Raw genomic sequence first — 115,343 nt, 5'->3', positions numbered from 1 at the left:
CGACAGCCGCCCGGCGATCTCCATGTTGGACAGTCCCAGGCCGAGGCATCCCAGCACCTCACGCTCCCTGCGCGTCAAGGTGCCGAGGGCCTCGGGCTCGGCCGGCTCGTGCGCGGGGGAGGCCGAGGCGAACTCCTCGATCAGCCGCCGCGTCACGGCCGGTGCGATCAGGCCCTCGCCGCGTGCCACCGTACGGACCGCGGCGATGAGGTCCCCGGCCTCCGTGTTCTTCAGCAGGAAGCCCGACGCTCCCGCGCGCAGCGCGCCGAAGACGTACTCGTCCAGGTCGAACGTCGTCAGCACCAGCACGTCCGCCAGCCGCTCCGCCACGATCTGCCGGGTCGCCGACACCCCGTCGAGCCGTGGCATCTGCACGTCCATCAGGACCAGGTCCGGGCGCAGTTCACGGGTCAGACGCACCGCGGCCTCACCGTCCGCGGCCTCGCCCACCACCTCGATGTCCGGCGCGCTCCTCAGGATCAGCACCAGCCCCGCGCGTACCGCCGACTGGTCCTCCGCGACCAGCACCCGGATCGTCATGCCCGTCATGTCCTCTCCTCGACGGGCAGTTCGGCCCGCACCACCCAGATCTTCTCGCCGTCGCCCCGGAGACCGGGCCCCGCCCCGATGGTCCCGCCCAGCAGGGCCACCCGTTCCCGCATCCCCACCAGGCCCGCTCCCGAACCGGGCGCGCGGGGCCCCGGGCGGTCGCCGAACACACTGCTCACCTCCACCGTGAGCGCCGTGCGGGACCGCCCCAGCCGAACGGTCACCGGGCCGGGCGCCGCGTGCTTCAGCGCGTTCGTCAGCGACTCCTGGACGATGCGGTACGCCGCCAGCTCCACCGGCGCCGGGAGCGGCCCGGGCTCCTCGCGGCCGTCGTCCAGGGTGACGGTGAGCCCGCTGGACGCGGAGTTGGCGCCGGCCTGCTCCACGAGGGCGTCCAGGGAGCCGAGGGTCGGGGCGGCACTCGGCTCCCCGGACGTGTCGCTCTCCCGCAGGAGCCCGATCAGCCGCCGCATCTCCGTCAGCCCGTCGACACTGTTCTGCCGGATCACGCCCAGCGCGTCCCGGGAGGTGCCCGGATCGTCGATGGAGAGCGCCGCGGTGGAGTGGATGGCGATCGCCGAGAGATGGTTGGCGACCATGTCGTGCAGTTCCCGCGCCATCCGTGACCGCTCCGCGGTCACCGCCTGCACCCGGTCCATCTCGGCCAGCAGCGCGGTCTGGTCGGCGCGCAGCCGGGCCGCCTCTGCGGCGTCCCGGTGGTTGCGCACACTGGCACCGGTCAGCGCGGGCCCGAAGAGGACCATCCCGATGACGATGCCGATGAGCAGGGCGTCCGCCGACGGGACCCAGGCCACGAGGCCCGTCGTCGCGGCGACCGTGACGAGCAGGGTGATCACCGGGATGCGGCGGGACGCGGTGGGGGAGCCGTACAGCACCGCGGCGTACACGAGGTCGGTGTACATCAGCAGCGTGGCCAGGCTGCCCACGGTCAACTGGTCGGCGACCAGAGCCGGCGTGCCCAGCGCCAGCGCGGTGCACGGGGCGCCGCGGCGCAGCAACTCCAGGGCCGACATGGCGGCGAGGGGCAGCAGGGACACCCAGGGGGCGTCGAAGAGGCGGCCGTTCTGGATGTGGATGCCGACCAGCCACAGGAACACACCGCCCGACAGTCCGAGGACCGCGAGCAGTACGTCGTGACGGTGCGGGCGCGCGACGGAGAGCACGCTCCCATCCAACACGGCGGTGCGCCACGGCACGTCCGTACCCGGGGTGAGGTGCGGCTACATCGAAGGATGCAGTCCCGTCTCGTCACCGCCGACGACGATCCGGCGCCGTCCGGGAGGGAGTCTGGAGGGACCGGAAGGAGAAGGACCGTGATCGTCACGCTGATCGTGCTCTGCGAGGTCGGCTTCTGGGTGCTGCTGGCAGCCGGACTCGCGCTGCGGTACGTCGCGCGGAAGCCCCGGCTGGGCGCGGCCGTGCTGCTGTGCGAGCCCCTGCTGGAGGTCGTCCTGCTCGTGGTGACGGCCGTCGACCTGAAGAACGGCGCCGAGCCGGGCCTGAGGCACGGCCTGGCAGCCGTCTACATCGGCTTCACCGTCGGACTCGGCCACTCCACCGTCAAGTGGGTCGACGCCAGGGTCGCCCACCGCTTCGGCGGCGGCCCGCCCCCGGTGAAGCCCCCCAGGTACGGCATGGCCCGCGCCGCACACGAGTGGCGCGTCGCGGCCCGCTGGACGGTGGCCGCGGTGACGGCCATCGCCCTGCTCCAGGCGGCGGCCTGGTACGTCGGCGGGGACGGCGACACCGGCTCGCTGCACATGTGGCAGCAGAAGATGCTCTGGGTGATCGGGATCAACCTGCTCGTCGCCGGCGGCTACACGCTCTTCCCCAAGCGGGAGCCGAAGAGCCGCGCCGGAGCCGGACGCTGATCAGCGCTCGCCGCCGGGAACCCACAGCACGTCCCCGACCTCCTTGTTCGCCGTCCTGGCGAGGATGAACAGGAGGTCGGAGAGACGGTTCAGATACGTGGCCGTCAGGGCGTTCATCACGTCCCCGTGGACCTCCAGCGCCGCCCAGGTGGACCGCTCGGCCCGCCGGACGACCGTGCAGGCCTGGTGCAGCAGCGCCGCCCCCGGGGTGCCGCCCGGAAGGATGAAGCTGCGGAGCTTCTCCAGCTCCTCCAGGAAGGTGTCGCAGTCCGCCTCCAGCTTGTCGATGTAGGACTGCTCCACCCGCAGCGGCGGGTACTCCGGGTTCTCCACCACCGGCGTGCACAGGTCCGCACCCACGTCGAAGAGATCGTTCTGCACCCGGACCAGGACCTTCACGACGTCCTCGGAGAGGTTCCCGAGCGCGACCGCCGTACCGATCACGGCGTTGGCCTCGTTGGCGTCGGCGTAGGCGGAGATCCGCAGATCGGTCTTGGCGGTCCGGCTCATGTCGCCGAGGGCGGTGGTGCCCTTGTCGCCGGTACGGGTGTAGATGCGCGTCAGATTGACCATGGGGCCAGCCTAGTTACGCCCCGGCCCCGTGGAGGACCCGCGTGCCGACCGTCACAGGCGGATCCGTCGGCCGTCCTCAACTGCGCGCGGCGCGCCGCCGCGTGACGGTGGACGGTGTGATGTCCGTCATGTGAGACGTGACGCGCATCTCTTCGGGGCCTCACGGACCCTCACGGGTACTAACCTCCGCCGGAGAGCATGTGCAGAACTGAGAAGATTGGGGTGCGGATCGTGGCCAGGAAGCTCGCCGTCATCGGCGCCGGACTCATGGGGTCCGGTATCGCGCAGGTCTCCGCCCAGGCGGGCTGGGACGTGGTGCTGCGTGATGTCACGGACGAGGCACTGGCCCGCGGGCGTGGCGGCATCGAGGCCAGTTACGGCAAGTTCGTCGCCAAGGGCAAGCTGGAGGCGGCCGACGCGGAGGCCGCGCTCGCCCGGATCACCACGACCACCGACCTCGACGCCGTGGCCGACGCGGACGTCGTCGTCGAGGCCGTCTTCGAGAAGCTCGAGGTCAAGCACGAGATCTTCCGCACCCTCGACAAGGTCGTACGCGAGGACGCCGTCCTCGCCTCCAACACCTCCGCCATCCCGATCACCAAGATCGCGGCCGTGACGGAGCACCCGGAGCGGGTCGTCGGCGTGCACTTCTTCTCGCCCGTCCCGATGATGCAGCTCTGCGAGCTGGTGCGCGGGTACAAGACCAGTGACGAAACCCTGGCCACCGCACGGGAGTTCGCCGAGTCGGTGGGCAAGACCTGCATCGTCGTCAACCGTGACGTCGCGGGCTTCGTCACCACCCGGCTGATCTCGGCGCTGGTCGTCGAGGCGGCCAAGCTGTACGAGTCGGGTGTCGCCTCCGCCGAGGACATCGACACCGCCTGCAAGCTGGGCTTCGGCCACGCCATGGGACCGCTCGCCACGGCGGACATGACCGGCGTGGACATCCTGCTGCACGCGACCGGCAACATCTACACCGAATCCCAGGACGAGAAGTTCGCCGCCCCGGAGCTGATGCGCCGGATGGTCGATGCAGGTGACATCGGGCGCAAGAGCGGGCAGGGCTTCTACACCTACTGATCACGACCGGGGCCCCGGGCTGTCTGATGCGCCGTCAATCAGACCCGGGGTCCCGGGATCCGGCACCGACAGGTGCGGGATCCGACGGGGACCGGCGGACCTCTTTCACCCCTCGGGGTGAATTCGGTATCGGTTCGCTTACAGACGGCAACTTACCTGTCGCTGCGGCAGTCAGTTGTGGCAGGGACAGAAAGCGACACATACAGGCAGACAGACTTGCTGCGGAGTACTTCCGGGGAGCGCATATGCATATCAGGGGCGACCACGCCGAGCTGGTCGTCGGGGGCCGCCTCGACGTCCGAAGCGCGGCGGACGCCCGTACGGTCCTGCATTCGGCCGTCGACGACGGCGCCGGCGACCTTGTGCTGAACCTGACCGAGCTCGACTCGTGGGACGCCACCGGACTCGGCGTCATCATGGGGGCGCACCGCAGAGCCGGCCGGGCCGGCCGGAGGCTGGTGCTGCGCGGTGTCCCGCCGCAGATGCAGCGTCTGCTCGTGGCGACGCGACTGCACCGGATCCTGGCCATCGAGGGCGGGCTCGCCGCGGACTCCCTGCCACGCGTCTAGATCCGCCCGTACGGGCCCCGCGTACGCCCCCGGACGGGCGATACACGCACAATCCTCACGAGAACGTGATGTCAGGGGCGGCGCGGCCCCCCGCCCGTTCGTAGATACTGTGCGAAGGTTTAGGGTTCGGCCGTCTGCTGATAGACGAGGACCCACTGGCGGACACCGGACCGGAAGCGACAGCGGGGCGTGTGAGGCCGGAAGGGCAACAGCGCGCTGCGCGTCTGGGGGACTTAGACGATGGACCCGACCAACCGCGGACCGGAAGAGTACGGCGACGACCACTCCGGTGACGACGGGACGCGGCGACGGCAGTCCCGCGACCCGTTGACGCCCGACTTCGGGCACCAGACACCGCAGCAGTCGCGCACGGTGCAGCTGATATCGGGCGACTTCCTGCTCACCGTCAACCCGGTCGACGGCAGCGAGATCGAACCCTGCCGCCCGGGCGAGCGGCCCGACGCGCCCGTACGGCACACCGCCGCCCGGCGGGTGGAGCGCGAGCGTGCCGCCGCGCCCCCCGTCCCCGCGGGACCGCCGGCGCCGCAGATGCCCCTCCTGGAACGCCGGGACGAGCGCGAGCGGCTGGTACGGCTGCTCGCCCGCGGTCGCTCGGTGTGCCTCACCGGACCGGCCGGTTCCGGCCGCACCGCCCTGCTGGACGCCGTGGCGGCCGACTGCGCGGATCTGGCCCCCGACGGGGTCGTACGCCTCTCCGGGTACAAGCGGACCGCCTCGGAGCTGCTGTACGGGCTGTTCGAGGCCGTCCACAGCGCTCCGCTGCACCGCCCCGACCGCGAGGGCCTCCTCGCCCTCGTCCACGGTGTCGGTGCCGTGGTCGTCGTCGACGACCTGGAACTGGGCGGTGCCGCCCTCCAGGAACTGCTGGACGCCACCCCGGAGTGCGCGTTCCTGTTCGCCACGACGCCCGACGTGCCGTCGCCCGCGGCCGACGCGAACCTCGAGGAGGTCTTCCTCACCGGCCTCGGCCGCAGCGCCTCGATCGAGCTCATGGAGCACGTCGTGGAACGCGCGCTCACCGACGAGGAGGCGAACTGGGCGGGAGACCTCTGGTTCGAGTCGGAGGGGCTGCCGCTGCGCTTCGTCCAGGCGGGTGCCCTGCTGCGCCAGCGCGACGACCTGCGCGCCGGACAGGACCCGCTCGACGTCCACGACGAGGAACCCGGCGACGCGCCCTTCGGCCGGGCGGAGCCGGCCGTCCTCCCGCTGCCCAGCCTCGGCGAGGGCGCGGCGCCCGCCGCCCTGCTCGCCTCCCGGCTGAGCGAGGCCGCCCGCGAGACCCTGCGCTTCGCCGTCGCCCTCGGTGGCGAGGTGCCGCACCAGGCGCACCTGCCGGCGCTCGTGGGCGACACCCATGCCGACGCCGCCCTGGGCGAACTCGCCCTCTGCGGTCTGCTCTCCCCGGCGGGCCCCCGCTACCGGCTGGCCGCCGGTGTCCTGACCCAGCTGGAGGCGAGCGGCTACGACGAGAGCGCGGAGGCGCACGCCCGCAGCGCCGCCCAGCACTACGCGTGGTGGGCGGGGCATCCCTCCGTCACCCCGGAACGCGCGGTCGCCGAGTCGGACGCCATGCTCGCCTCGATGACGTGTCTCGTCCCGGGCGAGGCGCCCGGACAGGCGAGTGTGGCCGTCCTGCTGGCCCGCAGCGCCGCTCCGGCGTTCGCCGCGGGGATGCAGTGGGGTGCCTGGGAGAAGGCCCTCAGGACCGGGCAGGAGGCCGCACGGATCGCGGGCGAGGTGGCGGAGGAGGCGTACTTCCACCACGAGCTCGGTGTCCTCGCGCTCTGCACCGGCCATCTGGACCGGGCCCGCGCGGAGCTGGAGACGTCCGTGGGGATGCGCGGCGCGCTCGCCGACAAGGCCGGTGCGGTGGCCGGGCGCCGGGCGCTCGCCCTCGTCGCGGACCGCTCCGGCGAACCGGTGATCGGTACCCTCGCGGCCGACGACGTGCCGGTGGTCCCGCGCCACGACGAGCCTGCCTCACCGCCCGGCGGAACCCCCGGGCCCAAGCCGCTCTTCCCCCGGCTGGCCGACACGTCCTCGACCCTGATCACCCATCAGCCCCCGCCGCCCGCCCGTGCGGCCGCCGGGGGCGTGGGAATCCTCCGCGGTGCGCGGCGCAACCTCGTCGCGGTGGGCGCGGGAGCGCTGCTGGCGGCCGTCCTCGGCACGGTGGTGACCCTGGGAGCCACCTCCGGCAGCGAGGACCCGGAAGGACAGAGCGTCACGACCGAACAGTCGGCGGACGAGGACGACGGCGAGAACGGCATCCCCGCGGACGAGCCGGCCGGCGACCCGACCACCGAGGCGGGCACGGCCGGCGGCGGCTCCCCCTCTCCGGGCACATCGGGCCAGGCCACTCCGTCCGGCAGCGCGACGCCCTCCCCGGGGACGTCCGAGCCCGGCGAGAGCCCGTCCTCGGGCACACCGTCCAGCGACGGCCCCAGCAGCCGGCCGACCTCAGGGGACCCGACCCCGACGGACCGGCCGACGAAGCCGACGACCACCCCGCCCACCACCGAGCCGACGCCCACGGATCCGACCCCGACGGACCCGACCCCCTCGGAACCCACTCCCTCGGACCCCACGACGGAACCGGAGACCTCCAACTCCGCCAGCGGACCGGCCGAATCGGCGACCGCCTCGGCGACCGTCGACGGGACGGGCCAGGAGACCCCCGGCACCACGACGACCACCTGAGACACGGAATCCCCCGGTGGGCCCGGATCCGGGCCCACCGGGGGATTCCGTGTCCGTGGCGCCCCGGGGGAGTCCGTGGCGCCGCCGCGTGTCAGAACAACCGCAGCTTGTCGTCCTCGATCCCGCGCATCGCGTCGTAGTCGAGCACCAGGCACCCGATCCCGCGGTCCGTCGCCAGCACCCGGGCCTGCGGCTTGATCTCCTGCGCCGCGAACACACCCCGGACCGGAGCCAGATGCGGATCGCGGTTGAGCAGCTCCAGATAGCGGGTCAGCTGCTCCACGCCGTCGATGTCGCCCCGGCGTTTCAGCTCCACGGCCACCGTCGCGCCGTCCGCGTCCCGGCAGAGGATGTCGACCGGGCCGATCGCGGTCGGGTACTCGCGGCGGATCAGGGTGTAACCCTCACCGATCGTCTCGATGCGGTCGGCGAGCAGCTCCTGGAGGTGAGCCTCCACCCCGTCCTTGATGAGCCCCGGGTCGACACCCAGCTCGTGGGACGAGTCATGGAGGATCTCCTCCATCGTGATGATCAGTTTCTCGCCCGCCTTGTTCACCACGGTCCAGACGCCCTCGTTCTCATCGGCGCCCTCCTTCAGGGTGCACGGCGGGGACATCCAGTTGAGAGGTTTGTACGCCCGGTCGTCGGCGTGGATCGAGACGCTGCCGTCCGCCTTCACCAGGATCAGACGGGGGGCGGAGGGCAGGTGGGCGGTGAGCCGGCCCGCGTAGTCGACGGAGCAACGGGCGATGACGAGACGCATGGTCGGCAACGCTACTCGACGATTCGCGGTCCACGCGATTCGCGGGTCCCTCCCGGCCGCCCCTCCACACCCACGGATCGGGCTTGCCCCTCTTTGCGACCGTTCGTTATTGGCCGGTTGTGTTCCCAATCTCCTGGTGCGGCCTGGACTGCGCCCTTACCGTGGAAGCAGGAGGTCGTCGTCTGTGTACGCAGCGTCGCCGTCCTGCCCTGCCCGTAAGGCCCCGGCCACCTGCCGGGGTCGCGAGAGGAGAACCCATGTCGCTCGACGTCTCACCGGCGCTGTTGGAACAGGCCGAGCGAGGCGAGGTCGACGAAGCCGACTTCGTCGACTGCGTCCGGACCTCCCTGCCCTACGCATGGGAGATGATCAGCTCTCTGGTGGCCCAGCTGAAGGTCGACGGCGGACAGTTCGCCGACAACCAGACGCCGCCGCCGGACGAGCAGGCACGTGGTCAGCTGCTGCGTGCGCTCGCGAGTGATGCGATACGCGGCGCGCTGCAACGGCACTTCGGAGTGCGCCTGGCATTCCAGAACTGCCACCGCGTCGCGGTGTTCCCGCTGGACGCCTCGGTCGACGAGCGCCTTGCCCGATTCACCTCGGTGAGGGGCCAGTTGCTCAACCAGTCGCCCGAACTACGGGACTGCTGAACGCTTCCGCTGCCGCTTCGGGCCGCGGGAGGTGCAACTGGCTCCGGGGCGGCAGCTCCCGCACCACCGCACCACCGCACCACCAGGACCATCAGCGTGAACGGGTCACTCCAGCAACGGCAGCACTTCCTCGCCCAGCCGCTGCACATTCGTCTCCGTCGCCGCGAGATCGCCCGAGCCCTCCACCATGAGGGCGAAGCGGGTGATGCCCGTGCGCTCCGCCGTGGCCGCCAGCCGGTCCGCGGCGAGACGGGGCGGACCCACCGGGTGCAGGCCGCACAGGAACTCCGTGTACGCGACGGGGTCCCGCATCACCCGGTGGCGGCCGTCGATCGTCACATGGGCGTCGAGCCCCTGCCGCAGCCACCCCGGCATCGCCTTCACGAGCGTCTCCACGGCGTCGGCGGGGCGGTCGGCGATCTGCGCCACCCCTGCGGACACATGTGCTACCCGCTCCGCGACCTCCGCCGGCTGACCGGCCCTCCGGGCGGCCGATCGCCACAGAGCGACCATGTCGGCCTTCTCCTCGTCGCCGCAGTGCATCCCGAGGAGCATCGGCAAACCCTTCTCAGCGGCGAGTTCCACGCTTTTCGGCGACGTGCAGGCGACGACCACCTCGGGGCCCGCCGGACCGTCCCCGAGGAGCTCGTCGGCCCGGGGCACCACGGCGACCTCGCGGAAGCCGTAGCGCTCCCCGTCGCCGGCCACCCGTGGCTTGTCCAGCCACTCCAGCAGCAGCTCCAGGGCCTCGGGGAAGCCCTTCTCGTACGCGTCGAGGCCGCCGCCGAACACCTCCAGATCGACCCACGGACCACCGCGTCCGACCCCCAGGGAGAAGCGTCCGCCGCTGGTCAGATGCAGCAGCGCGGCCTGTTCGCCGAGCGCGACCGGGTGCTGGTTCGGCAGCACGCTCACCGCCGTGCCCACCCGGATCCTGCGGGTGCGGCCGAGCAGCAGGGCGGCCAGGGTCGTGGCGGACGGGCAGACCCCGTACGGCACGAAGTGGTGTTCCGCCAGCCAGACGGAATCGAGTCCCGACTCCTCCGCGACCTCCGCGGACCTGACGGCACGGTGCAGGGCCTCTCCCTGCCCCTGGCCCGGGAACTGGGCCGCCAGTACGAATGTTCCTACGCGCATCGCCTCTTGCCTCCTTACGGCCGACGCGGCTCCCCCTACCGGCAACAACGTCTGACACGTGCCAAAGGCACGGTCCACGGCGAAGTTGTTGCGATTTTCCGGTAACCCACTCGCCCCGCCGCTGCTCAGGGGCCTCAGACACCTCCTGCCCGCAGCCGATGCCTCTAGGCTGGACGGGATGTCCGTCCGCTCCGGCCCCGTGAGGTGTCCCGTGTCCCCGCGCCGCAACCGCCCCCGAGGCGGCGATGGTCCCACCGGCAACGCACCGGAGGCGGGTGGCCGGTACGGCGGGGGCGGCGCCACCGAGAGCTGGCAGGACGAGGAGTGGTCGGTGCGTCCGGTCAGCGGCGCGAGCGCGATGGGCAAGCGCTACCGCTGCCCCGGCTGCGACCAGGAGATCCCCTCGGGGGTCCCGCACCTAGTCGCCTGGCCCGAGTACGGCGGGATCGACGACCGCAGGCACTGGCACAAGGCCTGCTGGAACGCGAAGGACCGCCGCACCACCCGGGTGCAGCGGTCCAGGAACGCTCCGCGCCACTGACCGTCAGACGTCCCGCCGGTCCAGCGCCAGGAAGGCGGCGCCCATGGTCACCGCGGTGACGCCGAGAAGGGCCCACAGCGGCTCCCAGCCCGTCGGCCCCGACGAGGTCATGGACACGTCGTAGATCGCGCCGATCTGGTTGGGGATGGACCACTCGAAGAGCGCCTCCTGCACGGACGCCAGCGACGGCGAGAACATGAAGATCGCCAGCACGAGCGGCAGCAGCACCACCGCGATCATGATCGTGATGGCACCCGCCGAGTGCCGCACGATCGTGCCGACCGCGAGCGAGAGCAGCCCGAGGGTGGCGACGTAGAGGCCGATCCCCACCGTGGAGCGCACCCAGAGGCCGGTGTCGGGCGTGGCGCCGTCGAGCATGGCCGTCTGGAGGACGCCGACGACCCCGGTCGTCACCGTCGTGATCGTGAAGGCGAGCAGGAAGAAGACGACCGACTTCGCGATCAGCATCCGCGCCCGGCTCGGGCAGGCGGTGAGCGTCGTGCGGATCATGCCGGTGCCGTACTCCGACGCGATGGTCAGCACGCCGAGAGTGATCACGCAGATCGAGCTGAGCAGCACGCCGAAGAAGCCGAGGGTGAGCACGGGAACGTCTTCGGCGGGGGCGTCCGACAGGCTCACCACGAACGCGACGAGCAGTCCGATGCCGAGCAGCAGCACGATCATCACGCCGAGCGTCCACATCGTGGAGCGCACGGAGCGGATCTTCGTCCACTCGGAGGCGATCGCGTCGCCGAGGCCCGGGGTGCGCACGGGGATCGGGGACGCGTACCGGCCGGCGGGGGCGCCCCGGCCCTGCTGCTGCGGGGGAGCCTGGTACGCCTGCGGGGGCGGCGGAGGCATGGTCATCGGGGATCCTCGTCGGTCGTGCGCCCGGTCCGCTCCGCGGTGGGCTCGGGGGCGGGCGCCGGTGCGGCGGCGTAGGGGTTCTGGCCCGGAGGCGGCGGCGCGTACCAGCCCTGCTGCGGGACCTCGGGCGGCGGCTGGGGCACGTAGCCCTGCTGCCCGTGGCCGGGATGTCCGTAGCCGGGCGGCGGAGGCTGGAGACCTTCCTTGGCGTCCGCCGTCGAGCGGTAGTCCACGGCGCCCTGGGTCATCCGCATGTACGCCTCCTCGAGCGACGCCTGGTGCGGGGAGAGCTCCCACAGCCGGACGTCCGCCCCGTGCGCCAGGTCGCTGATCCGGGGCAGCGGGAGTCCGGTGACGCGCAGCGCGCCGTCCGTCTCCGGCATGACCCGGCCGCCCGCCTCGGTGAGCGAGGCCGTCAGCTTCTCCCGGTACTCCGGCCGGTCGGCGGGGACGCGCACCCGGGCGAAGTCCGCGGAGTTCGCCGAGATGAAGTCGCTGACGCTCATGTCGGAGAGGAGCTGCCCGCGGCCGATCACGATCAGATGGTCGGCGGTCAGGGCCATCTCGCTCATGAGGTGGCTGGAGACGAAGACCGTACGGCCTTCCGAGGCCAGCCGCTTCATCAGGTTCCTGACCCAGAGGATGCCCTCGGGGTCGAGCCCGTTGACCGGTTCGTCGAAGAGCAGCACCTGCGGGTCGCCGAGCAGCGCCGCCGCGATCCCGAGCCGCTGGCCCATTCCCAGGGAGAAGCCCTTGGACCGCTTCTTCGCGACGTCCTGCAGTCCGACGACACCGAGGACCTCGTCGACCCGCGCCGCCGGGATGCCCGCCAGCTGGGCCAGGCTCAGCAGGTGGTTACGGGCGCTGCGTCCGCCGTGGACGGCCTTGGCGTCGAGCAGCGCCCCCACCTGGCGCGGGGCGTTGGGCAGGCTGCGGAAGGCGTGCCCGCCGATCGTCACGTGTCCGGACGTCGGCCGGTCCAGGCCCAGCATCATGCGCATGGTGGTGGACTTGCCCGACCCGTTGGGACCGAGGAACCCCGTCACGGCACCGGGCCGCACCTGGAAGGAAAGGTTGTGCACGGCCGTCTTCGCGCCGTAGCGCTTGGTCAGGCCGACTGCCTCGATCATTCTCCAGCCCCATCGACTCATCCGTCGTCGGGGCCCAGGCCTCCTGCCACGCGCCCCCGTCAAGAGTTAGGAGGATAACCAGCCTCATGCGGTTCGGGCCAAGTCGTCGTGCGGAGCGTCGCGGTCCGGGCGGTGCTCAGGCGTCGCGCTTCTTCAGTACGAGGTAGCCGCCGATCAGCGCTGCCACCACCCACAGCGCCATGATCCCGAGCCCGGCCCACGGTCCGTACGGCGCCGGATCGCTGTTCATGGCGTCCGGAACCACCTGCAGGATCTTGGATCCGGCCTGGTCGGGGAAGTACCGGGCGACACTCTTGGCGCCCGGCACCGCGGAGAGGATCTGCGAGACCAGGAAGAAGAACGGCATCAGGATGCCCAGCGACAGCATGGAGCTGCGCAGCATCGTGGCCACGCCCATCGAGAAGACCGCGATCAGCCCCATGTAGAGGCCGCCGCCGACGACCGCGCGCAGCACGTTCTCGGCGCCGATGTCCGTACCGCGGTCGCCCAGCAGGGCCTGGCTGAGGAAGAACGTCACGAAGCTGGTGGCGAGCCCGACCACCAGCGCCAGGACACCCGCGACCGCGATCTTGCTGAAGAGGAACGACCCGCGCTGCGGCACGGCCGCCAGCGAGGTGCGGATCATGCCCGAGCTGTACTCGGTGCCCACCACGAGGACCCCGAAGACGACCATCGCCAGCTGCCCGAGGACCATCCCGGAGAAGCTCACGAACGTCGGGTCGAAGGTGGCCTGTTCGGCGGCGGAGAGGTCGTCGAACTGGCTGTTCAGCAGGGCGCTCAGTGCCGCGCCCATGGCGACGGTGACGAGGAACGCGCAGATCAGCGTCCAGGTGGTCGAGGAGACCGTACGGATCTTGGTCCACTCGGAATTCAGGACCGCGGGTACCGATGCCATCGCCGTCACACCCCCGTCGTACGGTCGCCGGCTGTGTCGCCCGGCCGCTGCTGGTTCCACTGCTCGCCCCACTGCGGGCCCGCCTGCGGTGGCGGGGCGCCGTCGCGGTCGGAATGGGCGTGGTACTCCACGGAGCCCGCCGTCATCTGCATGAAGGCCTCCTCCAGCGAGGCCCGCTGGGCGCTGAGCTCGTGCAGCACGATCCCGTGCCGGCCGGCGAGCTCCCCGAGCCGCTCGGGTTCCTCGCCGTCGATCTCCAGCGTCCCGTTGCCCGCCTCGACGGCGACGACGCCCTCCGCGTGCAGCAGGTCGCGCAGCCGCTCCTGCTCCGGGGAACGCATCCGCACGAAGCTCCGGGAGTTCTTGTGGATGAAGTCGGCCATCGAGGTGTCCGCGAGCAGCTTGCCCTGCCCGATGACGATCAGATGATCCGCGGTCAGGGCCATCTCACTCATGAGGTGCGAGGAGACGAAGATCGTCCGGCCTTCCGCCGCGAGCGTCTTCATCAGATTCCTGATCCAGTGGATCCCCTCCGGGTCCAGCCCGTTGACGGGTTCGTCGAACATCAGAATCTCGGGGTCGCCGAGCAGTGCCGCCGCGATCCCCAGCCGCTGGCCCATACCGAGCGAGAAGCCCTTGGACTTCTTCTTCGCCACGGCACTCAGGCCGACCGTGTCCAGCACGTGGGAGACCCGGCTCGCCGGGATGCTGTTGCTCTGGGCGAGACACAAAAGGTTGTTGTACGCGCTGCGCCCGCCGTGCATCGACTTGGCGTCCAGCAGGGCCCCGATGTGCTTGAGCGGTTCCTGGAGGTCGCGGTAGTGCCGGCCGTCGATCCGCACCGTGCCGCTGGTCGGGTTGTCGAGGTCGAGCATCATCCGCATGGTCGTGGACTTGCCCGCCCCGTTCGGGCCGAGGAATCCCGTCACCATGCCCGGTCTGACCCGGCATGACAGATGGTCGACGGCAACCTTGTTGCCGAAGCGTTTGGTGAGGCCGTCGAGCTCGATCATGCGCTCACGCTAGAACGGCCGCGCGCCCGGCGCCACCACAAGGGCGGAACCGGGCGCGCAAGGGGTACAGCTGATGTACGTGCCCTCGCTCAGCGGGTCTGCTGGGCGGGGACCCCACGGGTGGCGGAGTCGTCCTCGGCCGGGGAGCCGGCGGCGGCGACCGCGGCACCCGTCAGCGTGGCCAGCATCTCGCGGACGTTGGTCAGCTGGGCGTTGATCGAGTCGCGGCGGTTGGTGAGCGCCGCCAGCTCGCGCTCCGACTCGCTGCGGATCCGGTCGGCCTTGGCGTTCGCGTCGGCCACGATGTCCTCGGCCTGGCGCTGAGCGGTCTCCACCGTCTGGCGGGCCCGGCGCTCGGCGTCCGTGCGGAGCTTCTCGGCCTCCAGGCGGAGCTGCTCGGCGCGGTGCTCGATCTCGGCGAGGCGCTTCTCGGCCTTCGCCTGACGGGACGCGAGGTCGCGCTCCGACTGCTCGCGGCGCTTGGCGAGGTTCGTCTCGAAGTCCGCGGCGGCCTGGGCGGCCTTGGCGCGGGTCTCCTCGAAGAGGGCGTCCGCCTCCTCACGCTTCTGCTGGGCGTCCTTCTGGGCGTCGGAGCGCAGCGTGGTCGCCTCGCCCTTGGCCTTCTCGACGATGCGGACGCCCTCGTCCTCCGCCTTCGCCTTGCGCTCCGCGGCGAAGGTCTCCGCGTCGTTGCGCACCTGCTGGGCGGCCGACTCGGCCAGCTCGCGGTGCTGCTCGGCCGCGCGACGGGCCTCCTCACGCAGGTCCTTCGCCTCCTCCTCGGCGAGGCGGAGGATCTTCTCGACGCGCGCTCCGAGCCCGGCGTACGACGGCTCGGCGTCGTTGACCTGGGCCTGGGCGTTCTGCGTCTCGAGATGGAGCTCCTCGATGCGCTTTTCCAGAGAGGTGATGCGGGCGAGCGCGCTGTCACGGTCGGCGACGAGTTTGGTAATGCGGTCGTCCACCTGACCGCGGTCGTATCCACGTCGCACGAGCTCGAAGCCGAAGGGGGAGGAAGGGTCGCTCATGGGGTTCCTGTCGAATGAGACCGGTGAGGTGTTAGAGGGAATCCTAGGGGTCTGTGCGGCGTGTCAACGTGAAGATGCCGCTTTGGTATGGAGAATGACACCCCTTTTGAGTGGCTGACCCCCGGAGGGCTTGTGATCCAAAGGATTGAATGTTCATGGCGAAATACACGAGCCGCTACCCGTCCGACGCCTTGCCACCCGACCGGGTACCCGCCGTCGCACCGGCCTTGACGCCCGCGCCACCGCCCGACGCCTTGCCCGTTCCGCCCGGAGCCTCGAAAGATTCCAACGCCTCGAGGACGTCCTGGACACGGGAGATCTCCGTATTGATGTCCTCGCGTCTGCGGACCAGCAGGTCCAGCTCCCGACGGCCCTCGTCGACCATCTGTTTCGCCTCGGCCTCCGCGTCGGCGCGCAGCTTCTCGGCCACCCGGGTCAGCTCGGCCTTCTTGGTCTCGGCCTCCTTGAGGAGCGACTCGGCGCGCTTCACGGCGGCGATACGGACCTTGCTCGCCTCGGAATTCGCGTCCGCCAGCAGCTCCTTGGCCTTGGCCTCGGCCTCCGCCCGCTGTTCCGTCGCCGCCTTCATCAGCTTGTCGACGCGCTCGCCCGCCGTCTTCATCTGCTCGGAGGTCTCGCGCCGGGCGCGCTCGTGCAGTTCCTCGATCTCGCCCTCGATCCGGGTCCTGAGCTCCTCCGCCCGCTCCCGGGTCGCGGTGGAGTCCCTGCGGGCGCCGACGAGCAGCTCGTCCGCGTCCGTACGGGCCCGCTCCACCAGGGAGTTGCCCTCGACCGTGGCCTCGGAGGTGATCCGGACCGCCTCGTCGCGGGCGGCGCCCACCATCCGGTCGGCCTGCTCCTCGGCCTCGGTGGCGGCGCGCAGCGCCTCCTCCTGGGCCTTCTCGACGAGCTGGTCGGCCTGCTCGGCGGCGTCCGCCCGACGCTTCGCCGCGGCCTCCCGCGCCTCGTCCAGCAGCCGGTCGGCCTCCTGACGGGCCTCCGCGCGCAGTTCCTCCGCCGCCGCCTCGGCGTCGGTGCGCAGCCGCTCCGACTCCTCGCGGGTGCGGGCCGCGTGCTCCTGGGCCGAACCGACGGTCTGCGCCGCCTCCGCGCGCAGCCGCTCCGCCTCGTCGGTCGCCTCGCCCACGAAGCGTTCGGCCTGCTCGGCCGCCTCGGTGCGGACGCGCTCGCTCTCGCTCGTGGCCTCCGCCATGAGGCGGTCGGCCTGGGCCGCCGCCTCGGAACGGATGCGGTTGGCGTCCTCGCGGGCCTCGGCACGGGCGCGTGAGGCGTCCTGCTCCGCCGACGCGAGGGCGTCCGACGCCTCCGTGCGGACCCGCTGGCTGTACTCGGAGGTGTCCGAGCGCAGCTTCTCCGACTCGGTGATGGCCTCGGAGACGGTGCGTTCGGCCAGGGCCTTCGCGGCCTCCGACTCCTCGTGCGCGACCTTGCGGACGCGATTGGCGTCCTCGCTCGCCCGCTCACGCTCGGCGTAGGCGTCGGACCTGACCCGGTCCGCCTCCTCCTGCGCCTCCTCCTTCGTCCGTTCCGCCACGTGTTCTGCGGCGGACCGCAGACCGGCGATCTCCTCCTCGGCCTGCTCCTGGAGCCCGGCGACGGAGTCCCGCACCTGCTGGGCGGTCTGCTCGGCGGCGGAGACCAGCTCGGTGGCGCGGCTCTCGGCCTCCTCGACCAGCCGCTGGGCCTCGGCCTGGGCCTCCTCGACGCGCTTGCGGGCCGAGGCGAGGAGTTCCTCGCTCTGTTCGCGGGCACGCTCGCGCTCCTGCTCGGCCTCGGCGCGCGCGGAGTCGAGTACATCCTCGGCGGCACGGCGCCGCCGGTTGGCTTCCTCCTGGGCCGCGGCCAGGGCCTCGGCGGCCTCCGTGCCGACGCGCTCGGCGGCGGCCGCGGCCTCGGAACGCACCCGGTCGGCCTTCTCCTGCGCCTCGGTCTTCAGCCGCTCCGCCTCGGCGGCGGCCTCGCTGCGCAGCCGTACGGCCACGTTCTCGCCCTCGGCGCGGGACTGCGCGGCGTCGGCGGCGGCCTCGGTCCGCAGCCGCTCGGCCTCCGTGGTGGCCTGCTCCTGGAGGGTACGGACGCGCTCGGCGGCCTCGGCACGCAGCCGCTCGGACTCCTCGCCGGTCTCGCGGCGGATCCGCTCCGCCTCCGCGCGCGCCTCGCCGAGGGCCTCCTCGGCGGCGGCGACCCGGGACTCGGCCTCGGTGTGGAGCCTGGCCAGCTCCTCGGCCGCCTCGGTCCTGCGTGCCTCTATCCCGCGCTCGGTCTCCTCGCGCAGCTCCTCGGCCGCCTTCTCCGCCGCGGCGGTCAGGGCGGTGGCCTGCTCCTCGGCCTCGGCGCGCACCTTCTCGGCCTCGGCACGGCTGCGCTCCAGCGCCTCCTCGGCCTGCTTGCGCAGGGTGGCGGCTCGCTCGGCCGCCTCGGTCCTGACGCGCTCGCTCTCGGTGCCGGCCGAGGTCCGCAGCTCCTCGGCGTCGGACTTGGCCTTGGTGAGCAGCTCCTCGGCGGTGCGCGCGCCTTCCTCGAGCTGCTGGACGGCCTCGCGGCGCGCCTCGCCACGGATCCGCTCGCCCTCGGCCACGGCCTCCGAGCGGAGCTGCTCGGCCTCGCCGCGGAGCCGGCGTGCCTCCTCCTGGAGCTCGACGGTCTTGGCCCGGTACTCCTTGGTGTCGTCCTTGGCCGCACCCTTGAGCTGGTCGGCCTGCTCGGCGGCCTCGCCGCGCAACCGGTCCGCCTCGGCCTCGGCCTCGCGGCGGATCCGGTCGGCCTCCTCGCCGGCGGCCTTGGTGGTCGACCGGGCGTCCTCGGAGGCCTTGGTCAGGACCTCCTCGGCGCTGCGGGCCGCCTTCGCGAGCTGGGCCGCCGCGTCCTCGGCGGCCAGCGTGCGGGCCTTCTCGGCGGCCTCGGCGACCACCCGCTCGGCCTCCGCGCGGGCGTCGACGAGGGCCTGCTCGGCCTCTTCCTTGAGCGTCTCGGCCTGCTTGGTGGCCTCGCCCACCAGCCGGGCGATCTCGGACTTGGCCGTGCGGGTGCGCTGCTCGTTCTGCGACTCGGCGCCGGCCAGCCGCTTGACCGCGGCCTCCTTGGCCTCGGCCAGGATCTTCTCGGCCTCCAGCCGGGCCTCGCGCAGGCGGGTCTCGGCCTCCTGGGTGCGCTGTTCGGCGGTGCGGTTCAGCTCGGTGGTCTGCTGCCGCGTCTGCTCGGTCTCGGCCGTGGCCGCGGAGCGCAGCCGCTCCGCGTGGCTGGTGGCCTCCTGGGCCTGGGTGGAGGCGGCTTCGAGCAGCCGTTCGGCGTCCCTGCGGGCCCGCAGCAGTGTGGCCTCGGCCTCCGCACGGGCCGATTCGGCCTCGGAGTTGAGGCGTCGGCGGGTCTCGTCGGCGAGCCGGGCCGTCTCGGCGCGGGCGGCGGCCAGGGACTGCTCGGCCTCCGTGCGCGACTCGTCCAGCAGCCGGCGGGCCTGGGCCTCGGTCCTGGACCGCAACTGCTCGGCCCAGGCGACGTTCTCGTTGACGTGGGACTCGACGGTCTGCCGCCGCTCCGCCAGTTCCTGGTCGAGCCGCTGACGCCGCTGGACCGCCTCGGCGTGCAACTCCGCCTGCAGACGGGCCTGGTGCTCCGCGTGCTCCTGGAGGATCCGCTGTGTCTGCGCCCTGGCCTCGCGCAGCTCGCGCTCGGCGTCCGTGCGCATCTGCTCGGCCTGGATCTGGGCGTTCCGGAGCATCTGCTCGGCCTGGTAGCCGATGTCCGCGCTGTCGTGTGCGGGACGGGTCGCCAGATTGCGCCGTGCCTCGTGCAGCTTGGCGCGCAAGACCTCGACCTGGTAGCCGAGGTCCTCGGCGTGCTGGACGGCCTTCTCCCGGTCGGTCTTCAGCCGGTCCATCTCGGCTTCGAACCGCGAGAGATGGTCGTCGTCAGCTCGGTGGCTCTGCTGGCTCTCGTAGCCCCGCACTGCGCGGTCCCATCCTTCCCCGAGCTCTCAACTTCTTCGAGCAGGGGAGACCCCAACCCTGGTCGCACTTCTCCATACGAGGACCGCTCGCGGGCGAGCGGTCCCCCGGGGAATGGTGACAGATCAACGGTGAGGACGCGGCACGGCCCCGACCCGGCCCCGGCCCGGAACCGCCCACTCTACCGGGCCTGGTATCGGGCGGGTCAGTGCTCTTGGGCCGAGGTGACCAGTTCGGTCAGGACACCGTGGCAGTCCTTGGGGTGGAGGAAGGTGATCCGGGAGCCCATCGAGCCGGTCCTGGGCTCGTCGTACAGCACCCGGACGCCCTTGCCGCGGATGTCCGCGGCCTCCCCGTCGACGTCCGCCGTCCCGAACGCGATGTGGTGCACGCCCTCGCCGTTCTTCGCCAGCCACTTGCCGACGGCCGAGTCCTCACGGGTCGGCTCCAGCAGCTGGAGGTAGGAAGACCCGCCGTCCGAGGTGCCGTTGATCTTCAGCATGGCCTCCCGGACGCCCTGCTCCTCGTTGACCTCGGAGTGGTACACCTCGAAGCCGTAGGTCGCGCGGTAGAACTCCACTGTCTTGTCGAGGTCGAAACAAGCGATTCCGATGTGGTCGATTCGCGTCAGCATGGAACCAGTGCAGCGCCCCGGGGATGGTTACGCAACGTGCGCGCGATCACACCGACAGCCGGATGACGGGCGCCGTACCGCTCAGTACATTCAGGTAAACCCTCGTTCACATCAATCCAAGGGGCTGCGCCTCATGTCAGGAACGACCGGAACCACCTCAGTGATCGTCGCGGGCGCGCGTACGCCCATGGGCCGTCTCCTCGGCTCGCTGAAGAGCTTCTCCGGGGCCGACCTCGGAGGCGTCGCCATCAAGGCGGCGCTGGACCGTGCCGGGATCGGCGGCGACCAGGTCGAGTACGTGATCATGGGCCAGGTGCTCCAGGCCGGGGCAGGGCAGATCCCGGCGCGTCAGGCGGCGGTCAAGGCCGGGATCCCGCTGAACGTCCCCGCGCTCACCGTCAACAAGGTGTGCCTCTCGGGGCTCGACGCGATCGCCCTCGCGGACCAGCTGATCCGCGCCGGCGAGTTCGACGTCGTGGTGGCCGGCGGCCAGGAGTCCATGACCAACGCCCCGCACCTGCTCCCGAAGTCCCGCGAGGGGTACAAGTACGGCGCGGTCGAGATGCTCGACTCCATGGCGTACGACGGCCTGACGGACGCCTACGAGAACATCCCGATGGGCGAGTCCACCGAGAAGCACAACACCCGCCTGGGCCTGTCCCGCGCCGACCAGGACGAGATCGGCGCCCTCTCCCACCAGCGCGCCGCCGCCGCCCAGAAGAACGGCGTCTTCGAGGCCGAGATCACCCCGGTCGAGATCCCGCAGCGCAAGGGCGACCCGGTCCTCTTCGCCAAGGACGAGGGCATCCGCCCCGAGACGACCGCCGAGTCCCTCGGCAAGCTGCGGCCCGCCTTCACCAAGGACGGCACGATCACGGCGGGCACCTCCTCGCAGATCTCCGACGGCGCCGCCGCGGTCGTCGTCATGAGCAAGGTCAAGGCCGAGGAGCTGGGCCTGGAGTGGATCGCCGAGATCGGCGCCCACGGCAATGTCGCGGGTCCGGACAACTCGCTCCAGTCGCAGCCGTCCAACGCCATCCGGCACGCCCTGAAGAAGGAGGGCATCGGCGTCGAGGACCTCGACCTCATCGAGATCAACGAGGCCTTCGCGGCCGTCGCGGTCCAGTCGATGAAGGACCTCGGCGTCACGTCCGACAAGGTGAACGTGAACGGCGGCGCGATCGCGCTCGGCCACCCCATCGGCATGTCCGGCGCCCGTGTGGTGCTGCACCTCGCGCTGGAGCTGAAGCGGCGCGGCGGCGGCACCGGGGCGGCGGCGCTGTGCGGCGGCGGCGGCCAGGGCGACGCGTTGATCATCCGCGTCCCGGGCAAGTAGTCACCGTACGAGCGAGCGAGGAGGCCGCGTGAAGGTGGACGTCCCCACCCTGGTCGAGCAGGCACGTGAGGGCAGGCCGCGTGCGGTGGCCCGGCTCATCTCCCTGGTGGAGGGCGCCTCCCCGCAGCTGCGGGAGGTGATGGCGGCGCTGGCGCCGCTCGCGGGCCACGCCTACGTCGTCGGCCTGACCGGGTCGCCGGGTGTCGGCAAGTCCACCTCGACCTCGGCACTGGTCTCCGCCTACCGGAAGGCGGGGAAACGCGTCGCGGTGCTGGCCGTCGACCCGTCGTCGCCGTTCTCCGGGGGCGCGCTCCTCGGCGACCGCGTCCGGATGTCGGAGCACGCCTCCGACCCGGGCGTCTACATCCGTTCCATGGCCACCCGGGGCCATCTCGGCGGTCTCGCGTGGTCCGCGCCGCAGGCGATCCGGGTGCTGGACGCGGCGGGCTGCGACGTGATCCTCGTCGAGACGGTGGGGGTCGGCCAGTCGGAGGTGGAGATCGCCTCCCAGGCCGACACCTCCGTCGTGCTCCTCGCGCCCGGCATGGGCGACGGGATCCAGGCGGCCAAGGCCGGGATCCTGGAGATCGGCGACGTGTACGTGGTCAACAAGGCCGACCGGGACGGGGCGGACGCCACCGCCCGCGAGCTGAACCACATGCTGGGCCTGGGGGAGTCCCGGGGGCCCGGCGACTGGCGGCCGCCGATCGTGAAGACGGTCGCCGCCCGGGGCGAGGGCCTCGACGAGGTGGTCGAGGCCCTGGAGAAGCACCGGGCGTGGATGGAGGAGCGCGGTGTCCTGGCCGAGCGGCGCACGGCGCGCGCGGCCCGGGAGGTCGAGACGATCGCCGTCACCGCGCTCCGTGAGCGGATCGCCGACCTGCACGGCGACCGCCGGCTGGACGCGCTCGCGGAACGGATCGTGGCCGGAGGCCTCGACCCGTACGCGGCGGCGGACGAGCTGGTCGCGGGGCTCACCGGCGGGAACTGACGGTCTCCCGGGCGGCGTGCGGGCCGCCCGGGAACCGGTCCCGCCCCCTGGGCGCGCGTCCGCGGTCGGGCAGGCCGGGGTGACGCGGGCGGGCCGGGCACGGCTCTCCCCGCGCGCCGGCGGCTGTCCGCCCGACCCGATCGCCGTGCTCAGTCGTCGTCACCGTCGTTGTCGTCCCGGTCCACGGTGACCTTGCCGCTCTTCGCGTCGACGCGCAGCTCGTGCTGCTTGCCGTCCTTGCCCGTGACGTCGACGTCCCAGTGCGGGGCACGCTTGCCGCGGTCGTTGTCGTCGTCATCGTCGTCGTCCAGGTCCACCGACGTCACCGTGCCGGGCTGCTGGGCGAGCGCCGCCTTCACCGCCGCGTCCAGGGAGACCGCCGAGGAGCGGGGCGCGTGCCGGTCGCGGTCGTCGTCGCCGTCGTCCTCGCGGTCGGACAGTACCTTGCCGCTCGACGCGTCCACCGTCACGTCGTGCCAGACCCGGTCGGAGCCGTACACGTCGAGCTCCCACACAGCGCGGGCACGGTCGTCGTCGTCCTCGTCCCGCTCGGCCTCGGTGACCGTGCCCGGGACCGCCTTCAGCGCGGCGGCGACGGCCCCGTCGACACCGACGCGGCCGGCCGCCCCGGTGTCTGCGGCGGTCCGGTCCGCCGCTGCCGTCCGGTCGTCCTTCCCGCCGCTGTCGGAGTCGGCGAAGGCCGCGGTGGCGACGAGCCCGCCGCCGACGAGTACGGCCGCGGTGAGAGTGGCGACGGCGATGTTGCGCTTCATGGTGGTTCCTCCCCGATGGGATGTGTGGTGCGACGGGAACCACCCTGGCCGGGCGATGCTGAACACAGCCTGAAGTCACCTGAAGGCGTCTTCAGGTTCGGTTTGGGAAGCTTGCCCCATGCGCCTGTTGATCGTGGAGGACGAGAAGCGCCTCGCCACGTCCCTCGCGAGGGGGCTGACCGCCGAGGGCTTCGCCGTCGACGTCGTGCACGACGGACTGGAGGGCCTGCACCTGGCCGGCCAGGGCGTGTACGACCTCGTGGTCCTCGACATCATGCTCCCCGGGATGAACGGCTACCGGATCTGCGCCGCCCTGCGGGCCGCCGGGCACGAGACGCCGATCCTGATGCTGACCGCGAAGGACGGGGAGTACGACGAGGCGGAGGGTTTGGACACGGGCGCCGACGACTACCTGACCAAGCCGTTCTCGTACGTCGTGCTCGTCGCCCGTGTCAGGGCGCTGCTGCGCCGCCGCGGCGGCTCCGCCTCGCCGGTGCTGACCGCCGGGACGCTGCGGATGGACACCGCCGCCCGGCGGGTGCACCGGGGCGAGGACGAAGTCACCCTCACGACGAAGGAGTTCGCGGTCCTGGAACAGCTCGTGCGGCGGGCGGGCGAGGTGGTCAGCAAGGCGGACATCCTGGAGCACGTCTGGGACTTCGCCTACGACGGCGACCCGAACATCGTCGAGGTCTACATCAGCACCCTGCGCCGCAAGCTCGGCGCCGCGGCGATCCGTACGGTACGCGGCGCCGGCTACCGGCTGGAGGCGCTGTGAGGTCGGTACGGGCCAGGGCCGCCCTGGGCGCCACCCTGGTCGTGGCCGTCGCGCTGACGGTCGCCGGGCTGGCCGTCCTCCTGGTGCTGCGGGGCAATCTGACGGACCGGGCGGGCCTGGAGGCCGAGGTGGCCGCGCGGGAGGTGGCCGGGCAGCTGGCCCTGGGGTCGGTGTACACGGAGCTGGAGCTGGGGGACGAGGAGATCCATCCCGTCCAGGTGACCGACGAGGCGGGGCGCGTGGTGGCCGTCTCCAAGGACCTGGAGTCGGTCTCGGGTACGGGCACGTCCGAGGTCGAACCGGTGCCGTCGGCCCCGGTGCCGAGCCCGGGGGGCGACGATGACGACGATCACGACGTGAGCACCCCGGCCCGGGGTGAGGTGTCCTCCGACCAGCCGGACTTCGCGAACGGCACCGCCACCGTCGACGGCGAGACGGCCGACTACCGTTTCGCCTCCGTCGAGCTGACCACGGACAAGGACGTCACCCTGACCGTCCACGCGGGCGCTCCGCTGGCGGCCGAGCAGGAGGCCGTGGACACCGTACGCAACTCCATGCTGACCGGGCTGCCCCTCATGCTGCTCGTCGTCGCCGGGGTGACCTGGCTGGTCACCCGCCGCGCACTGCGGCCGGTGGAGGGCATCCGGCGGGAGCTGGCCGCGATCACCGCGTCCGAGGACCTGGGCCGCCGTGTCCCGGAGCCGGACTCGCGCGACGAGATCGCGCGGCTGGCCCGGACGACCAACGAGACCCTGACCGTGCTGGAGGCGTCGGTCGGCCGGCAGCGGCGCTTCGTCGCCGACGCCTCGCACGAACTGCGCAGCCCGATCGCCTCGCTCCGCACCCAGTTGGAAGTGGGGGCGGCCCACCCCGAGCTGCTGGACGTCCCCGGCGCGGTCGCCGACACCGTACGCCTCCAGGACCTGGCCACGGACCTGCTGCTGCTCGCCCGGCTGGACGCGGGGGAGCGGCCGGGGCGCACGGAGGTCGACCTGGGGTCCCTGGTCCGCGAGGCGGTCTCCCAGCGGGGGGCCGACCGGATCCCGCCGGAGGTGTCCGTGGCTGACGCGGGTCCACTCGAAGTGACCGGATCCCGTGGGCAGTTGGCCCGTGTGGTGGGCAACCTCCTGGACAACGCCGAGCGTCACGCGGAACATGCGGTGGCCGTCTCGGTGCGGGCCGACCGGGGTGACGTGCTCGTCGAGGTCACCGACGACGGCGCGGGCGTGCCCGAGGCGGAACGCGACCGGATCTTCGAGCGGTTCGTACGTCTGGACGACGCCCGCAGCCGTGACGACGGCGGGGCCGGGCTCGGCCTGGCCATCGCCCGTGACGTGGCCACCCGGCACGGTGGCACCCTCGCGGTGGGTACGGCGTCCGGCGGCGGCGCGCGGTTCACCCTGCGCCTGCCGGCGGCCGCGGGCGGGAGCCGGCGGCCGACGGCGGCCGAGGAGGGGTGAGGGCTACGGCTTGCCGCGCCGTCCGCGCAGGTGCTCCGCGATCGGGGTCAGCGCCGCGTGCAGTTCGGAGAGTTCGCCGGGGGAGAGCAGGTCCATGAAGTGCCTGCGCACCGACTCGACATGGTGCGGTGCGACCTTGCGCATCGTCTCGCCGCCGAGGTCGGTGAGGACCGCGAACAGCCCGCGCCGGTCCGACTCGCAGTGCTCGCGCCGCACCAGGCCGGCGTTCTCCATGCGGGTGATCTGGTGCGAGAGCCTGCTCTTGGACTGCAGGGTGGCGGCGGCGAGATCGCTCATCCGCATCCGCCGGTCGTCCGATTCGGAGAGGTTGACCAGGATCTCGTAGTCGTTCATGGTCAGGCCGAACGGCTGGAGGTCCTTCTCCAGCTGATGCGTCAGCAGTCTGCTGACGTCAAGGTGGGTGCGCCAGGCGCACTGCTCCGCATCGGTCAGCCATCGAGTGGCCGTCTCGGTCATCTCCATACGTGGGATTCTACCTAAGATGTTGAAAGCCGGACGAACTGTGGGAGTGTGAGTCCGCGCACGCGCCCCCTGGACATCACACTCCGCAGACTACCGCTCACAGCCCGAAGCGACGCTGGAGGTCCCCCAGCTGACCGGGCATGCGGGGTGTGGAGCCGTGTTGACCGCCTCCCGGTCCGCCGCCCGGCACACCGGGCTCGTGCGGCACGCCGCCGGTCGCCTGTTCGGGCATCAGCACCTCGGTCGACTGCAGCAGCACCGTGCCCGCCCCGACGAACTCGAACTGGTGCTCCTCGCCCGAGGTTCCGCCGATCCCGGTCAGCGAGCGCAGCCCGCCCATCACGCCCGTCATGTAGCCGTGGTCGTAGTGGTGGCAGGGGGAGGGGCAGTCCGCCCACCCGACCAGCGCCTGCGGATCCACCCGCAGCGGCGGTTCCATGAAGACCACGGGACCGTTGGACGCGGCGACGAACTTCCCGGTGCCGATCAGGGTCAGGAAGCCCGGGACGATCGACTGCTTCAGTGCCAGGGTCGGCTGGTAGGCCAGGAGGTTGCCGGACCGGATCGTGAGGTTGCCGTCCTCCAGGTCGAAGGAGTTCACGTCGAAGGCCCGGTCGGCGAGCAGCATCTTGCCGCTGCCCTCGGCCACCACCCAGTCGCTCGCGTGCAGCGGTGAGTGGAAGCTCGTACGGATCAGCCGCTCGAAGCGGCCGTGCCCGATGCCGTCGAACTGGATCTGTCCGTAGTAGGCGATCATCTTGCCCTTCTGCAGGAACCACTGGCTCCCCTTGAGCTCCACGCAGAAGGTGTAGGCGTTGACGTTGTCGTCCGACGGCAGCGTCATCGGGTCGAGAACCACGGGTGTGCTCACAGCTTCTCCTCCGACGCCTGGACGTACACCGCTCCGTTGCCGCTGAGCTCCAGCTGGAACGCCTCGCCGGAACCGCGCCCCACCATGTCGCGCCAGCCGAGCGCGGTGGACAGCTTGTTGGTCACGTCCCCGTGGTGGGCGACGTACGCCTGCGGGTCCACGTGGACCGGCCGTCCCGGTGCGATCGGCAGCTCGACCACCCCGCCGTGCGCCATCACGGCCACCGAGCCGTGGCCCCCCAGCGTCGTCGTGAACAGGCCCTGTCCGGTCACCTGCCCGCGGACCATGCCCATGACTCCGCCCTGCGAGCCCATGAACATGGTGCCCTGCCGGAGCGTCCCGTCGAAGGCGAGCAGCCGGTCGGCCTCCACATAGAGGGTGTCGCCCGTCAGGTCGATCACCTGGATGTGATGGCCCCCGTGGCCGAACATCACCGTGCCGCTGCCCTCGACCGTCATCAGCGGGGTCGCCTCGTTCGCCACCCGCCGGCCGATCATCGACGCCAGGCCGCCCTGCCCGCCCCGGATGTCCGGGGTGAAGGAGACGTCGCCCCGGTACGCGAGCATCGCGCCGCGCTGGCTGTACATCTTCCGGCCGGGCTCCACCGAGGCCTCGACCATCTTCGAGTTGATCTCACGGAACGGCATCAGACATCGCCCCCGACGGTGTTCCGCTCGCTGGGCTGCACGTAGACGAGCCCGTCGCCCTCGAAGCGGATCTGGAAGGACTCCCCGGAGCCCTCACCCATGAACGTCCGGAAGTTCACCCCGGACTGGAAGTGCTGCTGGAGCCTGCCCTGGTGGGCGATGTAGGCGCCGGGGTCGACGTTCAGCGGGTACTGGGGCGACACCCGCAGCACCACGGCGGTGCCGTCCGACATGATCGCCGCCTGACCGGTGCCCTCGACGGTCGTGGTGAACAGGCCGTTGCCGCTCGCCCCGCCACGGAGACCCGTGAAGGAGGTGCCGGTGCGCAGCCCGGCGTCCGTGGCCAGCAGATTGCTGGCCTCGACGTAGAGGGTGTCGCCGTGCAGCGACACGAGGTTGATCTCGCTCGCCCGGTCGGCGAAATAGCAGGTGCCCTGCCCCTTCACCTCCATCACTTCCATCTGCTCGCCGGTCAGCCGGCGGGTCACCATGCCACGGAGCCCCTCACCGCCGCCCGACATCTTCTTGAACGCCATCCGGCCGTCGTACGCGACCATCGAGCCGTTCTTCGCCTTGACGGCGTCGCCTGTCAGGTCGACGGCGAGCGTCTTGCTGCCTTGGAGTCGGAACATCGCCACAGTGCGACGTTAACCGCCGGGGACCCCGGCGGACAGGGCCCTACGGCGGATCCGCCCCCCGGGGCGACCCTGATATGCGCCGATACGTGCCCGGCGGACCGGACCCGGACCCGGCGCTCCCGGGGGCCGGGAGCGATGCCACAATGGCTGTGCTTGTGCCTGCGTTCACAAGCCGACACGCCCCTCCCACCGAAGGTGCCCTCGTGGACATCAAGACCGCTTCCGCCCTGCACCGGCTGCGCCTCATCTCGCTTCCCGAGGCGCTGTCCTTCCCGGCGCTGCTCATCTTCGGCTCGCTGCTCATGCGGGTCTCGGACATCGACTTCCTGATGCCGCCGCTCGGCGCGCTGCACGGCCTGCTCTTCACGATCTACGTGGTGTTCCTCCTGGACGTGTGGGTCAAGGCCAAGTGGCCGCTCAAGCGCGTCGCCCTGTTCTTCCTGCTCGCGGTGGTCCCCTTCGGCGGCCTCTACGGCGAGAAGCTGCTGAAGAAGTACGAGGCCGACGGCGTCATCGCCGCCCGCGCCCGCGCCGAGGGCACGGTGAACGCATGATCGTCGCCTTCTCCGTCAGTCCGCTGGGTGTCGGCGAGGACGTCGGTGAGTACGTCGCCGACGCCGTCCGTGTCGTCCGCGAGTCCGGACTGCCCAACCGCACGGACGCGATGTTCACCTCGATCGAGGGCGAGTGGGACGAGGTCATGGACGTCGTCAAGCGCGCCGTCGCCGCGGTCGAGGCGCGGGCCGGCCGCGTCTCCCTGGTGCTGAAGGCCGACATCCGGCCGGGTGTCACCGACGGTCTGACCTCCAAGGTCGAGACGGTGGAGCGGCACCTCGCGGGCTGACGCCCCGTCCGCACCCGCGACGCGCACGAGGAACCCCCGGCGGACACCGGGGGTTCCTCCCGTTCGGGCGAACGGGCTCCCCCGCCCGGTCCTGTCCGGTCGACACGCCGCCCCGTCTCCCCTTCTGTGGGGATACCGCAACGGTCCGACCACGGGAGGCACGATGCCGGCGGAGGGTCACGATCACGACAGCGGCCCCACGGAGCCGCTCACGACGGGGTACCGGGTGCGGTACCGCCGTCCCGCGCGGACGGGTGCCGCCGTCCTCCTGCTGCCCGTCCTCCCCGCGGTCACCGGGCTGCTGCTGCTCCACGTGCTGTGGCCGACGCACTGGACCCAGGGCGGGAGCGGCCGGAGATGGCTGGTGCTCGCCGACTCCCTGACGCTGGTCTCCGTCGGCCTGTTCGAGCTGTTCCTGCTGGCCAACGTGGCCGCCGTGGCCTACGCCTTGTCGGTGGCCAGGGACCCGGTCCCCGTGGCACCGGAACCGGGCACCCGGCTCGCCCTGCTCACCACCTGCGTCCCCGGCGTGGAGCCCCTCTCCGCGGTGCGGACCACGCTGGAGGCCGCCGTGCTCATGCGGTATCCGGGCCCGCTGGACGTCTGGCTGCTCGACGAGGGGGACGACCCCGAGGCCCGGATGCTCTGCGCCGAGCTGGGCGTGCACCACTTCACGCGGCTCGGGGTTCCCGAGTGGAACCGGGGGGCGGGGCCGCACGAGGCCGGCACGAAGCGCGGGAACGTCAACGCCTGGCTCGCCAAACACGGAGACGCCTACGACCTCGTCGTGTGCGCCGACGCCGGCCACGTCCCGGGGCCGGAAGCCCTGGAGCGGACGACCGGCTGGTTCCGTGACCCGGACATCGCCTTCGTCGTGGGCCCGCGGGGTGATGCCCCCGCGTCGCCACGGCCGCTCCTCGCGACGCTGGTCCAGCGGGCGGGCAACCGCTACGGGGCGCCCCTGCTCGACGGGCCCGGCCCGGTCGTACGCGTGGCGGCGCTCCGCCAGGCCGGCGGCTTCCACGACTCCGTCACGGAGGCCGCGGTCACCGGTTTCGAGATCCACCGGCTGCGCAACCCGCTGACCGGACGGTACTGGCGCTCCGTGCACACGCCTCTCGGTGCCGGGGAGGCGCCCGTCTCCTGGGCGGACCTGGGAGACCGCCGGCCGCGGCGGTCCCGGGGGGCGTACGGGACGCTGTCGCGGCAGTACGGCAGGGCGCTGTTCCGGGTGCCGCCCGGACGGCTCGTCGGCTACACGCTGACGCTCGCCCGCGGCCCCGTGGAGGCCGTCACCTGCTTGTTCGCCGCGGTGAGCTGCCTGCTCGTGCTCACCGACGCGCAGCCGCGCCCATGGGCCGCGCTCGCCCTGGTGACCGCGCTCGTGCCCCTCGCGCTGTGGTCCCTCGCCGTGCTGCGCGGACGCGCGGCCCGCACCGTGCCCGGACGGCCCTCCGCGGCGTGTACCGCCCAGGAGCCGGAGCCCGCGCTGACCGCCGCAAACGCCGGCAACCCGACGGCCGGGAACTGAGCCACGCGCGGTGCGTAACGTCAGGACTCCTGCCCCGACAGCGTGATGCCCAGGGGCGTGCGCTCGTACAGCACCTGGTGCCCGTAGCGCCGCGAGGTGAGCAGGCCCGCCGCGCGCAACACCTTCAGGTGCGCCGACACGGAGGACGGGGCGAGGGCGAGCCGGTGCGCCAGCGCGCTCGTCCCGGCCGGCTCGGTGAGGGCGCAGAGCACGTCGGCGCGTGCCCGCCCCAGCAGCGCGGCCAGGTTGTCGGGCGTCCGCTCGGCGGCCTCCGTCCACAGGCCGCCGATGCCGCGCGCCGGATAGATCACTGCGGGCTGCCAGGGGGGCTCGTAGCCGCCGACCACGTCGGGCCACACGAAGACGCTGGGCATCAGCACGAGTCCCTGCCCGCCCAGGACCCTGCTGTGGTCGCCCCGGGTCCCCGCCACCGTCAGCGTCGAGTCGGCCCAGTGCAGCTGCGGACCGATCTCGCCCAGCAGCCGCTCGAAACCGACCTCCGCCAGGCGCCGTGAGTGGTAGGCGATGTCCGCCTCCAGCAGGGTCCGCAACCGGGGCCAGTGCGGCTCGACCATCACCCGCCACGCCTGCTCCAGCAGGTCCGCCAGCTCCTGGACGGCCCGTGCCGGGTCGGCGAGCATCCGCCGGCCGGTGGGGGAGCGGAGGCCACCGGGGTTGTCGGCGAGCGCGAGCGCCATCTCGTCGCGGGCGACCGCCGGATCCGTGGCGCGCAGGCCCGCCAGCTCCTCGGCGAAGGCGGCGAGCGGCCCGAGCGGCGGCGGGCAGAGGAAGTCCGGGTTGAAGCCGGACTCGGGCATCAGCAGCCACAGCGGCGTGAGGTCGAGCCCCGCGGCACCCTCCTCGATCCGCCGCAGCCACGGCAGGTGGTACCCGTGCCGCGCACGGCGGTGAAGCGTGCGTACGGCTTCCTGCGTCTCCCAGAGCGGTGACAGCGCGAAGCGGCAGCGGAGCAGATCTGTCTCGTCGAAGTGCAGATGGAACGGCATGCGCCCCCACTCGAAGATTCGGCGTGAGCCGAAAGTCTACGGAGAGGCCGGGCCCCTGCCCCACGCTGCGTCCATGCCGAACGACACCTCCACCCCGGCGGGCGCACCCCGCGAAGAGCCCGCCGTCGAGGCGCCGTCACCGGCCCGGCCTCCGGGGCGGACCTCCTCGTCCGACCCGGGCTCCGCCCCGGAGGCCGACCCCCGAGCCGAGGGCTACCGGGCCGTCCTCGCCGTGCGGGAGTTCCGCGTGGTCTTCGCCGCGCACCTGCTCTCCCTCCTCGGCGTGACCGTCAGCGAGCTGGCGCTCACCGTCCTCGTCTACGACCTCACCGGCTCGCCCCTCCTGTCCGCCCTCACGTTCGCGCTCGGTTTCCTCCCGTACGTCGTGGGCGGCACCCTCTTCGCCGGGGTCGCCGACCGCTTCCCCGCACGCCGCGTCCTCGTCACCTGCGACCTGGTCTGCGCGAGCTGCGTCGCCGTGATGGTGCTCCCCGGCACCCCGGTCGGCGCGCTCCTCGCACTGCGCTGCGCCGTGGCGGCGGTCGCCCCCGTCTTCACCGGGACACGGACGGCGGCCCTGACCGACATCCTCGGCGACGGCGACCTCTACGTCCTCGGGCGCTCACTGCTGCGCATGGTCTCGCAGAGCGCCATGCTCATCGGCTTCGGCGCGGGCGGCATGCTGCTCACGGTGCTGTCCCCGCGCGGGGCGATCACGGTCACAGTCCTGACGTTCCTCTGCTCCGCCGTGCTGCTGCGCCTCGGCACCCTGGACCGGCCCGCCCGCACGGGGAAGGACGTCGCCGGCCCGCTGCTCGCCGAGTCGCTCGCGGGGGCCGGGGCCCTTCTCGGCGACCGCCGGATCCGGGGGCTGCTCCTGCTCTTCTGGGTGCCCGCCTTCTTCGTCGTCGCACCGGAGGCCCTGGCCGCCCCGTACGTCGAGGCCATCGGCGCCGGCCCGGCGGCCCTCGGACTGCTGATGTGCGCGATGGCCGTCGGCCACATCGGTACCGAGCTGTACGTGGGGACCGCCCTCGGCCCCCGTGCCCGCTCGCGGATCGTGCTGCCGGCCGCCGCCCTCGGACTGCTGCCCCTCGTGCTGTACGCCTTCCGCCCGGGCACGGTCCTGGCCGTGGCCGCCCTGGTGCTGGCCGGGGCCGGCGCGGCGTACATCATCGGGCTCGACCAGTGGTTCGTGGAGGCGGTCCCCGAACACCTGCGGGGCAGGGCCATGACCCTCCTCACCGCCGGCCTGATGACCGTGCAGGGGCTCGGCATGGCCGGGGCGGGACTGGCCGCCGAGTTCTTCCCGGTGCACCAGGTGGTCGCCGCGTCGGGCGTCGTGGGGACGGTCTGCACGCTCCTGCTGGTCGCGGAGGTGCGGAGAACGCGTGTCCGGTACCGAAGTGCGAGACAGGGCTGACCACCAAGTGACCAGTGGGTAAGGTCGTGCCGTGCCGAAGCCGCTCAGCCTCCCCTTCGATCCCATCGCCCGCGCCGAGGAACTCTGGCAGCGGCGTTGGGGGCCGGTGCCCTCCATGGGCGCGATCACCTCGATCATGCGTGCGCAGCAGATCCTGCTCGCCGAGGTGGACGCGGTGGTCAAACCCTACGGACTGACCTTCGCCCGGTACGAGGCCCTGGTCCTGCTGACCTTCTCGCAGGCCGGCGAGCTGCCGATGTCCAAGATCGGCGAGCGTCTGATGGTGCACCCGACCTCGGTGACGAACACCGTCGACCGGCTGGTGCGCTCGGGGCTGGTCGACAAGCGCCCCAACCCCAACGACGGCCGCGGGACCCTGGCCTCCATCACCGACAAGGGGCGCGAGGTCGTCGAGGCCGCCAGCCAGGACCTGATGGCGATGGACTTCGGACTCGGTGTCTACGACGAGGAGGAATGCGCCGAGATCTTCGCGATGCTCCGGCCGCTGCGGGTCGCCGCACAGGACTTCGACGACGCCTGAGCGCGCGGCGCGTGGGCCCGGGGTGCCCGAAGATCGCCCCGGACCTCCGGTTACGCTCGATGCCATGAAACGCAGTGTGCTGACCCGCTACCGGGTGATGGCCTACGTCACCGCCGTCATGCTGTTGATCCTGTGCGTCTGCATGATCTTCAAGTACGGCTTCGACACCGGTGAAGGGCTGACGCTCGTCGTCTCGCAGACCCACGGCCTCCTCTACATCATCTACCTGATCTTCGCCTTCGACCTCGGCTCCAAGGCGAAGTGGCCGGTCGGCAAGCTGCTCTGGGTGCTGATCTCCGGCACGATCCCGACCGCCGCGTTCTTCGTCGAGCGCAAGGTGGTCCGGGAGGTCGAACCGCTGATCACCGACGGGTCCGCGCAGGCCGTCAAGGCCTGACGGACACCACGCGACCGCCCCGCGCGAAAGCGCCGGGCGGTTTGCCGTCGACATTTACTAGGACGTCCTAGTAAATTTGATGCATGGACGCATCTGCGATCGAGGAAGGCCGCCACCGTTGGCAGGCCCGTTACGACAAGGCCCGCAAGCGCGACGCGGACTTCACCACGCTCTCCGGTGACCCCGTGGAGCCCGTGTACGGGCCCCGCCCGGGGGACACGTACGAGGGCTTCGAGCGGATCGGCTGGCCCGGCGAGTACCCCTTCACCCGGGGGCTCCACGCCACCGGCTACCGGGGCCGCACCTGGACGATCCGCCAGTTCGCCGGCTTCGGCAACGCCCGGCAGACCAACGAGCGGTACAAGTCCATCCTGGCCAACGGCGGCGGCGGACTCAGCGTCGCCTTCGACATGCCGACCCTCATGGGCCGGGACTCCGACGACGCCCGCTCGCTCGGCGAGGTCGGCCACTGCGGTGTCGCCATCGACTCGGCCGCCGACATGGAGGTCCTGTTCCAGGACATCCCGCTCGGCGACGTCACCACCTCGATGACGATCAGCGGGCCCGCCGTCCCCGTCTTCTGCATGTACCTCGTCGCCGCGGAGCGCCAGGGAGTCGACCCCGCCGTGCTCAACGGCACGCTCCAGACCGACATCTTCAAGGAGTACATCGCGCAGAAGGAGTGGCTCTTCCAGCCCGAGCCCCATCTGCGCCTCATCGGCGACCTGATGGAGCACTGCGCCCGCGACATCCCGGCCTACAAGCCGCTCTCCGTCTCCGGCTACCACATCCGCGAGGCGGGAGCCACGGCCGCGCAGGAGCTCGCGTACACCCTGGCCGACGGCTTCGGATACGTCGAGCTGGGCCTCTCCCGCGGGCTGGACGTCGACGTCTTCGCGCCCGGGCTCTCCTTCTTCTTCGACGCGCACCTCGACTTCTTCGAGGAGATCGCCAAGTTCCGCGCCGCCCGCCGGATCTGGGCCCGCTGGATGAAGGAGACCTACGGCGCGAAGACGGACAAGGCGCAGTGGCTCCGCTTCCACACCCAGACGGCAGGTGTCTCGCTCACCGCCCAGCAGCCGTACAACAACGTCGTGCGCACCGCGGTGGAGGCGCTGTCCGCCGTCCTCGGCGGCACCAACTCCCTGCACACCAACGCCCTGGACGAGACGCTCGCCCTCCCGTCCGAGCAGGCGGCCGAGATCGCGCTGCGCACCCAGCAGGTGCTCATGGAGGAGACCGGCGTCGCCAACGTCGCCGACCCGCTGGGCGGTTCGTGGTACGTCGAGCAGCTCACCGACCGCATCGAGGCCGACGCGGAGAAGATCTTCGAACAGATCAAGGAGCGCGGCACCCGGGCGCACCCCGACGGCGTGCACCCCGTCGGCCCGATGACCTCCGGCATCCTGCGCGGTATCGAGGACGGCTGGTTCACCGGTGAGACCGCCGAATCCGCCTTCCGGTACCAGCAGTCGCTGGAGAAGGGCGAGAAGCGGGTCGTCGGCGTCAACGTCCACCACGGCTCGGTCACCGGCGACCTGGAGATCCTGCGGGTCAGCCACGAGGTCGAGCGCGAGCAGGTGCGGGTGCTCGCCGGGCGCAAGGAGGGCCGTGAGGACGCGAAGGTCCGTGAGGCGCTGGACGCCATGCTGGCCGCCGCCCGCGACGGTTCGAACATGATCGGTCCGATGCTGGAGGCCGTGCGGGCCGAGGCGACCCTCGGAGAGATCTGCGGGGTGCTGCGCGACGAATGGGGTGTCTACACCGAGCCGCCGGGCTTCTGAACACCCGTCGGCCGTGACTCTCCGGGTCCTCGGGCCCCCGGCTGCCGCCCGGCCGCCGCGGCGCCCAGCCCGGAGAGCAGCAGCATGGTGAAGCGCCGGGCCCAGTCGGAGTCGACCGGCTCGGCGCTCACCAGTGTGCGGTGCACGACGGCGCCGGCGATCACGTCGAAGATCAGGTCGGCGGTCCGGGCGGCCACCACCGCGTCCGGCTCGGAGGGCAGTTCACCGCGCAGCTGCGCCCGCTCCCGCCCCTGCAGGACGAGGTGCTTCTGCCGGGCGACGATCGAATCCCGTATACGGTCCCGCAGCGCCTCGTCCCGCGTCGACTCGGCGACCACCGCCATCAGCGCCGTCTTCGTCTCCGGCCGCTCCAGCAGGGCGGCGAACTGGAGGACGACGGCCTCCACGTCGGCCGGCAGGCTCCCCAGGTCGGGCAGCTCCAGCTCGTCGAAGAGGACGGCCACCGCGTCCACCACGAGCTCGTTCTTGCCGGCCCAGCGGCGGTAGAGAGTCGTCTTGGCGACCCCCGCGCGCGTCGCCACGTCGCCCATCGTCAGCTTCGACCAGCCGAGGTCGACCAGTGACTCACGGGTCGCCTCCAGGATCGCGGCATCGGCCTCGGCGCTGCGGGGACGGCCGGACCGGGTGGGTTCGGTGGGAGTGCGGCTCGGCATGCGGCGACCATACCGGCCGGTAAGTACTGCTGACCGGCCCCGGAGCCCGTGAGACAGATCACCGCGCGCTCTTGCCCCGGAGGGGGGCCGGACAGTTACGCTACGGGTCGTAGCGTAAGGACCGACGGTTCGGCCGTCGTCGCGCCACGACTGATCGACAGCCACAGGCGCCGGGTGGGGACCCGGCACCGAACACGGGGTTTTCAGGGCCTCGGGGCCGTTTCCGTCCCCTCGTCACGCACACCGGCGTGGCCGTGGACGGAAGCGGTTCGCGGATCGCTTTCCGGAACAGTGCGCACAGGGGGGAGGATGTACGTATGCAGCCTAGGAACATGTCCATGAGCGGCGTCGTCGACCTCGCCGCTGTGAAGGCGGCCGGCGACGCCAAGGCGAAGGCCGAGCAGGCCCGCGCGGAGTCCGCCCGGCAGGGGGGTGGCGGTGCCGTGTCACCCGCCTCCCTGGTGATCGACGTCGACGAGGCGGGCTTCGAGACCGACGTCCTCCAGCGCTCCACCGAGGTGCCCGTCGTCATCGACTTCTGGGCCGAGTGGTGCGAGCCGTGCAAGCAGCTCGGCCCGCTCCTGGAGCGTCTCGCCGTCGAGTACAACGGCCGCTTCCTGCTGGCCAAGGTCGATGTCGACGCCAACCAGATGCTGATGCAGCAGTTCGGCGTCCAGGGCATCCCCGCGGTCTTCGCGGTGGTGGCCGGACAGGCCCTCCCGCTCTTCCAGGGCGCGGCCCCCGAGAGCCAGATCCGCGAGACGCTCGACCAGCTGATCCAGGTCGGCGAGGAGCGTTTCGGTCTCACCGGGATCGTCGTCGACGCGTCCGCAGGGGACGCGGACAGCGCTCCGGCCGAGGTGCCCGCGGGACCGTACGACGCGCAGCTGGAGACCGCCGCGCAGGCGCTGGACGCCAACGACTTCGACGGAGCGGTCCGGGCGTACCGGAGCGTCCTGGCCGACGACCCGGTCAACACCGAGGCCAAGCTGGGGCTCGCGCAGGCCGAACTGCTGGGCCGTGTCGCGAGCCTGGACCCGCAGAAGGTGCGCACGGAGGCGGCGGAGAATCCGGTCGCTCCCGCGGCGCAGATGGCCGCCGCCGACCTGGACCTCGTGGGCGGCCACGTCGAGGACGCCTTCGGCCGGCTCGTCGAGACGGTCCGCCGTAATTTCGGTGACGACCGTGACGCCGTGCGCGTGCGGCTCCTCGAACTCTTCGAGGTGATCGGCCCCGACGACCCCCGCGTCACCGCGGCCCGGACCGCCCTGGCGCGTGTCTTGTTCTGATGTGACAACACGGCCGTGGAGCCCTCCGGGCGCCACGGCCGTTTTCGCGGGTGGGCGACAAGGAACGCATCCGCTTTACCAAAACTTGATAAAAGTACGTACTGTTACTCGCAGTAAATCGCCTCTGAGAGTCTGTCCGCTTTAGGGCTGCAATCTCACCATTCGTACGTCCGTTTGGTGCCACCCTGAGTGGCCGGACGACATCCCCCTGTCGTGTCCTGGTTATCTGGTCGTTACTAGTCAGTAACGACCCCCCTTGTGTCACGGCCGCGAATGCACCACGATCGGCCACGCTCGGTCCAATACCCACCGGCCCGACGGCCAGTCGGCGCAGGTGGGTTCGTTGGGTCCCCACCGGGTGGTCGGCGGCAGTGGCGCCGATCGCGGACAGGGGGGTTCCTGCCCCTGGGCAGGGCCTGTCCGAACCGGCTGCGCAGACGCGCGGCCAGTGGTTGTCGCTCGGGGGTGATCGCCGGTGATTCGGATGCGGTACGCGCCTCCGGTCCGGGCGCTCTCCTTCCCGAGGACGTAGCACTTCTCCCATCCCAGGGCGGGCACGATGCCCGTACCGGAGATGTACGTCCGAGAAGGAGGAAACATATGAGTTCTCAGGTTCGCGGTGGTACCAGATGGAAGCGTTTCGCTCTGGTCATGGTGCCGAGCGTCGTCGCGACCGCGGCGGTCGGCGTAGGCCTCGCGCAGGGCGCGCTCGCCGCGTCGTTCAGCGTCTCCGGGCAGGAGTTCAAGGTGAAGGCCACCCAGCTCGAGGGCTGGGACTTCGTCCAGTACGGCAGTGTGGCCTCGGGCAAGACGCTCGACGGCAAGGAGATGCACGCCCCGGTGGCGGTGTCGGGCTTCAGCAAGGCCTACATCACCAACATGTGCCAGTCGGTCGTCACACCCAAGGTTCCCGGTGTCGGCAACGTCACGCTGAGGCTGGAGGCAGGCGGCAAGGGGCATGACCCCGTCTTCGCCAAGAGCCTCTACCTCGACGTGTCCCAGCTCGACGCCGACGCCGAGTTCAAGAACATCGACATCGGTGTGGCCGCGGGTTCCCTTCCGAAGACGGATGGCAAGCCCGGGATTCAGCCGAACACCCAGGCGAACCCCAACGGCTTCTCGCAGCGTGCCGAGAAGGCCTTGCTGAAGAACGTCGAGCAGAAGGCCTGGGCCACGACGGCCGGCACCTTCAACCTCAGCGGGCTGAAGCTGCGGCTCTCCACGGGTACCGACCAGGAGTGCTACTAAGCACCCGTCCGGGTGGCCGGAGCTCGCACCACCGGCTTCCGGCCACCCGTTTTTTCTCCTCTCACAGCAGTACCGGTTCCAGGGAGCTGTTTTCCATGAGCCCCGAGTCCACAGGGCAGAACAAGCACCACCTCACCGTCTACCGGCGGGGATTCCGCACCTGGCGGGGTAACCGGCCGTTCTGGGCGGGTCTGTTCACCATGGCGGGTGGCCTTCCCATCGCCTACTTCCCGTACGCCAACATGCATCTCGGCAATGTCACGCTGGCGATGTCCACCACGGCCGGAGCGGGTTCGCTGATCATCGGGGTCCTGCTCGTCACGCTGGGCTTCACGATGTGGTTCCACCACATCGTGCGGGTGTTCGCAGGGGTCGCCGCGATCCTGCTCGCGCTCGTCTCCATACCCGTCGCCAACATAGGCGGCTTCATCATCGGTTTCCTGTTCTCGCTTCTCGGCGGAGCACTCTCCATCGCGTGGGCTCCAGGTGAGGCGACGGCTGATCCGGCGCACGAGGGCGCGAACGCGTCCAGGACCGACGCCCCGGCACACGAGCAGGAAGCCCACGACACGGCTGAGGCCCCTCGGAGGCCGATGCTGTTCGAGGCGGCGGCGGAGGCCGACGGCGGGAGGCATCGTGCGGGGTGACGACAGCCGGACGAACGGCTTCGGGCCGGAGAACCTTCCGGAGCGAAGAGGGCCCCGCCACGCGGCGCCCAGGAAGTCACTCCTGACCAAGCTGCACCTGCCCGCGGGCAAGAAGGCGTTCGCGCTCGCCGCGATGCCGACGGCCGTCTTCGTGGGCATGGGGCTCACCCCCAAGCTGGCCATGGCCGACGACTCGGACATCCCCTTCGCGCCCGGGCCCTGCGTGACGCGCTCCGACGAGCCGTCCGAGTCGCAGGAGCCCGAGGAGAAGCCGGACCCGAGCGCCACGCCGTCCGACGACACCGGCAAGGACGACGCGGACAAGGACGACACCGGCAAGGACGACGCGGGCAAGGAGGACGGGGCCGGCAGCCCGAAGCCGTTCGCCAGTCCGAGCGCGAGCGAGTCCGGGGACGGCACGTCCACGGAGACTTCCGGGGACAAGGCCGCCGCCTCGGCCACTCCCGCTCCCACCGGGTCGAGGAACCCTCTCGACCCGCTGGGTGTCGGCGACGCGCTGAAGGACCTCTTCGACGGACCCGACAAGGAGACGGCGGAGCCGTCCCCCAGCGCCACCACGAAGACTCCTGAGCCGGCGGAGAGCACGGCCACCACCAAGCCGGCGGAGAAGGCCACGGACGCTGCGAAGGACACGGTCGACAGGACCACCGACGCCATCCGTGACGCGGCGGAGAAGGCGGGCGAGGACGTCGAGGAACTCGACGACGACGTCAAGGGCCTCGACCCGGTCAAGGACGAGGACATCCCGGACGGCGCCAAGGAGCGCTTCCCCTGCCCGACCGCCGACCCCGAGGCGCTCGCCGCGGCCGACCTGGAACAGGGCCTCCCTCTGCTCCCGGACGACCCGTGGACGCTGGAGACCTCCAAGCTCACACTCACCGGGCTCGACTACGCGGGCATCGTCGAGGTGAAGACGTACAGCGGCAAGGTCAAGAAGGTCCTGAAGTTCACGGCCGGCTCCATCGACATCAAGGACCTGCACCAGCTGACGAAGGGTCCGGCCGGAACGACCGGCCACGTCAAGGCGCGCGGCGGTTCCACGTCGACGATCCGCGACGGCGAAGTGACGATGTACACGGAGAAGCTCGAGGGCAACCTCTTCGGGCTCATCCCGATCACCTTCAGCCCGGAGACCCCTCCGCCGCTGAACGTCCCGTTCGCCTTCTTCACCGACGCGACGGTGACCCAGGCCGGCCAGTTCGGCGGCACGCTCACGGTCCCCGGCCTGTCGAACTACCTCACCGGTGGCAACAGCTGACCGGTGTTCGGGACCCGTCCGGGAGCCGCACACGACTGTGGCCCGCATCCCCGTTCACACGGGGTGCGGGCCACAGTCGTACTCACTTCGAGGCGGACTCCTCGCACTCGTGGAAGATGTGCTGATCGAGATCCACGTAAGCGCGAGCAGTGGCGAGCCACGAGATCAGTTCGGCGCCGAGAACGATGCCCACCGCCATCTCGTCGTCGAGATCCTCTATGTTCTGGACCAGGACCAGAGCCACCTCCGCCTCGCCGCTGTCGGACAGCCTGCCCAAAGCCCGGGCGAACGGCTCACCCCAGCCGGTGACGATCTGTTCGAGGTCCTCCGGGCGGGCGCCCGGTTCGGGGACCCGGGCATATCGCACCCAGCGGTTGTGGGCACGCGGCATCGCCTGGGGATGCCTGCGGCTGCCGAGGGCGTACGACTCATCGGCGGGCATCCCGAGCCGGTCGTCGATCTCGTCCGGCGCGAGCGTCTCGCTGATCACTCGCACGTACATGGTGAACGGGGTCACAGACGGATCTGGATGTTCGTCGGATACAAGATCTTTCCGCCCTTCTTGACGAAGATGATCCGGCCGGTGGTCTTCTCCCGGAAATTGTCCCAGCTCGCGATCTTCCCGCCCAGTTCGCCCTTGACCGAGTGAGGATCCTCGTCGATGGTCGCGAGGACCTTCTTGAGCTGGTTATCGCTGATCTTGACGAGGCTGCCCCGGTTGATCTCGGAAGCGTCCGGGATGGGACCGGGCATGTAGACACAGTGGGCGGCGAGCGCCGCCCGCGCGACCTTGGCCGAGGAGGCTGACGTGACCTGCTCGGTCAGACAGCCAGGATTCTTCCGCAGGTACGCGGCGATTCGCTTGTACTGCGCGATCAGATTCTTGCCGGTCTCGGCCGCTTCGAAGAACTTCGAGATGCCACGGGTGACGCTCACCACCGCTTTCGCCACGGCGGGGATCTTGCCGACGAGAGCCAGCAGACTGACGGCGTCGACCAGGGTCCACAGGCAGCTCTCGACGTCTCCCTGTCCGAAGCAGCGCTTCACGTCGTTGACGCCGATGAGCTCCAGCAGAACTTCACCGCTGTTGGCCTTGAGCCAGTCGACCACGTCAGCGTCCGCGGAGGCCATTGCCGCCTTGTACTGATCGACGCAGACCTGGCCGCACTGCGCACGCAGAATCGCCTCGTCATCACCGGTCAGTCCGGTGCCGGCCCCGCCGGAGACTCCGGTGCCGCCGGCCTCCATGGCCGCCTTGCGTGCCGCTTCGAGCTCCTTGCGTGCCTCTTCCTCCGCGCGGTCCGCCGCTTCGTCGGCTTCCTTGGCGGAGGTGTTCGCGTTGGCCGCGGCGGTCTCGGCGGCCGTGGCATCAGTCTCGGCCTGTGTCGCCGTTGCCCTGGCACTGCTCGCATCGGTCTCAGCAGCGGTCGCGGCGGCGCGTGCGCTCGACGCGTCCTTCTCGGCCTCGGTGGCGGCGCTGTCGGCAGCCGCCGCCTCGCTCTCGGCGCCACGCGCGGCGAACTCGGCGTTGCCGGCCTCCACGCCGGCTGCGGCCGTGTAACTCGTCGCGTTGACGTCCGACTTCTTGGCTGCCGTAGCCGCTGTGGCGGCTTCCGCGGCGGATGCCTTGGCGGCCGCGGCCGAGGCGAGAGCCTTCACCGTGTCGGCGGCGGCCGCAGCGGCGGCATTCGCGGCGATCTTGGAGTCGGCGGCCGCCTTGTCGGCGAGCGCCTTGGCCGTTGCCGCTGCCGTTCTCGCTTCCGCTGCCTTGGCCTCGGCGGCGGAAGCCTGCTGCTCGGCCAGGTTCTTGGAGGTCTGCCCGATGAGTACGGCGAATGCCGCCGAGGGATCGGTCTCCCTGTACGGGCTGCCCAGGGATATGGCTTCGTGGGCCGGCTTGATGACCTCGGTGGCGGAGTCGCGGGCTGCAGAAGCGGCTTGCCCGGCGGCGAACGCGAAGCCGGCCGTCTTTGCGGCCCAAGCAGCCGTCTTGACAGCCTCATCCATGGCCGCGGTTGCCTGCTTGCGGGCCTCGGCGGCCGCCGCCTTGGCCCTGATGGCCGCAGCTTCGGCGTTCTTGGCGTTCGTCGCAGCGGCCGCGGCGGCGTCGATCGCTTCGGCTGCGGCAGCGTGCGCGGTCTGGGCCGCGGCGAAGCTGGTCTGGTAGGCCGACCACGCCTTGTCCGCGTGCGCCCGGGAGCGTGAGGCCGCACCCTCTGCCCGGGTGGCGGCGGCACGGGCGTTCACCGCGGCGGTGCTCGCTTCGTCAGCGGCCGTTCTGGCCCGGGAGGCCGCGCCGGACGCCGCGGTCGCGGCGGCACGGGCCTCGGTCGCGGCCTGCCGTGCCTCGCCCGCGGACGCGGTACCTTCCATGGCTGCCGCGCGTGCTTCGAGAGAGGCGGCGCGAGAAGCGGTCGCCTGCTTGTTCTTCTCCGCCTCGACCGCGTCGTCCCGTGCCACGGCGGCACGGAGTTCGGCCGCTTCGGCCGCTTCGCGCTGAACTGTTGCCGTGGCCCCGGCGGTCTCGGCGTCGCCCTTGAACCGGCTTGCGGCTGCGCGCTCCGTCTGGGCGCGGCTTTCGGCCGCGGAGGCCTTGTCCCGCTCCACCTCGGCGTTCTTGCGTTCGGCCGTGGCGGTGGCCTTCTCCTTCTCCGCCTTCTCACGCTCGGCCTTGGCCGTCGCGGCCGCCGTCCTGGCGGTCTGCTCCGCCTTCTCGGCCGTCGCCTGCGCCGCCTTGGCCGTCGTGGCGTTGGCCGCGGCTTCCGCGGCCTGCGCGGCTGCGGCTGTCGCGGCGGCCTTCGCCTGGGCTGCCGCTTCCAGCGCGGCGGCCTTGCGGAACTCAGTGTTCACCGCGTGCGCCTGCGTCTGGCTGAGCGCGTACAACGTACTGCTGGTCGCGACGGTCGCGTTCGCGGCGTTCGACGCGGTCAGTGTCGCCTTGGCCGCGGCCTGGGTGGCGGCGTGCGAGGCGCGGGCGACCTGTACCGACTGCTGCGCGTACATCAGGCCACGGCCACGAGGCAGCTTGGCCGCGTCGGCGATCGTCCAGGCGGACGCCTGTTGCGCGACGGCCTTGTCGGACGCCGTCTTCGCGCGGGCAACCGCTGCGTCTGCGACGGTCACCTGGGCGGCAGCAGCGGCACGGGCGGCCTTGAGGTCCGCTGTCGCCTTGGTGAACTGAGCGGCCGTCGGATAGAAGATGGAGTCCTTGTTGGCGGCCCAGTACTTCTGCCAGAACAAGATCTGGTCGGCCTGCCACGCCTGCCGGATCGCTTCGATCATGGCGTCGGCGGCAGTACGGGTCTCTTTGGACGCCGCTGCTTCGGCGGTGACGATCTCCCGGCGCTGAGTGGTCTGGGACGAGTACTCAGCTTCCCATTCCACGTGTGCCTGGAGCACGGGGGCGGTGAGCACCCGGTAATGGTCGATGGGGTTGTCGCTGTCGCAGCCCGCCCAGGCGAGCTTCAGCGTCTCGACCTCGGTGCGGTACTCCATGGAGCCGGGCTCGGGGGCCTTCGTCGGGAAGCCGCCGTAGCGAAGGAGGTTGGCGACGTCGTGTGAGGAGCCGGTCCCGCTGCCTCCCCAGCCGAATATCTCGTTCTCCGCGTACGGCGTCTTGTAGGAGGTCGCCCAGTCGTCGCCGGTCGTGTCGATGGCGTCGAAGACCTGCCGCGCCTTGTCCAGGGCCGGCTTACCGGGCCTGGGTGTGGGGTCCTTGTAGGCCTGGTCGTAGACGTCGCTCTGCGTCCCGAGTGTGAAGGCCACGATGTCCTCGCCGAACTCGGGCGCGTGGTAGGGCCGGCCGTTGGACGAGTTGGTCCCGGCGTAGGGCTGATTCGTCTCGTTGAGCTTCGTCTGCCGGCTCTGCCAGGTCCGCCAGTACGCCAGGCCGGCCTCGTCGTCCTTCTGGCCGGCCTCAAGGACCGGCGTCGAGTTCCAGTACTGTGCCGCTTCGGCGATACCGGCTTGTGATCCTGACAGCGCGGTGTTGGCGACGCCCTTCACCGCAGGCCCGCCGTAGTTGATGTACCTGCCCACCTGACAGCGGTCCTGCCGGTCACGAGCCCCCAGGCTGATGCGGAGGGTCCGCTCGTAGGGGTCTGCGGGATTGTCGCCTGGCTCGTCGGCGGTGGCCGGGACGGCGTACATCAGCCCCGCGAGTACGGCTGCCACCGTGGCCAACGCCGTGCTCGCCGTCCCTCTCCGCAGGAGTCGCGAGCGGCGCCGGCGTCCCGGAAGTGTGGCTCTTTGCACGTTCTTCACCTGTCGTCATGACACCCCGTAGGTGCCGAGTCGGCCCCGGAGGGGGTGTGTACGGAACACCGTCCGCCCATGACTCAGGAGTCCGTATGACGTTGCAGGTTCTGTGTGCCTTTCGGTTCACTGTCCCGCCACGAGCGGAACCGCAGCCCCCCAGGAGATGTTGTGATCATGTCATGTGGATTTCGTGAAAGCAGGGCTGTTTCACGTCGATAAAGGGTGTCGATCAGCCGGATATCGCTGGTACGTGCACCTGTCAGGTACTGGTTACCTGCGCCACGGACAACGGCCATGGGCCGCACCCCGGCTGTCGCCGTAGGTGCGGCCCATGGCCGCTCGGTCGGTCCCGGACGGGTGCGTCAGGCGCGCTCGCCGCTCAGGTGGTGCACCCGGACCATGTTGGTGGTTCCGGGGACGCCGGGGGGCGAGCCGGCCGTGATGACCATCGTGTCGCCGTCGCTGTAGCGGTTCAGCTTCAGCAGCTCGGCGTCCACCAGGTCGACCATGGCGTCCGTGTTGTCCACGTGCGGCACGACGTAGGACTCGACGCCCCAGCTCAGCGCGAGCTGGCTGCGGGTGGACTCCTCCGTGGTGAAGGCCAGGATCGGCTGTGCCGTGCGGTAGCGGGAGAGGCGGCGGGCGGTGTCACCGGACTTGGTGAAGGCGACGAGGGCCTTGCCGTCCAGGAAGTCCGCGATCTCGCAGGCCGCGCGGGCCACCGAACCACCCTGGGTACGCGGCTTCTTGCCCGGCACCAGCGGCTGGAGGCCCTTGGACAGGAGCTCCTCCTCGGCGGCGACGACGATCTTCGACATCGTCTTGACCGTCTCGATCGGGTACGCGCCGACCGAGGACTCCGCCGACAGCATGACCGCGTCCGCGCCGTCCAGGATCGCGTTGGCGACGTCGGACGCCTCGGCGCGGGTCGGGCGCGAGTTGGTGATCATCGACTCCATCATCTGGGTCGCCACGATCACCGGCTTGGCGTTGCGGCGGCACAGCTCGATGAGGCGCTTCTGCACCATCGGGACCTTCTCGAGCGGATACTCGACGGCGAGGTCACCACGGGCCACCATCACACCGTCGAAGGCGGCGACGACGCCCTCCATGTGCTCGACGGCCTGCGGCTTCTCGACCTTGGCGATGACGGGGACCCGGCGGCCCTCCTCGTCCATCACCTTGTGCACGTCCTTGACGTCCTCGGCGTCCCGCACGAAGGACAGCGCGACCAGGTCGCAGCCCATCCGCAGGGCGAAGCGCAGGTCCTCGACGTCCTTCTCGGACAGCGCGGGGACGTTGACCGCCGCACCCGGGAGGTTGATCCCCTTGTGGTCGGAGATGACACCGCCCTCGATGACGATGGTGGTGACCCGCGGACCGTCGACCGAGACGACCTTCAGCTCGACGTTGCCGTCGTTGATCAGGATCGGGTCACCCTTGACGACGTCGCCGGGCAGCCCCTTGTAGGTGGTGCCGCAGACCGACTTGTCGCCCGGGACGTCCTCGGAGGTGATGACGAACTCGTCCCCGCGGACCAGCTCGACCGGACCCTCGGCGAACTTCCCGAGACGGATCTTCGGGCCCTGGAGGTCGGCGAGCACGCCGACGGCGCGGCCGGTCTCGGCGGCGGCCTTGCGGACGCGGTCGTAACGGCCTTGGTGCTCCTCGTGGGTGCCGTGACTGAAGTTGAAGCGGGCCACGCTCATGCCGGCCTCGATCAGAGCGACGAGCTGCTCATGGGAGTCGACGGCGGGACCGAGGGTGCAGACGATTTTGGAACGGCGCATGAGGCGGATCCTATCGGTTTGTTTCACTGCGGAATATTCCGTCTGGTGGAAGATACAAAAGGGCGCGGGCCCGCTCAGTTGTGGACCAGGTCGAAGGTCTGGCCCGCGATCTCCAGCTCCTCGTCCGTAGGTACGACGGCGACCGCCACCCGCGCGTCCTCGGGTGAGATCAGCCGCGGTTCGCCGGACCGCACGGCGTTGCGGTCCGCGTCCACGGCCAGGCCGAATCCCTCCAGCCCCGCGAGCGCAGCCTCCCGTACCGGGGCCGAGTTCTCTCCGACCCCCGCCGTGAAGACGACGGCGTCCACCCGGCCGAGGACCGCCGAATAGGCGCCGACGTACTTCTTCAGCCGGTGGATGTAGATGTCGAACGCGAGGGCGGCGCGCTCGTCGCCCTCGTCCACCCGGCGCCGGATCTCCCGCATGTCGTTGTCCCCGCAGAGGCCGACCAGGCCGCTCCTCTTGTTCAGCAGGGTGTCGATCTCGTCCGTCGACATCCCCGCCACCCGCTTCAGGTGGAAGGTGACGGCCGGGTCGACGTCCCCGGAACGCGTACCCATGACCAGCCCCTCCAGGGGGGTCAGTCCCATGGACGTCTCCACGCAGCGGCCGCCGGCCACCGCGGAGGCCGAGGCGCCGTTGCCCAGGTGCAGCACGATCATGTTCAGCTCGGCCACGGGCCGGCCCAGCAGCTCGGCCGTCCTGCGTGAGACGTACGCGTGCGAGGTGCCGTGGAAGCCGTAGCGGCGGATGCGGTGCGCGTCGGCCGTCCCGACGTCGATCGCGTACCGCGCCGCGTGCTCCGGCATCGTGGTGTGGAACGCCGTGTCGAAGACCGCGACCTGCGGAAGATCCGGCCGCAGCGCCTGCGCCGTACGGATGCCGGTGATGTTCGCCGGGTTGTGCAGCGGGGCCACCGGGACGAGCCGCTCGATCTCCTTCAGCACCTCGTCGGTGATCACGGTGGGCTCGCTGAACTTCAGCCCGCCGTGCACCACCCGGTGGCCGATCGCCGCGAGCTCGGGGGAGTCGAGGCCGAGTCCGTCGGCCGCGAGCTCCTCGGCGGCGGCCCGCAGGGCCTCCTCGTGGTCGGCGATCCTGCCCGTGCGCTCGCGGGGCTCCCCGCCCTTCAGCGGGGTGTGCACCAGCCGGGACGACGACTCGCCGATCCGCTCGACCAGACCGGTGGCCAGCCGGGACCGGTCGCGCATGTCCAGGAGCTGGTACTTCACCGACGAGGAGCCGGAGTTGAGCACGAGCACGCGGTGGGCGTCATTCATGGAGCGGGAACCTCCGCTGGTCGGGTCGGTGGTCATGGCGGTCATGCCTCGCTCTGCGCCTGGATCGCCGTGATGGCCACGGTGTTGACGATGTCCTGGACCAGCGCGCCGCGGGACAGGTCGTTGACCGGCTTGCGCAGCCCCTGCAGCACCGGGCCTACCGCGACCGCGCCCGCGGAACGCTGGACCGCCTTGTAGGTGTTGTTGCCGGTGTTGAGGTCGGGGAAGATCAGCACGGTCGCCCGGCCCGCCACCTCCGACGCCGGCAGTTTGGTCGCGGCGACGGACGGCTCGACCGCGGCGTCGTACTGGATCGGGCCCTCGATCCTCAGGTCCGGCCGGGAGGCGCGTACCCGCTCGGTGGCCTCCCGCACCTTGTCGACGTCCGCGCCCGTGCCCGAGGTCCCCGTCGAGTACGAGAGCATCGCGATCCTGGGGTCCACGCCGAAGCGGGACGCGGTGACCGCCGACTGCACCGCGATGTCCGCAAGCTGCTCCGCGTCCGGATCCGGGTTGACCGCGCAGTCGCCGTAGACGAGGACCTTGTCGGCGAGGCACATGAAGAACACCGACGAGACGATCGAGGCCTCGGGCTTCGTCTTGATGATCTCGAACGCCGGCCGGATCGTGGCTGCCGTGGAGTGCACCGAGCCGGACACCATGCCGTCGGCCAGACCCTCCTGGACCATCAGGGTGCCGAAGTAGTTGACGTCGGAGACGACGTCGTACGCCAGCTCCACCGTCACCCCGCGGTGCGCGCGCAGCGCGGCGTACCGCTCGGCGAAGCCCTGGCGCAGCTCGGAGGTCTGCGGGTCGACGACGTGGGTCCCGGCGAGGTCGATGCCCAGGTCGGCGGCCTTCTTGCGGATGACGTCGGTGTCCCCGAGCAGGGTCAGGTCGCAGACGTCGCGGCGGAGCAGGACGTCCGCGGCCCGCAGTACACGCTCCTCGGTGCCCTCGGGCAGGACGACCCGGCGCCGGTCGGAGCGGGCCTGTTCCAGCAGTTCGTGCTCGAACATCATCGGGGTGACGCGGCCGCTGCGGGCCACCGAGAGCCGCTCCAGCAGGGCGCCGGTGTCCACGTGACGTTCGAAGAGACCGAGGGCGGTCTCCGCCTTGCGGGGCGTGGCCGCGTTCAACTTGCCTTCCAGCGCGAAGAGTTCACCCGCGGTGGGGAAGGATCCGCCGGTCACCGCGATGACCGGGGTGCCCGGTGCGAGGCGGGCCGCCAGCCGGAGTATCTCCTCGCCTGGGCGCTCGTTCAGTGTCAGCAGGACGCCCGCGATGGGCGGGGTGCCGGCGCTGTGCGCGGCGAGCGAGCCGATGACGAGGTCCGCGCGGTCGCCGGGGGTGACGACCATGCAGCCCGGGGTCAGGGCCTTCAGGAGGTTCGGCAGCATCGCCCCGCCGAACACGAAGTCCAGCGCGTCCCGGGCCAGCCCCGAGTCGTCGCCGAGCAGAACCGTTCCGCCCAGTGCGGTGGTGATCTGGGAGACGGTGGGCGCGGAGAGCGCGGGGTCGTCCGGCAGCACCGAGCAGGGCACGGGCAGCTGAGTCCGCAGCCGTTCCGCGATGTCCGCGCGGTCCTCGGACGCCACCCGGTTCACGATCATGGCCAGGACGTCGCAGCCGAGACCGGCGTACGCACGGTAGGCGTTGCGCGTCTCGGCGCGTACGGATCCGGCGTCCTGGTCCTTGCCCCCGACCACCGCGATCACCGAGGAGCCGAACTCGTTGGCCAGCCGGGCGTTCAGGGCCAGTTCGTCGGGCAGTTGGGTCGCGGCGAAGTCGCTGCCGAGGACGAGGACGACCTCGTAGTCGCGCGCCACCTGGTGGAAGCGTTCGACGAGCAGGGAGACCAGTTCGTCGGTGCCCTTCTCCGCCTGGACCGCGGAGGCCTCCTGGTAGTCCAGTCCGAACACGGTCTCCGCGCTCTGCGACAGCCGGTAGCGGGCCCGCAGCAGCTCGAAGAGGCGGTCCGGTCCGTCGTGGACGAGCGGCCGGAAGACGCCGACCCGGTCGACCTGACGCGTCAGTAGCTCCATGACTCCCAGATCGACGACCTGGCGGCCGTCTCCCCGGTCGATCCCGGTCACGTACACGCTGCGCGTCACGCGTGGTCTCCCGTCCTGTTCGGCTGGCCTCGTCCTCTTGACGATACCTACCGGGGCAGGTATGCCGCCCGCCGGGCGAAGTGCCCGGGACGGGTCTCCTCCGGCCCCTGTGAGGCCCCCGCCCCTTGAGCCGGAAGCGCGAGCGCCCGGCCGGGCGTGGGACAATCGTCGTGACTCACGGTACGGGGGTTTGTCGACGGGTCCCCGGAATGCAGGTCACGAGCGAGCAGGAGACAGAGCAGGATGCGCATCGGAATTCTCACCGCAGGCGGCGACTGCCCCGGCCTGAACGCTGTGATCCGGTCGGTCGTGCACCGGGCCGTGGTGGGCCACGGCGACGAGGTCATCGGCTTCGAGGACGGCTTCAAGGGGCTGCTCGACGGCCACTTCCGGCCCCTCGACCTGAACGCTGTCAGCGGCATCCTGGCCCGCGGCGGCACGATCCTCGGCTCGGCGCGGCTGGAGCGTGACCGGCTGCGCGAGGCCGCCGAGCACTGTGCGGAACTCTCCACCCGCTACGGCATCGACGCCCTGATCCCGATCGGCGGCGAGGGCACGCTCACCGCGGCCCGCATGCTGTCCGACGCGGGGATGCCGGTCGTCGGCGTCCCGAAGACCATCGACAACGACATCTCCGCCACCGACCGGACCTTCGGTTTCGACACCGCCGTGGGCGTCGCGACCGAGGCCATAGACCGCCTCAAGACCACCGCCGAGTCGCATCAGCGCGTCATGGTCGTCGAGGTCATGGGCCGGCACGCGGGCTGGATCGCCCTGGAGTCGGGCATGGCCGGCGGCGCCCACGGCATCTGCCTTCCGGAGCGTCCGTTCCAGGTCGACGACCTGGTCAAGATGGTCGAGGAGCGTTTCGCGCGCGGCAAGAAGTTCGCCGTCGTCTGCGTCGCGGAGGGAGCCCACCCGGCCGAGGGCTCCATGCCGTACGCCAAGGGTGAGATCGACCAGTTCGGGCACGAGCGGTTCCAGGGCATCGGCAACCGCCTCGCCGCCGAACTGGAGCTGCGCCTCGGCAAGGAGGCCCGGCCGGTCATTCTCGGCCATGTCCAGCGCGGCGGCACCCCGACGGCGTACGACCGTGTGCTCGCGACCCGCTTCGGGTGGAACGCCGTGGAGGCCGTGCACCGCGGTGACTTCGGCCGGATGACGGCGCTGCGCGGCACCGAGATCGTGATGGCCCCGCTGGCCGACGCCGTGACCCGGCTGAAGACGGTCCCCAGCGACCGGATGTACGAGGCCGAGTCGGTCTTCTGAGCTCCGGCCCGACAGTGTGCGGCCCCGGCCGTCCCCCGTGGACGGCCGGGGCCGCCGCCGTTCCCCGGGGGTGGCCGTCCGTGGACGCGCGCGGCTCAGATGCCCGCCGTCCGCCAGAACTCCTCCACCACCTGGTCCAGGAACTCCCGCCCCTCGTCGCCCGCCGTCCCCGCCCGGCCCCGGCCCGTGGTGTTCCAGCTCAGGGTGGAGACCATCAGGGCCTGGTAGTCGACGTGCAGTTGCTCCAGCACGTTCTGGACCAGGATCCGCTCCAGCGGCACGAGCTTGTCCACCGGCCGCACGTACGCCTGCCAGCGGGTCGTGACCGCCCGTGTCAGCAGACCCGCCAGCTCCTCGTTCCTGCCGGTCGCCGTCAGGAACTGGGCCGCCGACATGTCCAGCGCGTCGCAGAGGGCCACGGCCTGGCGCTCGTTGCCGCGCCAGCGGCCCGACTCCTCGATCCGCTGGTAGGCGGAGGCCGTCATGCCGAGTGTCCGGGCCAGGTCGTCGACGGTGAGGTCCCGGGCGACGCGGTGCTCGCGCAAGGTGCTCGCCGCGGCCAGCAGATCGGCCGGCGCGCACCACAGCACACCGGCCAGCGCCATCAGTTCGCGTTCTCCGGGCAAGGCCGTGCCGCGCTCCCAGGCCATCACGGTCTCGGCCGTGACGCGCATGCCGTACTGGGCGCCGAGCCCGTACGCAACATGTCCGGGAGCCATTCCCAGCGCCTCGCGGAGGCGGCGCGCGGCGGGGGCGTTGAAGGGCGGGGTGGGGTGCACGGCCCCACCGTAGAAGGCCGGGAACCGCCTGGCTACAGGCTGTTCCTATCAGTTCACCCTTCGTATGATCCTCCTAGGCGGCTCGCCGACGGCGCGCGGTGCCATCAGCGGGTTTCGGCCACCCAGTGGTAGTGCAGCTCGGGCCGGCCCACCTGGCCGTAGCTCGGGCGCCGCGCGGCCCGGCCGACCGTCACCAGATGCTCCAGATAGCGCCGGGCGGTGATCCGGGAGATCCCCAGCCCCTCCCCGGCGGCCGCCGCGGTCACCCCGTCCGGGGCCTCCCGCAGGGCGCGGGTCACCGCCTCCAGCGTCGGGCCGCTCAGCCCCTTGGGCAGCATGACCGGGTCGGCCACCCGCAGCGCGCCCAGCGCCCGGTCCACCTCCTCCTGGCCGCTCGCCTCGCCCGCCGCCGCCCGGAACTCGGCGTACCGCACGAGACGGTCCCGCAGCGTGGGGTACGTGAACGGCTTCAGGACGTACTGCACGACGCCGAGCGACACGCCCTCCCGCACCACCGCCAGGTCGCGCGCCGACGTCACCGCGATGACGTCGGCGCCGTGACCGGCCGCCCTCAGCGAACGCAGCAGCTGCAGGCCGTGCCCGTCGGGCAGGTAGAGGTCGAGCAGCAGCAGGTCGACCTCCGTCCGGTCCAGCGCCCGTACGGCCTCCGCCCTCGAATGGGCGACGGCGGCGACCTCGAAACCCGGCACCCGGCCCACGTACAGCTGGTGGGCGTCCGCCGCCACCGGGTCGTCCTCCAAGACCAGCACCCGGATCACGGCGCCACCGCCTCTGCCGCCGTGCGGCCGGCCAGTGGCAGCCGCACCGTGAACTCCGCGCCGCCGCCCGGAGCCCGGTCCAGCGTCACCTCCCCGCCGTTGCGGTGGACCGCCTGCCGCACGAGCGCCAGCCCGAGGCCGCGGCCCGTGCCGTGGGTGGTCCAGCCGCGCCGGAACACCTCGTCCGCGTCGTCCGGGCCGATCCCGGCGCCGGTGTCCGCCACCCGCAGCAGCAGCTCGCCGGACTCCGTCCGCGCGGTCACGGTGACCAGCGCCCGTGCCGCGGTCCGCTGCGCGGGGACGGGCCCGCCCGCGCCGCCCGTCGCCGTCTCGGACGCGGCGTCCACCGCGTTGTCGATCAGGTTGCCGAGGATCGTCACCAGGTCACGCGGCGCCAGCGAGCGGGGCAGGGCCCCGTCGTCGATCAGGCTGTCCTCGGCGAGCACCAGTTCCACACCGCGCTCGTGGGCCTGTGCCGCCTTGCCGAGCAGCAGAGCCGCGAGCACCGGTTCGGCGACCGCGCCCACCACCCGGTCCGTGAGGACCTGGGCGAGCTCCAGTTCCGCCGTCGCGAAGTCCACGGCCTCCTCCACGCGGCCCAGCTCGATCAGCGAGACCACGGTGTGCAGCCGGTTCGCCGCCTCGTGCGCCTGCGAACGCAGCGCCTGGGTGAAGCCGCGCTCCGAGTCGAGTTCACCCGACAGCGCCTGCAGTTCGGTGTGGTCCCGCAGGGTCACCACGGTGCCGCGCCGCTCGCCGCCCACCACCGGGCTGGTGTTGACGACGATCACCCGGTCCGCCGTCAGGTGGACCTCGTCCACCCGCGGCTCCGAGGCGAGGAGCGCCCCGGTCAGCGGCGCGGGCAGGGCGAGCTCGTCGACCCGGCGTCCGACCGAACCCGGCGCCAGCCCCAGCAGCTCCCTGCCCGCATCGTTGATCAGGGCGACCCTGCGCTGTCCGTCCAGCATCAGCAGCCCCTCACGCACCGCGTGCAGGGTCGCCTCGTGGTACGTGTGCATCCGGCTCAGCTCCCGGGCGTTCATGCCGTGCGTGTGCCGCCGCAGCCGGGCGTTGATCACGTACGTACCGAGCGCCCCGAGCGCCAGGGCCACGCCGGCCGCCGTCCCCAGGGCGCCGAGCTGCTCGCGCACCTGCGTGGACACCCGCTCGACGGTGATGCCCGCACTCACCAGGCCGACGATCCTGTCGCCGTCGCGGACGGGCGTGACCACACGTATCGAGGGGCCGAGCGTGCCGGTGTAGGTCTCCTCGAACGTCTCGCCGAGCAGGGCGCGCTCGGTGTGCCCGATGAAGCTCCTGCCGATCTGGGAGGGGTCGGGATGGGTCCAGCGGACCCCGTCCGGATCCATGATCGTCACGAAGGCGATCCCGGTGTCCTCGCGGACCCGCTCCGCGTACGGCTGGAGTACGGAGGACGGGTCCGGGGTACGGATCGCCTCCCGAACCGACGGCGATTCGGCCATGGCGAGGGCGGCCGCCCGCACCTGGCGGGCCGCGGTCTCCTCGGCCTGGGACCGGCCGGACGCGTACGCGAAGAAGGCGCACCCGGCCACGACCGCGGCCACGAGCAGGGCCTGCATCGCGAACAGCTGGCCGGCCAGGCTGCGGGGGAGGGTACGGGGCAGGCGCATGCCCTCCAGTCTGCCTGGAGGCGCCCGGCGGCCCAAGGTGGCCGATAAGCGTCTGTGAACGTTATGAACGCAAGGGTGACGGCCGTCACAGGGAAGTGAATAGTCACCGGGGCCCCCAGGGACGGGGAGCCGCCGCATACCCGAGGAGACCCCCGTGGCAGAGCAAGCCGTACGACGGGACCGCACCCACTATCTCTACCTGGCCGTGATCGCCGCCGTGGTGCTGGGCATCACGGTGGGCCTGGTGGTTCCGGACTTCGCCGTGGAGCTGAAGCCGATCGGCACAGGCTTCGTCAACCTCATCAAGATGATGATCTCGCCGATCATCTTCTGCACGATCGTGCTCGGGGTCGGCTCCGTACGGAAGGCCGCCAAGGTCGGCGCCGTCGGTGGTCTGGCCCTCGGCTACTTCCTGGTGATGTCGACCGTCGCCCTGGCGATCGGCCTTGTCGTCGGCAACCTCCTGGAGCCCGGCTCCAGCCTCCACCTCACCGAGGCGGCCCGCGCCGCGGGCGAGAAGCAGGCGTCGGGGGCCAGTGAGTCCACCGTCGACTTCCTGCTCGGCATCATTCCCACCACCATGGTGTCCGCCTTCACCGAGGGCGAGGTCCTCCAGACCCTGCTCATCGCCCTGCTCGCCGGCTTCGCGCTCCAGGCCATGGGTTCGGCCGGAGAGCCCGTCATCCGGGGCATCGGCCACATCCAGCGCCTCGTCTTCCGCATCCTCGCCATGATCATGTGGGCCGCCCCGGTCGGCGCGTTCGGCGCGATGGCCGCCGTGGTCGGCGAGACCGGCGTGGACGCGCTGAAGTCCCTCGCGATCATCATGATCGGCTTCTACGTCACCTGCGCGCTCTTCGTCTTCCTGATCCTGGGCGCGATCCTGCGCCTGGTGGCCGGGGTCAACATCCTCTCCCTGCTGAAGTACCTGGGCCGTGAGTTCCTGCTGATCCTCTCGACCTCCTCGTCCGAGTCGGCCCTGCCGCGGCTGATCGCGAAGATGGAGCACATGGGTGTCAGCAAGCCCGTCGTCGGCATCACCGTGCCGACCGGCTACTCCTTCAACCTCGACGGCACCGCGATCTACCTCACGATGGCCTCGCTCTTCATCGCCAACGCGACGGGCGACCCGCTGAGCATCGGGGAGCAGATCTCGCTGCTGGTCTTCATGGTGATCGCCTCCAAGGGCGCGGCGGGCGTCACCGGCGCCGGTCTCGCCACCCTCGCGGGCGGGCTCCAGTCGCACCGTCCCGAGCTCGTCGACGGTGTCGGCCTGATCGTCGGCATCGACCGCTTCATGAGCGAGGCCCGCGCCCTGACGAACTTCGCGGGCAACGCGGTCGCCACGGTGCTCGTCGGCACCTGGACCAAGGAGATCGACCGCGAGCGGGTGGACCAGGTCCTGTCCGGCGCCCTCCCGTTCGACGAGAAGACGATGACGGACGACGCCCACGGCGGCGAACCGCACGTCCCGGACGCCCGGGACGGCGAGGAGGAGCAGCCCTCCCTCGTCAAGGCGTAGCACGCGGACGAACGGGCGCGGCCGGTACGGGAATCCGTACCGGCCGCGCCCGTTCGTGCACCTCGTCCGGTGTGGGCGGCGTGATCGTCCCGTGCTGGTGCGGTGCGGTGGCGCAGAGGATGATCACTGCCCTGAACAGGTACAAGGGGTGGGGACACTGAAGACAGCACGACACCGGGGAGCCGCACTCGCGCTGCTGCTGCCGGTCATCATCGGCGTGGCCGGATGCGGCACGGGGGAGAAGGCCGAGGCGGGGAAGGCGGTCTACGGACTGCCGCTCGCCGAGCAGTTCCAGGCGGCGACGGACGCCACCCGCGAGGCCGGGACCGCCGCATTCGTGTCGACGCTCACCTACGGGGCCGCGGGTGGTGACGCCGTGCACGAGGCGAAGGGCACTCAGGACTACGGGCGGGGGACGGCGATCGCAGAACTCGGGTTGACCGCCGGACGCCACTTCCCGGCGGACGAGCTGGAGTTCCTGCGGGAAACGGCTCCCGACGGGAAGCAGTCGGTGGCCACCGCCGAGGACGACGTCTACGTCCGGCCCGGCGACGACTCCGCCTGGCTGCGGTACACCCCCGAAGCGGTCAACGAGCTCGGCGAGACCACCGGTGTGGTCGCCGCGCACGCCGCCGGTGACACGGCCCCGTACAGCGGGACCCTCGCCGACCTCGTGCCCAGGGTGATCCCCCGGGAGAAGCCCGAGCGCCGGGAGGACGGCAGCCGCGTCTACCGGGTGACCGCGCTTCCCGAGGTCGCGGCCGAACTGCTGCCCCGGAACCTGCAGAGCCTTCAGCACGACTGGGGCACCGAATCCGTCCAGCTCACCGTGCGCCTGGACGTGGAGGGGAGGCTGGCGTCGGCGACCGCCGACCTCGGCCCCGTCCTGGCCAGGCTCCACGAACAGAAGGTCCTCGTGGAGGTGAAAGGGCTGCGCGCCTCGTACAGGCTCAGCGCCTTCGGCGAGCCGGTGAAGGGCAAGGGGCCGGAGGCCGGCGGGCGGCCCGTCGAAGACGCCGGCAAGGTGCTCGCGCCGATCGGCACGCTCGACGACGGCCGGTGCGCGACCACCGCCGACACGGGACTCGGCACCACGGCGGTCGTCCGGCCCGTGGACTGTGAGGACCGGCACGACCTGCGAGTGGTCGCCCAGGTGAGGATCGACCGGACCCTTCCCGGCGATCACGGGACGGTGGACGCCGACAGCTACGCCGAGCGGCCGTGCGGACGCGCGGTGGCCGCCGTGCCGCACGAGTGGCTGCGCGGCGGCCGTTACGAGGAGGGCTACAGCTACGTCGGCACCTCCGAGGTCACCGTGAGTACGGCTGCCGGCCGGACGGATACCACGGTGGCGGGCGACTACACCTGTTACGTCAGGGCGTCCTGACGCTACGTCAGCCGTACGGGATGTGGACCACCGACTGGTTGCCGACGCCCACGGTGCCCGGGCCGTTGCCGATGGCGTTCCAGATCTCGACCTTCACCGTGCCGTTGGACAGATTGCCGTGGCTCCCGGTGGAGGCCTTGAGGCCCTTGGCCTGGGTGTAGTGCTCGAATCCGTTGACGGGATCGGTGGCGAAGTAGTTGTACGTCTCCGTGCGGTCCCAGGTCCCGTCGCCCGTACGGTCGTAACTCACCCGTATCTGTTGCCCGTTCGCGATGGTGGTGCCCGAGTCGGCGAACACGTCGAACTGGGTCGAGCCGCCGTCGTACGCCCGGGTGACGCCCGTCGCCGTGAAGGTCTGCGGGTTGTGCGGGGTGCCGTCGTAGTTGCCGCCGCCGGCCGAGGCGACCGTCACCGAGGAGGCGGTGGACTGTGCCGCGCCGAGGCCGCCGGCGCTGCGCAGGACGAGGGTGGAGGAGCCGGTCGGGGGGTCCGTGGGCGGTTCGGTGGTCCCGCCGCCCTTGGTCCAGACGCCCACGTAGTCGACCAGCATGGGGCGTCCCGGCACCGTCTCGGCGGTCGGGGTGGAGCCGCCGAGCGCGTTGGGGAAGGCCCCGCCGATGGCGAGGTTCAGCAGGAGGAAGTATCCGGCGTGGTCCGTCATGTTCGCCCAGGTCGCGGCGGGCAGCTGGGCCTGGGTCACGCTGTGGAAGAGCTGGTCGTCGACGTACCAGCGCAGGGCGTTGGGGGTGACGGCCCGGTCCCACTCGAAACGGTAGGTGTGGAAGGCGGACTGGCAGCTCGCGCCGGGGCAGGTGCGGCTGTTGCCGAGGCCGGTGGTCTCGTTGCACGGGCCGCCGGGGTTGACCCCGCAGTGCAGGACGCCCCAGACGGAGTTGATGCCGTTGACGTTCTCCATGATGTCGAACTCACCGATGCCCGGCCAGTTCCAGTAGTTGCCCCGGTACGGGGAGCCGAGTGCCCAGAAGGCCGGCCAGTAGCCCAGGGCCGCGTTGCCGGTCACGTTCGGCATCTGGACGCGGCCCTCGATGCGCAGGGTGCCGCCGGCCGGGGCCTTGAAGTCGGCCCGCTTGGTCTCGATGCGGCCGGAGGTCCAGTTGCCCGCACCGTCGCGCAGCGGCGTGATGCGGAGGTTGCCGCTGCCGTCGAGGCTGACGTTGTCGGGGCTGGCGGTGTAGTTCTGGATCTCCCCGGTGCCCCAGTTGCCCGGACCTCCGGGATAGCCGTGCCCCGTGTCGATCTGCCAGTTCGCCGAGGACGGCAGGGTGCGGTTCGCGCCGTTGAAGTCGTCGCTCCACTGCAGGTTCCAGCCGGGCGTCGTCGGCACGTCACCGCGGGCGGACCCGGAACCGGCGACGGTGAGCACCCCGGCGAGGGTGAGGGCCAGGGCCGTGAGGGCGGCGACGAACGTCGTACGTCTGTGGGGGATGGTGCGGCTCGTACGCAAGGGAACCTCCGGTGGGGGCGGTGCCGGGAAGGTCATCGGTGAGAGCGCTCTCAGATCTGTTTAGATGCACCCGGGACGACCGTCAATGGGCCTGGCGCCCCTACTTCCCGAAGAAGTCGGGCGGCTTGCCTTGACGCCGACGTCAAGGATTACCGTCGCGGTATGCGAATCGGGGAGCTGGCCGAACGCGCCGGGACGACGACACGGACGCTGCGGTACTACGAGTCACGCGGCCTGCTGCACGCGCGCCGCGCGGAGAACGGCTACCGCACGTACGACGAGAGCGACCTGCGGCTGATCCGGCAGATCCGGACCCTCCAGGACTTCGGGTTCGACCTGGAGGAGACCCGCCCGTTCGTGGACTGCCTGCGCGCCGGCCACCCTGCGGGCGACGCCTGCCCCGCCTCGATGGCCGTCTACCGGCGCAAACTCGGTGAACTGGACGCGCTCATCAGTCAGTTGCAGGGCGTCCGGGCGGAGGTGGGCGCCCAGCTGGCCCGCGCCGAGCTGGAGGCCTCGGCCGAGGTGCCGGGCGGCCCCGAACCACGGTGCGAACTCAACTGGGAGGACGAGAGATGATCCACGTGCAAGGTGTCGCCGAGGTCACCGACACGACGTTCGACGCGGAGGTCCTGGAAGCCGGGGTCCCCGTGCTGGTCGAATTCACCGCCGACTGGTGCGGCCCCTGCCGCCAGCTGGCCCCCGTGCTCGGCGCGATCGCGAAGGAGGAGGCCGGCCGCCTCAAGGTGGTGCAGATCGACGTGGACCACAACCCGGGCATCACCAGCCGCTACGCCGTACTGTCGATGCCGACCCTGATGGTCTTCCGGGGCGGCGAACCGGTGAAGTCGATGGTGGGCGCCCGGCCCAAGCGCCGCCTCCTCCAGGAACTGGAGGACGTGCTGCCGGCGGCGGTCTGAGTCCGGAGCCGCTGCCGGGATTCCGGCCGGGCCCGCGAAGGCCCGGCCGGTGGGGCCGGTCCGCTCCCGCGGGACCGGGCCGGACGTGCCCCGCCGGGCGGGAAACGCCCGGCGGGGCGGCGGCGCGCCCGGTGCCGTACGGGGCGCGCCGCTCTTCCTTCGTCAGGCCGGCCGCAGCCAGACCGTCGCCAGCGGCGGGAGCGTCAGCGTGATGCTGGTGTCCCTGCCGTGGGCCGCCACCGCCTCCGGCTTCAGCGGCTCCTCGTTGCGTACGTCGCCTCCGCCGTAGCGCCCCGCGTCCGTGTTCAGGACCTCCACCCAGGCCTCGGGCCCGTCGGGGACACCGATGCGGTAGTCGTTGCGCACCACCGGGGAGAAGTGCGAGACGGCGATCAGCGGGGACCCGTCCGCGTCGTACCGGACGAACGAGAACGCGTTGTCCTCCGCGGCGCCCCCGTCGATCCAGCTGAAGCCCTCCGGCGACGTGTCCCGCTGCCAGAGCGCGGGCAGCGCGTTGTACACCGCGTTGAGGTCCGTCACCAGGGTGCGTACGCCCCGGTGGTCGGCGGAGGCCTCGTACGTCTCGTCGAGCAGCCACCAGTCCGGGCCGTGCCCCTCGGACCACTCGGCGCCCTGGGCGAACTCCTGTCCCATGAAGAGGAGTTGCTTACCGGGGTGGGCCCACATGTAGCCGAGGTACGCCCGGTGGTTCGCCCGCCGCTGCCACCAGTCGCCGGGCATCTTGCTGACCAGCGCCTGCTTGCCGTGCACCACCTCGTCGTGGGAGATCGGCAGCACGTAGTTCTCGCTGTACGCGTACACCATCGAGAAGGTCATCTCGTCGTGGTGGTACTTCCGGTGGACGGGCTCCTTGGACATGTAGACCAGCGAGTCGTGCATCCAGCCCATGTTCCACTTCAGGCCGAAGCCCAGCCCGCCGTGGTCCGTGGCGCGGGTGACGCCGTCCCAGGCGGTCGACTCCTCCGCCATCGTGACGACACCGGGGTTGCGCCGGTAGACCGTCGCGTTCATCTCCTGGAGGAAGGCGACCGCGTCCAGGTTCTCCCGTCCCCCGAACTCGTTCGGCGACCACTGCCCGTCCTCACGGGAGTAGTCGAGGTAGAGCATGGAGGCGACCGCGTCGACCCGCAGCCCGTCGATGTGGAACTCCTCGCACCAGTAAGTGGCGTTGGAGACGAGGAAGTTGCGCACCTCCTTGCGGCCGTAGTCGAACTCCAGGGTGCCCCAGTCCGGGTGCGCCGCCCTGTTCGGGTCGGAGTGCTCGTACAGCGGCCGGCCGTCGAACTCGGCGAGCGCCCAGTCGTCGCGCGGGAAGTGCGCGGGCACCCAGTCCATGAGGACGCCGATGCCCGCCCCGTGCAGCGCGTCGACCAGGAAGCGGAAGTCGTCGGGTGTGCCCATCCGGGAGGTCGGGGCGAAGAAACCGGTGACCTGGTAGCCCCAGGAGCCGCCGAAGGGGTGCTCCGAGACCGGCATCAGCTCCACATGGGTGAAGCCGAGCTCCCGCACGTAGGAGGGGAGCTGGGCGGCCAGCTGCCGGTAGGTGAGGCCCGGACGCCAGGAGGGGAGGTGGATCTCGTAGACGGAGAAGGGGGCCTCGTGCACCGGGCGGTCGCCCCGGTGCGCCATCCAGTCCGCGTCCTGCCACGTGTGGTGCGAGGCGGTGACCACCGAGGCGGTCGCGGGCGGCACCTCGGTGTGCCGGGCCATCGGGTCGGCACGCTGGGTGTGCGATCCGTCGGGCCGGCAGATGTCGTACTTGTACACGGCGCCCTCGCCGACACCGGGGACGAAGAGCTCCCACACCCCGGTGGAGCCGAGGGAGCGCATGGGGAAGGCCGTGCCGTCCCAGTAGTTGAAGTCGCCCGCGACGCGGACACCCCGCGCGTTCGGCGCCCAGACCGTGAACCGGGTGCCGGCCACGCCCTGGTGCTCCATCGGCTGTGCCCCGAGCGCCTTCCAGAGCTCCTCGTGCCTGCCCTCGCCGATGAGGTGCAGGTCGAGTTCGCCGATGGCGGGCAGGAAGCGGTACGGGTCGTCCACCTCGATCGTGGCGTCGTCGTAGGCGACCTTCAGGCGGTACCCGTCGGGCACGGCGGGCAGCGCCAGGACGCCGGAGAAGAAGCCGTCGCCGTCGCTCTGCAGCTCGGCCCGCTTGCCCCCGGCCAACACGGTCACCGAGCGTGCGTAGGGGCGCAGCGCCCGGAAGAGCACTCCGCCCGAGGTCGGGTGCGCGCCCAGGACTCCGTGCGGGTCGTGGTGCTCGCCGGCGAGCAGACGGCCCCGGTCCGCGTCGTCCAGGGCGGTGGCGGGCAGCACGTTCCTGCTGCCCCCGCCTCGGCGCGGACGGGGCGGGGCGCCGGACGCCGTGGTCGTCCGCTTGGCCCGCGTGCGCTTGACGGGGGGCGGCGGGGCGGACTCGGCCGGCGCCTGCGTACCGGCGGGCGCGGTGGCCGGAGCGGCTGCGGGGGCCGCGGCCGGGGCGGTGACCTCGGTGGTCACCGGCTCGGGCGTGGGCGGGACCTCGATGGGCTCGGACGATTTGCGGGACGGCTTGCGGGCGGTCACGGGGACTGCCTCCTCGGAAGGCTCGGGGGACTCGGGGGCTTCGGGGGACTCGGGCACTCGGAAGGCCGGGGGACCCGCGACGGCGGGGGCCGGAAGGCTCGAAGGGCTCGGGGGGAGAGGCGGGAGGAGGAGGTCACGCCGGCGCGGCGGCGAGACGCTGGATGGCGGCCATCGGGACGGGCAGCCAGTCGGGACGGTGGCGGGCCTCGTAGAGCACCTCGTACACCGCCTTGTCGGTCTCGTGGGCGCGCAGCAGCTCCGGTTCGCCGCGTGGGTCGGAGCCCGCCGCGCGGGCGTAGCCCTCGCAGTACGCGGTGCGGCAGCGGGCCGCCCACTCCGGGTTCCACGGATGGTGCGAGCGGGCCGCGTAGTCGAAGGACCGCAGCATCCCCGCGACGTCGCGCACCGTCGGCTGAGGGCTTCGGCGCTCCGGCAGCGGTCTCGCCGGCTCACCCTCGAAGTCGATCAGCGACCAGAAGCCGTCCTCCCCGCACAGGGTCTGACCGAGGTGCAGATCCCCGTGCACCCGCTGGGCGTCCCAGCCGCGCCCGGTCCCGCCGAGCGCGGCGACGGCGTCGAACGCCGTCCGCAGGCCCGGTACGTACGGGACGAGGGCCGGGACCGCCTGGGCGGCGGCCTCCAGCCGTTCCACCATTCCGGCCACCAGGTGCCTGGTCCGGTCGTGGGCCAGGGGCGGCGTCGGCAGCGCGGCGGCGAGCGCCGTGTGCACCTCTGCGGTGGCACGCCCGAGTGCGTGTGCCTCGGGCAGGAAGTCGCGCCCGGCGGCGAGGGCGGCCAGCGCGAGCTGCCAGCCGTCGCGCGCCCCGCGCAGGAACGGCTGCAGCACGCCGAGCGTGAGCGGCTCCGGGCCGGTGGCCGCCTCGAACCAGGCCACCGGGGCGGGCACCCGTCCGCAGCCCTCACGGCCGAGCGCCAGCGGCAGTTCGAGGTCGGGGTTGGTGCCGGGGAAGACCCTGCGGAAGATCTTCAGGATGAAGGCGTCCCCGAAGACGAGCGAGGAGTTGGACTGTTCGGCGTCCAGGACGCGCGGGGTGAGCCCCGGGGGGATGGGCTCGGCGCGGTCGAAGTGGAGCGGGCCGAGGGACCCGGGGTTACGGAATCGTTCCAGCAGGAGGTCGGCGACGCGCGGGTCGTGCAGTCCCTCGTACAGCGTGCGTCCGGCCAGCGGCCCCTCGGTCACCTGGCCGATACGTGCCCCGGCCAGCCGCTGGGGCAGTGCCGTGCGCACGCCGAGCAGGAGCTGGTAGCAGTCCCCCTGGGGGTGCGCCTGCCCGCTGCCCGGCTGGTGGACGCGGACGAGCAGGTGGAGCAGCCCGGGCCCGGTGGCCGTGGCGTCCAGGGGCAGTATCTCCGTCGCCGCCACCAGCGAGAATCCGGTGACGGGCCGGCCCTTGCCCGCGAACCAGCGCTGGCGGGGCACCCACTCGTGGAGCAGCGGGGCGAGCGACGGCAGCAGGGCCTTGGTACCCGTGGCGCTCGTCGGGTGTCTTCTTGTCGTCTTTCTCGATGTTGTGTTCTTCGCCAGGGCGACTCGAGTGGATGCAGCCTCCGACATGGCATCGCGTCCTTTCCCCGGGCACACCACAGGATGCGAAGAGTGTCCCGGATTGCGGCAATGGCTGTCCGGCTGTGCGGGACGTGTCGGGTGAGGAAAGTCCGTACGGACTTGATCAATGGGCCCAAAGGGCCCGATGGAGCACGAAAGGGCTCGACAGGGGGGAGAGTGCCCCGTGCGGGGCGGCGGAAACCGCCCCGCGGGCGGCGCCTCGACGGTGAGGCGCCGTCAGCCGGCCGTCACCGGCGGTCAGCCGACCGGAGCGTCCTTCCGCAGCCGGAACCAGTAGAAACCGTGGCCCGCGAGCGTCAGCAGGTAGGGCCACTGACCTACGGCGGGGAAACGGACCCCGCCGATCAGCTCCACCGGATGGCGCCCGTCGAAGTCCCGCAGATCGAGCTCCGTCGGCTGCGCGAACCGCGAGAAGTTGTGGACGCACAGCACGAGATCGTCCTTGTACTCGCGGGTGAACGCGATCACCGCCGGGTTCGAGGACGGCAGTTCGTTGTACGAGCCGAGACCGAAGGCGGGGTTCTGCTTGCGGATCTCGATCATCCGCCGCGTCCAGTGGAGGAGCGACGACGGCGAGGCCATGGACGCCTCGACGTTGGTGACCTGGTAGCCGTAGACCGGGTCCATGATCGTGGGCAGGTAGAGCCGCCCCGGATCGCTGGAGGAGAAGCCGGCGTTGCGGTCCGGCGTCCACTGCATCGGGGTGCGCACGGCGTCGCGGTCGCCCAGCCAGATGTTGTCGCCCATCCCGATCTCGTCCCCGTAGTAGAGGATCGGTGAGCCGGGCAGGGACAGCAGCAGAGCGGTGAACAGCTCGATCTGGTTGCGGTCGTTGTCCAGGAGCGGGGCCAGGCGCCGGCGGATGCCGATGTTGGCGCGCATCCGGGGATCCTTGGCGTACTCCGCGTACATGTAGTCCCGCTCCTCGTCCGTCACCATCTCGAGCGTGAGCTCGTCGTGGTTGCGGAGGAAGATGCCCCACTGGCAGCCCGACGGGATCGCCGGGGTCTTCGCCAGGATCTCCGAGACCGGGTAGCGGCTCTCGCGCCGTACGGCCATGAAGATGCGGGGCATCACGGGGAAGTGGAACGCCATGTGGCACTCGTCGCCGCCGGCCGTGTAGTCGCCGAAGTAGTCGACGACGTCCTCCGGCCACTGGTTGGCCTCGGCCAGCAGGACCGTGTCCGGGTAGTTGGCGTCGATCTCCTTGCGGACCCGCTTGAGGAAGTCGTGGGTCTCGGGGAGGTTCTCGCAGTTGGTGCCCTCACGCTGGTAGAGGTAGGGCACGGCGTCGACCCGGAAGCCGTCGATGCCGAGGTCCAGCCAGAAGCGCAGGGCCGAGATGATCTCCTCCTGCACCGCCGGGTTCTCGTAGTTGAGGTCCGGCTGGTGCGAGAAGAACCGGTGCCAGTAGTACTGCTTGCGGACCGGGTCGAAGGTCCAGTTGGACGTCTCCGTGTCGACGAAGATGATCCGCGCGTCCGGGAACTGCTTGTCGTCGTCGGCCCAGACGTAGTAGTCGCCGTACGGCCCGTCGGGATCGGTGCGGGACTGCTGGAACCAGTCGTGCTGGTCGCTCGTGTGGTTCATGACGAAGTCGATGATCACGCGCATCCCGCGTTGGTGCGCGGCGTCGACGAACTCCACGAAGTCGGCGAGGTCGCCGAACTCGGGCAGCACGGCGGTGTAGTCGGAGACGTCGTAACCGCCGTCACGCAGCGGTGACTTGAAGAACGGCGGCAGCCAGAGGCAGTCGACCCCCAGCCACTGCAGGTAGTCGAGCTTGGCGGTGAGGCCCTTGAGGTCGCCCACGCCGTCCCCGTTGGAGTCCTGGAAGGACCGGACGAGTACCTCGTAGAAGACGGCGCGCTTGAACCAGTCGGGATCGCGGTCCTTGGCGGGAGTGTCCTCGAACAGGTCGTGGACAGGCTCGTTGACGATCATGGTGTGGGTGACCCTCCGGTCGGCGGGGACGGTCGCAGGACCGCGATGTGCGCCGGGGTCGCCCCCGGTTCGAGACGCACATAGAAGGTCCTGCCCCAGTGATAGGTGTCGCCGGTGAGCTCGTCGCGCACCGGCACGCTCTCGTGCCGGTCGAGGCCGAGACGCGGCATGTCCAACGAGACCGTGGCCTCCTGGGTGTGGTGAGGGTCGAGGTTGACGACCACCAGGACGATGTCCGAACCGGAGCGCTTGCTGTAGGCGATCAGCGCCTCGTTGTCGACCGGGTGGAAGTGCACGTCGCGCAGTTGCTGGAGTGCCGGATGGCGACGGCGGATCCGGTTGAGCGAGGTGATCAGGGGAGCGAGCGAGCGGCCCTCACGTTCCGCCGACTCCCAGTCCCTGGGCCTGAGTTGGTACTTCTCGGAGTCCTGGTACTCCTCGCTCCCGGGATGCACCGGGGTGTTCTCGCACAGCTCGAAGCCCGCGTACACGCCCCAGGACGGGGACAGCGTCGCGGCCAGCACGGCCCGGGCCTCGAAGGCGGGACGGCCGCCCTCCTGGAGGTAACCCGGAAGAATGTCGGGCGTGTTCACGAAGAAATTGGGCCGCATGTACGAGGAACTCTCGCCCGAAAGCTCGGTCACGTACTCGGTGAGTTCCTGCTTCGTGTTACGCCAGGTGAAGTAGGTGTACGACTGCTGGAAGCCGACCGAGGCCAGCGTGCGCATCATCGCGGGACGCGTGAAGGCCTCCGCCAGGAAGATCACGTCCGGGTCGGTGCGGTTCACGTCGGCGATCACCTTCTCCCAGAAGACCACCGGCTTGGTGTGCGGATTGTCGACGCGGAAGATCCGCACGCCGCGCTCCATCCAGAACCGCAGGATGCGGACCGTCTCGCGGACGATCCCGGCGAGATCCGCGTCGAACGCGATCGGATAGATGTCCTGGTACTTCTTGGGCGGGTTCTCGGCGTACGCGATCGACCCGTCGGCGCGGTGGTGGAACCACTCCGGATGCTCCGTCACCCAGGGGTGGTCCGGGGAGCACTGCAGGGCGAAGTCCAGCGCGATCTCCATCCGCAGGGTGCGGGCGACCGCGACGAAGTGGTCGAAGTCCTCCAGCGTCCCGAGGTCGGGATGGACGGCGTCGTGGCCGCCCTCGGCCGACCCGATCGCCCAGGGCACACCCGGGTCGTCCGCTCCCGGCGAGAGGCTGTTGTTGGGGCCCTTGCGGTGGGTGGTGCCGATGGGGTGGATCGGTGGCAGATAGACGACGTCGAACCCCATCGCGGCGACGGCGGGAAGCCGCTCGGCGGCCGTGCGGAAGGTGCCGCCGACCATCCTGGTGGCCGGCTGCGGGACCTCGGCCGTGACCGCGGGAGTCCGCTTCCGGGTGGCGGCGGCCGCGGTCTTCGCGGTCTTCGCCGCCCTCGGCCTCCGGGCCGGCTTCGGGGGAGCCACCGGCTCCTGACGGGCGCCTTCGGAGCGCGGGAACAGCTCGTACCAGGAGCCGTACAGGGCACGCCGTCGCTCGACGGTCAGGGGCATCGGCCGGGACGCGGTGACCAGTTCGCGCAGGGGGTGACGCCCCAGGGCCTCGTCCACCTCCGCGGTCAGCGCGGCCGCCAGCCGGGAGGCCGCCGGCCGGGACGTGTCGCGCAGCGCGTCGACGGCGGCGAGCACGGCCTCGCGCCCGTCCTTCTTCGGAACCCCCTCGGCCGCGCGGGCGTACAGCTCGGCCCCCTCGTCGAGGACCAGTGCGGTGTCGATGCCCGCCGGAATCTTGATCTGTGCGTGTCTGCGCCAGGTGGTGACGGGATCGCTCCACGCCTCGACGGTGTACGTCCAGGAGCCCTCGGAGCCGGGGGTGACATCGGCGCCCCAGCGGTCCGTGCCGGGGGCGAGCTCGCGCATCGGTGTCCAGGGGCCGGGCCGTCCGTTCGCGTCGTGCAGGACGACGTTGGCGGCCACGGCGTCGTGCCCCTCGCGGAACACGGTGGCGCTGACCTCGAAGGTCTCGCCCGCGACGGCTTTGGCGGGCCGTCTGCCGCAGTCGACGAGCGGACGGACGTCCAGGACGGGAATGCGACCGATCATGGAATCACCTGGGGGTCGGAGCTCGGCATGCACGGCGCGCGGCGTGGGCGTGAAGGGCTGACCGCGCGCGCCGCGATGGTGGGGTTGCGTCCTTTGTAGCTGCTCGGTCGTCGGCTGGCGGGCTGTGGGCATGGCCGCTCCTGTCCGCGTTCACTCGAATGGCACTCGAATGGCAGGTGCGCGGGCGGTCCGGGCTCGGACCGGGGCACCTGGGGTGTGCAGCGCGGGAGTGTTACCGGGGGAGCCTTCCCACCGTTTTCGGGCGGCCAACCCGACGGTGTGTCAACTCCTCGTTTCCACCGGTGCACGCGCCGTGGGCCGCGCGCCGGTCCCCCGGCCGCCACGCGGGCACCTCCGCAGCCTTCCCCGTGGGGCGGGGTGCCACAAGTCCGCGTGCGGAGGGGAAATCAGCCATATCGCCCGTGACAGAGGGGTACGAAACTGGCGCATCTGGCCCATGGGGCGACCGGGACCAGGGGTGCCGGTGCGGCCTCCGGGACCGGGGTGACCCAGGAGGTCGCAGAGGGAGGGCGCACACCGTGCAGCGCCCGGGGCGCGGGCGGTCGGGCCGCACCGGACCGGCCCCGGCGACGACACCCGCGCCGGTCGCGCGCCGTGGCCGCGCGGGGCGGCCCGACGCTACCGTCGAGGGTGACGGAGAGGGCGCCCACCGTCGTGCGTCCCCTCGGATCCGTACGTCCCCTGTAAAGGTGGGATACGTGAAGGCCATTCGTCGATTCACCGTGCGTCCCGTCCTCCCCGAACCCCTGCGACCGCTCAGCGACCTCGCCCGCAACCTGCGCTGGTCCTGGCACACCGAGACCCAAGAGCTCTTCCGGGCGGTCGACCCGGAGAACCCGCGGTCCGCCGACGCCGACCCCGTGCGTCTGCTCGGCACCGTCCCGGCGGCGCGCCTCGCCGAGCTGGCCGGGGACCAGCACTTCATGCGCCGGCTCACCGAGGTGTCCGAGGACCTGCGGCAGTACCTCGGAGGACCGAGGTGGTACCAGAGCCGGCTCTCCGAGGGCGCGGAGCTCCCCGCGGCCATCGCCTACTTCTCCCCCGAATTCGGTGTCACCGCCGCCCTGCCCCAGTACTCCGGCGGTCTGGGCATCCTGGCCGGTGACCACCTGAAGGCCGCCAGCGACCTGGGCGTGCCGCTCATCGGAGTCGGCCTGCTCTACCGGCACGGCTACTTCCGCCAGAGCCTGTCCCGGGACGGCTGGCAGCAGGAGCACTACCCCGTCCTCGACCCCAACGAGCTTCCGCTCACCCTCCTCCGGGAGGCCGACGGCACCCCCTGCCGGGTGGTGCTCGCCCTGCCGGGCAGCCGTTCGCTGTACGCCGCGGTCTGGCAGGCCCAGGTCGGGCGCGTCCCGCTGCTGCTGCTCGACTCCGACGTCGAGGAGAACGCCCCCGGCGAGCGCGACGTCACCGACCGGCTCTACGGCGGCGGAAGCGACCACCGGCTCCTGCAGGAGATGCTGCTCGGCATCGGCGGGGTGCGCGCCGTGCGCTCCTACTGCCGGCTGACCGGACACGCGGGCCCCGAGGTGTTCCACACCAACGAGGGGCACGCCGGATTCCTCGGCCTGGAGAGGATCAGGGAACTCTCCGAGACGGGGCTGGACTTCGACGCCGCCCTGGAGGTCGTGCGGGCCGGCGCGGTGTTCACCACCCACACCCCGGTGCCCGCCGGGATAGACCGCTTCGACCGCCAGCTCGTGGCCCGTCACTTCGGTGACGACGGCGAACTGCCGGGCGTCGGCGCCGAGAAGATCCTGCGCCTCGGGATGGAGACCTACGAGGGCGGTGAGCCCGGTCTCTTCAACATGGCGGTGATGGGGCTGCGGCTCGCCCAGCGGGCCAACGGGGTCTCCACCCTGCACGGAGCCGTGAGCCGGGAGATGTTCTCCGGGCTGTGGCCGGGATTCGACCCCTCCGAGGTGCCCATCACCTCGGTGACCAACGGCGTGCACGCCCCGACCTGGGTCGCGCCCGAGGTCCTGCGCCTCGGGGACGGCGCCGGCAACGCCGATCCGTCCGACGGCGCCGGGGACGGGCAGGCGGGTGCCTCCGGGCTCCGCCGCACCGCCGGCGCCGTCCCCGACCGTGAGATCTGGGACCTCCGCCGAGGCCTGCGGGAGCAGCTCGTCACCGAGGTGCGCAGGCGCCTCCACGCCTCCTGGCGCGACCGGGGCGCGGGCACCGCCGAGCTCGGCTGGATCGACGGGGTGCTCGACCCGGACGTCCTGACCATCGGCTTCGCCCGCCGGGTGCCCTCGTACAAGCGGCTGACGCTCATGCTGCACGACCGCGACCGGCTGCGCGAGCTGCTGCTCCACCCGACGCACCCGATCCAGATCGTCGTCGCCGGCAAGGCCCACCCCGCCGACGACGGCGGCAAGCGGCTCATCCAGGAGCTGGTGCGGTTCTCCGACGACCCCCGGGTACGCCACCGCATCGTCTTCCTGCCGGACTACGGCATGGGCATGGCCCAGAAGCTCTACCCCGGCTGCGACGTCTGGCTCAACAACCCGCTGCGCCCGCTGGAGGCCTGCGGCACCAGCGGGATGAAGGCCGCGCTCAACGGCTGCCTCAACCTCTCGGTCCGTGACGGCTGGTGGGACGAGTGGTTCGACGCCGACTTCGGCTGGGCGATCCCCACCGCCGACGGGTCCGCCACCGGCGAGGAACGGCGCGACGAGCTGGAGGCCAACGCCCTCTACGCGCTCATCGAGGACCGCGTCGCCCCCCGCTTCTACGACCGCGACGCCGAGGGCCTGCCGGAGCGGTGGATCGAGATGGTCCGCAGCACTCTGGCCACCCTCGGCCCCAAGGTCCTCGCCGGCCGCATGGTGCGTGAGTACGTGGAAAGGCTCTACGCACCCGCGGCGCTCTCCCGCAGGGCCCTGGAGCCCGCGGCCGCCCGTGACCTCGCCGCGTGGAAGACCAGGGTCCGCGCGGCCTGGCCGCAGGTGGCCGTCGACCATGTGGAGGCCGCCGCCGACACGGCCGTCGGCGGCACCGCCGAACTGGGGTCCACCCTCGCGCTCCGCGTCCGCATCGCCCTCGGCGGTCTCGACCCGGAGGACGTGGAGGTGCAGGTGGTCGCCGGACGCGTCGACTCCGGGGACGCGATCGCGGAGGCGCGGACGTATCCGCTGAAGCCGGCCGGCGGTCACGACCTGGAGGACCGCTGGCTGTACGAGGGGCCGCTCGCCCTCGACCGTACGGGTCCCTACGGCTACACCGTGCGCGTCCTGCCCGCCCATCCGCTGCTCGCCTCGGGCGCGGAGCTCGGCCTGGTCGCCGTGCCGAACGCGTCGACGGGCGACGGCGGCGGAGTGCTGCTGCGCTGACGTCCCGTCCCCGTCCGGGCCCGGCGCGTGTCCCCGCGCCGGGCCCGCCGCCGTGTCCGGATTCCGTACCGGTCGTCCGGCAGGGGTGTTTTCGCCGCGATCTCGCTAACATGACAGCCCTGCCGGTGCTGCCCAGCAGCCACCGACGTGACGAGCGATGCGTCCCCCCGGACGCGAGTGGAGGTCAGCACGGTGAACGGCGGCGGAGGCCGAGCGAGACGCCTGACCCGTCGGCTGGCCGCGCAGAGCGGCAGTTCCCGCCTGCTGCACCCCGGCCGTACGGAACCCACCGGGCCCCGGGGTGACCGCTTCACCACCGCCGCCCGGATGCGCTGGCTCAACGAGGCGAGCACCCGGATCGGCACGACGCTGGACCTGGAGCGCACGGCCGAGGAGCTGGCCGCGTTCAGCGTCCCCAGGCTGGCCGACGCCGCCGCCGTCGACCTGCTGGAGTCCGTGTTCCACGGCGAGGAGGGCGAGCGCGTCACCGGCGCCGCGGTGCCCGTCACCCGCGCCATGGCGGTCCGCACCATCGACGCGCTCGCGGAGCTCGAACCCGCCCCGGTGGGCGAGGTGGTGAACCGGCTGGAGCGCCGTGAGACGCTGCTGACCACCGAGTGCCTGCGCAACGGCCGGCCCGTACTGGTCGGACGGATGACCTCGCGTGACTACGCGCGCGTCGCGCCGACGGACAGCGCGGAGGCGGCGATGCGCCGCCAGGGCGTGCACAGCTACATGGCGGTGCCGCTGATCGCCCGCGGTGTCCTGCTGGGCTCCGCGGACTTCGTGCGCGCCGGTGACAGCCCGCCCTTCAACCGCGCCGACCTGGACCTGGCCGGCCAACTCGCCTCCATGGCAGCCGTGTTCATGGACAACGCCCGGCTCTACGGGCGTGAACGCGAGCACGTCGTGTCGCTCCAGCGCTCCCTGCTGCCGCGCGCCACGCCCCACACGCCCGGCCTCCGGGTGCACGCCCACTACGCCCCCGCCGTCGACGCGCACGGGGTCGGCGGGGACTGGTACGACGTGGTGGCGCTGCCCAGCGGACGCACGGCGCTGGTCGTCGGTGACGTCACCGGCCACGGCCTGCCCGCCGCCGCCACGATGGGCCGGCTGCGGACCGTCGCGCGTACGCTCATGATGCTGGACATCGCCCCGGACCGGCTGCTCGCCCGGCTCGACCTGGCCACCCGCGACCTGGAGGACGACCAGGTCGCCACCTGTCTGTGCGCCGTGTACGACCCGGCGGACTCCAGCTACACGATCGCCAGCGCGGGCCATCCGCCGCCCCTGCTGGTGGACGCCGGGGGCACCGCCCGCTATCTCGACGTGCCGGTCGGGGCGCCGCTGGGCGCCGGGGTGATCCCGTACGACCCGCTGCGGGTGCGCGGTCCGGTGGGCGGCCGGCTCGTCCTCTACACCGACGGCCTGATCAAGACACGCACCGACGACGTGGACGTGCAGCTGGAAGGGCTGCGCGCGACCGTGGCCGCCATGGCGCCCGAACAGCTCGACAGCGGCGGACCGCTGACCTCGCCGCGGCGGGACGACGGCCGGTTCGACGAGGCGGTGCTGCTGGTCGCGGGCGGTCACGAGCTGGGCTCCGGTGTGCGGTTGCGCGAGTGGGACCTGCCCCCGGAGGGCAATCCCGCGTCCACCGCCCGCAAGCTGGTCACCGAGCAGCTCACCCGCTGGGAGCTGTCCGAACTCGCCGACGTGACGGAGCTGGTGGTCAGCGAGCTGGTGGGCAACGCCCTGCGCTACGGCGGCGGCCCGGGCCGGCTCCGGCTGCTTCTCGACGAGCGCCTCCAGGTGGAACTCGCCGACACCGGGCCGGACCTGCCCCAGATCCAGCACGCCGACGTCAGTGACGAGGGCGGACGGGGGCTCCAGCTCATCAACCTGCTCTGCCGCAGGTGGGGTTCGTGCCGTACGGCGAACGGCAAGATCGTCTGGGCCGAGCAGAACGTGCCGGGCCGGGAGGGCGGCCTCCCTCTCTGACGCGTACCCTTCCGGCGCGCGGAACGGCCCCGGGAAGCATGCTTCCCGGGGCCGTTCCCCGGTGCCGGTGCGCGGTGCGGGCCGAGGCCCGCTCAGCGGTCCTGGCTGCTCAGAAGGTGAGCTTGACGCTGTTGAAGGTGCCGGTGTCGCCCGAGTAGGCGTCCTGGACCCTCAGGTTCCACGTGCCGTTGGCCACCTCGGAGGAGGCGTTGACCGTGTAGGTCTCCACCACGTTGTCCGCGGAGTCGCTCGACGAGGAGTTCTTCAGCCGGTACGCCGTCCCGTCGGGGGCGACCAGGTCGAGGACCAGGTCACCGCGGTAGGTGTGGGTGATGTTCACCGCCACCGACAGGGTGCTGGGCGCATTGCCGGTGACGCCGCTGACGACGACCGGGAAGTTGGTGGTGCTCCGGTCGGCGATGGCCTTCACGGTGGTGTTCTGGAAGACCTTGCCGCCCGGGTCGGTGCCGCCGCCGGGGCGGGAGCCCACGGCGATGGCGGCCCAGGCGTTGGCGACGCCCGCGTACTCGGCGCTCGAGGTGCCGTACAGCTCACCGGCCACGGCGAGGGTGCCGGTGCGGGCCGCGGCGTAGTTCGTGGTGGAGGTGAACTTCGTGGTGAGCGCCTTGAACCAGATCTGCAGCGCCTTGTCCCGGCCGATGCCGGTCACCGGGAGGCCGTCGGACGTCGGGGAGTTGTAGGACACCCCGTTGACCGTCTTGGCCCCGCTGCCCTCCGAGAGGAGGTAGAAGAAGTGGTTGGCCGGGCCCGAGGAGTAGTGGACGTCGACCGAGCCGAGGCCCGAGTACCACGAGTCCTTGGACGCGCCGTCTTTGCTCGGCTTGTCCATGTAACGGAGCGGGGTGCCGTCGCCGTTGATGTCGATCTTCTCGCCGACGAGGTAGTCGCCCGGGTCGGTGGCGGTGTTGGAGTAGAACTCCACACCGGCCGCGAAGATGTCCGAGGTGGCCTCGTTGAGGCCGCCGGACTCACCGCTGTAGTTGAGGCCGGCGGTGTTGGAGGTGACGCCGTGCGTCATCTCGTGCGCCGCCACGTCCAGCGAGGTGAGGGGCGCGAGGTTGCCGCTGCCGTCGCCGTAGGTCATGCAGAAGCAGCTGTCGGACCAGAAGGCGTTGACGTAGCTGTTGCCGTAGTGGACGCGGGAGTACGCGCCCACGCCGTCGCCCTTGATGCCGGTGCGGCCCATGACGTTCTTGTAGAAGTCCCACGTCTCCGCGGCGCCGTAGTGGGCGTCGGCGGCGGCGGTCTCCGTGTTCGAGGCGCTGCCGTTGCCCCAGACGTCGTCGGTGCCGGAGAACAGGGTGCCGGTGCCGGACGTACCGCGGTTCAGGTTGTACGTCTTGTGGTTGCCCCGCGCGGAGTCCGTCAGGTTGAACGAGCTGCCGGAGCCGGAGGTGCCCAGTGTCACCGTGCCGCTGTACTGGGTGTTGCCGGTGCCGGTCTCGATGGCCTGCCACTCGAAGAGCTTGGCGCCGGACGAGGCGTCGGTGATCACGTGCAGCTCGTTCGGGGTGCCGTCGTGCTGGAGGCCGCCGACCACGGTCTCGTAGGCGAGCTGCGGGGTGCCGCTCGCCGCCCACACGACCTTGCGCGGTGCCTTGCTCGCCTCGGTGCTCTTCGACCCGTCGGCCTTGGCCGCGGTGAGCGCCTGCTTCTCGGCGGTGGCCGGCGCGACGTCCGCCGTCGTGCCGACGGCCTTCAGCTGGGCCCCGGTCGCCTTCGACGCCTTGGTGACGCCCTGCGTCGCCCCGGACTTCGACTCGGCCACGACCAGGTCGCCGCCGAGGACGGGGAGACCGTCGAGCGTGCGCTCGTAGCGGGTGTGGGTGGTGCCGTCGACGTCCTTGACGACGTCGCGGACCACCAGCTTCTCCGTTGCGCCGAGCCCGAGCTCCTTGGCGGTGGCCGCCTTGGTGGAGTTCGCCTCCCGGAGCAGCTCGGCACGCTGGGCGGGGGAGAGCTTCGCGGGGAGCGCGCCGGGATCGGCGCCCTTCACCGCGGCGGCAGGTGCCGCGGTCGCGCTTTCGGGCGCGGCCGATGCGGCTCCGCCCTGCATTCCGACGGCGAGAAGGGCTGCTGCGGCTATCAGAGCGCCGGTCGCGGTGGCACGACGGCTGTGCGTGGGTCTCACGCGGACTCCTTCTGCGAGGGGGGCTACGGCCGACTGGGTGAGTGGGCCGGCAGAGCAGGCGGTGCGTGGAACGGGGGAAGAGTGCCAGCCGAAGCATGTGCGTGTCAGGACCGCGTCAACACATTGGCCGGAAGTCGTCCGTTGCCGGAAATGCCGTGTTCGTTAACCGGACGTTTCGCCGTGTGTCATCCGGGCGCCGTGACGGAGACGCCGAGAACCCGCGAAGCCTTGTGCCCCAGGGTGCGTTGAGATTTCGTTCGAATGCGCGGTGTTCGAACGGGGAGGCGCGGGGAGGGTGGTGACCACGTGCTGAGACGGCGCCGAACTGTGGCCAGTTCCGCGCCGTCGCCCGCGGAGCGGACCGGAGCGGTCCGCGGGGCTCCGCCGGGAGACGTGGTTCTCCCGGCGGAGCCCGGTGGCCCGGACCGCGCACCGGGCGGCCCCGCGTCAGGCGCCGCGGGGCCGCCCGGCGGGGCCGCCGTCCTCAGGCCAGACTCTCCCGCCACGCCTTGTGCAGGCCGGCGAACCTGCCCGCACCGGCGACGAGTTCGGCCGGGGGGCCGTCCTCCACGATCCGCCCGTGCTCCATCACGAGCACCCGGTCCGCGATCTCCACCGTCGACAGGCGGTGCGCGATCACCACCGCCGTACGCCCGTGCAGCACCGTGCCCATGGCCCGCTGCACCGCCCGTTCCCCGGGGACGTCCAGTGAGCTCGTGGCCTCGTCGAGGATGAGCACCGCGGGGTCGGCGAGCAGGGCCCTCGCGAACGCGACGAGCTGCCGTTGTCCGGCGGAGATCCGGCCACCGCGCTTGCGGACGTCCGTGTCGTACCCGTCGGGCAGGGAGCTGATGAAGTCGTGCGCCCCGATCGCCTTCGCCGCGTGCTCGATCTCCTCGGGTGTCGCCTCCGGGCGGCCGATCGCGATGTTCTCGGCGATCGTCCCGGAGAACAGGAACGCCTCCTGGGTCACCATCACCACGCCCCGGCGCAGTTCCGGCGTCGCCAGGTCGCGCAGGTCGGTGCCGTCCAGCAGGACCCGGCCCTCGGTCGGGTCGTAGAAGCGCGCCAGCAGCTTGGCCAGCGTCGACTTGCCCGCACCCGTCGAGCCGACCACGGCCACGGTCTGGCCCGCCGGGATCGTCAGGCCGAAGCGGGGCAGGACCTCGCCCCCCGTGCGGTAGGCGAACCGCACACCGTCGAACGTGACCTCCCGGCCCGGGTGTTCACCGGCGACCGGCGGCAGCGCCTTCGGCTCCGCGGGCTCGGGGACCGCGGGTGTCTGCGCGAGCAGACCCGCGATCTTCTCCAGCGAGGCGGACGCCGACTGGTAGGAGTTGAGGAACATCGCGAGGCGGTCGATGGGGTCGTACAGCCGCCGCAGATACAGCACGGCGGCGGCCAGCACCCCGAGCGCCAGCGTGCCGGACGCCACCCGGTAGGCGCCCCAGAGCACCATCGCGGCCACCGCCGTGTTCGCGACCAGCCGGGAGCCGACGACGTAACGGGCCATCTCCAGCAGGGCGTCGCCGTTCCGCCGCTCGTGGTCGTGGTTCGACACGGCGAAGTCCCTGTCGTTGGCCCGCTCCCTGCGGAAGGCCTGCACGGGACGGATGCCGTTCATGGTCTCGGCGAACTTCACGATGACCGCAGCGATCGCCGTCGATCGGGCCGTGTACGCCTTGGCCGCCCGCTGCCGGTACCCCCGCACCAGCAGATACAGCGGGATGAAGGAGGCCACGGCGATGGCCCCGATGCCGAGGTCCAGCCAGAGCAGCATCAGGGAGATCGAGACGAACGACAGGAGCACCCCGACCAGTTCCTGCAGGCCCTCGCTCAGCAGCTCGCGCAGCGACTCCACGTCCGTGGTCGAGCGGGAGATCAGCCGGCCCGAGGTGTAGCGCTCGTGGAAGTCCACGCTCAGCGCCTGCGCGTGGCGGAAGATCCGTCCCCGCAGATCGAGCAGCACGTCCTGGTTGATCCGGGCCGCCGCCCGGATGAAGGCGTACTGGAGGACTCCCGCGCCCACCGCGCACACGGCGTACCCGATGCCCACGGCCGCCAGCGGACCGTAGTCGTGGTCCCGGAACGCGGGCACCCCGCGGTCGATGGCGTACGCGACCAGCAGCGGGCCCGCCTGTACGGCGGCCTGCTGGAGGAGCAGCAGGAGGGAGGTCACGGCCACCCGGGCGCGCATCGGCGTCAGCAGGGAGACGAGCAGGGCCCGGGTGGCGCCCCGGGGAGCGGGCAGCGTGTCGGCGCCGAACGGATCCCCTGCGTCCCGTGCCGGGCCGGAGCCCTTCCCGGGCAGGTCCTCGTCGGCGAGGGCCGGTCCGTCGGCTGTCGTACTGGTCATCGGGCGCCACCCTCCTCGGGGACGAGAACACCGGTGTCGTGGGCACCCGACATCAGCCAGGCGTATTCGGGGCTGGTGCGCAGGAGCTCCTGGTGGGTGCCGACGGCGCTGATCCGGCCGTCGGACAACAGGGCCACCCGGTCCGCCAGCATCACCGTGGACGGCCGGTGGGCGACGACCAGAGCCGTCGTCCCCTCCAGTACGCGCCGCAGCGCCGCCTCCACCAGTGCCTCGGTGTGCACGTCCAGCGCGGAGAGCGGGTCGTCGAGCACCAGGAACCGCGGGCCCCCGACCACGGCGCGGGCCAGCGCGAGGCGCTGCCGCTGGCCGCCGGAGAGGCTCAGCCCCTGCTCGCCGACCTGGGTGCCGACGCCCTGCGGCAGCTGGTGCGCGAAGTCGGCCTGCGCGACGGACAGGGCCTGGCGCAGCTCCTGTTCGCTCGCTCCCTCCGCGCCCATCAGCACGTTCTCCCCGACGGTCGCCGAGAAGAGGGTGGGCTCCTCGAAGGCCACCGACACCAGCTCGCGCAGCCGCGGCCGCGGCATGGTGGAGATGTCCTCGCCGTCCAGCAGGATCCGGCCGCCCGTGACGTCGTGCAGCCGGGGCACGAGAGCCGTCAGGGTCGTCTTGCCGGAGCCCGTGGCGCCCACCAGCGCCATCGTCTCGCCGGGCCGGATCCGCAGGTCGATCCGGCCGAGGACGGGAGGTGACCCGGGCTCGGCGTCCGGGTACCGGAACTCGACCCCGTCGAAGACGATGCCCCGGTCCGGCGTCCCGGACGCCGTCCCGGACGTCTCGGGCTCCGGCTCCTCCTCGACGTCCATGACCTCGAAGAAGCGATCGGCCGCCGTCGCCGCCTCCTGGCTCATCGCGAGCAGGAAGCCGATCGAGTCGACCGGCCAGCGCAGCGCCAGCGCCGTCGAGAGGAACGCCACGAGCGTGCCCGCCGACAGGGTTCCGTCGGCCACCTCGATCGTGCCGAGCACCAGCGCGGCGCCGATCGCCAGCTCCGGAATGGCGGTGACGAGCGCCCAGATCCCGGCGAGCAGCCGGGCCTTGCCCAGTTCCGTGGTGCGCAGCCGCCGCGCGAGCGCCCGGAAGGCGAGCGCCTGGCTGCGGTTGCGGCCGAACCCCTTGACGATGCGGATGCCCAGCACGCTCTCCTCGACGACCGTCGTCAGGTCGCCGACCTGGTCCTGGGCCCTGCGCGCCACCAGCGAGTACTTCGTCTCGAAGAGCGAGCACAGGACCATCAGCGGGACGGCGGGCGCGAGCAGCACCAGCCCCAGCGACCACTCCTGCGCGAACAGGATGACGAAACCGACCAAAATCGTCGTGCCGTTGACCAGCAGGAACGTCAGCGGGAAGGCCAGGAACATCCGCAGCAGCATCAGATCGGTGGTACCGCGTGAGAGCAACTGCCCCGAGGGCCAGCGGTCGTGGAACGCCACCGGCAGCCGCTGCAGATGGCGGAAGAGGTCGGCGCGCATCGACGCCTCCACCCCCGCGAGCGGCCGGGCCACCAGCCATCGGCGCAGGCCGAACAGCCCGGCCTCGGCGATGCCCAGCAGCAGCAGCCAGAGCGCCCCCAGCCACACTCCGCCCGGATCGCGGTCCGCCACCGGGCCGTCGACCATCCACTTCAGGACCAGCGGGATCACCAGGGCGAGGCTGGACGCGAGAACCGCCACCAGGGCGGCGCCGATCCAGCGCGCGCGCACCGGTCTGACATAGGGCCACAGACGCAGGAGGGAGCGCACGGCGGACCGGTCCGTGGGCTCTGCAGGTGTTTCGGGCATCAGGACCGAGCCTATGGTTCGCCACTGACATCGCTCATGTGGTTTTCCGGTCGGACACCGCGGGTCGCAGAGCCCGGTCAACCGATCGGACGATGCCGGTCCGAGCGGGTCGGCGGATACCGGCGCCCGCCCCGCGGCGCAATCCTCGGGGCATGTCAATCATCGAAGTGCACGGGGTGCGCAAGGCCTACGGCGGCCGTGCCGTGGTCGACGGGGTGAGCTTCACCGTCGACGAGGGGGAGATCTTCGGGATCCTCGGCCCCAACGGAGCCGGCAAGACCACCACCGTCGAATGCGTCGAAGGGCTGCGGACCCCCGACGCGGGCACCGTCCGGGTCGCCGGACTCGACCCCGTCGCCGACCGCCAGGAGGTCACGCACCTGCTGGGTGCCCAGCTCCAGGAGAGCGAGCTCCAGCCCAAGCTGACCGTGCGCGAGGCGCTGGAGCTCTACTCCGCCTTCTACCGGCACCCCGCCGACCGGGACGCGCTCGCCGGACGGCTCGGGCTGGACGGGCACCTCGACCGCCGCTTCGCCCAGCTGTCCGGCGGCCAGAAGCAGCGCCTCTTCATCGCGCTCGCCCTGATCGGCAGTCCGCGGGTGGTCGTGCTGGACGAACTCACCACCGGTCTCGACCCCCGGGCCCGCCGCGACACCTGGCGGCTCATCGAGGAGATCAGGGACGGCGGGGTGACCGTCCTGCTGGTCACCCACTTCATGGAGGAGGCCCGGCGGCTCTGCGACCGGATCGCTGTCATCGACCGGGGCCGGGTCGTCGCCGTCGACACTCCCGGCGGGCTGATCGGTGCGGCGCCGGGTTCGACGGTCATCTCCTTCACCCCCTCGCAGCCGCTCGCCCACGCCGACCTCCGGGCGCTTCCCGGCGCCGTCTCCGCCGAGGTGAGCGGGCCCGGCGGCCGGGTGGTCGTCCAGGGCACCGACGAGACCGCCAACGCCGTGATCACACTCCTCGCCCGCCACCGGATCACCGCCCGGCACCTGCGCGTCACCGAGGCCGGCCTGGACGACGTCTTCCTCGACCTCACGGAGCGGGCCTCATGACCACGACCGCCACCCCCTCCGCCCGTCCGGCCCCGCTCGCCGCCGTCCTCAGGGCGGAGACCCGGCTCTTCCTGCGTGAGCCCGGCAGCCTGTTCTGGATCCTCGTCTTCCCGACGGCCCTGATGACGGTCCTCGGTCTGATCCCGTCCTTCCGGGAGGCCGACGACGCACTCGGCGGCCGCAGCGTCATCGACCTCTACGTCCCGGTGGCCGTCCTGCTGGCCATGATCATGGCCGGGCTCCAGGCCATGCCGCCCGTCCTCACCGGCTACCGCGAACGCGGCATCCTCCGGCGCATGTCGGCCACCCCGGTGCGTCCGTCCGCCCTGCTCGCCGCACAGATCGTGCTGCACGGCGCGGCCGCGCTGGGATCCGCGGCGCTCGTCGTCGCGGTCGGCCGGACCGCCTTCGGCGTCCGGCTGCCCGGACGGGCCGCCGGCTACCTGCTGGCCCTGCTCCTCGCGGTGGCCTGCGTCCTCGCCCTCGGCGCCACCATCTGCGCGCTGTCCCGGACGTCCAAGGTGGCGACCGCCGCCGGGTCGGTGGCGTACCTCGTGATGATGTTCACCGCCGGTGTCTGGGTGCCCGTCCAGACCATGCCGGACCTGCTGCGCCGGATCGTCGAGTTCACCCCGTTCGGTGCCGCGTCGCAGGCCCTGGACCAGGCTGCCTCGGGCCACTGGCCGGGCGCCGCCCACCTCGCGGTCGTGCTGGTGTGGACCGCCGTGCCGGCGACGGCGTCGACCCGGCTCTTCCGCTGGGAGTGACCCGCACGACGCGCCGGGGGAGACTGGAGCACGGGCGGAGCGGGGGAGCGGCGGCATGAGCAGCGGCATGACGGTGGAGCAGCGCTGGGCACAGTTCCACCGGTACGGCCCGTACACACTGCTCGGCATCGCCGTCCTGATGGCGGCGCTGTCCTCGGGCATCATCGGGATGTCCCGCGGGGAGACGTACGTGACGGGGCTCCTGGTCCTCGCGGCGCTCGTGCTCCAGCTGTGGTGGGGGCGAAGAGAGCCCGGCGTCCCCCCGAAGTCGCGCCCGGCCCAGGGCTACTACGTCCTGCGGACGCTGATCGCCTTCGCCCTGTGCTGGTTCAACCCGTTCTTCTCCGTCTACGCCATCGTGGGCTACTTCGACGTCGGACACCTCCTCCCCCCGCGCTTCGTGCGCCCCGGCCTGCTGTGCACCGCCGTGATCATGGCCGGTGCGCAGTGCGGCAGCGGGATGCCGCCCGCCTCGCCCGTCAACTGGGCTGCCTTCGGGGCCCTGTTCCTCCTGCACGCCTTCCTCACCCTCCTCTTCGGCAACCTGAGTGCCAGGGAGGAGGAGAGGACGCGCAGGCAGACCGCGACCATCTCCGAGCTGGAACGCGCCAACACGCGTCTGGAGCAAGCGCTGGCCGAGAACGCCACCCTGCACGCCCAGCTGCTGCTCCAGGCCAGGGAGGCCGGGATCGCCGACGAGCGCCGCCGGCTGGCCGCCGAGATCCACGACACCATCGCCCAGGGCCTGACCGGGATCATCACCCAGCTCCAGGCCGTCACCTCCACCCGTGACCCGGCGGTCGCCCGTGCACACCTCGGCCGTGCGGCGGGGCTCGCCCGGCACAGTCTCGGGGAGGCACGCCGGTCGGTGCGCGACCTGGTGCCCGCGGCGCTGGAGGAGGACGACCTGCCGGGCGCGCTCGGCAGGACGGTGACCGACTGGGAGGAACGCACCGGCGTACGCGCGGACTTCACCGTCACCGGGACCGTCGAGCCGCTCCACGGCGAGGTCGGGTCCACCCTGCTCAGGATCGCCGAGGAGTCGCTGTCCAACGCGGCCCGGCACGCCGGCGCGAGCCGGGCGGGCGTCACGCTCTCCTACATGGGCGACGAGATCACCCTGGACGTGCGGGACGACGGCTGCGGCTTCGATCCGGCCGCGCTCCCGTCCCACGACGGCACAGGAGGGTTCGGCCTGGGCGGTATGCGCGCCCGCGCCGAACGGATCGCCGGAACGGTGGAGATCGAGACGGAGCCCGGACAGGGCACGGCCGTGTCCGCCCGGGTGCCGCTGGTCCGGCGCCCCTGACGGGACGTAGCCTGCACCCCTATGACCGAGGACCCGGGTACCGCGCGCGTCATCACCCTGCTGGTCGTCGACGACCACCCCGTCGTACGGGACGGTCTGCGCGGGATGTTCGCCTCGGCCCCCGGCTTCGAGGTGCTCGGCGAGGCGGCGGACGGGGTGACCGCCGTGGAGCTCACGGCCCGTCTGGACCCCGACGTCGTCCTGATGGACCTGCGGATGCCGGGCGGCGGCGGGGTGGCGGCCATCGCCGAACTGATCCGGCTCGGCGCCCGGTCCAGGGTGCTCGTCCTCACCACGTACGACACCGAGTCCGACACCCTGCCCGCCATCGAGGCGGGTGCGACCGGCTACCTGTTGAAGGACGCGCCCCGCGAGGAACTCCTCACCGCCGTGCGTGCCGCCGCCGACGGACGGACCGTGCTCTCGCCCGCCGTCGCCTCTCGTCTCGTCTCGCGGGTGCGTACCCCGGCCGCGCCCGCCCGCGAGCCGCTGTCAGTGCGCGAGCGCGAGGTGCTCCGGCTCGTCGCCCGGGGAACCTCGAACCGGGAGATCGCCGCCGAGCTGTTCATCAGCGAGGCCACCGTGAAGACCCACCTCACCCACGTCTTCGCGAAGCTGGGCGCGAAGGACCGGGCGGCGGCCGTCGCCACCGCCTACGAGCGCGGCATCCTCGGCTGAACCGGTCCGTCACCCCGCCACCCGCAGCAGCAGCACCGTCCTGCCCTCCACGGTCAGTGCCGTGCCGCCCGGGTGGAGGGTGCCGGGCTCCGTGGACTGGTCCTCGCGCGAGGTGTCCAGGACCAGTTCGTAGGTCTGGGCCCAGGGCGGGCCGGGGAGCCTGAAATCGCACGGCCGGTGGTCCGCGTGCAGGACCGCGAGGAAGCTGTCGTCGGTGACCGGGCCGCCCCGCGCGTCCCGGCCCGGGATGTCGCGCCCGGACAGGTAGAGGCCGAGCGTCGCCGCCGGCGCGTACCAGTCGCCCTCGGTCATCTCCGTACCCTGCGCGGTGAACCACGCCAGGTCCCGCAGACCGTCCGGGGCCTGCGGCGTCCCGGCGAAGAAGGCGCGGCGGCGCAGCACCGGATGGCGGTGGCGCAGGGCCAGCACCCGGGCGGTCAGCTCGGTCAGCTCACGCCACCCGGGGTCCTCCAGGAGCGACCAGTCCAGCCAGCTGACCTCGTTGTCCTGGCAGTAGGCGTTGTTGTTCCCGCCCTGTGTGCGCCCCATCTCGTCGCCGGCCACCAGCATCGGCACCCCGGTCGACAGGAGCAGCGTGGTCAGCAGGTTGCGCAGTTGCCGGCGGCGCAGGGCGTTGACGTCCGGGTCGTCGGTCTCGCCCTCCGCGCCGCCGTTCCACGCCCGGTTGTCGTCGGTGCCGTCACGGTTGCCCTCGCCGTTGGCCTCGTTGTGCTTCTGCTCGTAACTCACGAGGTCGCGCAGGGTGAAACCGTCGTGGGCGGTGACGAAGTTGACCGAGGCGTACGGCCGCCGGCCGCCCCAGGCGTACAGGTCGCTCGATCCCGTGAGCCGGTAGCCGATGTCGCGCACGTCCGGGAGCGCGCCGCGCCAGAAGTCGCGCACGGCGTCCCGGTAGCGGTCGTTCCACTCGGTCCACAGCGGTGGGAACGCGCCGACCTGGTAGCCGCCGTTCCCGACGTCCCACGGCTCGGCGATCAGCTTGACCCGGCGCAGTACGGGGTCCTGGGCGATCACCGCGAGGAAGGGGGACAGCATGTCCACGTCGTGCATCGAGCGGGCGAGGGCCGCGGCAAGGTCGAAGCGGAAGCCGTCGACGCCCATCTCCGTCACCCAGTAGCGCAGGGAGTCCGTGATCAGCCGGAGGACCTGCGGCTGCACCACGTGCAGGGTGTTGCCGCAGCCGGTGTAGTCCGCGTACCGGCGGGGGTCCTGCTGGAGCCGGTAGTACCCCCGGTTGTCGATGCCGCGCAGGGACAGCATCGGGCCGAGCTCGCCCGCCTCCGCCGTGTGGTTGTAGACCACGTCGAGGATGACCTCGATCCCCGCGTCGTGCAGGGCGCGCACCATCTGCTTGAACTCGCCGACCTGCTGGCCCGTCGTACCGCTCGCCGCGTAGCCGGCGTGCGGGGCGAAGTAGCCGATCGAGTTGTAGCCCCAGTAGTTGTGCAGCCCGCGCCGCAGCAGATGGTCCTCATGGGCGAATTGGTGGACGGGGAGCAGCTCGACGGCGGTCACCCCGAGACGGCGCAGGTGGCCGATCGCGGCGGGGTGGGCGAGTCCGGCGTAGGTGCCGCGCAGCTCGGGCGGGATGTCCGGGTGGAGCTTGGTGAATCCGCGTACGTGCAGTTCGTAGATGACCGAGTCCGCCCACGGGGTCTTGGGCCGGCGGTCCTCCGCCCAGTCGTCGTCGTCGTGCACGACGACCGCCTTGGGGACGTACGGCGCCGAGTCCCGGTCGTCCCGCACGGTGTCGGCGACGTGCTGCTCGGGCCAGTCCCTCACATGGCCGTACACCTCGGGCGGCAGGGTGAACGAGCCGTCCACCGCACGGGCGTAGGGGTCGAGGAGCAGTTTGGCGGCGTTCCAGCGGGCGCCCGTCCAGGGGTCCCAGCGCCCGTGCACCCGGTAGCCGTACCGCCGGCCCGCCCCCACACCGGGGACGAAGCCGTGCCAGATCTCATGGGTCAGCTCGGTCAGCGGGAGCCGGGTCTCGGTGCCCCGCTCGTCGAAGAGACAGAGCTCGACGGCCTCGGCCCCACCCGCCCAGAGGGCGAAGTTCGTGCCCGCCACTCCGTCAGGTCCCACCCGGAAGCGTGCTCCGAGCGGCATCGGGGCACCCGGCCATACGGGTGGTCTGTCCGACTCGTTCCCGGGGACCGCTCCGGCCTTCGCCACCCTCCCCGTCGTGGGCGGCGTTTCCTCCTGCTCGGCTGTGCTCGACACCTCTCAGCCTCCTGCGGCTCGTAGGAGCGGCCACCCGCAGAAGGAGTGCGCGGCGTCCCGGCCGCGCCCTTCCTGGCGGTGTCCTCCTCTCTGTTCTGCCCACCGGCGGCGCCGCACTCACGTTTCCCCCGGGCGGCCGCGTCGTTGGGGGGAGCGTGAACCACGTAGCGAAGAGAGCACGCGCCGGTTCGACCGCCGTGCTGACATGGGCAGGACTGTTCACCGTGCTGGCCGTACTGACGGGCTGCACCGGTGGGACGCCGTTCTTCGGGGACGACCGCTCGCCCGGGGACGCGATCCGGATCGTCCCCAGGGACGGCGCCGAGAACGTCGGCGCGGACAGCCGGCTCGCGGTGACCGTCCCGGACGGGCGGCTGGAGCGGGTGAAGGTGACCCGGACCGAGGACGCGGAACACCAGGAGGTGCCGGGCCGGATCGCCGACGACGGCCGTTCGTGGGCCCCCCGGGAGGGCGGATACCGGCTGGGGCTGGCGGGGAAGTACAGCGTGGAGGCCGTCGCGGTCGACGGTGACGGGCACCGCTCCGCCCGCAGCACCACGTTCACCACCCTGGTCCCCGAGGACCGCTTCATCGGCTACTTCAAGCCGGAGAACCGGTCCACGGTCGGCACCGGGATGATCGTCTCGTTCGACTTCAACCGTCCCGTCACCCATCGCGCCGCGGTGGAGAAGGCCATCAGGATCACCACGGAGCCGCGGGTCGAGGTGGTCGGCCACTGGTTCGGCAAGGACCGGCTGGACTTCCGGCCCGCCTCCTACTGGCAGCCGGGCACCAAGGTCACGGTCGACGTCGGCCTGCGCGACGTCGAGGGCGCGCCGGGGGTGTACGGCAGCCAGCGCAAGAAGGTGACCTTCACGGTCGGCCGCTCGCAGACGTCCGTCGTGGACGCCCGTGAGCACACGATGGAGGTACGACGGGACGGCGAGGTCGTCAGTACGGTGCCGATCACCGCGGGCGCCGCGAAGACCACCTCGTACAACGGGAAGATGGTGGTCTCCGAGCTGCACGAGGTGACCCGGATGAACGGTGACACGGTCGGTTTCGGCGGTGAGTACGACATCAAGGACGTGCCCCACGCCATCCGGCTGACGAAGTCCGGCACCTTCCTGCACGGCAACTACTGGGAGGATCCGGAGACCTTCGGCTCCGAGAACACCAGCCACGGCTGCATCGGGCTGCGTGACGTGAAGGGCGGCAGCTCGGACACCCCGGCCGGCTGGTTCTTCGAGCGGACGCTCGTGGGTGACGTCGTCGAGGTGGTCAACTCCACCGACCGGACCGTCGCCCCCGACAACGGGCTCGGCGGATGGAACCTCGGCTGGCCGCAGTGGAAGGCCGGCTCCGCCCTGCGCTGAACCCCCGTCCGACCTGGGAAGGTCCCGGAGGCATGTGCTCCGGGACCACTCGGCGTGCACGCGGGACGAGTTGGGACGGAACGGTGACATTCCGGGGGAGTTCTCCCCACGCGCGGTGTGATTATCTTGCGCCGAGCGCGCATGTACAGCGCGCGGGGGTGCGGGCCATGGCGGGGCCAGGCCGTGCGAGGGGAGACGACCACTGTGAACGGGCAGCCGATATCGGGGGCATGGGCCGGCGCGAGCGGGGAACGGCGTGGGCGCGGAGCCCACGGCCTCCTCGCACTGGTACTGGGCGCGCTGCTGTTGCTGGTGACCGCGTGCGGCGGCAGCGGGGCCGCCGCCGACAGGAGCGGGAAGCAGGCGGGCGCGAAGGTCGACGACACCAGCGCCTCGCAGGCGGTGGTGACGATCGCGCCCAAGGACGGGGCCGACGACGTGGCCACCAGCGGGGCGCTGAAGATCTCGGCGGCCCAGGGCAAGCTGAGCACGGTGAAGGTCGCCGACCCCAAGGGCAAGGAGGTCGACGGCAAGATAGCCGAGGACGGCCTCAGCTGGGTCCCCGACCGGCACCTCGCCGCCGCGACGAAGTACACCGTCCACGCGGTCGCGAAGGACGGCAAGGGCCGCGAGTCGGCGAAGGACACCAGCTTCACGACGCTGGTCCCGGAGAACACCTTCATCGGCCAGTACACGCCCGAGGACGGCTCGACCGTGGGCGTGGGCATGCCGGTGTCGATCCACTTCACGCGTGGCATCACCGATCCCGGTGCCGTGGAGAAGGCCGTCAGGGTGACGGCGGAGCCCGCCGTGCGGATCGAGCCCCACTGGTTCGGCAACGACCGTCTCGACTTCCGGCCCGAGAAGTACTGGGCCGCGGGCACGAAGGTGACCCTGCGCCTCGACCTCGACGGTGTCGAGGGACGGCCGGGGGTCTACGGCAAGCAGGCCAAGACCGTGAAGTTCACGATCGGCCGGAGCCAGGTCTCCACCGTCGACGCGAGCTCCCACCGGATGAAGGTGGTCCGTGACGGCAAGCAGATCAAGGACATCCCGATCTCCGCGGGCGCCCCGGCCACGACCACGTACAACGGCCAGATGGTCATCAGCGAGAAGCTCAAGGTGACCCGGATGAACGGTGACACGGTCGGTTTCGGCGGTGAGTACGACATCAAGGACGTGCCGCACGCGATGCGCCTGTCCACCTCGGGCACCTTCATCCACGGCAACTACTGGGGCGGGTCGGGCATCTTCGGCACCACGAACACCAGCCACGGCTGCGTCGGCCTGCGGGACGTGCGCGGCGGCTGGGACGGCAAGACGCCCGCGGCGTGGCTCTTCGACAACTCGCTGATCGGTGACGTCGTCGTCGTCAAGAACTCCAAGGACAAGGTGATCCAGCCGGACAACGGCCTCAACGGCTGGAACATGGACTGGTCGGAGTGGACCGCGTAGGTCCCCTCCCGCCTGGCGCGGGCGGGCCCGGTGCTGTGACCAACGGCACCGGGCCCGCCCGCGTTAGCGGCGGTTAACCTGCTCCCCATGACCGTAACCCTCGAAGTACGCGACAACGTAGGCACGATCCGGCTGGACCGCCCTCCGATGAACGCCCTGGACGTCGCCGTCCAGGACCGGCTGCGTGAGCTCGCCGAGGAGGCGGGCCGGCGCGACGACGTGCGGGCGGTGATCCTCTACGGCGGCGAGAAGGTGTTCGCCGCCGGCGCGGACATCAAGGAGATGCAGGCGATGGACCACACGGCGATGGTCGTGCGTTCCCGCGCCCTGCAGGAGTCCTTCACCGCGGTGGCCCGTATCCCCAAGCCCGTGGTCGCGGCCGTCACCGGCTACGCCCTGGGCGGCGGCTGCGAACTGGCGCTGTGCGCCGACTTCAGGATCGCGGCGGACAACGCGAAGCTCGGCCAGCCGGAGATCCTGCTGGGGCTGATCCCCGGCGCGGGCGGTACCCAGCGACTGGCCCGGCTGGTGGGCCCCTCCAGGGCCAAGGACCTGATCTTCACGGGCCGTCAGGTCAAGGCCGAGGAGGCTCTGGCGATCGGACTCGTGGACCGGGTGGTGCCCGCCGCCGAGGTGTACGAGCAGGCGCACGCCTGGGCGGCCCGGCTGGCCAGGGGGCCGGCGCTGGCGCTGCGGGCCGCCAAGGAGTCCGTGGACGCGGGGCTGGAGACGGACATCGACACCGGGCTCACGATCGAGCGGAACTGGTTCGCCGGCCTGTTCGCCACGGAGGACCGTGAGCGGGGCATGCGGAGCTTCGTGGAGGAGGGTCCGGGCAAGGCCGAATTCCTCTGACCGAGGGTGAGTTGCGTACACGGGCACGCGCGTTCATCCGTGCGGGCGGTTCAGCCGGGCCTTAAGGGAACCTTAAGGCCCGGCGCCCGTCACGCCCGTGCAATTGCTCGGCCGCTTCTCGTCGTCGCAGGTGGGTACGGCTGAACAGGCCTCCGTTCTGCCTCTGGCATATGCCGGACAACCGGCCCGGAATGACTGGTTCCGGCAGGCGGATTCTGCAGGAACGGTCACGGAGCGCGTTCTGTGCGGCCATGATGGGGGACATGGCGGGCCTGGAGGGTGTGGAACAGCCGCGACCGCGCAGCAGCGCTGCAGCGGCACGCTTGACGTCGGTCGTCGAGGACGAACAGGCGTACAAAGCACTGGAGTTGTTCGGGAACCCGACGGAGGGGGAAGTCCGGCTGCCCTCCCGTCCGGAGTCCGCGGCGACGGCGCGGCGTATCACTTCGTGCGTGATGCTGCGGCAGTGGCAGCTCCCCCCGCAGACCGCCGAGTACGGAGTGCTCCTGGTCTCCGAACTCGTGGGCAACGCGGTGCGGCACACCGGGGCGCGGATATTCGGTCTGCGGATGCTGCGCCGCCGCGGCTGGGTCCGCATCGAGGTGCGTGACCCCTCGCGCGGGCTGCCGTGCCTGATGCCCGTGCGTGAGACGGACGTCAGCGGGCGGGGCCTCTTCCTCGTCGACAAGCTCTCCGACCGGTGGGGCGTGGATCTCTTACCCCGCGGCAAGACGACCTGGTTCGAGATGCGCACCACCGACCGCTGACACGCAGAAGCCCCCGGTCGGCCAGGGTGTGGCTCGGCGGGGGCTTCTGAGGGGACCGTGGAATGGGGGGTGTGTCCACGGCCGCACGGGGGACCTGGCTCGGGTCGGAGGAGGTCGTGCCACCGACTATGGCAGACGGGCGACCTCGGAGCCAAAGCCGCAAAAGGGATATCTAGCGCAAAAGCGCACATAGATCTTATGGATCGCAGGTGTGTTGGGTCACTCGCCTGGCATTCTTTGCGCATTATTCAGATTTGCCGGGTGATTCATCGATCGCCTGTCGGATTCGGCCCTGCTCGACAACACGCGGATTTCCACCCGTACCGCCTTACTGTGTGTCGGGTCTCGGGGAACAGCACCCGAACCGATCCACGAGGTGGGCGGCATGGACGGTCGCAGGACACCGGTGCCCCGCCGCGGCGCCCTGCGCACGGCGGCCGGAGCACTCCTGGCGGGCGCGTCCGCCGCGGGCTGCGCGCGGGACACACCACCGCGGCCGCCCTCGAAGCCGGGGAGTGCCGACAGCTCACCGGACGGCCCCGGTGCCCACAAGGCCCACGGGGCCGTGGCCCCGGCAGCCGTTCCCCGTCGTTTCCCCGGGCAGCCGGTCCAGATCGAGCACGGCCCCCGCGGCCGGCCCCGGGTGGCCCTCACCTTCCACGGCCAGGGTGACCCCGTCCTGGCCCGCGCCGTCCTCGGCGAGGCCGAGCGGGCGGGTGCCCGGCTCACGGTGCTGGCCGTCGGCGGCTGGCTCGACCAGAACCCCGGTATGGCCCGCAGGATCCTGGACGGCGGCCACGACCTCGGCAACCACACGCAGAGCCACCTCGACATCAACACGATGGACGAGGAGCGGGCCTTCGAGGAGATCGCCGGCTGCGCCCGGCGCCTGCGCAGGCTGACCGGTTCCATCGGCACCTGGTTCAGGCCCTCGCGCGCCCGGTACGCCACCCCCCTCGTCCAGGACCTCGCCCGGCGTGCCGGGTATCCGCACGTCCTGTCCTACGACGTGGACTCCCTCGACTTCACCTCGCCCGGGGTCGCCGCCGTCACCCGCAAGGTCGCCGGCGAGCTCCGCAACGGTTCCGTGGTGAGCCTGCACTTCGGCTACCGGGACACCGTCGCCGCGCTGCCCCTCCTCCTCACCGAAATCGACCGGCGCCGACTGCGCGCGGTGACCACCACGGAGCTGTTGACCTGATGCCTCCCTCCCCGCGTGCCCTGACCGCCGCCGCCCTGCTCGTCGCCGCGCTCGCTGCCTGCGCCGCTCCCGCCGGCCAGGGGCGGCCCGAGCCCTCCCGCACCCAGGCAGCGGTACCGCCCGACCGTCCGGTTTCCTCGCCCGGGCTGCCCGGGATGCCGCCCGTGCTCGACCCCCAGGACGTCTACGCGGCGGACCGGCCCGGAAAGCTCGCCGCGGCCGTCAGGGGTTTCCCGTCACGCGTCTACGTCCCCAACACCAACTCCAACACGGTGTCGGTGATCGACCCGGCGACGTACAAGGTCATCGAGACCATTCCCGTCGGCAACCAGCCGCAGCACGTCGTGCCCTCCTGGGACCTGAAGACGCTCTGGGTCAACAACGACCTCGGTGACAGCCTCACCGCGATCGACCCGGCCACCGGGAAGGCGGGCCGGACGCTCGACGTCTCCGATCCGTACAACCTCTACTTCACCCCGAACGGCAAGTACGCCGTGGTCATGGCCTCGATGGACCGCGAACTCGTCTTCCGCGACCCGCGGACCATGAAGGTCGCCAAGACGGTGCCGGTGGACTGCGCGGGCGTCAACCACGCCGACTTCTCCGCGGACGGCCGGTACTTCATCGTGTCCTGCGAGTTCTCGGGCGAACTCCTCAAGGTCGACACCGAGAAGATGAAGATCGTGGGGCAGCAGAGGCTGCCGAAGCAGGGGGCGATGCCCCAGGACGTCAAGCTCTCGCCGGACGGCGGCACCTTCTACATCGCCGACATGATGGCCCACGGGATGTGGGTGCTCGACGGCGAGAAGTTCACGACACCGGAGCTGCTGCCCACGGGCAAGGGCGCCCACGGCCTCTACGTGAGCCGGGACTCCAAGCAGATGTACGTCACCAACCGGGGCGAGGGATCCGTCTCCGTCTTCGACTTCGCCAAGGACGAGCTGACCGCGAAGTGGCACCTCCCCGACGGCGGCAGCCCGGACATGGGCGGTGTCTCCGCCGACGGTAAGGTGCTCTGGCTCTCCGGACGGTACGACGCCGAGGTGTACGCGATCGACACCACCACCGGCAAGCAGCTGGCCAGGATCCCCGTAGGCAGCGGTCCGCACGGACTGGCCGTCTATCCGCAGCCCGGCCGCTACTCGCTCGGTCACACCGGCGTCTTCCGCTGACGGGCCGCGGGGCCCGGCCGTGCCCCGCGCCCGCCGGATCCGCCACCTGCGCCGCCGGATAATCTGACCCCGTCAGCAACGCTTAACGAAGGGGTGGAACAGTGGCGGACATCGAGTCGGCACGCACGGCATTCGAGCGCTTCGACCAGAACGGCGACGGCCGCATCACGGCAGCCGAGTACAAGAGCGCCATGGCGCAGCTCGGTGACCCCTACGTCACCGAGACGGTCGCGCAGGCCGTGATCAACGCCCACGACGGCAACGGCGACGGCGAGCTCACGTTCGACGAGTTCTGGGCCTCGCAGAACAAGGCCTGAACCGCACCGGGCCGGCGGGTGCCGGCCCGGCGCGGCGGGCCGGCGGACCACGCGAGGCGGACCGGGCCGTCCGTGGTGCCGCGCCGGGTGCTCAGGACTCCGGGGCCGCGGGGTAGGCGGCCTCGAACGAGGCCCGGAAGAGGGCCTGTACGTCCTCGCGTCCCAGGCCCTCGTCGCGTGCCTGGTGCAGCCATTCGTTCAGCGCGGTACGCAGCGGCCAGTCGGGGCCGCCGGGCCCGGGCTCCGCGAGGGTACGGGTGATGAAGGTCCCCGCCCCCTGGCGCACCTCGGCGAGGCCCGCACGCTCCAGCTCCCGGTAGGCCTTGAGCGTCGTGTTCGGGTTGACCTTGGTGGCGGCGGCGACCTGCGCGGCCGTGGGCAGCTTGTCGCCCTCCTCCAGCGCGCCCATCCGCAGGGCCTGTTCGACCTGCCGGACAATCTGGAGATACGTGGCCACCCCACTGCGCCGGTCGATGCGGAACACGACCACGGACATCACCTTCCGCTCGATGACTGACATGGTACGTAGAGGACGGGGCCTGCCCTACAGGGGACGCCGGGACGTCCACCACAGGGCGAACGCGGTCAGTGCGGCGGTGCCGGCCAGCAGGATGCCCGCGCCGGTCCACTGCATGGCGGACATCTGGTCGTAGTCGAGGTACTGGAACACGTTGTCGACGATCCCCTTCTCCTCGATGCAGGCGTTCGTGGCCTTCTCCGTCGCCTCGGCGCAGGAGCCCCAGCCGTACAGCTGACCGTCGGCGCTGCCGACCCAGCGGTCCACCTCGTACGCGTCGTCGAGGCGCGCGGGCATGCTGCCGTCCAGCGGGTACCTGATCGTGCGCGGTGAGCCCAGGCGGTCCCGGAACATGTCCCAGGCGGTCTGGGCGACCACGGTGAAGCCGAGCGTTAGGACCATGGAGGCGAGGACCCGGCGCACCAGGATGCCGATGGTGAACCCGGCCGCGGTGAGGAACAGGGCGAGCGCGGGGAGGACGGGGCCGGTGACGTCGAAGACGGCGGTGTCCATCCAGTTGTCGCCGAGGACCGAGCGGTAGGGGTGCCACCACCAGGTGAACACCGCGGAGAGGACGGAGCAGGCCACCAGGGTGATCAGCAGGCACCAGCCGAGCTTCGCGACGACCCAGCGGCGCCGTGTCACGGACTGCGTGGTCACGAGCTGCGCGGTGCCCTGCTCCTGGTCTGCGGCGATCAGCGGCGCGCCGAGGAAGACGGCGAGGACACCGGGCAGCAGGGTCAGCAGGGAGGTGAGGCTCCCGTAGGCCTCGCCCACGACGGGCACCGGCGCGGGCTTCCCGGGCCAGCCCGCCGCGTCGAGCACGTCGATCAGCTGGGCGCGCTGGTACACGATCCAGAGCGAGCCGAGCACCGTCAGGGCGAGGACGCAGCACAGGGTGGTCCGGTGCTGGCGCAGGACCAGCCAGGTCAGTCCGCGCAGCAGCCTCGGACGGGCGGTGCGGGCGGCCGGGTCGGCGGTCAGGGTGGTGCTCATGCGGTCCTGGTCCCCTCGGTCTCGATCTGTGCGCCGGGTGTGTACAGCGGGGGCGCGTCCTGCGAGCGCAGGTGTGCCAGCAGTACTTCCTCCAGGCTGGGCACGGCCACCTGCCAGTCGCCGGAGAGCGGGCCGTCGGTCCGCACCATCGCCCGGAACTGCCTGCCCTGGACGCGCTTCTCGATGACGGTGTGCCGGGCGAGCGCGGCGGGCAGGTCCCCCTCCTCGGCCAGTCCGGTCACCAGGGCGTGCGCCGGGACGAGCGCGTCCGCGTCGCCGGCCATCCGGATCCGGCCGTCGGCGACCACCAGCAGGTAGTCGCACATGTCCTCCAGCTCGGCCAGGATGTGCGAGGACATCACCACCGTGGTCCCGCGCTCGACGGCCTCGGCCATCAGCAGGGTGCTCATCTCGTCGCGGGCCAGCGGGTCGAGATCCGCCATCGGCTCGTCCAGCAGGAGGAGGTCCGGCCGCTTCCCGAAGGCCAGCGCGAGGGCGACCCGGGTGCGCTGCCCGCCGGAGAGCGTCCCGACCGCGGCGTTCATCGGTACGTCGCCCGAGCGCACGATCCGCTCCGCGGCGGCCGCGTCCCAGCCGGGGTTCAGCTCGCAGCCGATCCGCAGCGTCTCCGCCACGGAGAACCGCTTGTACATCGGCTTGTCCTGCCCGAGGAAGGCGAACCTCGGCATCACCTCGGGGTCGCCCACCGGCACCCCGAAGACGCGCAGGTCGCCCCGGGTCGCCGCCACCTGACGGGAGACCAGGCCGAGCAGGGTGCTCTTCCCCGCGCCGTTGGGCCCGACGAGACCGCAGATCCGCCCGGCGGGCAGCCGGAAGGAACAGTCACGCAGGGCCCAGCCGCGCCGGTAGCGCTTCCCCAGCCCGCGGGCCTCCAGGGCCCAAGTGCCCGGGCTGCCGCCCGGATTGCTCGTCTCTGCCACGCGCCTCGCCTCAAATCCACTAGTCAATTAATGGAATCATGGTTATCTGAGGGCATGACTGTCAAACGCGAGACCTTCCGGAGGATCGCGCCGGGAGTGGGGGAGTGGCCGGTCGGCGCGTGCGGAGCGGCCAGCCGCTCCGCACGACCGTGACGAAGGGCGCTAGCGGGCTCGGTCCGCGGCGGGCCTGCCGTGCCAGTCCAGGCACATCACCAGGGAGTCGTCCGCCGCCGGGCCGGAGCCCCGATGGCCCAGCAGTTCCTGCAGCATCGCCCGGGGCACCTGGGGTGCCGGCAGCAGACGTGTGGCGGCGATCGACCGGGCCAGCGCGCGCAGGCTGTACTTCTCGCCGCCGGGTGACAGCGCGTCGTAGACGCCGTCGCTGATGAAGAGCAGGCGGTCCCCGGGCTCCACGCCGAAGTGCTGCGGGACGTAGTCCGTGTCCTCGAACATGCCCAGGGGCATCTGCGCCTCCAGCTCGATCGCCTCGACCACCCCCGCGCGGACCCGCCACACACGGGGTGAACCGGCGTCGATGATCTCCACGTCGCCGGTCGGGAGGTGGAACCGGAGCAGCAGGGTCGACGTGAACCGGCTCCCCCCGTACTGCCCGTAGATGGCCTGGTCGGCGAGGTATGCCTGATCGCTGAGGCCCAGACCGGCGCGACGGGCGTTGCGCAGGGCGTTGACCGCGAGATTGGTCAGCAGCGCGGCGTCGATGCCCTCGCCCATGCCGTTGCTGACGGTCACAAAGAGGTCGTCGGCCGAGGCCGACCAGTCGAAGCTGTCGCCGAAGATGGCGTACGCGGGTTCCAGCTGGGCGCCGAGGCTGTACTCGGGCCGGGTGCAGGAGCGCCCCGGCAGCAGTTGCCACTGCATCTCGGCCGCCAGGGTCAGCCGCTCGGCACGGCGCGCCTGAAGGAAGAGATCGGTGTCCCGCTCCGCGACGACCACCTCGTGCGCCAGGCCGGCGGCACACTGCTGAAGCTCCTCCAGGACGTACTTCGCCAGTCCGTCCTCGCCGACCCGCAAGGTGACGCTCAGCACTCCGAGCCGGTCCCCCCGGACGCTGAGCGGCAGGTGCACCGTCACCGTGGACGTGGTGTCGTCGTACACGCAGTACGGTTCCTGGGCGCCGAACGCGCGGCCCGGAGCGGTCTCGTGCACCGAGACCGCGGGCCGGGTGTGCGGCAGTATGCCGACGGGCTGCAACTGCGTCATCGCGTAGTCGACCATCAGCAACTCCACCGCCTCGGCGTGATGGCGTCGCTCCAGCACGGAACGGAGCACGTCGAAGATCTCATGAGGTGCGGCCTCGCGCAGAGAGCGCTCGATCGCGCCGGGTCTGTCCATCGGTAACGGTTCCTCTTCCCCTTCACATATCTTCATCTGAGCGACTACGCACCAGACCACTCACCCACGACCGGCCGGAACGGGCGCGCAGGCCCACTCGGGAGTGTCACATGCACAAGGCCCCCACCACCGCTCATCAGCACGTCGCGCCCGAGATCGGAGAGGTCCTGGAACTCCTGGAGATCGCCTGGGAACGCAGCCGGGACGCTCTCGGCACCGCGCCGCTCTCCGCGGCCCAGACCCGCGTGATGTACATCATGGAACGCGAACCCGGCATCAATCTGAGCGCTCTGGGCCGCCATCTCTCCGCGGCCGCGCCGTCCGTCACCCGCCTCTGCGACCGGCTGCAGGCCGCGGGCTTCCTCCGCCGGTTCCCCCACCCCCGCAACCGCCGCGAGGTCCAGGTGGAACTCACCGAATCGGGCCTCGCCCACCTGCGGGACATCAGGCGCCGTCGGGAGCAGGTACTGCGCCGGACCCTCGACCGCATGCCCCTCGACGCCCAGCTCGCCCTGGCGGCAGGGCTCCGCGCGCTGAGCGACGCGGCCGGCGAATCCGCCGAGGCTCCTCTGCGCCGGGAGACCGCCTGAGAACCCCTCCGCCGTGGGGCCCGGAGGAGGGGGCCCCACGGCGGAGGGGGTGGCCATCAGGGCCCGGGACCCGGGCGCGTCACCTCAGCACTCGATGATGTTCACCGCGAGCCCGCCGCGGGCGGTCTCCTTGTACTTGACGCTCATGTCGGTCACATCTGGTCGGGCTTCTGACCTGTCAAACTGCCCGATGCCTTCCGCGTAGCGCTCTGATTCGCACAAGAGGCGGGTCGAGTCGCGGTCTCGCGGTCAGACCTTGATGACGCGGATGCTGGGGCCGCAGAGCATCAGGAGGTCTTCGGGGCCCGATGTCAGGACGGTCGTTGGGGCTGGCGAGGTGAGTGCGGTGGCGGCCACGATGGCGTCGAGGGCGTACTTGTGGCCGTGCAGTCCGGCCGCGGCCAGGAGCTTGCTCGCATGGCGGGCGATGGCTTCGGTGGGCGGGATGATGTTCACGCGGGAGACTGCGTAGTCGAAGCGGGCCTGCTTGACCCTGGGGTCGCGTGCTTCGACGAGGGTGACGGAGCTGGTGACGACGCGGATGTCTTCGGCTTCGGCGGCGGCCAGCCACTCGGTGATCTCGGGCGTGCGTCGCACCAGTTTGGACAGGCCTTCGCAGTCCAGGACGAGCGTGCCGCTCACGCGGCGTCCGCCGAGCCCGCGGCGTCGCCGCGGAGAATGGCGCGTTTGGCGTCGACCGCCGCCTGATCGACCGAGCCGTGTTCGGTTTCCGCGTCTTCGATGAGCTCGTGCAGACGGTCCCGTTCCAGTTGGCGCTGGATGAGGGTCTCAACGTACGCGGACATGCCTCGCTTGCCCGTACGTGCCTTGAGGGCAGCAATGGTGCCTTCGTGGAGGGAGACCGATACGGGCCGGACGGGTCCTTCGCCGGGCGCCTGGGAGGTAGCCATGGGGCCGAGTTTAACAAAACTCTTGTTATTGGATGGGGGTGATTCTCCGAGCGGGCGTGTCGGAGGGACATCCATCGCTGCGCGGGTGTCGCGAACTTCCAGGTCAAGCGCCCATCGGCGAGGGATCCGTCAGGGACTTTGCAGGGACTTTCACGTCTGTCCCAGGGAGGTTCCAGGGACTTTCCGCCGTGCAAGCGGGGAAGGCCCTGACAGCGCTGAAAGAAGCAAACGCGCTGGTCAGGGCCTAGAACCTCAGCACTCGATGATGTTCACCGCGAGCCCGCCGCGGGCGGTCTCCTTGTACTTGACGCTCATGTCGGCGCCCGTGTCCTTCATGGTCTTGATGACCTTGTCCAGGGAGACCTTGTGGCTGCCGTCGCCGCGCAGCGCCATCCTGGCCGCCGTGACCGCCTTGACCGCCGCCATCCCGTTGCGCTCGATGCAGGGGATCTGGACGAGGCCGCCGACGGGGTCGCAGGTCAGGCCCAGGTTGTGCTCCATGCCGATCTCGGCGGCGTTCTCCACCTGCTCGGGGGAGCCGCCCAGCACCTCGGCGAGGGCGCCCGCGGCCATCGAGCAGGCGGAGCCGACCTCGCCCTGGCAGCCGACCTCGGCGCCCGAGATGGAGGCGTTCTCCTTGAACAGCATGCCGATGGCGCCTGCGGCCAGCAGGAAGCGGACGACGCCGTCGTCCTTCTCGGCCGGGGTGCAGCCGCCCGCCGCGAAGTTCATCCAGTAGTGGAGGACGGCGGGGATGATGCCCGCCGCGCCGTTGGTGGGGGCGGTGACGACGCGGCCCCCGGCGGCGTTCTCCTCGTTGACGGCCATCGCGTACAGGGTGATCCACTCCATCGCGTGCTTCTGGGGGTCGCCCTCGGCGCGCAGCTGCCTGGCCGTGTTCGCGGCGCGGCGGCGGACCTTCAGACCACCGGGCAGGATGCCCTCACGGGACATGCCGCGCGCGATGCAGGCCTGCATGACACGCCAGATCTCCAGCAGACCGGCCCGGATCTCGTCCTCGGTCCGCCAGGCCTTCTCGTTCTCCAGCATCAGGGAGGAGATGGACAGACCGGTCTCCCGGGCGAGCCGCAGCAGCTCGTCGCCGGTGCGGAAGGGGTGCCTGAGGACCGTGTCGTCCGGGACGATCGGGTTCTCGCCGTCCACGGCGTCCTCGTCGACGACGAAGCCCCCGCCCACCGAGTAGTAGGTCTTCTCCAGCAGCGGGGCGCCGTCGGCGTCGTACGCGGCGACGGTCATCCCGTTGGCGTGGTACGGCAGCGCCTTGCGGCGGTGCAGGACCAGCTGCTCGTCGAAGTCGAACGGTATGTCGTGCACGCCCAGGAGGCTGATGCGGCCCGACGCGCGGATCTCCTCGACGCGGGCGTCCGCGCCCTCGACGTCGACCGTGCGGGGCGACTCGCCCTCCAGACCGAGCAGGACGGCCTTGGGCGTGCCGTGCCCGTGGCCCGTCGCGCCGAGCGAGCCGTAGAGCTCGGCGCGGACCGACGCGGTGTGGACCAGCAGGCCCTCGTTCTTGAGCCGGCGGGCGAACATGCGGGCCGCGCGCATCGGGCCGACCGTGTGGGAACTGGACGGGCCGATGCCGACCGAGAAGAGGTCGAAGACCGAGAGGGCCACGGGGGTACTCCTAAGGCGTTGGTGGACGACGTTGTCCGCCCGGGTGGTGCGGGACGGGCCGGGTGGGCCCGGTGACGCGGGGCAAAGGGGTGGGGGCACCGCGCTCACTGTGTTCAGTGTGCGCGGTGCCCCCACCCTGTGTGCAAACTGCGGGTGACTACGAGAGGCCGGGGTACAGCGGGAACTTCTCGGCCAGCGCGGTCACGCGGGCCTTGAGGGCGTCGGCGTCGTACGCGGGCTTCAGCGCGGCCGCGATGATCTCGGCGACCTCGGTGAAGTCCTCGGCCTGGAAGCCGCGGGTGGCGAGCGCCGGCGTGCCGATGCGCAGACCCGAGGTGACCATCGGGGGCCGCGGGTCGTTCGGGACGGCGTTCCGGTTGACCGTGATGCCCAGCTCGTGGAGCCGGTCCTCGGCCTGCTGGCCGTCCAGCTCCGAGTTGCGCAGGTCGACCAGGACCAGGTGGACGTCCGTACCGCCGGAGAGCACGGAGACGCCCACCTCGGTGACGTCCGGCTGCACCAGACGCTCGGCCAGGATGCGGGCGCCGTCCAGGGTGCGCTGCTGGCGCTCCTTGAACTCCTCGCCCGCCGCGATCTTGAAGGAGACCGCCTTGGCCGCGATCACGTGCTCCAGCGGGCCGCCCTGCTGACCGGGGAAGACCGCCGAGTTGATCTTCTTGGCGAGCTCCTGCGTCGACAGGATCACGCCACCGCGCGGACCACCGAGGGTCTTGTGCGTGGTGGTCGTGACGACGTGGGCGTGCGGCACCGGGTTGGGATGCAGACCGGCGGCGACCAGGCCCGCGAAGTGCGCCATGTCGACCATCAGGTACGCGCCGACCTCGTCCGCGATACGGCGGAAGGCGGCGAAGTCCAGCTGGCGCGGGTAGGCGGACCAGCCCGCCACGATGAGCTTCGGCTTCGACTCCTTGGCGAGGCGCTCGACCTCGGCCATGTCCACGACGCCGGTGTCGTCGACGTGGTACGGGACCACGTCGTAGAGCTTGCCGGAGAAGTTGATCTTCATGCCGTGGGTCAGGTGACCCCCGTGGGCCAGGTTGAGACCCATGATCGTGTCGCCCGGCTTCAGCAGCGCGAACATCGCGGCGGCGTTGGCCTGCGCACCCGAGTGCGGCTGGACGTTCGCGGCCTCGGCGCCGAAGAGCGCCTTGATCCGGTCGATCGCGATCTGCTCGACCACGTCGACGTGCTCGCAGCCACCGTAGTAGCGGCGGCCGGGGTAGCCCTCGGCGTACTTGTTGGTGAGGACGGAGCCCTGCGCCTCCATGACCGCGACGGGAGCGAAGTTCTCCGACGCGATCATCTCGAGGGTGGACTGCTGGCGGTGGAGCTCGGCGTCGACGGCGGCGGCGACGTCCGGGTCCAGCTCGTGGAGGGAGGAGTTGAGAAGCGACATCAGTGGGTCCCTAAGGTCTCAGTTGCCGGAGAACGCGGTGTACTCGTCGGCGGAGAGAAGGTCGTTCGGCTCCTCCGCGACGCGCACCTTGAACAGCCAGCCGCCCTCGAAGGGAGCGGAGTTCACCAGCGAGGGGTCGTCCACGACGTCCTGGTTGGCCGCGGTCACCTCGCCGGTCACCGGCGAGTACAGGTCGCTGACCGACTTGGTCGACTCCAGCTCACCGCAGGTCTCGCCCGCGGTTACCGTGTCGCCGACCTCCGGGAGCTGGGCGTAGACGACGTCACCGAGCGCGTTGGCCGCGAACTCGGTGATCCCGACCGTGGCCACACCGTCCTCGAGGGCCGACAGCCACTCGTGCTCCTTGCTGTACCGCAGCTGCTGGGGGTTGCTCATGACCTGAATTCTCCTGTACGCGGGGGAGTGCTGATGAACGGTGGTCTTACGGTGTGAGACACGAATGCGTCACGTGCGGCGGTGCTCCGCCTCACTTGCGGCGCTTGTAGAAGGGCAGCGCCACGACCTCGTACGGCTCGTGCGTGCCCCGGATGTCGACGCCGACACCCTCGGTGCCGGGCGCGGCGTACGCCGCGTCCACGTAGGCCATGGCGATCGGCTTGCCCAGGGTGGGCGACGGCGCGCCGGAGGTGACCTCGCCGACGACGTTCCCGCCGGCCACGACGGGATACCCGGCACGCGGCACCCTGCGGCCCTCGGCGACCAGGCCGACGAGCTTGCGCGGCGGGGTCGTCTCCGCACGCTCGGCGGCGGCGGACAGCGCCTCGCGGCCGACGAAGTCGCCCTCCTTCTCGAACTTCACGACCCGGCCCAGACCCGCGTCGAAGGGCGTCAGCGCGGTGGTCAGCTCGTGCCCGTAGAGCGGCATGCCCGCCTCCAGGCGGAGCGTGTCGCGGCAGGAGAGCCCGCAGGGGATCAGGCCGTACGGCGCGCCGGCCTCCGTCAGGGCCTTCCACAGCTGCTCGGCGTGCTCGGGGGCCACGAAGAGCTCGAAGCCGTCCTCGCCCGTGTAACCGGTGCGGGCGATGAGCGCCGGCACGCCGGCGACCGTTCCCGGGAGCCCGGCGTAGTACTTCAGTCCGTCCAGGTCGGCATCCGTGACCGACTTCAGTACGGCGGGCGAGTCGGGACCCTGGACGGCGAGCAGCGCGTACGCGTCGCGGTCGTCCCGCACCTCGGCGTCGAAGCCGCCGGCGCGCGTGGTGAGGGTGTCCAGGACCAGCTGGGCGTTGCCCGCGTTGGCGACGACCATGAACTCGGTGTCGGCCAGGCGGTAGACGATCAGGTCGTCCAGGATGCCGCCGTCCTCCGCGACGATCATCGTGTAGCGGGCCCTGCCCTCGCCGACGGTGGCGATGTTGCCGACCAGCGCGTAGCTCAGGAAGGCCGCCGCCTGCGGGCCGGTGACGGTGATCTCGCCCATGTGCGACAGGTCGAACAGCCCGGCCCGGGTACGCACGGCGTGGTGCTCGTCGCGCTCGCTGGCGTACCGCAGCGGCATGTCCCAGCCGGCGAAGTCGGTCATGGTCGCGCCCAGGGACCGATGCAGGGCATCGAGGGCGGTGAGACGGGGGGCGGCGCTCGGGGCAGTGCTCATGGACATGGCTCCAGGGCATGACGACAGGGGGTGGTTCCCTCCCCATCTGTCATCGGAACCTGAGAGGTTCGCCGAGAGCCCCTGAAAGGGTCCGGCTTGCACCTTGGGTGGGGCCGCGCAGCGGCCCGCTTTTCAGATCTGCCTCATCCACGCGGTACGGGGCCTGAGAGATTCAAGGGAGGAACTTGCTCCTTCGGCGCCCGGCGCACACGGTGACCGGGACTCTCCCGCGCGGATTCAAACGGCCGGTATGCAGTTGGCGGGGTCATCATCGCACGCATTGCGGGAGAGTGGGGGCGTCCCGGTCCGTACGGGTGCCGGTCCCGACACGTGCGGCCGGAAGCGGTTGTGCCGCATTACCTTTTCTTTACACTTCTTGAGCAGGTCGGTGGGTGACTCGGCAGGGGGAATGGCGATGACGTCGCAGCGCTACGCGACGACTGCGGGGGCGGGGAGCGGTGCGATGCCCCAGCAGTCGGGCGCGCCCGCACACGAGCTAGTGGACGGGGACGCGCCGGTGGTGCGCGACCTGCGGGGCCGGGGCCCTCTGGGGCCGCGCAGCCTGGACTTCGCGCCGCGGGACGTGGTGGTGGTCTCGGGGCTGCCCGGCAGCGGGAAGTCCACGCTGATCCGGCGCGCGGCCAGGGACCACGCGATCGACTCCCAGGACACCAGGGACCGCTGGGAGGCCGCCGTGCCCGGCTTACTCCCGTACGCCCTCTACCGTCCGCTGGTGCGCGCCGCGCACTACGCGGGCCTGTTGCGGACGCTGCGCGCGGGCGGCCCGGTCGTCGTCCACGACTGCGGGACGCAGGCATGGGTGCGGCGCTGGCTGGCGCGAGAGGCCCGGCGCCGGGGCAGCGCCCTCCGTCTCGTCCTGCTCGACGTCACCCCCCAGGTCGCCAGGCAAGGGCAGCGGGAGCGTGGCCGCGGGGTGTCCGGCTACGCCTTCGCCCGGCACCGGCGCGCGGTCGGCCGGCTGCTGCGCGACACGGAGAGCGGGCTGCTGCCGCCGGGGTGCTCCTCGGCGGTGCTGCTCGACCGGGAGACGGCGGCGGCGATCGGCCTGATCTCCTTTCCGGAGCCGCGGCCCCCGCAGGTGTAGTCCCGGCTCCGGCCTGAGACGGCGGGGCGGACCGGAGGCGTCACCGTTCGCACACGCACAGTTCGCGCCCCTGCGGCGGGCCGTCCGGAATCTGGACGGCCCGGTGGGCCCGGCCACGGCTCCCGCCTGCGGCACTGCCCTCGCGGTGCGAGCCGGTCTAAGGTTTCAGCCGCACAGCATGGCGAGAAAGGGACACAGACACCGTGGAGATTCCGGCTCAGGGCCAGGACCCGTCGTATCCGTCGCAGGGATGGCCGGCCAACGAGCTCGAGGAGACGCTCGGCGCCTCGATCGGCGTACCCGGGGCGGGCGGACGACTGGTCGAGGTCCTCGGACGCAGTCATGTCTGGGTGCCGCTGCCGAACGGCGGGGGCCCCGACAGCATCGGCCTCGACCTGCCGACGGTCGACATCGAAGGCGGCGCGTACGTCCCCGTGTTCAGCTCCGAGGCGCAGTTCCTCCAGTGCGTCGGCACCCATCTCTCCTTCACCGTCGCGCCCGCGCGCGAGTTCGCCCGTGGGCTGCCCCCGCAGCTCGGCATCGCGGTCAACCCCGGCGGTGCCGTCGGCGTACCCCTGCCGCCGGCCGCCGTCGCCGAGCTCTGCCGCGCCGGGCGCACCCCGCTCGACGGTCCCGCGAGCGGAGGCAGGGTGCGGCTGTACGAGCCGGACTGGAAGGAGGACCCCGTGGACTTCCTCTCCGCGGTGTCCGCCGAGTTCCAGGAAACCGGAGTGGTGAGCACCGCGCGCCGGGTGCTGGCCAGCATCGAGGGCGACAGCCCCGCCCTCTTCGTCGGCGTCGAGTTCGCCGTACGGGAGGCCGCGGAGCAGAGTGTTCCGCTGGACGCCCTGGGGCGCGCGCTGGGCCGGGTCCAGGTGCCCTGGCCGGTCAATCTCGTCCTGCTCGACGTGGCACAGGACCCGGTCGGTGACTGGATGCTGGAGAAGGTCCGTCCGTTCTACCGGCGCGACGGGTACTGACGGCGGGACCCGTGGCGTCGAGCCGGTGTCGTGGGCGGCGCATAAGCTGGTTGGATGACGAGGCTGCCCCGTGTGCCCGGGAGCGGCGCCACAACACCGTGAAGCAGAACAGCGGATCGAAGAGGGGCGGGACCCAGAGTGAGTGCGTCAGGCGTGGGGGCGGCCGGTGGGGTGTCCCCCGCTCATGGGGGTCCCACCGCTCAGGCGAAGCCGGGAGCCCGGGGAGATGTCGAGCACATGCTCCGCCAGGTGGCCCCCGGGCGCCTCGACTCGTACGAGGCGCTGCTGAGGTCCCTGGCGGACGGCCAGGTCTGGATGCTGCTCTGGCACGGCACGGCGGGCTCCCCCGACGCCCAGTACGGCAACATGGAGGTCGAGGGCCTCGGGTACGCCCCGTGCGTGACCTCCGCGCAGGAGCTCTCCGCCAGCGGCTGGAACCGGGCCCACGAGCTGACCACCGGCCGTGACATCGCCCGTTCCCTCTTCCCCGACCGCTGGGGCATCTGGCTCAACCCGCACGCCCCCGGCGGCGGCGTGGGCATCCCCTGGCTGGATCTGCGCCGCATCGCCACCGGCCTCGACCGGATGCCCGCGGGGCCGCTCCGGCTCACCGAACCCGCCGTCGAGATCCCGCAGTTCTACGCCCTGCTGTCGCAGAACGCCCATCGCACCCCCGCCGTCCGGGCCCTGCGCCGCGCGTGGGTGCAGCCCGCGCTCGGTGTCCCGTACCTCGCGATCGGGCTCGATCTCTACGACACCGGACGGCCGTCCGTCGACGCGGTCCGCGCGATGATGCAGCAGTCGATCGGCGTCGTCCCCGACGGGCTGCCCGTCTCGACCGTCTCCCTGTCCGACGAGTACGACCCCGTCGCGATGTGGCTGAACGCCAACGCCCGGCCGTTCTACGACCGCGAGGCGCACGTCCAGGCGCCCCCGGCGCCCGGATACGGCTACCCGCCGGCCACCGGCACCGCCCCGCACGTCTACTGACGACACGTCAGCCGTGCGGAACCGCCGAGGGTAATTGGTGGCTTGTTCCATGCAGTTGGGCGTCATGTCCGTAATCACGGATTAGTGACCGAGAGGTCCGCTCACGAAGCATGGTTGTCCGGATAACGGAAGCCCCTTGGCAGCATCACGTTTATGCAAACATTCCCCGTCAGGTCTGGCGGGTGATCGCAAAGTGGTTGAAGACTCCTGGCAGCAGGTGGTCCATGCCCGGCGCGACCCTCTTTCAAACAGGGTCTCTTCGGCCGCACATCGCCACTTGTGTCACATTTCGTAAGAGCCGCTACAGCGGCGGTTCACAGGCCGGCCACCGTCGGCCGAGAGGGGTCTCCAACGCAATGACGGCACCGATCGAGACCACCCGGGCGGACGCGCAGCCCGAGACGGTGCTGGAAGGCGCCGGACGTAAGGAGATCGAGGGCCGTTCGCTCGGCCGAATCGCCTGGACGCGCTTCAAGCGGGACAAGGCCGCGATGGCCGGTGGCATCGTTGTCGTGCTGCTGATCCTCGTCGCGATGCTTTCCAAGCCGCTGCAGTCGCTCCTCGGACTCGACCCCAACGCGTTCAACCAGAGCCTGGTCGACCCGGTCATGCTGGCCCCCAAGGGCTCGCTCGGCGGCATCAGTTGGGACCACCCCCTCGGGGTCGAGCCGCAGACCGGACGCGACATCCTGGCGCGCATCCTCGAAGGCTCCTGGGTCTCCCTCGTGGTCGCCGTCGGCTCCACGCTGCTCTCCGTCGTCATCGGCGTCGTCATGGGCGTCGTGGCCGGGTTCTACGGCGGCTGGGTGGACAGCTTCATCAGCCGGCTGATGGACACCTTCCTCGCCTTCCCGCTGCTCCTCTTCGCGATCTCCATCTCCGCCTCCCTGCAGGGCAACGCCTTCGGGCTGGAAGGGCTCACGCTGCGGATCGCGGTCCTGATCTTCGTGATCGGCTTCTTCAGCTGGCCCTACATCGGCCGTATCGTCCGCGCGCAGACCCTGTCGCTGCGCGAGCGCGAGTTCGTCGAGGCCGCCCGGTCGCTGGGCGCACGCGGCCCGTTCATCCTCTTCCGCGAGCTCCTGCCGAACCTGATCGCGCCGATCCTCGTGTACGCGACGCTGCTGATCCCCACGAACATCCTCTTCGAGGCGTCGCTCTCCTTCCTCGGTGTCGGTATCGCCCCGCCGCAGGCCTCCTGGGGCGGCATGCTCACGCAGGCGGTCGACCTCTACGAGGTGGACCCGATGTTCATGGTCATCCCCGGTATGGCGATCTTCATCACCGTGCTGGCCTTCAATCTGCTGGGGGACGGGCTGCGTGACGCACTCGACCCTCGTGGCAAGTAATCGCGGCATCGCCGCACCGGACTAGCGAGGGGGCTTTCCTCAGCATGCAGAACAGAAAGACAGCAGCGGCCATAGCCGTGGCCGTAGCGGTTTCGCTCGGCGCATCGGCCTGCAGCGGCGGCGACTCGGGCGGTGACAGCAACGGCGGTGGGGGCAACGTCAAGGCTGACGCCGGTCTGACGAGCATCGTCAACGCGACCGACAAGAAGGGGGGAACGGTCACTCTGGAGCACGCGAGCGGCCCGGACTCCCTGGACCCCGGCAACACGTACTACGGCTGGGTGCAGAACTTCTCCCGCCTGTACGGCCGTTCGCTGGTGACCTTCAAGCCGGCCGCCGGCAAGGAGAGCCTGGAGGTCGTTCCCGACCTCGCGACCAGCCTCGGCAAGGCCAGCGACGACGCCAAGACCTGGACGTACACGCTCCGCAAGGGCGTGAAGTACGAGGACGGCACCGAGGTCACCTCGAAGGACGTCAAGTACGCCGTCGAGCGCTCCAACTTCGCGCCGGAGGCCCTGTCCAACGGCCCGACGTACTTCAAGGCCTACCTCGAGGGCGGCGACAAGTACAAGGGTCCGTACAAGGACAAGTCGCCCGAGGGCCTCAAGTCCATCGAGACGCCGGACGACTACACGATCGTCTTCAAGCTCAACAAGCCGTTCGCGGACATGGACTACCTCGCCGCCTTCTCGCAGACCGCTCCGGTCCCGCAGAAGGCCGACACGGGTGCCAGCTACGTCCAGAAGATGGTCTCCTCGGGTCCGTACAAGTTCTCGGCGTACGACGAGAGCAAGGGCGCGACGCTGGTCCGCAACCCGGAGTGGGACCCGAAGTCGGACCCGATCCGCAAGGCGCTGGCCGACAAGGTCGAGCTCAAGTTCAACGTCAACGCGACGACGATCGACGACCACCTTCTCAACGACGCCATCACCGTGGGCGCCGAGGGCACGGGTCTGCAGTCCAAGACCCAGCCCAAGGTCCTGGTCAAGGCCTCCGAGAAGGCCAAGACGGACAACCCGTACGCCGGCGCCCTGCAGTACCTGGCGCTGAACGTCAACGTGAAGCCGTTCGACAACGTCGAGTGCCGCAAGGCCGTCCAGTACGCGGTCGACAAGCAGAGCATGGTCGACTCGATCGGCGGCTCGGTCAAGGGCGACCCGGCCACCACGGTCATCCCCCCGACCGTCGCCGGCTACAAGAAGTTCGACCTGTACCCCTCCGAGGGCAACAAGGGCGACGTCGCCAAGGCCAAGGAGCACCTGACCAAGTGCGGTCAGCCCAAGGGCTTCAAGACCACGCTGACGGCGCGCTCGGACCGTCCTGACGAGATCACCGCCGCCACGCAGCTCCAGGGCAGCCTGAAGGCGATCGGCGTCACCGCCGAGATCAAGCAGTTCCCCGCGGACAAGTACTTCACGGACTTCGCCGGTGTCCCCGAGTGGGTCCACAAGAACAACGCGGGCATGATGATGATGGCCTGGGGTGCCGACTGGCCGACCGGCTTCGGCTTCCTCGACCAGATCGTGAACGGATCGGCCATCAAGCCGTCCGGTGGCACGAACCTGATGGAGCTCGACGACAAGGCGATCAACGAGCTCCTCGTCAAGGGCATCGGCACCGTCGACACCACGGCGCGCAACGCCACGTGGGGCGAGGTCGACCAGAAGGTCATGGAGAACGCCTCGGTCGTTCCGCTCTTCTACCGCAAGAACCTGCTCTACCGCCCGGACTCCGCGGCGAACGTCACGGTCACGGACGCGTACCTCGGCATGTACGACTACGTGCTGATGACGTCCACCAAGTAACACCTGTTCATCGACAGCATCCCCTGAAAGGCAGGTGAAGGCGCCGGGCCGGCGGGCGTACCCCGTCCGCCCGCCCGGCGCCGCACGGCTGTGGCTGCGTACATCATTCGACGCGTATTCGCCGCGGTGTTGCTGCTGCTGGTGGTCAGCGCAGTCACATTCGCGATCTTCTTCCTGGTGCCCCGCCTCGGCGGTCAGACCCTCGACTCGATGGCGGCCCAGTACGTCGGGAAGAGTCCCGACCCCGACGTCATCGCCGCGGTCAAGAAGAACCTGGGGCTCGACCAGCCCCTCTACCTGCAGTACTGGAACTTCGTGAAGGGCATCGTCGTCGGCGCGGACTACCAGTTCGGCCCCGACCCGGTGACCTGCAACGCCCCCTGCTTCGGCTACTCCTTCAAGACCCACACCGAGATCTGGCCGCAGCTCGTCGACCGTGTCCCGGTCACCCTGTCGCTGGCCGTCGGTGCCGCCGTCATCTGGGTCGTCTCCGGTGTCGCGATCGGTGTCGTCTCCGCGCTGAAGCGGGGCTCGTTCTTCGACCGCATGTCCATGGGCGTCGCCCTCGCCGGTGTCTCGCTGCCGATGTTCTTCACCGGCCTCGTCGTGCTGGCCCTGTTCGGCAACGGGGAGTACGTACCGTTCGCCGACAGTCCCCTGGAGTGGGCGGGCAGCCTGGTCCTGCCCTGGTGCACGCTCGCCCTGCTGTACTCCGCGCTCTACGCCCGGCTCACCCGGGCGGGGATGCTGGAGACGATGGGCGAGGACTACATCAGAACCGCGCGGGCCAAGGGCCTCAAGGAGCGCAAGGTGGTCGTCAAGCACGGCCTGCGCTCCGCGCTCACCCCGCTCGTCACCATCTTCGGCATGGACTTCGCACTGCTGCTCGGCGGCGCGGTCATCACCGAGCGGGTCTTCTCCTTCCAGGGACTCGGTGCCTTCGCCATCCAGGGCGTCACCACCGCCGACCTGCCCAAGGTGATGGGCGTGACCCTGGTCGCGGCCTTCTTCATCGTCATCTGCAACCTGCTGGTGGACCTCGTGTACGCCGCGATCGACCCCCGGGTGAGGCTCTCATGAGCGACGCAATCAAGAAGGACTCCCCGGCGGCGGACACCGTTCCCGCGCAGAGGACCGGCGACGACAAGGAATTCCTGTCCGTACGCAACCTCAGCGTCCACTTCGACACCGACGACGGGCTGGTCAAGTCCGTCGACGGCGTCAGCTTCGACCTGAAGGCCGGCCAGACCCTCGGCATCGTCGGCGAGTCCGGCTCCGGCAAGTCCGTGACCTCGCTGGGGATCATGGGGCTCCACACCTCGGAGCGTGCCCGGATCGGCGGTGAGATCTGGCTCGACGGCGAGGAGCTCATCGGCGCCGGCCCCGAGCGCGTGCGCGCGCTCCGCGGCCAGAAGATGGCCATGATCTTCCAGGACCCGCTGTCCGCCCTGCACCCGTACTACAGCATCGGCGCGCAGATCGTGGAGGCCCACCGGGTCCACAACAAGGTCGACAAGAAGGCCGCGAAGAAGCGCGCGATCGAGATGCTCGACCGCGTGGGGATCCCCGAGCCGCACCGCCGGTACGAGGACTACCCGCACCAGTTCTCCGGCGGCATGCGCCAGCGCGCGATGATCGCGATGGCCCTGGTCAACAACCCGCAGCTGCTCATCGCGGACGAGCCGACGACCGCCCTCGACGTCACCGTCCAGGCGCAGATCCTCGACCTGATCCGCGACCTGCAGAAGGAGTTCGGCTCCGCGGTCGTCATGATCACCCACGACCTCGGTGTCGTCGCTGAGATCGCGGACAACCTGCTCGTGATGTACGCGGGACGCTGCATCGAGCGCGGCAGCGCCGAGAAGGTGTTCTACGAGCCCCAGCACCCGTACACCTGGGGCCTGCTCGGCTCGATGCCCCGCATCGACCGCGAGCAGACCGACCGGCTCATCCCGGTCAAGGGCTCCCCGCCCAGCCTCATCAACGTCCCGTCGGGCTGCGCCTTCCACCCGCGCTGCCCGTACGCCGACGTCCCGCCGGACAACATCACCCGCACCGAGCGTCCGGAGCTGCAGCAGGTCAGCGACGGGCACTACTCCGCGTGCCACATGTCGCGTGAGCAGCGCGACCGTATCTGGACCGAAGAGATTGCGCCGAAGCTGTGACTGATCCGAACAAGAAGACTCCCGTGTCTTCCGAGGCCAGGCCCGACGGGTCCGAGCCGCTCCTCAAGGTCGACGGCCTCGTCAAGCACTTCCCGATCACCAAGGGTGTGCTGAAGCGCAAGGTCGGCGCGGTCCAGGCCGTGGACGGGCTCACCTTCGACGTACGTCCGGGCGAGACCCTGGGCGTCGTCGGCGAGTCGGGATGCGGCAAGTCGACCATGGGCCGACTGGTGACCCGGCTGCTGGAGCCGACCGGCGGCAAGGTCGAGTTCCAGGGGCGCGACATCACCCACATGTCGGCCGGGAAGCTGCGCCCGATGCGCCGCGACATCCAGATGATCTTCCAGGACCCGTACGGCTCGCTGAACCCGCGCCACACGGTCGGCGGGATCGTCGGCACCCCCTTCCGGCTCCAGGGCGTCAAGCCCGAGGGCGGCGTGAAGGCGGAGGTCCAGCGGCTCCTGGAGCTGGTGGGGCTCAACCCCGAGCACTACAACCGCTACCCGCACGAGTTCTCCGGCGGCCAGCGCCAGCGCATCGGCATCGCGCGCGCGCTCGCACTGAAGCCGAAGCTGGTCGTCGCCGACGAGCCGGTCTCGGCACTGGACGTGTCGATCCAGGCCCAGGTGGTGAACCTGCTGGACGACCTCCAGGACGAGCTCGGGCTCACGTACATGATCATCGCGCACGACCTGTCGGTCATCCGCCATGTCTCGGACCGGATCGCGGTCATGTACCTCGGCAAGATCGTGGAGCTCGCGGACCGTACGTCGCTGTACGAGGCGCCGATGCACCCGTACACCACGGCGCTCATGTCGGCCGTCCCGGTCCCGGACCCGCGCAGGCGCGGAGCCAAGAGCGACCGCATCCTGCTCAAGGGCGACGTGCCGTCGCCGATCTCGCCGCCTTCGGGCTGCCGCTTCCACACCCGGTGCTGGAAGGCCACGCAGATCTGCAAGACGACCGAACCGCCGCTGCTCCAGCTGAAGACCGGGCATCAGGTGGCGTGCCACCACCCGGAGAACGGCGAGGACCAGGCACCCGGGGACGCGCCGCTCGTCGCGGACGTCATCACCGTGAAGTCGGTGGGCGCGGGCGCGCCGGAGCCGGCAGCGGCCGCGCAGGCGGAGAAGCCCGTCGCCTCGGAGGAGCCGGAGGAGAGCGCCGAGTCCGCCTCCGTACCCGACGGCAAGGGCGCCGTGGCCCCGTCCGCCGATGCGGAGGACGAGCCGAAGAAGTAGTACGGGCACAATTGCCCGGTGCTCAACGAACTCTTCACCCCCTCCGTCCAGCATGCCCTCGACATCGTCGGAATCTTCGTCTTCGCGATCTCGGGAGCCCTGCTCGCCGTCCGCAAGAACTTCGATGTCTTCGGCATCGCGGTCCTCGCCGAGGTGACAGCGCTGGGCGGAGGGATTTTCCGTGACGTGATGATCGGTGCCGTACCCCCGGCGGCCTTCACGGATCTCGGCTACTTCCTGACCCCGCTGATCGCCGCCGGCCTCGTGTTCTTCCTGCATCCGCACGTCGAACGCATCCAGGTCGGCGTCAACGTCTTCGACGCGGCGGGACTCGGTCTCTTCTGCGTGGCCGGGACGGTCAAGGCCTACGAGTACGGCCTCGGCCTCACCTCGTCCGCCGCCCTCGGCCTGGCCACCGCGGTCGGCGGCGGCGTCCTGCGCGACGTCCTGGCCAACGAGGTGCCCTCGCTGCTGCGCTGGGACCGGGACCTGTACGCGGTCCCCGCGATCGTCGGAGCCGTCATGGTGGTGCTCTGCATCAGGTTCGAGACGCTCAACGCCTACACCAGCGGTGCCGCCGCACTCGCCGCGTTCGTCCTGCGGCTCCTGGCCATGCGCTTCCACTGGAGGGCACCGCGGGCCTGGAACCGACGCTCGGCCAGGGCCGAGGAGAACGCGGCCGTCATCTGACCGGAACAATAAGCTACCGCTCAGTAATACGATCGGTGTACCGTGCGTGCCATGGCACAGGCAGCAGCGCAGGAGTCGCGCGCGGTACAGGCGACCATCGGTGACAGCGAGTTCGACCGTGACACCGCGGTCACGCTCCGGGAGGAGGGCGTCTACGACGCCGAGCTCTCCGCGGGCTGGACGATCATCCACGCGGTCAACGGCGGCTACCTCCTCGCCCTGCTCGGCCGCGCGCTCGGCGAGGCGCTGCCGCACTCCGACCCCTTCTCGGTCTCCGCGCACTACCTCACCGCCTCGGTCCCCGGCCCGGCCGTGATCCGTACGCAGGTGGTCCGGACCGGCCGTACGCTCTCCACCGGCGAGGCCTCGCTCTTCCAGTTCGCCGAGGACGGCACGGAGATCGAGCGCATCCGGGTGCTGGCCACCTACGGCGACCTGGACGGCCTGAGTGACGACATCCGTACGTCGGCCGAGCCCCCGGCGTTCCCGCCCCTGGAACAGTGCCTCGGAACGAGCGACGGCGCGTCGGTGATCCCCGGCAGCTCCGCCATCACCGAACGGCTGGACATCAAGCTCGACCCCGCGACGGTCGGCTGGGCCGTCGGCGCACCGTCGGGCAAGGGCGAGATGCGGGGCTGGTTCGGCCTGGCGGACGGCCGCGACGCCGATCCCCTCTCGCTGCTCCTCACCGTGGACGCCCTGCCGCCCACCTCCTTCGAGCTGGGACTGAAGGGCTGGACGCCCACCGTCGAGCTCACCGCCCACATCCGCTGCCGGCCGGCCCCGGGGCCGCTGCGTGTCTCCATCACCACCCGGAATCTCGCGGGAGGCTTCCTGGAGGAGGACGCGGACGTGTGGGACAGCGCCGGCCGCCTCGTCGCACAGTCCCGCCAGCTGGCCCGCGCACCCCGCGGCTGACCCCCGCGCCATGATGGTGCGGTGAAGTCCGACCGGCTGCTCTCCATCCTCCTGCTGCTCCAGACCCGCGGCACGGTTCCGGCCGGCGAGCTGGCCGAGCGCCTCGAAGTCTCCGTACGCACCATCTACCGGGACGTCGAGGCGCTGTCGGCGTCCGGTGTGCCCGTGTACGCGGAGCGGGGGCGCAACGGGGGCATCGCGCTGCTGCCGGGCTTCCGTACCGATGTCACCGGGCTCACCGCCGACGAGGCGCGCGCCCTGTTCGTCCTTGCCGCGCAGGGAGCGCACGCCGCCCTCGGGCTGGACGCCGCTCTGGCCTCCGCCCTGCGCAAGGTGATGGCCGCCCTCCCCGCCCCGCACCGGCCCGCGGCCGAACAGACCAGCCGCCGCATCCTGGTGGACCCGGTCCGCTGGATGAGCGGTCCCCGTGCCGCCGTCGACGTGGAGGAGCTGCACGACGCGGTCTTCGCCGACCGGCGGCTCCTGCTCCACTACCGGCACAGCGGCACGGAGACTCCCCGCGCCCACACCGTCGATCCCTACGGCCTCGTGGTGAAGGCGGGCGTCTGGTATCTGATCGCCGACCTGGAAGGCGTGCCGCGCCTCTTCCGTGCCGACCGGGTGAAGCGGGCCGTGCTCACCCAGGAGCCCGTGGTGCGCAGGGCAGGCGTGGAGCCCGCCGACGTCTGGGAGGAGCTGCGCCGTCAGGTCGAGGAGCGGCCGGGCGACGTGCGGCTCCGGGTGCGCGTGCACCGTTCCCGGCTGGACCTCTTCGTACGCCTCCACACGGGGGTGCTGACCGGCAGGCCGGAGCCGGAGGGTGATTCCGCGGGGGAGTGGCTGCTGGCCGAGCTCGCCGTACCGGAACTCGCCTGGGCGCGGTCCCTGCTCTCCTTCGGCCCGAACCTCGAAGTGCTGTCGCCCCCGGAGGCACGCCGCGTGCTCGCCGAGGCCGCGGCGGCGGTCACACGGCTGTACGCGGAGAACGGGTGAGGGCGACGGGCGCGTCCCCCACGACCAGGTGCCCCGCCCCTTCGGCCGGCCGGAGTCCCGCGGGGGCCGAGCCGGGCCGGCTCATGGCCGCGGGTCGACACACCTAGGGCGTGTCCAGCCAGTGGGCCCGGCCCAGCGTGACCAGACGCAGCCTGCG

Annotated in this window: 98 protein-coding genes and 1 riboswitch (2 of these 99 running past the window's edge); of the genes, 51 read left to right on the top strand and 47 right to left on the bottom strand. The window is 71.2% G+C overall.

The genetic code is table 11. The annotated features are described in order from the left end of the window. Both IA22_RS0112245 and IA22_RS0112240 read right to left on the bottom strand, forming a co-directional pair. A protein-coding gene (locus IA22_RS0112245) for a response regulator (RefSeq protein ID WP_030123618.1) crosses the window boundary here: on the bottom strand, positions 1-540 show its 5' portion. Its footprint begins 117 nt before the window's first position; the window shows 540 of its 657 coding nt (coding positions 1-540); it begins with the start codon at positions 538-540; the stop codon falls past the left edge of the window. 5 nt (positions 541-545) lie between these two features. Next, positions 546-1,733, bottom strand: a complete 1,188-nt coding sequence (locus tag IA22_RS0112240; RefSeq protein ID WP_030123617.1) for a sensor histidine kinase — start codon at positions 1,731-1,733, stop codon at positions 546-548. 150 nt (positions 1,734-1,883) lie between these two features. On the opposite strand from IA22_RS0112240, the gene IA22_RS0112235 reads away from it, so the two are divergent. Then, entirely contained in the window at positions 1,884-2,441 is a 558-nt protein-coding gene (locus tag IA22_RS0112235) for a hypothetical protein (RefSeq protein WP_015578750.1), read from the top strand. On the opposite strand, the gene IA22_RS0112230 is transcribed toward IA22_RS0112235, so the two are convergent. After that, positions 2,442-3,014, bottom strand: coding sequence for a cob(I)yrinic acid a,c-diamide adenosyltransferase (locus IA22_RS0112230; RefSeq protein WP_015578751.1), 573 nt, complete (start codon positions 3,012-3,014; stop codon positions 2,442-2,444). It lies immediately after the preceding gene. 231 nt (positions 3,015-3,245) lie between these two features. Here IA22_RS0112230 and IA22_RS0112225 point away from each other — a divergent pair, with 231 nt between their 5' ends. The 3 genes from IA22_RS0112225 (at position 3,246) to IA22_RS0112215 (ending at position 7,384) form a co-directional block, all read left to right on the top strand. Beyond that, a complete protein-coding gene (locus IA22_RS0112225; protein WP_030123616.1) occupies positions 3,246-4,094 on the top strand; it encodes a 3-hydroxyacyl-CoA dehydrogenase family protein in 849 nt (282 codons plus the stop codon). A 245-nt stretch (positions 4,095-4,339) separates the two neighbouring features. After that, complete coding sequence (locus IA22_RS0112220) at positions 4,340-4,663, top strand: STAS domain-containing protein (protein ID WP_014154038.1); 324 nt, start codon at positions 4,340-4,342, stop codon at positions 4,661-4,663. Between the two features lie 240 nt (positions 4,664-4,903). Then, on the top strand, positions 4,904-7,384 hold the full coding sequence (locus tag IA22_RS0112215; protein WP_030123615.1) for a tetratricopeptide repeat protein: 2,481 nt from the start codon (positions 4,904-4,906) through the stop codon (positions 7,382-7,384). 91 nt (positions 7,385-7,475) lie between these two features. Here the strand turns inward: IA22_RS0112215 and nucS are convergent, their stop codons facing one another. After that, on the bottom strand, positions 7,476-8,147 hold the full coding sequence (gene nucS, locus IA22_RS0112210; protein WP_014154036.1) for an endonuclease NucS: 672 nt from the start codon (positions 8,145-8,147) through the stop codon (positions 7,476-7,478). Between the two features lie 257 nt (positions 8,148-8,404). Here nucS and IA22_RS0112205 point away from each other — a divergent pair, with 257 nt between their 5' ends. After that, the gene (locus IA22_RS0112205; protein WP_014154035.1) at positions 8,405-8,797 is read left to right on the top strand and encodes an SCO5389 family protein; all 393 of its coding nucleotides are present in this window, start codon (positions 8,405-8,407) and stop codon (positions 8,795-8,797) included. 105 nt (positions 8,798-8,902) lie between these two features. Here IA22_RS0112205 and IA22_RS0112200 read toward each other — a convergent pair whose 3' ends face one another. Then, positions 8,903-9,934 carry an LLM class flavin-dependent oxidoreductase gene (locus tag IA22_RS0112200; RefSeq protein ID WP_030123614.1) on the bottom strand — a complete coding sequence of 344 codons (1,032 nt, stop codon included), beginning with the start codon at positions 9,932-9,934 and terminating at the stop codon, positions 8,903-8,905. Between the two features lie 211 nt (positions 9,935-10,145). On the opposite strand from IA22_RS0112200, the gene IA22_RS0112195 reads away from it, so the two are divergent. After that, positions 10,146-10,475, top strand: coding sequence for a hypothetical protein (locus IA22_RS0112195; protein ID WP_014154033.1), 330 nt, complete (start codon positions 10,146-10,148; stop codon positions 10,473-10,475). Between the two features lie 3 nt (positions 10,476-10,478). On the opposite strand, the gene IA22_RS0112190 is transcribed toward IA22_RS0112195, so the two are convergent. From IA22_RS0112190 to mce, 7 genes are all read right to left on the bottom strand, one after another. Beyond that, positions 10,479-11,342 (bottom strand): ABC-2 transporter permease, encoded by an 864-nt coding sequence (locus tag IA22_RS0112190; protein WP_030123613.1) that lies wholly within the window; start codon positions 11,340-11,342, stop codon positions 10,479-10,481. Further along, positions 11,339-12,472 (bottom strand): ABC transporter ATP-binding protein, encoded by a 1,134-nt coding sequence (locus tag IA22_RS0112185; protein WP_014154031.1) that lies wholly within the window; start codon positions 12,470-12,472, stop codon positions 11,339-11,341. The genes IA22_RS0112190 and IA22_RS0112185 overlap by 4 nt, the downstream gene beginning before the upstream one ends. A 136-nt stretch (positions 12,473-12,608) precedes the next feature. Further along, entirely contained in the window at positions 12,609-13,388 is a 780-nt protein-coding gene (locus IA22_RS0112180; protein WP_014154030.1) for an ABC transporter permease, read from the bottom strand. 5 nt (positions 13,389-13,393) lie between these two features. Continuing rightward, positions 13,394-14,401, bottom strand: a complete 1,008-nt coding sequence (locus IA22_RS0112175; protein ID WP_014154029.1) for an ATP-binding cassette domain-containing protein — start codon at positions 14,399-14,401, stop codon at positions 13,394-13,396. Positions 14,402-14,490: 89 nt separating this feature from the next. Beyond that, entirely contained in the window at positions 14,491-15,429 is a 939-nt protein-coding gene (locus IA22_RS0112170; protein WP_014154028.1) for a coiled-coil domain-containing protein, read from the bottom strand. A 175-nt stretch (positions 15,430-15,604) separates the two neighbouring features. Then, on the bottom strand, positions 15,605-19,396 hold the full coding sequence (gene scy, locus IA22_RS0112165) for a polarized growth protein Scy (RefSeq protein WP_030123612.1): 3,792 nt from the start codon (positions 19,394-19,396) through the stop codon (positions 15,605-15,607). Positions 19,397-19,599: 203 nt separating this feature from the next. Then, positions 19,600-20,028 carry a methylmalonyl-CoA epimerase gene (gene mce / locus IA22_RS0112160; RefSeq protein WP_014154026.1) on the bottom strand — a complete coding sequence of 143 codons (429 nt, stop codon included), beginning with the start codon at positions 20,026-20,028 and terminating at the stop codon, positions 19,600-19,602. A 133-nt stretch (positions 20,029-20,161) separates the two neighbouring features. On the opposite strand from mce, the gene IA22_RS0112155 reads away from it, so the two are divergent. Continuing rightward, positions 20,162-21,364 (top strand): acetyl-CoA C-acetyltransferase, encoded by a 1,203-nt coding sequence (locus IA22_RS0112155; RefSeq protein ID WP_014154025.1) that lies wholly within the window; start codon positions 20,162-20,164, stop codon positions 21,362-21,364. A 28-nt stretch (positions 21,365-21,392) separates the two neighbouring features. Next, the gene (gene meaB / locus IA22_RS0112150) at positions 21,393-22,355 is read left to right on the top strand and encodes a methylmalonyl Co-A mutase-associated GTPase MeaB (protein ID WP_014154024.1); all 963 of its coding nucleotides are present in this window, start codon (positions 21,393-21,395) and stop codon (positions 22,353-22,355) included. Positions 22,356-22,504: 149 nt separating this feature from the next. Here the strand turns inward: meaB and IA22_RS0112145 are convergent, their stop codons facing one another. Further along, positions 22,505-23,128 (bottom strand): PepSY domain-containing protein, encoded by a 624-nt coding sequence (locus IA22_RS0112145; RefSeq protein WP_030123610.1) that lies wholly within the window; start codon positions 23,126-23,128, stop codon positions 22,505-22,507. Positions 23,129-23,246: 118 nt separating this feature from the next. On the opposite strand from IA22_RS0112145, the gene IA22_RS0112140 reads away from it, so the two are divergent. Further along, positions 23,247-23,906: a response regulator transcription factor gene (locus IA22_RS0112140; protein ID WP_014154022.1), complete on the top strand. Its 660-nt coding sequence runs from the start codon at positions 23,247-23,249 to the stop codon at positions 23,904-23,906. Next, positions 23,903-25,366, top strand: coding sequence for a sensor histidine kinase (locus IA22_RS0112135; RefSeq protein ID WP_030123609.1), 1,464 nt, complete (start codon positions 23,903-23,905; stop codon positions 25,364-25,366). Before IA22_RS0112140 ends, IA22_RS0112135 begins: the two co-directional genes overlap by 4 nt. A 3-nt stretch (positions 25,367-25,369) precedes the next feature. Here IA22_RS0112135 and IA22_RS0112130 read toward each other — a convergent pair whose 3' ends face one another. From IA22_RS0112130 to IA22_RS0112115, 4 genes are all read right to left on the bottom strand, one after another. Then, positions 25,370-25,849 carry a MarR family winged helix-turn-helix transcriptional regulator gene (locus IA22_RS0112130; RefSeq protein WP_014154020.1) on the bottom strand — a complete coding sequence of 160 codons (480 nt, stop codon included), beginning with the start codon at positions 25,847-25,849 and terminating at the stop codon, positions 25,370-25,372. A 97-nt stretch (positions 25,850-25,946) separates the two neighbouring features. Continuing rightward, positions 25,947-26,720, bottom strand: coding sequence for an AIM24 family protein (locus IA22_RS0112125; protein ID WP_015578761.1), 774 nt, complete (start codon positions 26,718-26,720; stop codon positions 25,947-25,949). Beyond that, positions 26,717-27,367, bottom strand: coding sequence for an AIM24 family protein (locus tag IA22_RS0112120; protein ID WP_014154018.1), 651 nt, complete (start codon positions 27,365-27,367; stop codon positions 26,717-26,719). The genes IA22_RS0112125 and IA22_RS0112120 overlap by 4 nt, the downstream gene beginning before the upstream one ends. Next, positions 27,367-27,999: an AIM24 family protein gene (locus IA22_RS0112115; RefSeq protein WP_014154017.1), complete on the bottom strand. Its 633-nt coding sequence runs from the start codon at positions 27,997-27,999 to the stop codon at positions 27,367-27,369. The genes IA22_RS0112120 and IA22_RS0112115 overlap by 1 nt, the downstream gene beginning before the upstream one ends. Before the next feature lie 209 nt (positions 28,000-28,208). On the opposite strand from IA22_RS0112115, the gene IA22_RS0112110 reads away from it, so the two are divergent. The 3 genes from IA22_RS0112110 (at position 28,209) to IA22_RS0112100 (ending at position 30,380) form a co-directional block, all read left to right on the top strand. Beyond that, positions 28,209-28,559 (top strand): DUF3817 domain-containing protein, encoded by a 351-nt coding sequence (locus tag IA22_RS0112110; protein WP_014154016.1) that lies wholly within the window; start codon positions 28,209-28,211, stop codon positions 28,557-28,559. Continuing rightward, positions 28,556-28,849, top strand: coding sequence for an MTH1187 family thiamine-binding protein (locus tag IA22_RS0112105; RefSeq protein WP_015578763.1), 294 nt, complete (start codon positions 28,556-28,558; stop codon positions 28,847-28,849). Before IA22_RS0112110 ends, IA22_RS0112105 begins: the two co-directional genes overlap by 4 nt. A gap of 163 nt (positions 28,850-29,012) precedes the next feature. After that, complete coding sequence (locus IA22_RS0112100) at positions 29,013-30,380, top strand: glycosyltransferase family protein (RefSeq protein ID WP_030123608.1); 1,368 nt, start codon at positions 29,013-29,015, stop codon at positions 30,378-30,380. A gap of 20 nt (positions 30,381-30,400) precedes the next feature. Here IA22_RS0112100 and IA22_RS0112095 read toward each other — a convergent pair whose 3' ends face one another. Next, complete coding sequence (locus IA22_RS0112095; protein WP_014154013.1) at positions 30,401-31,387, bottom strand: ArsR/SmtB family transcription factor; 987 nt, start codon at positions 31,385-31,387, stop codon at positions 30,401-30,403. 73 nt (positions 31,388-31,460) lie between these two features. Between IA22_RS0112095 and IA22_RS0112090 the strand changes: the two genes are divergently transcribed. The 4 genes from IA22_RS0112090 (at position 31,461) to IA22_RS0112075 (ending at position 35,532) form a co-directional block, all read left to right on the top strand. Continuing rightward, positions 31,461-32,810: an MFS transporter gene (locus tag IA22_RS0112090; RefSeq protein WP_015578765.1), complete on the top strand. Its 1,350-nt coding sequence runs from the start codon at positions 31,461-31,463 to the stop codon at positions 32,808-32,810. A 31-nt stretch (positions 32,811-32,841) separates the two neighbouring features. After that, a complete protein-coding gene (locus IA22_RS0112085) occupies positions 32,842-33,351 on the top strand; it encodes a MarR family winged helix-turn-helix transcriptional regulator (protein WP_014154011.1) in 510 nt (169 codons plus the stop codon). 64 nt (positions 33,352-33,415) lie between these two features. Then, positions 33,416-33,748 carry a DUF3817 domain-containing protein gene (locus tag IA22_RS0112080; RefSeq protein WP_014154010.1) on the top strand — a complete coding sequence of 111 codons (333 nt, stop codon included), beginning with the start codon at positions 33,416-33,418 and terminating at the stop codon, positions 33,746-33,748. Positions 33,749-33,831: 83 nt separating this feature from the next. Next, positions 33,832-35,532: a coenzyme B12-dependent isobutyryl-CoA mutase large subunit gene (locus IA22_RS0112075; protein ID WP_030123607.1), complete on the top strand. Its 1,701-nt coding sequence runs from the start codon at positions 33,832-33,834 to the stop codon at positions 35,530-35,532. Here IA22_RS0112075 and IA22_RS0112070 read toward each other — a convergent pair. Then, on the bottom strand, positions 35,508-36,206 hold the full coding sequence (locus IA22_RS0112070) for a TetR/AcrR family transcriptional regulator (RefSeq protein ID WP_015578768.1): 699 nt from the start codon (positions 36,204-36,206) through the stop codon (positions 35,508-35,510). The genes IA22_RS0112075 and IA22_RS0112070 overlap by 25 nt on opposite strands. Before the next feature lie 317 nt (positions 36,207-36,523). On the opposite strand from IA22_RS0112070, the gene IA22_RS0112065 reads away from it, so the two are divergent. The 4 genes from IA22_RS0112065 to IA22_RS0112050 all read left to right on the top strand — a co-directional run bounded on the left by IA22_RS0112065 (position 36,524) and on the right by IA22_RS0112050 (position 40,669). Continuing rightward, complete coding sequence (locus tag IA22_RS0112065; protein WP_037659179.1) at positions 36,524-37,495, top strand: tetratricopeptide repeat protein; 972 nt, start codon at positions 36,524-36,526, stop codon at positions 37,493-37,495. 600 nt (positions 37,496-38,095) lie between these two features. After that, on the top strand, positions 38,096-38,743 hold the full coding sequence (locus IA22_RS0112060; RefSeq protein WP_078468371.1) for a DUF6230 family protein: 648 nt from the start codon (positions 38,096-38,098) through the stop codon (positions 38,741-38,743). A 95-nt stretch (positions 38,744-38,838) separates the two neighbouring features. Beyond that, positions 38,839-39,390 carry a DUF6114 domain-containing protein gene (locus IA22_RS0112055; protein ID WP_015578771.1) on the top strand — a complete coding sequence of 184 codons (552 nt, stop codon included), beginning with the start codon at positions 38,839-38,841 and terminating at the stop codon, positions 39,388-39,390. Beyond that, positions 39,380-40,669: an MSCRAMM family adhesin gene (locus IA22_RS0112050; protein ID WP_015578772.1), complete on the top strand. Its 1,290-nt coding sequence runs from the start codon at positions 39,380-39,382 to the stop codon at positions 40,667-40,669. Before IA22_RS0112055 ends, IA22_RS0112050 begins: the two co-directional genes overlap by 11 nt. An 82-nt stretch (positions 40,670-40,751) precedes the next feature. Here IA22_RS0112050 and IA22_RS0112045 read toward each other — a convergent pair whose 3' ends face one another. The 5 genes from IA22_RS0112045 to pta all read right to left on the bottom strand — a co-directional run bounded on the left by IA22_RS0112045 (position 40,752) and on the right by pta (position 50,110). After that, positions 40,752-41,186, bottom strand: a complete 435-nt coding sequence (locus tag IA22_RS0112045; protein ID WP_015578773.1) for a DUF4279 domain-containing protein — start codon at positions 41,184-41,186, stop codon at positions 40,752-40,754. After that, positions 41,183-44,842: a hypothetical protein gene (locus tag IA22_RS0112040; protein WP_101913617.1), complete on the bottom strand. Its 3,660-nt coding sequence runs from the start codon at positions 44,840-44,842 to the stop codon at positions 41,183-41,185. Before IA22_RS0112040 ends, IA22_RS0112045 begins: the two co-directional genes overlap by 4 nt. Before the next feature lie 446 nt (positions 44,843-45,288). Then, positions 45,289-46,716, bottom strand: coding sequence for a pyruvate kinase (pyk, locus tag IA22_RS0112035; RefSeq protein ID WP_014154003.1), 1,428 nt, complete (start codon positions 46,714-46,716; stop codon positions 45,289-45,291). 74 nt (positions 46,717-46,790) lie between these two features. Next, entirely contained in the window at positions 46,791-48,041 is a 1,251-nt protein-coding gene (locus IA22_RS0112030; RefSeq protein ID WP_030123604.1) for an acetate kinase, read from the bottom strand. Then, positions 48,038-50,110 carry a phosphate acetyltransferase gene (gene pta / locus IA22_RS0112025; protein WP_015578777.1) on the bottom strand — a complete coding sequence of 691 codons (2,073 nt, stop codon included), beginning with the start codon at positions 50,108-50,110 and terminating at the stop codon, positions 48,038-48,040. Before pta ends, IA22_RS0112030 begins: the two co-directional genes overlap by 4 nt. A 243-nt stretch (positions 50,111-50,353) precedes the next feature. On the opposite strand from pta, the gene IA22_RS0112020 reads away from it, so the two are divergent. Beyond that, the gene (locus IA22_RS0112020) at positions 50,354-51,379 is read left to right on the top strand and encodes an ATP-dependent 6-phosphofructokinase (RefSeq protein ID WP_014154000.1); all 1,026 of its coding nucleotides are present in this window, start codon (positions 50,354-50,356) and stop codon (positions 51,377-51,379) included. Positions 51,380-51,474: 95 nt separating this feature from the next. Here the strand turns inward: IA22_RS0112020 and IA22_RS0112015 are convergent, their stop codons facing one another. The 3 genes from IA22_RS0112015 to IA22_RS0112005 form a co-directional block, all read right to left on the bottom strand. Next, entirely contained in the window at positions 51,475-52,098 is a 624-nt protein-coding gene (locus tag IA22_RS0112015) for a helix-turn-helix domain-containing protein (protein WP_245229580.1), read from the bottom strand. 164 nt (positions 52,099-52,262) lie between these two features. Further along, positions 52,263-52,937, bottom strand: coding sequence for a response regulator (locus IA22_RS0112010; RefSeq protein ID WP_030123602.1), 675 nt, complete (start codon positions 52,935-52,937; stop codon positions 52,263-52,265). Next, positions 52,934-54,589 carry a sensor histidine kinase gene (locus IA22_RS0112005; RefSeq protein ID WP_014153997.1) on the bottom strand — a complete coding sequence of 552 codons (1,656 nt, stop codon included), beginning with the start codon at positions 54,587-54,589 and terminating at the stop codon, positions 52,934-52,936. The genes IA22_RS0112010 and IA22_RS0112005 overlap by 4 nt, the downstream gene beginning before the upstream one ends. A 154-nt stretch (positions 54,590-54,743) precedes the next feature. Here IA22_RS0112005 and IA22_RS0112000 point away from each other — a divergent pair, with 154 nt between their 5' ends. Together IA22_RS0112000 and IA22_RS0111995 are read left to right on the top strand one after the other, a co-directional pair. Next, positions 54,744-56,111, top strand: coding sequence for a C4-dicarboxylate transporter DctA (locus IA22_RS0112000; protein ID WP_015578780.1), 1,368 nt, complete (start codon positions 54,744-54,746; stop codon positions 56,109-56,111). A 148-nt stretch (positions 56,112-56,259) separates the two neighbouring features. After that, positions 56,260-57,498, top strand: a complete 1,239-nt coding sequence (locus IA22_RS0111995) for a hypothetical protein (protein WP_030123601.1) — start codon at positions 56,260-56,262, stop codon at positions 57,496-57,498. Positions 57,499-57,505: 7 nt separating this feature from the next. Here the strand turns inward: IA22_RS0111995 and IA22_RS0111990 are convergent, their stop codons facing one another. Continuing rightward, on the bottom strand, positions 57,506-58,999 hold the full coding sequence (locus IA22_RS0111990) for a glycoside hydrolase family 16 protein (RefSeq protein ID WP_237691476.1): 1,494 nt from the start codon (positions 58,997-58,999) through the stop codon (positions 57,506-57,508). A 126-nt stretch (positions 59,000-59,125) separates the two neighbouring features. Between IA22_RS0111990 and IA22_RS0111985 the strand changes: the two genes are divergently transcribed. Further along, positions 59,126-59,542, top strand: coding sequence for a MerR family transcriptional regulator (locus tag IA22_RS0111985; RefSeq protein WP_015578783.1), 417 nt, complete (start codon positions 59,126-59,128; stop codon positions 59,540-59,542). Continuing rightward, positions 59,539-59,883, top strand: a complete 345-nt coding sequence (gene trxA, locus IA22_RS0111980; RefSeq protein WP_015578784.1) for a thioredoxin — start codon at positions 59,539-59,541, stop codon at positions 59,881-59,883. Before IA22_RS0111985 ends, trxA begins: the two co-directional genes overlap by 4 nt. A gap of 162 nt (positions 59,884-60,045) precedes the next feature. On the opposite strand, the gene glgB is transcribed toward trxA, so the two are convergent. The 4 genes from glgB to IA22_RS0111960 all read right to left on the bottom strand — a co-directional run bounded on the left by glgB (position 60,046) and on the right by IA22_RS0111960 (position 68,100). Further along, positions 60,046-62,472 (bottom strand): 1,4-alpha-glucan branching enzyme, encoded by a 2,427-nt coding sequence (gene glgB, locus IA22_RS0111975; RefSeq protein ID WP_081889809.1) that lies wholly within the window; start codon positions 62,470-62,472, stop codon positions 60,046-60,048. A gap of 133 nt (positions 62,473-62,605) precedes the next feature. Next, on the bottom strand, positions 62,606-64,048 hold the full coding sequence (locus tag IA22_RS0111970; protein ID WP_030123598.1) for a maltokinase N-terminal cap-like domain-containing protein: 1,443 nt from the start codon (positions 64,046-64,048) through the stop codon (positions 62,606-62,608). Between the two features lie 249 nt (positions 64,049-64,297). Then, on the bottom strand, positions 64,298-66,004 hold the full coding sequence (gene treS / locus IA22_RS0111965; RefSeq protein ID WP_014153989.1) for a maltose alpha-D-glucosyltransferase: 1,707 nt from the start codon (positions 66,002-66,004) through the stop codon (positions 64,298-64,300). Then, complete coding sequence (locus tag IA22_RS0111960; protein WP_015578787.1) at positions 66,001-68,100, bottom strand: alpha-1,4-glucan--maltose-1-phosphate maltosyltransferase; 2,100 nt, start codon at positions 68,098-68,100, stop codon at positions 66,001-66,003. Before IA22_RS0111960 ends, treS begins: the two co-directional genes overlap by 4 nt. Before the next feature lie 719 nt (positions 68,101-68,819). On the opposite strand from IA22_RS0111960, the gene glgP reads away from it, so the two are divergent. Together glgP and IA22_RS0111950 are read left to right on the top strand one after the other, a co-directional pair. Continuing rightward, positions 68,820-71,462 carry an alpha-glucan family phosphorylase gene (gene glgP / locus IA22_RS0111955; RefSeq protein WP_030123597.1) on the top strand — a complete coding sequence of 881 codons (2,643 nt, stop codon included), beginning with the start codon at positions 68,820-68,822 and terminating at the stop codon, positions 71,460-71,462. Positions 71,463-71,654: 192 nt separating this feature from the next. After that, complete coding sequence (locus tag IA22_RS0111950; RefSeq protein WP_240798459.1) at positions 71,655-73,463, top strand: SpoIIE family protein phosphatase; 1,809 nt, start codon at positions 71,655-71,657, stop codon at positions 73,461-73,463. A gap of 109 nt (positions 73,464-73,572) precedes the next feature. Here the strand turns inward: IA22_RS0111950 and IA22_RS0111945 are convergent, their stop codons facing one another. The 3 genes from IA22_RS0111945 to IA22_RS0111935 all read right to left on the bottom strand — a co-directional run bounded on the left by IA22_RS0111945 (position 73,573) and on the right by IA22_RS0111935 (position 79,770). Next, positions 73,573-75,615: a M4 family metallopeptidase gene (locus IA22_RS0111945; protein ID WP_015578791.1), complete on the bottom strand. Its 2,043-nt coding sequence runs from the start codon at positions 75,613-75,615 to the stop codon at positions 73,573-73,575. A gap of 484 nt (positions 75,616-76,099) precedes the next feature. Next, positions 76,100-77,971 carry an ABC transporter ATP-binding protein gene (locus tag IA22_RS0111940; RefSeq protein ID WP_030123595.1) on the bottom strand — a complete coding sequence of 624 codons (1,872 nt, stop codon included), beginning with the start codon at positions 77,969-77,971 and terminating at the stop codon, positions 76,100-76,102. Next, positions 77,968-79,770: an ABC transporter ATP-binding protein gene (locus IA22_RS0111935; protein WP_030123594.1), complete on the bottom strand. Its 1,803-nt coding sequence runs from the start codon at positions 79,768-79,770 to the stop codon at positions 77,968-77,970. The genes IA22_RS0111940 and IA22_RS0111935 overlap by 4 nt, the downstream gene beginning before the upstream one ends. Positions 79,771-79,922: 152 nt before the next feature. On the opposite strand from IA22_RS0111935, the gene IA22_RS0111930 reads away from it, so the two are divergent. The 4 genes from IA22_RS0111930 to IA22_RS0111915 are packed head-to-tail and all read left to right on the top strand — an operon-like array spanning position 79,923 to position 83,585. Next, positions 79,923-80,831 (top strand): ABC transporter ATP-binding protein, encoded by a 909-nt coding sequence (locus IA22_RS0111930; protein ID WP_014153982.1) that lies wholly within the window; start codon positions 79,923-79,925, stop codon positions 80,829-80,831. Beyond that, positions 80,828-81,598: an ABC transporter permease gene (locus IA22_RS0111925; RefSeq protein WP_014153981.1), complete on the top strand. Its 771-nt coding sequence runs from the start codon at positions 80,828-80,830 to the stop codon at positions 81,596-81,598. The genes IA22_RS0111930 and IA22_RS0111925 overlap by 4 nt, the downstream gene beginning before the upstream one ends. Positions 81,599-81,653: 55 nt before the next feature. Continuing rightward, complete coding sequence (locus tag IA22_RS0111920) at positions 81,654-82,907, top strand: sensor histidine kinase (RefSeq protein ID WP_014153980.1); 1,254 nt, start codon at positions 81,654-81,656, stop codon at positions 82,905-82,907. 21 nt (positions 82,908-82,928) lie between these two features. Further along, positions 82,929-83,585, top strand: coding sequence for a response regulator (locus IA22_RS0111915; RefSeq protein WP_014153979.1), 657 nt, complete (start codon positions 82,929-82,931; stop codon positions 83,583-83,585). Positions 83,586-83,594: 9 nt separating this feature from the next. On the opposite strand, the gene glgX is transcribed toward IA22_RS0111915, so the two are convergent. Next, positions 83,595-85,829: a glycogen debranching protein GlgX gene (gene glgX, locus IA22_RS0111910; RefSeq protein WP_030123593.1), complete on the bottom strand. Its 2,235-nt coding sequence runs from the start codon at positions 85,827-85,829 to the stop codon at positions 83,595-83,597. Positions 85,830-85,984: 155 nt separating this feature from the next. Here glgX and IA22_RS0111905 point away from each other — a divergent pair, with 155 nt between their 5' ends. From IA22_RS0111905 to IA22_RS0111875, 7 genes are all read left to right on the top strand, one after another. Then, positions 85,985-87,205: a L,D-transpeptidase gene (locus IA22_RS0111905; protein ID WP_030123592.1), complete on the top strand. Its 1,221-nt coding sequence runs from the start codon at positions 85,985-85,987 to the stop codon at positions 87,203-87,205. A 204-nt stretch (positions 87,206-87,409) separates the two neighbouring features. Then, entirely contained in the window at positions 87,410-88,660 is a 1,251-nt protein-coding gene (locus tag IA22_RS0111900; RefSeq protein WP_030123591.1) for a L,D-transpeptidase, read from the top strand. An 87-nt stretch (positions 88,661-88,747) separates the two neighbouring features. Further along, a complete protein-coding gene (locus IA22_RS0111895) occupies positions 88,748-89,515 on the top strand; it encodes an enoyl-CoA hydratase/isomerase family protein (RefSeq protein ID WP_015578798.1) in 768 nt (255 codons plus the stop codon). Between the two features lie 251 nt (positions 89,516-89,766). Then, entirely contained in the window at positions 89,767-90,282 is a 516-nt protein-coding gene (locus tag IA22_RS0111890; protein ID WP_030123590.1) for an ATP-binding protein, read from the top strand. A 385-nt stretch (positions 90,283-90,667) separates the two neighbouring features. Then, positions 90,668-91,483 carry a polysaccharide deacetylase family protein gene (locus IA22_RS0111885; protein WP_014153973.1) on the top strand — a complete coding sequence of 272 codons (816 nt, stop codon included), beginning with the start codon at positions 90,668-90,670 and terminating at the stop codon, positions 91,481-91,483. After that, positions 91,483-92,655, top strand: coding sequence for a YncE family protein (locus IA22_RS0111880; protein ID WP_030123589.1), 1,173 nt, complete (start codon positions 91,483-91,485; stop codon positions 92,653-92,655). Before IA22_RS0111885 ends, IA22_RS0111880 begins: the two co-directional genes overlap by 1 nt. 101 nt (positions 92,656-92,756) lie before the next feature. Beyond that, positions 92,757-92,972: an EF-hand domain-containing protein gene (locus tag IA22_RS0111875; protein ID WP_014153971.1), complete on the top strand. Its 216-nt coding sequence runs from the start codon at positions 92,757-92,759 to the stop codon at positions 92,970-92,972. 91 nt (positions 92,973-93,063) lie between these two features. On the opposite strand, the gene IA22_RS0111870 is transcribed toward IA22_RS0111875, so the two are convergent. The 4 genes from IA22_RS0111870 to IA22_RS0111855 all read right to left on the bottom strand — a co-directional run bounded on the left by IA22_RS0111870 (position 93,064) and on the right by IA22_RS0111855 (position 96,779). After that, the gene (locus IA22_RS0111870; protein ID WP_014153970.1) at positions 93,064-93,492 is read right to left on the bottom strand and encodes a GntR family transcriptional regulator; all 429 of its coding nucleotides are present in this window, start codon (positions 93,490-93,492) and stop codon (positions 93,064-93,066) included. A 24-nt stretch (positions 93,493-93,516) separates the two neighbouring features. Beyond that, positions 93,517-94,485: an ABC transporter permease subunit gene (locus tag IA22_RS0111865; RefSeq protein ID WP_030123588.1), complete on the bottom strand. Its 969-nt coding sequence runs from the start codon at positions 94,483-94,485 to the stop codon at positions 93,517-93,519. After that, entirely contained in the window at positions 94,482-95,426 is a 945-nt protein-coding gene (locus IA22_RS0111860; protein ID WP_030123587.1) for an ABC transporter ATP-binding protein, read from the bottom strand. Before IA22_RS0111860 ends, IA22_RS0111865 begins: the two co-directional genes overlap by 4 nt. Positions 95,427-95,588: 162 nt before the next feature. Further along, complete coding sequence (locus tag IA22_RS0111855; RefSeq protein ID WP_014153967.1) at positions 95,589-96,779, bottom strand: PP2C family protein-serine/threonine phosphatase; 1,191 nt, start codon at positions 96,777-96,779, stop codon at positions 95,589-95,591. Positions 96,780-96,889: 110 nt separating this feature from the next. Between IA22_RS0111855 and IA22_RS0111850 the strand changes: the two genes are divergently transcribed. Further along, a complete protein-coding gene (locus IA22_RS0111850; protein ID WP_014153966.1) occupies positions 96,890-97,369 on the top strand; it encodes a MarR family transcriptional regulator in 480 nt (159 codons plus the stop codon). Between the two features lie 249 nt (positions 97,370-97,618). On the opposite strand, the gene IA22_RS0111845 is transcribed toward IA22_RS0111850, so the two are convergent. From IA22_RS0111845 to gcvT, 6 genes are all read right to left on the bottom strand, one after another. Beyond that, entirely contained in the window at positions 97,619-98,011 is a 393-nt protein-coding gene (locus tag IA22_RS0111845) for a type II toxin-antitoxin system VapC family toxin (RefSeq protein ID WP_030123586.1), read from the bottom strand. Beyond that, on the bottom strand, positions 98,008-98,280 hold the full coding sequence (locus tag IA22_RS0111840; protein WP_030123585.1) for a hypothetical protein: 273 nt from the start codon (positions 98,278-98,280) through the stop codon (positions 98,008-98,010). Before IA22_RS0111840 ends, IA22_RS0111845 begins: the two co-directional genes overlap by 4 nt. A gap of 252 nt (positions 98,281-98,532) precedes the next feature. Beyond that, positions 98,533-99,918 (bottom strand): L-serine ammonia-lyase, encoded by a 1,386-nt coding sequence (locus IA22_RS0111835; RefSeq protein WP_015578807.1) that lies wholly within the window; start codon positions 99,916-99,918, stop codon positions 98,533-98,535. A gap of 157 nt (positions 99,919-100,075) precedes the next feature. Then, positions 100,076-101,335, bottom strand: a complete 1,260-nt coding sequence (gene glyA / locus IA22_RS0111830) for a serine hydroxymethyltransferase (RefSeq protein WP_015578808.1) — start codon at positions 101,333-101,335, stop codon at positions 100,076-100,078. A gap of 18 nt (positions 101,336-101,353) precedes the next feature. Continuing rightward, positions 101,354-101,731 carry a glycine cleavage system protein GcvH gene (gene gcvH, locus IA22_RS0111825; RefSeq protein ID WP_014153963.1) on the bottom strand — a complete coding sequence of 126 codons (378 nt, stop codon included), beginning with the start codon at positions 101,729-101,731 and terminating at the stop codon, positions 101,354-101,356. A gap of 91 nt (positions 101,732-101,822) precedes the next feature. Continuing rightward, positions 101,823-102,950 carry a glycine cleavage system aminomethyltransferase GcvT gene (gcvT, locus tag IA22_RS0111820; protein WP_030123584.1) on the bottom strand — a complete coding sequence of 376 codons (1,128 nt, stop codon included), beginning with the start codon at positions 102,948-102,950 and terminating at the stop codon, positions 101,823-101,825. Positions 102,951-103,092: 142 nt separating this feature from the next. Continuing rightward, positions 103,093-103,190: riboswitch (glycine riboswitch) on the bottom strand. Positions 103,191-103,365: 175 nt separating this feature from the next. Between gcvT and IA22_RS0111815 the strand changes: the two genes are divergently transcribed. From IA22_RS0111815 to IA22_RS0111765, 11 genes are all read left to right on the top strand, one after another. After that, positions 103,366-104,055, top strand: coding sequence for an AAA family ATPase (locus IA22_RS0111815; RefSeq protein ID WP_030123583.1), 690 nt, complete (start codon positions 103,366-103,368; stop codon positions 104,053-104,055). A 203-nt stretch (positions 104,056-104,258) separates the two neighbouring features. Further along, positions 104,259-105,035: an enhanced serine sensitivity protein SseB gene (locus IA22_RS0111810; RefSeq protein WP_015578810.1), complete on the top strand. Its 777-nt coding sequence runs from the start codon at positions 104,259-104,261 to the stop codon at positions 105,033-105,035. A gap of 237 nt (positions 105,036-105,272) precedes the next feature. Next, the gene (locus tag IA22_RS0111805) at positions 105,273-106,025 is read left to right on the top strand and encodes an enhanced serine sensitivity protein SseB C-terminal domain-containing protein (protein WP_015578811.1); all 753 of its coding nucleotides are present in this window, start codon (positions 105,273-105,275) and stop codon (positions 106,023-106,025) included. A 356-nt stretch (positions 106,026-106,381) separates the two neighbouring features. Next, entirely contained in the window at positions 106,382-107,374 is a 993-nt protein-coding gene (locus IA22_RS0111800) for an ABC transporter permease (protein WP_015578812.1), read from the top strand. A gap of 44 nt (positions 107,375-107,418) precedes the next feature. Further along, positions 107,419-109,179: an ABC transporter substrate-binding protein gene (locus tag IA22_RS0111795; protein WP_014153957.1), complete on the top strand. Its 1,761-nt coding sequence runs from the start codon at positions 107,419-107,421 to the stop codon at positions 109,177-109,179. A 90-nt stretch (positions 109,180-109,269) separates the two neighbouring features. Beyond that, complete coding sequence (locus IA22_RS0111790) at positions 109,270-110,259, top strand: ABC transporter permease (protein ID WP_014153956.1); 990 nt, start codon at positions 109,270-109,272, stop codon at positions 110,257-110,259. Continuing rightward, positions 110,256-111,344, top strand: coding sequence for an ABC transporter ATP-binding protein (locus IA22_RS0111785; protein WP_014153955.1), 1,089 nt, complete (start codon positions 110,256-110,258; stop codon positions 111,342-111,344). The genes IA22_RS0111790 and IA22_RS0111785 overlap by 4 nt, the downstream gene beginning before the upstream one ends. Further along, positions 111,341-112,585: an ABC transporter ATP-binding protein gene (locus IA22_RS0111780; protein WP_030123582.1), complete on the top strand. Its 1,245-nt coding sequence runs from the start codon at positions 111,341-111,343 to the stop codon at positions 112,583-112,585. The genes IA22_RS0111785 and IA22_RS0111780 overlap by 4 nt, the downstream gene beginning before the upstream one ends. An 18-nt stretch (positions 112,586-112,603) precedes the next feature. Continuing rightward, positions 112,604-113,275, top strand: coding sequence for a trimeric intracellular cation channel family protein (locus IA22_RS0111775; protein ID WP_014153953.1), 672 nt, complete (start codon positions 112,604-112,606; stop codon positions 113,273-113,275). 51 nt (positions 113,276-113,326) lie between these two features. Then, positions 113,327-114,193, top strand: coding sequence for a thioesterase family protein (locus tag IA22_RS0111770; protein WP_014153952.1), 867 nt, complete (start codon positions 113,327-113,329; stop codon positions 114,191-114,193). Positions 114,194-114,214: 21 nt separating this feature from the next. Beyond that, on the top strand, positions 114,215-115,186 hold the full coding sequence (locus tag IA22_RS0111765; RefSeq protein WP_014153951.1) for a helix-turn-helix transcriptional regulator: 972 nt from the start codon (positions 114,215-114,217) through the stop codon (positions 115,184-115,186). Between the two features lie 103 nt (positions 115,187-115,289). Here IA22_RS0111765 and IA22_RS0111760 read toward each other — a convergent pair whose 3' ends face one another. Beyond that, on the bottom strand, positions 115,290-115,343 hold the end of the coding sequence (locus IA22_RS0111760; RefSeq protein ID WP_014153950.1) for a TetR family transcriptional regulator. 570 nt of this gene lie beyond the right edge of the window; 54 of the gene's 624 nt are visible here — the last part of the coding sequence; its start codon lies beyond the right edge, outside the window — the gene reads right to left on this strand; the stop codon is at positions 115,290-115,292.

Origin of the sequence: Kitasatospora papulosa (assembly GCF_000717245.1) — a bacterium.
Classification (GTDB): domain Bacteria; phylum Actinomycetota; class Actinomycetes; order Streptomycetales; family Streptomycetaceae; genus Streptomyces; species Streptomyces papulosus.
The sequence above is the reverse complement of the archived record's forward strand: the minus strand, read 5'-3'. Positions and strand labels throughout refer to the sequence as shown.

Excerpts from the sequence above, each read along its gene's own strand:
- IA22_RS0112230 (WP_015578751.1), bottom strand. The coding sequence starts at position 3,014 with ATGGTCAATCTGACGCGCATCTACACCCGTACCGGCGACAAGGGCACC.
- IA22_RS0112220 (WP_014154038.1), top strand. The coding sequence starts at position 4,340 with ATGCATATCAGGGGCGACCACGCCGAGCTGGTCGTCGGGGGCCGCCTC.
- IA22_RS0112215 (WP_030123615.1), top strand. The coding sequence starts at position 4,904 with ATGGACCCGACCAACCGCGGACCGGAAGAGTACGGCGACGACCACTCC.
- nucS (WP_014154036.1), bottom strand. The coding sequence starts at position 8,147 with ATGCGTCTCGTCATCGCCCGTTGCTCCGTCGACTACGCGGGCCGGCTC.
- IA22_RS0112205 (WP_014154035.1), top strand. The coding sequence starts at position 8,405 with ATGTCGCTCGACGTCTCACCGGCGCTGTTGGAACAGGCCGAGCGAGGC.
- IA22_RS0112200 (WP_030123614.1), bottom strand. The coding sequence starts at position 9,934 with ATGCGCGTAGGAACATTCGTACTGGCGGCCCAGTTCCCGGGCCAGGGG.
- IA22_RS0112190 (WP_030123613.1), bottom strand. The coding sequence starts at position 11,342 with ATGACCATGCCTCCGCCGCCCCCGCAGGCGTACCAGGCTCCCCCGCAG.
- IA22_RS0112185 (WP_014154031.1), bottom strand. The coding sequence starts at position 12,472 with ATGATCGAGGCAGTCGGCCTGACCAAGCGCTACGGCGCGAAGACGGCC.
- IA22_RS0112180 (WP_014154030.1), bottom strand. The coding sequence starts at position 13,388 with ATGGCATCGGTACCCGCGGTCCTGAATTCCGAGTGGACCAAGATCCGT.
- IA22_RS0112175 (WP_014154029.1), bottom strand. The coding sequence starts at position 14,401 with ATGATCGAGCTCGACGGCCTCACCAAACGCTTCGGCAACAAGGTTGCC.
- IA22_RS0112170 (WP_014154028.1), bottom strand. The coding sequence starts at position 15,429 with ATGAGCGACCCTTCCTCCCCCTTCGGCTTCGAGCTCGTGCGACGTGGA.
- mce (WP_014154026.1), bottom strand. The coding sequence starts at position 20,028 with ATGCTGACGCGAATCGACCACATCGGAATCGCTTGTTTCGACCTCGAC.
- IA22_RS0112155 (WP_014154025.1), top strand. The coding sequence starts at position 20,162 with ATGTCAGGAACGACCGGAACCACCTCAGTGATCGTCGCGGGCGCGCGT.
- IA22_RS0112145 (WP_030123610.1), bottom strand. The coding sequence starts at position 23,128 with ATGAAGCGCAACATCGCCGTCGCCACTCTCACCGCGGCCGTACTCGTC.
- IA22_RS0112140 (WP_014154022.1), top strand. The coding sequence starts at position 23,247 with ATGCGCCTGTTGATCGTGGAGGACGAGAAGCGCCTCGCCACGTCCCTC.
- IA22_RS0112130 (WP_014154020.1), bottom strand. The coding sequence starts at position 25,849 with ATGGAGATGACCGAGACGGCCACTCGATGGCTGACCGATGCGGAGCAG.
- IA22_RS0112120 (WP_014154018.1), bottom strand. The coding sequence starts at position 27,367 with ATGCCGTTCCGTGAGATCAACTCGAAGATGGTCGAGGCCTCGGTGGAG.
- IA22_RS0112115 (WP_014154017.1), bottom strand. The coding sequence starts at position 27,999 with ATGTTCCGACTCCAAGGCAGCAAGACGCTCGCCGTCGACCTGACAGGC.
- IA22_RS0112105 (WP_015578763.1), top strand. The coding sequence starts at position 28,556 with ATGATCGTCGCCTTCTCCGTCAGTCCGCTGGGTGTCGGCGAGGACGTC.
- IA22_RS0112100 (WP_030123608.1), top strand. The coding sequence starts at position 29,013 with ATGCCGGCGGAGGGTCACGATCACGACAGCGGCCCCACGGAGCCGCTC.
- IA22_RS0112095 (WP_014154013.1), bottom strand. The coding sequence starts at position 31,387 with ATGCCGTTCCATCTGCACTTCGACGAGACAGATCTGCTCCGCTGCCGC.
- IA22_RS0112090 (WP_015578765.1), top strand. The coding sequence starts at position 31,461 with ATGCCGAACGACACCTCCACCCCGGCGGGCGCACCCCGCGAAGAGCCC.
- IA22_RS0112080 (WP_014154010.1), top strand. The coding sequence starts at position 33,416 with ATGAAACGCAGTGTGCTGACCCGCTACCGGGTGATGGCCTACGTCACC.
- IA22_RS0112075 (WP_030123607.1), top strand. The coding sequence starts at position 33,832 with ATGGACGCATCTGCGATCGAGGAAGGCCGCCACCGTTGGCAGGCCCGT.
- IA22_RS0112070 (WP_015578768.1), bottom strand. The coding sequence starts at position 36,206 with ATGCCGAGCCGCACTCCCACCGAACCCACCCGGTCCGGCCGTCCCCGC.
- IA22_RS0112065 (WP_037659179.1), top strand. The coding sequence starts at position 36,524 with ATGCAGCCTAGGAACATGTCCATGAGCGGCGTCGTCGACCTCGCCGCT.
- IA22_RS0112060 (WP_078468371.1), top strand. The coding sequence starts at position 38,096 with ATGAGTTCTCAGGTTCGCGGTGGTACCAGATGGAAGCGTTTCGCTCTG.
- IA22_RS0112055 (WP_015578771.1), top strand. The coding sequence starts at position 38,839 with ATGAGCCCCGAGTCCACAGGGCAGAACAAGCACCACCTCACCGTCTAC.
- pyk (WP_014154003.1), bottom strand. The coding sequence starts at position 46,716 with ATGCGCCGTTCCAAAATCGTCTGCACCCTCGGTCCCGCCGTCGACTCC.
- IA22_RS0112030 (WP_030123604.1), bottom strand. The coding sequence starts at position 48,041 with ATGACCGCCATGACCACCGACCCGACCAGCGGAGGTTCCCGCTCCATG.
- IA22_RS0112020 (WP_014154000.1), top strand. The coding sequence starts at position 50,354 with ATGCGCATCGGAATTCTCACCGCAGGCGGCGACTGCCCCGGCCTGAAC.
- IA22_RS0112015 (WP_245229580.1), bottom strand. The coding sequence starts at position 52,098 with ATGGCTCCCGGACATGTTGCGTACGGGCTCGGCGCCCAGTACGGCATG.
- IA22_RS0112005 (WP_014153997.1), bottom strand. The coding sequence starts at position 54,589 with ATGCGCCTGCCCCGTACCCTCCCCCGCAGCCTGGCCGGCCAGCTGTTC.
- IA22_RS0111990 (WP_237691476.1), bottom strand. The coding sequence starts at position 58,999 with ATGACCTTCCCGGCACCGCCCCCACCGGAGGTTCCCTTGCGTACGAGC.
- IA22_RS0111985 (WP_015578783.1), top strand. The coding sequence starts at position 59,126 with ATGCGAATCGGGGAGCTGGCCGAACGCGCCGGGACGACGACACGGACG.
- trxA (WP_015578784.1), top strand. The coding sequence starts at position 59,539 with ATGATCCACGTGCAAGGTGTCGCCGAGGTCACCGACACGACGTTCGAC.
- IA22_RS0111970 (WP_030123598.1), bottom strand. The coding sequence starts at position 64,048 with ATGTCGGAGGCTGCATCCACTCGAGTCGCCCTGGCGAAGAACACAACA.
- treS (WP_014153989.1), bottom strand. The coding sequence starts at position 66,004 with ATGATCGTCAACGAGCCTGTCCACGACCTGTTCGAGGACACTCCCGCC.
- IA22_RS0111960 (WP_015578787.1), bottom strand. The coding sequence starts at position 68,100 with ATGATCGGTCGCATTCCCGTCCTGGACGTCCGTCCGCTCGTCGACTGC.
- IA22_RS0111940 (WP_030123595.1), bottom strand. The coding sequence starts at position 77,971 with ATGACCAGTACGACAGCCGACGGACCGGCCCTCGCCGACGAGGACCTG.
- IA22_RS0111935 (WP_030123594.1), bottom strand. The coding sequence starts at position 79,770 with ATGCCCGAAACACCTGCAGAGCCCACGGACCGGTCCGCCGTGCGCTCC.
- IA22_RS0111930 (WP_014153982.1), top strand. The coding sequence starts at position 79,923 with ATGTCAATCATCGAAGTGCACGGGGTGCGCAAGGCCTACGGCGGCCGT.
- IA22_RS0111925 (WP_014153981.1), top strand. The coding sequence starts at position 80,828 with ATGACCACGACCGCCACCCCCTCCGCCCGTCCGGCCCCGCTCGCCGCC.
- IA22_RS0111920 (WP_014153980.1), top strand. The coding sequence starts at position 81,654 with ATGAGCAGCGGCATGACGGTGGAGCAGCGCTGGGCACAGTTCCACCGG.
- IA22_RS0111915 (WP_014153979.1), top strand. The coding sequence starts at position 82,929 with ATGACCGAGGACCCGGGTACCGCGCGCGTCATCACCCTGCTGGTCGTC.
- IA22_RS0111895 (WP_015578798.1), top strand. The coding sequence starts at position 88,748 with ATGACCGTAACCCTCGAAGTACGCGACAACGTAGGCACGATCCGGCTG.
- IA22_RS0111890 (WP_030123590.1), top strand. The coding sequence starts at position 89,767 with ATGATGGGGGACATGGCGGGCCTGGAGGGTGTGGAACAGCCGCGACCG.
- IA22_RS0111885 (WP_014153973.1), top strand. The coding sequence starts at position 90,668 with ATGGACGGTCGCAGGACACCGGTGCCCCGCCGCGGCGCCCTGCGCACG.
- IA22_RS0111880 (WP_030123589.1), top strand. The coding sequence starts at position 91,483 with ATGCCTCCCTCCCCGCGTGCCCTGACCGCCGCCGCCCTGCTCGTCGCC.
- IA22_RS0111870 (WP_014153970.1), bottom strand. The coding sequence starts at position 93,492 with ATGTCAGTCATCGAGCGGAAGGTGATGTCCGTGGTCGTGTTCCGCATC.
- IA22_RS0111865 (WP_030123588.1), bottom strand. The coding sequence starts at position 94,485 with ATGAGCACCACCCTGACCGCCGACCCGGCCGCCCGCACCGCCCGTCCG.
- IA22_RS0111855 (WP_014153967.1), bottom strand. The coding sequence starts at position 96,779 with ATGGACAGACCCGGCGCGATCGAGCGCTCTCTGCGCGAGGCCGCACCT.
- IA22_RS0111850 (WP_014153966.1), top strand. The coding sequence starts at position 96,890 with ATGCACAAGGCCCCCACCACCGCTCATCAGCACGTCGCGCCCGAGATC.
- IA22_RS0111840 (WP_030123585.1), bottom strand. The coding sequence starts at position 98,280 with ATGGCTACCTCCCAGGCGCCCGGCGAAGGACCCGTCCGGCCCGTATCG.
- glyA (WP_015578808.1), bottom strand. The coding sequence starts at position 101,335 with ATGTCGCTTCTCAACTCCTCCCTCCACGAGCTGGACCCGGACGTCGCC.
- gcvH (WP_014153963.1), bottom strand. The coding sequence starts at position 101,731 with ATGAGCAACCCCCAGCAGCTGCGGTACAGCAAGGAGCACGAGTGGCTG.
- gcvT (WP_030123584.1), bottom strand. The coding sequence starts at position 102,950 with ATGAGCACTGCCCCGAGCGCCGCCCCCCGTCTCACCGCCCTCGATGCC.
- IA22_RS0111815 (WP_030123583.1), top strand. The coding sequence starts at position 103,366 with ATGACGTCGCAGCGCTACGCGACGACTGCGGGGGCGGGGAGCGGTGCG.
- IA22_RS0111805 (WP_015578811.1), top strand. The coding sequence starts at position 105,273 with ATGCTCCGCCAGGTGGCCCCCGGGCGCCTCGACTCGTACGAGGCGCTG.
- IA22_RS0111800 (WP_015578812.1), top strand. The coding sequence starts at position 106,382 with ATGACGGCACCGATCGAGACCACCCGGGCGGACGCGCAGCCCGAGACG.
- IA22_RS0111795 (WP_014153957.1), top strand. The coding sequence starts at position 107,419 with ATGCAGAACAGAAAGACAGCAGCGGCCATAGCCGTGGCCGTAGCGGTT.
- IA22_RS0111785 (WP_014153955.1), top strand. The coding sequence starts at position 110,256 with ATGAGCGACGCAATCAAGAAGGACTCCCCGGCGGCGGACACCGTTCCC.
- IA22_RS0111770 (WP_014153952.1), top strand. The coding sequence starts at position 113,327 with ATGGCACAGGCAGCAGCGCAGGAGTCGCGCGCGGTACAGGCGACCATC.